The following is a 94,055-nucleotide window of genomic DNA, read 5'->3' as shown; positions in this document are numbered from 1 at the left end:
GAGACCGCGGGCCTTGATCCTGCCGGGGCGGCGGCGTTGGAGGCGCATTTCCTGGACCCCGACACACAGGATGGGGCGCGGGGGTGCCCGGTGGGGGAGATGCCGGCGCACCGGTTCCGTGCCAAGGCCCGGGCCTGGCGGGAGCGCCACCATGCCGGGTCGATTGAGAAACGCCACGCAAAGGGAGTCGTGGACCGGCGGGTGGAGTACCGGCCGGACCGGGACGGGATGGCGTGGCTGGGCGCGTACCTGCCCGCAGACCAGGGAGCGGCGGCCTGGAACCGGCTCACCGCCGTGGCCCGCGGACTTCAAGGCCCGGGCGAGACCCGCACCCTCACCCAACTCCGGGCCGATGTGTTTGCCGACGCGATCCTCACTAACGGACTTACCCCCGCCACCGGCAGCAGCGGGAGCGGGGCCGGCGGAGGTGGTGACGGCCTGAGCGAGGGACTCGGTGCCCTGCGCGGGACCGGGGACGGGGCGGCGGCCGGCTTGTCATCCTCGATCCGGGCGCAGGTGTTGGTGACCGTGCCGGTGTTCTCCCTGCTGGGTCTGACCGATGAGCCTGCGGTGTTGGACGGGTACGGGCCGGTCCCGCCCTCGATGGCCCGGCGGCTGCTCGCGGAGGGGGCGGGCTCGTTCTACCGGGTGCTCGTGGACCCGCGGGACGGGGCGCCGCTGGAGATCGGGCGGACCAGCTACCGGGTGGGCAAGGCCATGCGGAACTGGCTCCGGCTCCGGGACGGTAAATGCCCGTTCCCTGGTTGCAGCACCAACTCCCTGGATACCGAGGCCGACCACATCCTCGCCTGGGCCGACGGCGGCAGCACCGGAATCTCCAACCTGGGACAACCCTGCCCGAAACATCACCGCCTCCGGCACACCACCGGCTGGAAACCCACACCCGCGAGCAAAACCGAACCACCCGGCTGGACCTCACCGACCGGCCGCCACTACACCAGCGAACACCAAGACTGGGAACCAACCCACTGGCCACCGCAACTGAAACAGGGAGGGAGCCAGGCCGGCGGACCACCGGGCAGCCACCCCGACTTCGCCTACTTCGGGCTGTCGCCGGGAGAAGAAAGCCTGGCGCGGATCCTTCACGCTCCCGCATGAAACAAACCCGCATGACACGGGGCCGTCCGATACCCGCGCGTACGTCACCCATGCCTCGACACGGACACCGCCGGCCGCCGCCGGACTTTCCCAGCACCTGCACGTCCGGCTAGATTCATCAGCAAGATGATGAATTCACAGCCTCCGATCCATGCAACCGCATACTGGACCACCGCAAAGCAGCACGGCGAGCTCAGGCCCGAAGAAATGCCCGCACCCGGTCCCGGCGAGGTGTTGGTCCGCGCTCTGTACTCCGGTATCAGCAGGGGCACCGAAATGGTGGTCCACGCCGGGGCTGTTCCGCCCCGGGTCGCGGAGCAGATGCGCGCCCCGCACCAGGAAGGGGAGTTCCCCGGGCCCGTAAAGTTCGGCTACCTCTCCGTTGGGGTTGTGGAGGAGGGGCCCGAGGACTGGAAAGGCGCGCGCGTCTTCTGCCTGAGCCCACACCAGGACCGTTATGTGGTTCCGCTGGAGTCCCTGACGCGGATCCCGGATGACGTCCCGTCCCGGCGCGCGGTGTTGACCGGAACGGTCGAAACCGCAGTCAATGCGCTGTGGGAGGCCGGGCCGCGCCTGGGGGACCGGGTTGCGGTTGTCGGCGCCGGCTTGGTGGGCGGCATGGTCGCCACCCTGCTGCGTACGTTCCCGTTACAGCGCCTGCAACTGGTGGACGTGGACCCGGCCAGGAGGCAGCTGGCGGAGGCTCTGGGCGTCGACTTCGCCCACCCCGATGAAGCCTTGGCCGACTGCGACATTGTCATCCACTGCTCGGCCTCGCAGGAAGGCCTGGAGCGCAGCCTCCAGCTCGTCGGCGACGACGGCGACGTTATCGAGATGTCCTGGTACGCCAACCGGACGGTCACCATACCGCTGGGCGAGGATTTCCACGCGCGGCGGCTGTCCATCCGGGCAAGCCAGGTAGGCATGGTGGCCCGGGCCCGGCGCCACCGCCGCACCAATGCGGACCGCCTCAACCTTGCCGTTTCGCTGCTCAAGGACCCCGTCTTCGATGCCTTCCTGACCGGTTCGTCCCGGTTCGAGGACCTTCCCGAGGTGGTCCAGAGCCTGGCCAACGGCACGCTGGAGGCCTTGTGCCACGTCGTCGAGTACCCGTCGGGCAACCCGGCCCCCAGCAACGCTACCCACAATTCCGAAAACGTAAGGTAACCCATGTTCAGCCTGACCGTCCGCAGCCACTTCATGATCGCCCACAGCCTTCCCCGGGAAGCGTTCGGGCCCGCACAAGCACTGCACGGGGCGACATTCGTCGCTGAGGTGACCTTCCGGCGTCGTGCCCTGAACACGGACGCGATCGTCCTGGACATCGGAGCCGCCGGGACCATCATCGAGGAAGTGCTGGGCGGCCTGAACTACCGCAACCTGGACGACCACCCGGACTTCAAAGGCAAGCTCACCACCACCGAAGCATTGGCGGAGTACATCGCCCAGGCAGTCTTCGCCAACATCAAGGACAGCGACGACGGCCGGGAGCTCGCCGGCATTGACGTTACCCTCCGCGAAAATCCGGACGCCTGGGCCACCTACGCCCTGGACCTGTCCGCCTGACAGTGCGCCCCATCCGGCTGTTCGTTCCGGGCAATATCCGCCACAGCTCGGGCGGCAACGTCTACAACGCGCGCCTGGTTGACGGCCTCAAGGCACTGGGCGCCGAGGTGGAGGTCATCGCCGTCGAGGGCAGCTGGCCGGGCGCCGGCGGACACGAACGACGCCGGCTGGGCGCCCTGCTGGGTGCGTCGGACCGGGAAACAGATCCAGGGCAGCCAGTGACGATAGTGGACGGACTGGTGGCGGTAGGCGCTCCGGACGAACTGGAATTTGCTGCAAAGGCCGGACGGCAAACATGGGTCCTGGTGCATATGCCCGTGCCGGAAAATGCGGGCAGCGAGGCCCTCAGGCGCGAAGCCAGGGCCATGCGCGCCGCAACGGGCGTCATCTGCACCAGCACCTGGGCGGCAAGCGAGCTCAGCAAACGCGGACTCCCCGAAGCGCGGGTTGTCCTCCCCGGCGTAGACCCGGCACCCGGGGCGCCCGGTTCCACGCCGCCCCACCTGGCGGTCGTCGCGGCGCTGCTGCCCAACAAGGACCAGTTGCTGGTGGTTGAGGCCTTGGCCCGGATTCGGGACCTTGACTGGACTGCGTCGTTCGTGGGGTCGGACCAGGCAGATCCTGGCTACGCGCGGGAGGTTCGGTCTGCGGTCATTGCCAGCGGGCTGCAGGAGCGGTTGCGGCTGACCGGCGAGCTCACCGGCGAACCCTTGGAAACGCAGTGGGCCCGGACGGACCTGACGTTGTTGGTGTCCCGGACGGAAGCGTTCGGGATGGCCGTTACCGAGAGCCTCGCCCACGGCATCCCCGTGCTGGTCCGGGCGGGGACCGGCGCGGTGGAGGCGCTCAGCCTCGCCGGACTGGAAACGTCCGACGGCGAACCAAGACTTCCCGGGGCAGCGGTTCCCCTGCCCGTTGGGGGACAGGAGAGTCCGGGCCGGCTGGCCGGGGTCCTGAGGCGCTGGCTTGAGGACGCGGGCGTCCGGGAAAGCTGGCGCACAGCAGCAGTGGAAGCCCGGCAGAAGCTCCCCGGCTGGAGCAGCACGGCGCAGGGCCTGCTGGCCCTGCTGGAGGCGCGGGCTGACGGAACCCCTCCGGGGGACTGATTGAACCCCGTCGCAGGACTGATGGGAGGTGCCCCCGCCGCCGGAGGGATCTAAAGGCTGCTCCGGTGCGCCGCGAAGAACTCGCGCAGCAACAGGGCGCATTCTTCCTCGCGGACTCCCGGGTACACCTCAACCCAGTGATTGAGGCGGCGTTCGCGCAGGATATCGAAGACCGATCCTGCGGCACCCGCTTTATCGTCCCACGCCCCGAATACCACCCGGGGGATCCTGGCCAGGACGATCGCGCCCGCGCACATGGCGCAGGGTTCCAAGGTGACCACCAAGGTGCAGTCGGACAACCGCCAGCCGTCGCCGCGGCCGCCGTCGAGCCTTGCCCGTTCCTGCAACCGTGCGGCAGCCTCCCGGATCGCCACCACCTCGGCGTGGGCTGTGGGGTCGCCCAGTTCCTCCCGCTGGTTTCGGCCGGAACCCAGCACCCCGCCGTCGGGCCCTATGACCACGGCGCCGATCGGCACATCCTCTGTGGCGAGGGCGCGATGGGCTTCCGCGAGCGCAAGGCCCATCCAGGCATCGTGTTTCTTTTCGGGCAACTGCATGGCTCAATGATAGTTTCGGGGATACTCAGGTTACTTACCGATGCCGGGAGGCACCATGGATACGCTTCGGGACCGCTTGGGGACCTGGTTCAAACCCTACGCGGCGCTGTTCCTCACCATCCTCGTGGGCGGCGTGGTCATCGTCTCCCTCGCCCTTCTCGGCGCCGAGGTGTACGACAATGTGGTGGACTCCGCGGGGCTGGCGAACCTGGACAAGCCTGCCCTGGCCCTGTCCGAGAGCCTGCGCAGCCCTGGGCTCGATGCGTTCGTCACCGGGTTTACCAACATTGGCGGCGGCATCGGCATGCCCATCCTGGCCAGCATCCTCACCGCGTGGCTGACCTACCTCAGCCGCAACTGGCGTCCCCTGATCCTGATTGGCGGTGCTGCAGCCGTATCCATCACCGCCACCACCTTCGGGAAGAAGCTGGTGGGCCGCACGCGCCCGGACCACGCAGACGCCGTTCCGCCGTATGAGGACTCGCCGTCGTTCCCCAGCGGGCACACCTTGAACACCACGGTGGTGATCAGCCTCGTGGCCTACCTGATCTGCCTTCAGTTCCAGGCCATGCGCGTCCGGGTCACGGCCATAGCGGCGGGTGCGGTGTTCATCATCGCCATGGGGTTGAGCCGGGTCTTCCTTGGCCACCACTGGCTTACAGACGTGATGGCTGGCTGGTTGCTGGGGCTCACCTGGGTGGGCGTGGTGATTTTGGCCCACCGGCTGTTCCACATCGTCCGCAGGCGGGAGCACGTGGGTGCCGCCCCGTCGTTCGACCGCCCCATTGTCCGCGACGTGGTGGCGGAGGAACTGCACGACGGCGGCTCCTCCGGACCCGGTAAAGGCAGCGCCGGATGATAGTTTTGGGGGATGCGCACTCTCGTTGTTGACCACCCCTTGGTCGCCCATAAGCTCACCGTCCTGCGGGACAAAAACACGCCGTCGCCGGTCTTCCGCCAGCTGACGGAAGAGCTGGTGACCCTCCTGGCCTACGAGGCCACGCGGGAGGTCCGCACCGAGCCCGTCACCATCCAAACGCCGGTCAGCACCACTGTCGGCACCGCATTCACCAAGCCGACGCCGCTGGTGGTCCCCATCCTCCGCGCCGGCCTGGGCATGCTGGAGGGCATGACCAAGCTGGTACCCACCGCAGAGGTGGGCTTCCTGGGCATGGCCCGGGACGAGGAAACCCTGGACATCATCACGTACGCCGAGCGCCTCCCCGAGGACCTGACCGGCCGCCAGGTCTTTGTCCTGGATCCGATGTTGGCCACCGGCGGAACGCTGCGCGAAGCCATCAAGTTCCTGTTCAAGCGCGGTGCTTCCGACGTCACCTGCATCTGCCTGCTGGCCGCCCCGGAGGGCCTGGCCCGGCTGGAGGAGGAACTGTCCGGGGCCAACGTACACATCGTCCTGGCTTCAATTGACGAGAAGCTCAACGAAAAGTCCTACATTGTTCCCGGCCTGGGTGACGCCGGCGACCGCCTGTACGGCATCGCCGGGTAGCACCGGCCCTTTTCCACGCCGGTTACCCGCCGCTAGCCTGTGCGGATGGACTGGAAACTTGAACTCGTCTTTGTCCCTGTGTCCGATGTGGACCGCGCCAAGGATTTTTACGTCAACAAGGTTGGCTTCAACGCCGATTACGACGAGCGACCGTCGGATTCGATCCGCTTCGTGCAGTTGACGCCGCCCGGCTCTGCCTGCTCCATCTGCATCGGCGAAGGGCTCACCGACGCTCCGCCCGGCACCGGTTCCAACCTGCAGCTGGTGGTCAGCGACATCCAGGCCGCCCACCGCCAGCTCAAGGGCAACGGCGTGGATGTCAGCGACGTGGACGTGCAGCAGTGGGGCCACTTCCTGCACTTCGCCGATCCGGACGGCAACAGGTGGTCTGTCCAGTACATCCCGTGGCGGAACGCCGGGCAGGACGCCGCGCAGGACGCCGGTTAACGCAAAACCGCGGGCCGCATCATGGTGACGCGGCCCGCGGTTTTGCGTTGGTGCGGTGCTGCCTAGTACCAGTTGTGTGCCAGGTGGAAGTTCAATGCGCCACAGGGTGAGGCGTAGCTCTTCTTGATGTAGTCCAGGCCCCAGTTGATCTGAGTGCGGTAGTTGGTCAGGTAGTCGGCGCCTGCGCTGGCCATCTTCTCTGCGGGCAGCGACTGGACGATGCCGTACGCGCCGCTGCTGGCGTTGGTGGCCGTGGTGGTCCAATCGGATTCCTTGGTCCACAACGTCTGGAGGCACTGCATCTGGTCCGGTCCCCAGCCAAAGGAAGACAGCTGGCTGGCGGCATAGGCCTGGGCGCCCGCAGGATCGTTAACCGCGACGGCGGGGGCAGGAGCGGGTGCGGGGGCCGGCGCCGGGGCGGGTGCTACAGCTGCCGGGGCGCCGGGTGCGGGCGCAGGAGCCGGCTCGGCCGCTTGCGGCGCCACGCTGATGGCGGAAGGAGCGGGATTCGCGGCCGGGCTGGACCGGATTTCGCTCTTCTCGATGCTCATTTGAGCGTCCGACGCCGAATTTGAAGAGTTTGACCCGGTGGACGACGCCTGGGTCATGCTGGTGGTCGCCTGGCCTGCCGCGCCAACGCCAACCAGCACCGCGCAGGATGCCGCGAGGACTGCAGTACGCCGGCCCAGGGTGGTCTTTTTGGCGGGCTGGGGTTTGGCCCGGTGTTTTGCCTTGGTTTGCAGGCATGGTTTTGCCATGGATTTAGACATGATTGATCGCCTCTCACACCTGCGGAGTTAGCTGTCGGGTTCGGATGAGGGCATCCGGCCGCACGGAACAAACACGTGCTGGCTTAACCCCAAGGGCAATCAATGCCCGGGACGGTGGGTCCCCCGCCTCTGCCGTTGCTCAAGCGGAATCCGGGAAGCGGCAGAGCTTGGCGTCAACCCGGGATATGCGGCCCGAACGGGGACCGCACCCAATCGACGGTACAGGAAGATCACGCATAAGTCACATTTGGGTAACGGAAGTCACGATTCCTGGCGCGCCGATTTGCTGCCGGGCTGCCCCCGTGACCGATTATCACGCCAGGACGTAGACCGTGGTCCCGCCGATGCTTTGCGACGGGAAGGTAGATGCTACCCACTGCGCAATCCGGGTGGAGGCGTCCGAACCGCTGCTGGACATCATGGTCCCGCCGGCAATGAAGTAGTGGATTTTTCCCTCCGATACCAGCGTCTGGAACTGTTCCAGCGTGGGGGAGGGGTCGGTGCCGTTGAAGCCGCCCACAGCCATTACCGGCAGTTCCGTGGCCAGTTGGTAACCGGCGGCATTGTTCGAACCGACCACTGCCGCGGCCCAGGTGTAGTTCGAGGCACCGTCCTTGAGTGCGGCCACGAGCTCGGCCGACGGCGTGGGCGCACCAAGGAGGCCACCCATGCCACCCATCCCGCCGGCTCGGCCACCGCCGGCACCTTGGCCTTGTCCAGTCTGGCCTGCGCCGCCCGGGGCTGCCCCGGTCTGGCCTGCGCCGGCCTGGCCTGCCCCGGCCTGGCCGCTGAACTGCCGGGCACTCCCGCCCGCACCAAACCCGCCGGCCCGGTTTCCGCCGAACCCACCCGGGCCGCCGAACGATGTCGCCGGCCCTGCACTGACAATGGCCCCGCTGTGCGCCGTCGCCGCCGTCGAGATGGAGAACGCCAGCGGTCCGGCGAGCGATGCCGCAATGGCGAGCGCCGTCGTCGTCCGCTGAACCGAGCGCAGGCGAATGAACCTGCCCAGCCCAATCCCTGCCGCGGCCGCCAGGCCTGCAGCCAGCACCAGCCAGCGCAGCCACGGACCATAGGCGGACGTGGTACCCAGCAGGGTGAAGGCCATCAGGGCTGCCGCGGCCACCGATGCCGCGAGGAGGGCCGCCGCAGCGGCCTGCCGCCGGTGCTGCCAGAGGAGGACCGGGCCCAGGCCGGCAAGCCCGGCGATCCCCGGTGCCAATGCCACCGCGTAGTACGGGTGGATGATGCCCGCCATAAAACTGAAGACCAACCCGGTCACCAGCACCCAGGAACCCCAGATGATCACCGAGGCCCGGACGGCGTCAGTCCGTGGCGCCCGCCGCCCAAGCCACAGCAGGCCCGCAGCAAGGATCAGGGCGGAGGGAAGCAGCCAGGCGATCTGGCCGCCAAATTCACTGTTGAACATCCGCAGCAGGCCGGGAATGCCCCAGCCGTTGCCGCCACCCACACTGCCGGTTTCGTCGCCCGTCAGCCGGCCCAGGCCGTTGTAGCCGAGGGTCAGCTCCAGGATGGAGTTGTCCTGCGAACCGCCGATGAACGGACGGTCCGCCGCCGGGATGAGTTCGACGACGGCCAGCCACCAGCCGGCCGCGGCAACCATCGCCGCACCGGTGGCGAGCAGGTGCAGCAGCCGCCTGCCCAGCTCCGCCGGCGCCGCAACCAGGTAGGCGAACGCAAACCCGGGGACCACCAGCAGGACCTGCAGCTGCTTGGCAAGGAACCCGAAGCCCAGGAAGACCCCTGCCAGCAGGAGCCAGCGCAGCCGGTCCTCCTGGATGGAGCGGAGCACCCCGTACCCGGCAGCGGTCATGAGCAGCACCAGCAGGGCGTCCGGGTTGTTGAACCGGAACATCAGGGTGGCCACCGGCGTCAGGGCCAGCACCACGGCGGCCAGCAGCCCTGCCCGGTGGGCGAGCCGCGGGTCACCGGTGGCCGGCGCCGCCGCCTGCCTGACAGCCAGGTACAGCAGCAAGGCGGTGCCGACGCCCATCAGGGCTTCGGGAACCAGGATGCTCCATGAGCTCAGGCCGAACATCCGGACCGAAAACCCCATGATCCACAGGGACGCCGGTGGCTTGTCCACGGTGATGGAGTTGGCAGCGTCCGAGGAGCCGAAGAACCAGGCCGCCCAGTCCTGCGACCCGGCCTGGGCGGCGGCCGAGTAGAAAGCGTTGGCCCAGCCGGATGCCCCGAGGTTCCACAGGTACAGCACGGCGGTGCCTGCCAGCACTGCTGCCAGTTCCAGCCGGTGCCGGAGAGCCAGGGGATCCCGCCGCACGCGGGCCGCGGCAGCGGGGCCGGGGGCAGCGGGAGCGGGAGCGGGGCGAGCCTGCACCGGGGTTGGGTAATAGCCGGCCATCGTGTCCTACTTGGTGAGTTGGTACACCGTGGAGTTCCCCACCGTTTGGGCCTGGAAGTTGGCCTGCACCCAGGCAGCCACCTCGGAGTTGCCGCCCCGGCCGCCCATGCCGCCTCTCCCCATGCCGCCGGCGCCCCCTTCGATGTAGTAGCTGATCTCACCCTTGGCCACCATGTCCTGGAACTCGGCGAGCGTCGGGTAGGGATCACCGCCGTTCCAGCCGCCCAAGGCAATGACGTTGGTGTTCGTGGCCAGTTCCAGGCTGGCGGCCTGGCTGGCCCCGGAGACGATCGCCGACCACTTCGTGGTGGTGCCCGCCAGCAGTGCGGTCACGGCGGCATCGGCGGTGCCTTCGCCGGGGCCGCTGGCCCCGCCGGCACCCGGGGCGCCGTTGACGCCATTCGCGGGATCAAATCCGCCGGCACCCGCGGCCGCATCCGTGCCGTCGGTCCGGTCGCCACGGAGCGCTGCGTCGTCCCGGAACCCTGCAGCCCTGTTGCCGAAGCCGCCCGCCGACGAACCCGCGGGCCCCGACGTCGGAATGGATCCCGAATGGGCGGAAGCAGCGGTGGCAAGGGTCCAGGCGGCCGTTCCAAGTCCTCCGGCCAGCAGGGACAGCACGACGACGGCGGACGCCCCGGCGCGCCGGAACCGTCCCGGAGCGCCCTTGGCGTCAAGGCGGAGGAGGATGGCGGCGGCCGCAAGGACGCCGAGGACGATGATGGCGATGCCCAGCGACGGCAGCCAGGACGCGTCGCGGCCCAGCAGGACCGAGGACCAGATGGCAGTTCCCAGGACGACGACGGCAAGGGTGATCCGTGCCGGCCAGTACGTTCGGCCCCGCCAGAGTTCAACCGCGCCGATTCCCACCAGCGCCGCGATGGCCGGTGCCAGTGCCACGGAGTAGTACGGGTGGACGATGCCGCTCATGAAGCTGAAGACGCCCGCCGTGACCAGCAGCCAGCCGCCCCACAGGATCAGGGCCGCACGGCTCCTGGACGTGCGCACTTCGCGGCGGGTAAACCACAGGCCGGCTACCAGCAGCACCAGGGCGGCAGGCAGCAGCCAGGACACCTCGCCGCCGAAGCTGGTCCCGAACATCCGCAGCAGGCCGGCCGCGCCGCCGAACCCCGCATTGCCGCCGCCGAAGCCAGCGGGTGCGCCTGCCGCTCCGCCGAAGCCGCCCCCGATGGCGTCGCCGAAGCCAGCAGGTGCGCCAGCGGGCCCTCCTGCTCCGCCTCCGGGCATGCCTTCACCGGAGCCTGTGATCCGCGCCAGGCCGTTGTAGCCGAAGGTCAGTTCCAGGAAGCTGTTGGTGGTGGACCCGGCCATATACGGCCGTTCCGAGGCCGGCGTCAGTTGGAACAGGGCGACGTAGCTGCCGGCCACCACAACGATCCCGGCCAGTGCGCCGAGCAGGTGGACCAGCCGGCGTCCCAGCGAGGTGGGAGCTGCCCACAGGTAGGCAAGTCCAAGCGCCGGAACCACCAGGAAGCCCTGCAGCATCTTGCTGAGGAATGCCAGGCCGATCACGGCCCCCGCGGCGACCAGCCACTTCCAGCCGGCCCGCTCCATGGCCCCGGTGGTGAAGTACGCTGCCAGCACCAGGCAGAGGGTGAGCATGGCGTCCGGGTTGTTGAATTTGAACATCAGCGCCGCGACGGGCGTCAGCGCCAGGGCGCCACCCGCCAGCAGGCCTGCTGCCGGCCCCGAGACCCGTTTCACGGCGAGGTACAGGAAGCCGACGGCGGCCACGCCCATGAGCGCTTCCGGCACCAGCATGCTCAGCGAAGAGAAGCCGAAGATGCGTCCCGCGAGGGCCGGGATCCAGAGCGCGGCGGGCGGCTTGTCCACGGTAATGGCGTTGCCGGCGTCCAGCGATCCGAAGAGGAACGCCGTCCAGTCCTTGGTGCCCGCCTGGATGGCTGCGGCGTAGAAGGAGTTTCCGTAGCCGGTGGCAGCCAGGTTCCAGAGGTACAGGACTGCCGTGGCCACCAGGAGGCCGGCGGCCGAGGGCCGCACCCAGCGGGGCTGGCCGCCGAAAGCGTAGCGGGCCCAGCGCGGCCCGGGCTTTTCGGGGTCAGCTGCGGAAACAGCGGCACCTGACGGGTGCTGGGGGCCGCCGGTTGATTCGGTGGTTGATCCGGCGCCTGCCGGTGAAATGGTGGAGGTCATGATGCTGCCGTTTCTGTGGAGGCGGTGGCTGTCGTGTCGTCGGCGGTTGGTGCCGCAGGGTTTCCGGCGGGTGTCGCTCCGGGGCTTTGGTCTGTTCCGGGACCGGGGTGAGCGGCGGGTGCTGTGCGCGGTGCCCGTTCCCGGAAGACCCAGAGCCGGAACAGCAGGAACCGCACTGCGGTGGCGGCAAGGTTCGCCGCCACGACGGTGAGGATTTCCGCCCACCGGTCCGGCGTCGTCGTCCTGTGGACCAGCGCCAGCGCACCCGAGGTGAGCACCAGGCCGATGCCGAACACGATCAGCCCCTCAAAGTGGTGCCGGACCGGGTTGCCGCCCTGGATGCCGAACGTGAAGCGCCGGTTGGCTCCCGTATTGGCCACCGCCGTGATCAGCAGGGCCAGGAAGTTGGCAAGCTGCGGATCCATGAACCCCCGGCAGAACACGAAGATCACCAGGTAGGCCAGGGTCGACGCGGCGCCGATGGCGGCGAAGCGCACCAGCTGGCCAAACAGGCTGCTGCCGCGCGTTTGCTCGGCCGCGCGGGACGATGCGGGCAGCGGCCCCCGAGCCAGGGCCGCCCGCAGTTCAGGAACCGGGATGCGCCCGTAGAGCAGGTCGCGGGTGAGACGTGCCATGCCCCGGACGTCCGCCAGCGCCGTCCGGAGCACGTCAACGCTTGAATCAGGATCGTCGATCCAGTCCACGGGTACCTCATGGACGCGCAGGCCGCACCGCTCCGCCAGGACCAGGAGCTCGGTGTCAAAGAACCAGGAGTTGTCCACAGTGTACGGGAGGATCTGCTGGGCGACGTCGGCGCGGATCGCCTTGAACCCGCACTGCGCGTCGCTGAACCGGGCACCCATGAAGGAGTGCAGCATCAGGTTGTAGCCGCGCGAGATGAACTCCCGCTTGGGACCACGGACAACGCGGGAGTTGCGGGTCAGCCGGGTTCCGATTGCCAGGTCCGAGTGGCCGGAAATCAGCGGCGCCAGCAGCGGTGCCAGGGCTGCAAGGTCGGTGGAGAGGTCCACGTCCATGTAGGCCAGGACCGGCGACGGCGAGGCCAGCCAGACCTTGCGCAGGGCGTTGCCGCGGCCCTTTTCGTCAAGGTGGACCACCGCGAGTTCGGGGAACTCGCGGGCCAGCCGTTCGGCGATCTTCAACGTCCCGTCCGTACTGGCGTTGTCCGCCACGGTGATCCGGAAGCTGTGTGGAAAGGAATCGCGCAAATGGGCGTGCAGCCTGCGGAGGCATTCCTCCAGGTCGCGCTCCTCGTTGAAGACCGGGATGGTGACGTCGAGGACGGGTACGGCGGTGCGGGTGTCCACGGGGCCGCGCCGTACGGCACGCCCCCGTGACGGAATGCCCACCGGCGCCACCGCGGCGTCGGGCAGGGTTCCTGAGGTGGAGTCGGTGAGCGTCATGAATCAAGGGTGGCGCCGCCGCATTTGAGGTCTTTAGGCGCAACCTGTGACGTACCTGTGTAAGTGCCGCCCCTGCTCATTTTCCGGTGCGTCAGCACCGCCTGCCCGGGCAGTCAGGCCGTGGCAGGCCCGGTTGACGGAAGGCGGACGGCGAACTCGGTCCTGCCCGGCCGGGAGACCAGTTCCACGGTGCCGCCGTGGGCCGCGACGATGGATTCGACGATCGATAGCCCCAACCCGGAAGATCCCTCGGAGCCGGAGCGGGCGGCGTCGGCCCGGGTGAAGCGCGAGAAGATGTTGCCCTGGAATTCGGCGGGAATGCCGGGTCCGTCATCGGTAACCGTGACCACCACGCTGCCGTCGGCGGAGCGCATCACACCTGTGGTTACGGTGGTGCCGGCCGGCGTGTGCTTCCTGGCGTTGGAGAGGAGGTTGGCCAGCACCTGGTGGAGCTGGGTGGTGTCGCCTCGGACGGTCACCGGCTCGTCGGGCAACGTCAGCTGCCAAGTGTGGTCCGGGGCCATGACCTTCTCGTCGCTGACGGTTTCGATCACCAGTTGGGTGAGGTCCACATCGGTGGTTTCGGTCGCTTTGCCCTCGTCCAGCCGTGCCAGCAGCAGCAGGTCTTCCACCAGGGCAGTCATGCGCTCCGACTGGCTTTGCACCCGGCCCAGCGACTTCCGGCCGTCCTCCGTGAAGGTTTCGGTCATGCGCATCAACTCTGTGTAGCCGCGGATGGCCGTCAGAGGGGTCCGAAGTTCATGGGAAGCGTCCGCAACAAACTGGCGCACCTTCATCTCGCTGCGTTGCCGGGCTTCCAGCGCGCTGGAGACGTTGTCCAGCATAAGGTTCAGTGCATGCCCGACGCTGCCCACCTCGGTGGTGGGATGCGCCGCCGACGGCGGGACACGCACCGCCAGTGCTACCTCGCCGGCATCGAGCGGCAGCTTGGAAACTTTGGTGGCGACGTCGGACAGTTGCTCCAGCGGCCGCATGGTCCGGCGGATCAAAGCTGTCCCGGCCAGCCCGATCAGGACAAGGCCGCCCAGAGAGACAAGCACCATCGTCAGCACCAGTGAGGCTTCGGTGCTTTCCTTGGTTGCCAGCGGGAGTCCGGTGATCACCACGTCGCCGTAGGGCGTCTGCGTTGCCATGAGCCGGTAGCGGCCATTGGACAGCTCCCGGTCCACCTGGCTGCCGTCGCGGGGGAGTGCCTGCAGGGTGGCTATGTCGCGGGAAGTCAGCGGCGTGCGGGTGAAGTCCGATGACAGGAAGCCGGCTTCCCGGGTGATCTGGCCACCTACCACCCTTGCGTTGAGGGTTCCCACGCTCTGCCCGCGCGCGTCCAGCGGATCCGGACGGCCTGAGGGATTGCCTTCGGGTGGGCGGCCGCGGGAAGCCATCGTTAGCTGCTCGTCCAGTTGCTTGGAGAGGACCACGTCCATGGAGGCGTAGCTGACCACGCCAATCGCGCCCGAAATGGCCACCAGGAGGACCATTGAGAGCAGGATGAGGCGGGTGCGGAGGTGCCAGGTGGCCGGGTTGAACCAGGAGCGGCCGGTGGGCCGGGGAACCCCGGAAAGCGATGACATGCGTTTCCTTGGCTTAGTCTGCGGGTTTGATAACGTAACCGGCTCCGCGCACGGTATGGATCATGGGCGGGTGGTTGGCCTCGAGCTTCTTGCGCAGGTAGGAGATGTACAGTTCCACGATGTTCGCCTGGCCACCGAAGTCGTAGTCCCACACGTGGTCCAGAATCTGGGCCTTGCTCACCACGCGCTTGGGGTTTTCCATGAGGTAGCGCAGGAGTTCGAACTGTGTGGCAGTCAGCTGGATTTCCTCCCCGGCGCGGGTGACTTCCCGGGTGTCGACATTGAGGACCAGGTCGCCCAACACCAGTTCGGCGGTGTCCATGGCAGCCACGCCGGAGCGCTGGACCAGGCGGTGCAGGCGCAGCAGGACTTCCTCCATGCTGAAGGGCTTGGTCACGTAGTCGTCGCCGCCGGCTGCCAGCCCCACGATCCGGTCCTGGACGTCGTCTTTTGCGGTCAGGAACAGCGCGGGCACCTCCGGCGCGAAGGCGCGGATCCTGCCCAGCAGCTCCACGCCGTCGAACCCGGGCAGCATGACGTCCAGCACCAGGACGTCCGGATGGAAGTCCTTTGCGAGCTTGACGGCCGTTGGGCCGTCCCCGGCCACGGCCACGGACCAGCCCGCCATGCGCAGGCCCATGCTCATCAGCTCCGACAGGCTGGGTTCGTCATCGACCACCAGGGCCCTGATCGGGGACCCGTCGGGGTGGGTGAGCTGGGGAAGGTTGTTGGTCATGGAGTGCGGGGATGCCATGGGACAACTCTCCGATCTACCGGTTTGCCGGTGCTTTGCCGTTGCTGTGTTCCAGCTGTGAGCTCCAGCCTAGCCACCTGGGCCGGCGGCCAGTCGCTTCCTCGTGTACGTGGGAACCGTGCAGGTCACAGGCGGACTTGGCCTGCCGCACAGCCCCCGCACAGCAAACCGGCAGAGCCTGATGGAACAACAGCATCACCACCAGCAGTTTCAACTTCTTTGGAGAACACAATGGACCAGCAGAACAACCAGGCAGTCCCTGGGGCATCAGGGCATAACGGGCAGCCGGCCCCGGTCTGGGAAGGTGCACCGGAGGGCAGCGACCGCAGTGCGGCCCCCGACCGGGAGGTCCCGGCGGCCCGGGACGGGCATCCACGCGGGGAGTCGCGGCAGGGGCAGCCTGCGCAGGGCTGGGGTGCACCCGTCCCCGGCCAGCAGTCGGCAGGATGGGGTACGACGCCGGCCAACGGCCAGGTGCCCAACGCCGGCACTGGCTGGGGCGCCCCGCAGCCATACGCATCCACTTCGGCCTCCCGCGCGAACAAGGGCACCTGGACCGCAAAGAAGGGGCTGCTGGTCGGGGGCGCTGCCGTGGTCCTGGGCGCCGCGGCCGGCGCCGGTGCCTACGCGGCCGGAAACGGTTCGGGAACTGCCGCCAACGCCCAAGGCGCTGGCGGTGCCAGCCAGTTCGGTCCCGGCGGGCAAAACGGCATGGCCGGGCCGGGCAGCCAGACTGGAACCAACGGCGGCACGGCCGGCGGCATGGGCATGGACGGCGGACCCGGCGGCCTGGGGATGGGGGCGGCAGGCCTGAACGCAGCCATCCACTCCGAATACGTGGTCCTTGAAGGTTCCAACTATGTGACCATGGCGGGCCAGGCAGGAACCGTGACGGACGTCTCGGCCACCTCGTTGACGGTCAAGAGCGAAGACGGCCTCTCCCGCACCTACGCAGTGGGCTCCGATGTGCAGGTCACGCAGGGGATGCGGCAGCGCGGGGGCACATCCACCGGCAGTACCCTCGGCCTGTCCAACGTGACCACCGGGGCCAGCGTTCGCGTGACCGCATTGAAGAATGGCGACGCCTACGCGGCGCAGATCATCCAACTTGTCACCGCCGGCACCTCTGCCGGTGCGGGGACCAGCAGCAACTGACGACTGCACGCCGTACCACTCGTGCGCAGGTCCTGCCGCCGGCCCACGCCCGCTGTCGGGGCCAAGAAAACTTGCCGCCGGCAGGACTGGGACTGGACACGGCAGGCTGTCGTCCGGCCGATTCTATGTCAAGCGATTGAATTTCGGGGAGATTCGGAAAAGGGGCCATCCATCGAATTATGTTCCGAATAAATGGGTATCTGAGTCGCTTCTCCGGATAACGAACGTTATTATTTCCCCATCGCGAAATAGTGATCTAAAACACAATCGCCGCTTTTGTCTCACCATGTGGACGAATTAGTCCATTGTTACTTGCAAGTTGGCATTGTTACGCTGCACACTTCCAATGTGAACAAGAACTCAACAGCACCTGCAGCCGCAGAATATTGGCCCAGCACATCCGCTGCTGCCGACATGCGCTGTTGTCGAATGCACGCCTGACCTTCGCACCCCTGAAGTTCTTAGGCATTCGCCCCCCAGCCCAGCGTCGGGCGCCCTTCCTCGGTCCGCGTCCACGGGGAATCCAGCATTCGAGCCGCGAACACGGCCATTCACATTGAGGTAAGCAATACATGTCAGTTGCATCCGGATACGTCCACATCTCCGTCCGTAACGCCGCCAAGGCCGGCCAGCCCTCCGGCCTGCGCCCCGGCTTTGGCCCTCGCCCGGCGCTCGCTCCCACTTCCGGAAGCAGCTTCCCCGCCCAGGGCTACGCCCCGCAGGGATACAACCCGAACTCCTACGGCCAGCTCCGCGCCGTCCAGCCCGCCGAGGCCGCTCCCGTCACCGCCCCAACTCCGGTCGTTGCCGGTCCGAACGCGGTTCGCCCCGTGGCCAACGACAACGTGGCCCGCGGGTTTGTCCTGTACATGGGCATTGACGAGGAAACCGCGGCAGCAGCCGGCACCTCCATCGCCAAGCTCGCCCAGGAGATCCGCGCGTACGCCCAGTCACTGGTCTCCGGCGCCGAGAGCTACGCCGCTGTTGCGGTAGCTCCCGCCGGAACTCCCGGGTCCGCGCTCGACGTCGTCCGTTCCACCTTCGGCGACCCCACCGTCAACTCCCGCCAGCGCACCGAAAGCGCCCGTCCTGCCCAGCCGCAGGAACCGCGCCCCTCCGGCGTCCTGATCGACCTCGCCCGCCGCGAAGTCCACCTCGACGGCGAATCCCTGAACCTCACCTTCAAGGAGTTCGAGCTGCTGAACTACCTCGTCGAGAACGGCACCCGCACCGTGGGCCGCGATGAACTGCTCGAAGGCTTGTGGCGCAACGCCGAAGAGGTGCCCAACGAGCGCACCATCGACGTCCACATCCGCCGCCTCCGTTCCAAGCTGGGCCGCCTCGCCAACACCGTCCGCACGGTCCGCGGCCAGGGCTACCGGTTCTACGAGCACCCCGAGGTTGTTGTCTGGGCCGCTCCGGAGTACTCGATCTAGCTCTGCGGATAACCGTTCTCAGGGTCCCTGCCTTCGCGGCTGCGGGATTGGCTAGGCTTGGGCCATGAGTTCGCACCATGTTCGACGCCTTGTGATCATGCGCCATGCCAAGGCTGACTGGCCGGGCGGCGTGGCCGATCACGAGCGGCCGCTCGAGGAGCGCGGGCACCGGGAGGCGCCGCTCGCCGGACGGTGGCTGCTCAAGCACAACATCGTTCCGGACTTCATCCTGTGCTCCAGCGCCCTGCGGACCCGGCAAACGTGCACATGGGTCTGCTCCGAGCTGGGGGACAAGGCGCCCACGCCCAAGCTTGAGGACGGCCTGTACGCGGCCTCGGCCCAGCGGATGCTCACCGTGGTCAACCACGTGCCGGATACCGTGACCACGCTGATGCTGATCGCGCACCTGCCCGGCGTGCAGGACCTGGCAATGCACCTCGCGTCGCGGGATTCCGACCATGACGCCTACATGGACGCCGCCACCCGCTATCCCACCAGTGCGCTGACCGTCCTGGAAACGGAGAAGCCCTGGGCGGAACTGGATGGGCAGGACGCCAGGATCACCAGGTTCAAGGTTCCCCGGGCCCACTAGCGCCAACCTCGCCGGCAATCCCGCGCAGGAGCCCGGCGACGTGCCTGATGCCCGGGCTGGCCGTCATGGTCTTGCGATGGACGAGCCCAACCTGGCGCGCCTGCACCGGGTTGATCACGGGAACAGCGATGACATCCCGGGGGAGTACCGGGCGCCCCAGCCGGGGAACGAGCGCCACGGCCACGCCCTGCTCCACCATCGCGATATGCGTCGCGAAATCGGGATCATAAACCCGGATATCCGGCACCCGCCCCAAGTCCGCGAAAATGCGGAGCAGGGCCTCATTGCAGATCGCCCCCGCCGGCGTGCTGATCCACCGTTCGTCAACAAGCTCCGCCGGCTCAACCTCGGCGCGCCCTGCGAGGGAATGGGTACGGTGTACCAGGACATCCGCCACATCCTCGCACAGCCACTCCAGCGTCAGATGCTCCGGAATCACCAGCGGCACGGAATTCCAGTTATGCACCAGGCCAAGGTCCGCCTCGCCGTGGGCGACCCGGGCCACGGCCTCGCGCGGATCCTCGGCCAGCACGGTGACACCCAGCGCCGCTCCCGACTCCTCAAGACGTGCCAGCAGCGGGCCCACCAGTCCGCGGCAGGCCGTGGAAAAGGAAACCACGCGGAGGCTGCCGCTGGGCTTGGCCGGGTCTGCCAGCAACGTGGATTGCAACTCTTCCAACTCGGCAAGGATGCGCCGGCCATATGCCGCCAGGGCCAGTCCACGCTCCGTGAGCAGGACCCCACGGCCCCGGCGCTCCAGGACCGCGAAGCCGGCCTCTTTCTCCAGCTTCTTCACCTGCTGGGACACGGCCGACGGGCTGAATCCCATGGCCTCCGAAGCCGCAATGACGGAACCGTGCTGTTCAACCGCCGCGAGCGCCCGCAGGGAGCCGATATCAATCATGAAGCAAACGTACATGATCGCCGGTACCTATCAGCGCTGGTGCTTCATCGTGCGGCCTGCCAGAGTATGGATTGTGAACCTGCGCGATTCCCTCCTTGCCGTCCTTGTCGCCCTGTTGTGGGGCCTGAACTTCGTGGCCATCGACATCGGTCTGCACGCCGGAGGCCACGACTTTCCGCCGCTGCTGTTCGTCGCTTTGCGCTTCGTCCTCGTGGTGGTCCCCTGGATCTTCTTCATCAGGAAACCGGACGTCAGCTGGAAGGCCATCATCGGCGTCGGACTCTTCATGAGTGCAGGCCAGTTCGGCCTCCTCTACCTCGCCATGGCCCTGGGCATGCCCGCCGGGCTCGCGTCCCTGGTCCTGCAGGCGCAGGTCCTGTTGACCGTCCTCCTCGCCGCAGGCTTCCTGGGCGAACGCCCCAGCCGGCGACAGTTGGCGGGCGTCGCGCTGGGCGTCGCCGGACTGGCCCTCGTGGCGGTAGGCCGAAGCGCCGTGGCACCGCTGCTCCCGCTGGTCATTGTCCTGGCCGCGGCGTTGTCGTGGGCCGCCGGCAATGTGATTGCCCGGAAGGCCAAAGCGGCGTCCGGCCTGGGGCTGGTGGTCTGGTCCGGGGCGGTGGTTCCACTCCCGCTGGGCGTGTTGTCAGTGCTGGTGGACGGGCCGGATACGGTCTGGCAGTCGCTGGCCACGCTGCAGGCGCCCACCGTGCTCAGCGCGCTGTACACGGCAATCTTCGCCTCACTGGTGGGTTATGGAATCTGGAACCGGCTCCTTGCCAGCCACCCGTCGTCGGCCGTTGTGCCCTTCACCCTGCTGGTCCCGGTGGTCGGCATGAGCGCAGCGTGGCTGGTCCTTGCCGAGGTGCCGTCGGCAACGGAACTGGCGGGCGGGCTGCTCCTCCTGGGCGGCGTCGCGACGGCGGTGCTCACCCGGGGAGGCGGGCCCCGTCAGCGGCGCGGGGCTGAGCCGCTGCCGGGCCTGGGTGCCGGTTTGGGCGCCGGAGACACGGACGACGACGGCCGCTTTGCTGCTGCGGACGTCCCCCGGGCGGGAGTGCGGGAGGCGGACGTCCGCTGAACGGGGGACGCCTGTGATCCGGACGCTTGAGAGCCGGACACCTGTGACCCGGACGCCTGACCGGCGGTCCGCGGCGCGGCAGCACGCGGGCTGCGCGCCGCCGGTCCTGGCCGTTGTGATGGGGTGCGTTGCGATGCCGTGCGTGCCGGGGCCTGCGCGTTGACACGGGTAGCCGGCCGTGGAGCGGACGCCGGACGCCTGCTGGTTCCTGCGGGTCTCCGGGCCGCCGTGGCGCGCCGCCTTCCCGGCCAGAGCGCGCCCAGGAAGAGGACCCCGAATGTTGCCGCGGCTGCCAGGCCGGCACCCAGGAAATAGTTGTCCGGGTCGTGGGTGGGCAGTGGAGTGCCCAGGAAGGAGGACTGGTCACCGTACGCCAGAGTCCAGGTGCTGAGGAACGCCAGGGAAAAGCCGAGGGCCAGTGCGGTTCCGGCACCCGCGGCGAGCAGGGCGAAACGCCGGCGCCGCACCACAATCTCGGCAACAGCAGCCAGGTAAGCCAGCCCCAGGACGCCGAGGAACGCAAGGAACACCGGCTCGGCAAGGGTCATCCCCGTGAGCACCAGCAGCCCGGCGGCGACGACGCCGCAGATCACCGCAAACTTTCCGCTCTTTCCGGTATGGCGCATGTGCTCCATCATCCCCGAGGCGCAGCCTCCTTCAGGACGTAGCCGCGCATGATGGCCATGATTGCTGCAACACTTTGGTCACGGGTGCGTTCGGGATTGTAGGTCTGCCGGTCCAGCCCCACCACGAAGCAGGCGCCGAAGATGGCCGTTTCGAGGCTGCCCCGCGATACCGAATTATCCACCGGATACGCCGCGGCCACGCCCTCCACGGCCTGGCCGACGACCTCGAGGAGCTCCCCGCGCAGAACCGAGAACGTGCCCTGCCACTCACTCGGGATCCGCCAGTTCTCGCTGACCCACAGGCGCGCGAAGGAGGGGTATTCGGCCATGAAGTCCATGGCCTGGCCAATCATCGCTTCCATGGCCAGCAGCGGGTCACGGCCACTGCCGCCGCCGTCAGCGGCCTCAAGCAGCCGGGCCTTGAGGATGTCCACCCCGTGCCGCAGCAGCTGGGCGATGAGCTCGGATTTGCTGCCGAAATTGTAGTAGACGGTGCCCTTGGACACCCCGGCCGCGGCGGCGATTTCATCCACCGTGACGTTGGCCGCCCCGCGTTCGCCGATCAGTTCCATGGAGGCGTCAAAGAGCTTCTGGCGCGTGGCGTTGGTCCGGGCAGGCCGGCGACCTTTCGCCCCGGCCGGGGGTTCGGTGGTCATACGGCGATCTCCGGTTTCAGCGTCTTGAGCGTCCAGTACTTGTTCTTGCGCACGGCCAGCGTGGAGAGGGCAGCGCCCAGCACGGTGTAGCCCAGCAGCCCGGCCAGGGTGGGAACAATCATGGACAGGTCCGCGCCGTAGATCAGGTGCCGCATTCCGGTCACCACATAGCCCATGGGGAGGACCTGGTGCACCGCATGCAGCGGCTCGGGGGTGGTCTGCCACGGGAACGTACCGCCGGAGGACACCAGCTGCAGCACCAGCAGGATGAGTACCACCAGCTTGCCCGGTGACCCCAGCAGGGCCACGATCCCCTGGATGAGGGCGCTGAAGGCCATGGCCGCGGCAAGCAGGAACAGCCACATCAAGACAGGATGCGCAGGGTTCAGCCCCAGCCCCACATCCACCACCAGGGTCAGCAGGGACGCCTGCACCACCGAGACCAGCAGGAATGGCAGCCAGCCGCCCAGTGCGATCTTCCACGACGGCGCGTTCGAGGCAAGGGCCCGCTGGGTAATGGGCCGCATCGCCTGGATCAGCATGAAGATCCCGATCCACAGGGCGAGGGTGAGGAAGAACGGTGCCAGCCCTGCGCCGTAGGAACCGGCCTTGGCTTGCGAGACATTGCTGACCGCAACGGGATCGGCCATCACCTGGGAGAGGTTGCTCTTTTGGGTGTCGTCCGGGTTGGGGACCTGGCCGGCCCCCTTTCCGATCTCGTCGGCCAAGGTCCGGGAACCGGTGGCGGCTTGGCCCGCACCATCAACGAGTTGGGCCGCGCCGGCGTCCACCTTCCGCGCGCCGTCCGCAAGCCCGGCGGCGCCGTCGACGGCGGATTGCTCACCGGTTGCCAGCGCTGCGGCCCCCGTGTGAAGCTGGTTCGCCCCTGCCGACGCCTGCACGATGGCATCCTTCAAGGCCGGCATTCCGGCGGCCAGCTGGGCTGCGCCGACGCTGACCGCCTCGGATCCGTCGGCCAACTGCTGGACCTGTTCGGCGTCCGTCTGGATTTTGGCCTTGGCGGCGGCGACAGGACTGGACGCTGCGGCGGCGTCGAAATCGGCCAACACCTTGTCAGCCTGTTCCTGGGTCAGGACGCCGGACGCCACGAGCCTGCTGTTGGACTCCACCACCCGGGTCCGGAGGCCCTGGTCCGCTGCCTCCAGCTGGGACGCCACATCCTGCACTTTGGTATTCAATTGGGCATTCCCGGCAGCCACCTGCGCCGCGCCGGAGGCCAGCGTCTGGGCATCGGTGGGCAACGTGGCGGTCTTGTCCTTCAGCGTCGACAATCCGCTGCTGAGCTGACCCGCGCCGTCGGTCAGCTGGTTGGCGCCATCCAGCAGCTTCAGCTGGCCGGCGTACAACTGGTCGGCTCCGCTGCTCAAGGCAGAAGTCCCGTCGTGGAGGGTGACCGTCCCGTCCCTTAGCGTGGCCACGCCGTCGGCGAGCCGGGCGGCGCCGTCCGCGGCCTGGACCATTTTGCTGTGGATGGTCCCGAAACCGGTGAGCAGTTGGTTGGCAGTCTCCTCACCAACCTCCTTGGCCACGGTGGTGTGAACGGCCGTGGTCAGCTTGTCCACGATGGTGCTCAGGAGGTAATTGTTGGCATCGTTCGTGGTGACGTTCAGCATGGCCTGGCTCGCGGAATCAAAGCTGCCCGGCGAGACCAGGTTTGCCGAGAAATCCTTGGGGATCTTCAGGGCGAAGGCGTACTGGCCGCTGCTGACTCCGGCATCGGCCTCCGTTGAACTGGCCACCGGAACCCAATGGAACACGTTGCCCTCCACCAGGCTGTCCGCCACCTTGGTTCCGGCCTCCAACCGGGTGCCGTCGGCAGCGGTTGCACCCGAGTCCTCCACCACCAGGGCGGCGTCAAGGTTGTTGAGGTGGCCGTAGGGGTCCCAGTTCGCATACAGGTAAACGGCACCGTAGAGCAGCGGGACCATGGTCAGCGCCAGGATGGTCAGCTTGGGCAGCAGCCCGCCGGTCATGCGCTTGAGTTCGGAGCGGGCCAGCCGCAGGACAGTCACTTGGCAACCTCGGTTTCGAGTTCGGTTTCCTGGTCTTCCCGATCAGGCAGGGACTCCGCTGAGTGCTTACCGGCCGGGGCGCCAGCCGGATCCTGAGGCGCCGGTACCGGCTCCGTCGCCAGCTCCGGCGCGGGTTCGGGTGCCGCGTTACCGATGACGGCAACCGGCCCATCCCACGAGGCGGGGACGGCACTGACGGCCGCTACGACGGCGAGCGGCCGCCCGGCGTCGTACGCCAATGCCTGCAGGCGGGGCAGCCAGGTGAGGTCATCCGCGCTGTGCCGGTCCGGGGAATCGACCACCAGCAGGTCAGTGCGCGGGTTGGCCAGGGCCAGCGCCGTCAGCAGCTCGAGCCGCCGTTGGGGCTCGAGCTGTTCCGTCCACAGGTCTGCGATGTCCTCGAACCGGTTGACCTTCAGCCAAGGTTGGCTAAGCAGGGCGCCACGGTAGCGCCGGGGGATTAAGGCCAGGTCCTCGGTCACCAGGTCGCGGACGCTGAGGTGCTCCTCCGGTTCATTGACGCCGGGGGAGTCCACCAGCGCGGCGGCGAGGCGGAGCTGCTTGGTCCGGGAGTTGTTGTCCCAGCTGGGCTGCCCACCGCCGGTGGCCTTCATCCTGCCGCTGAGCAGGAGCGCAAGTGCGGTGCGCTGGTCCTGCCGGTCGCCGGCAACGAGCAGCAGCTCGCCGCGGGCAGCCGTCAATGAGGTGGGAGGAAGCAGCGGATCCCGGCGTCCTTTGGCCTGGAGCTGGTGTGCTGAGAGCAACGGTTGCCTTTCGCAGAAGAAGTCTGTATCAAGACTAACCAAACTGACCGGTCAGTTCAAATAAGCGTCACAGACCGTACTTCTCCAGCAGCCGGAGCCAGACCTCGCTGATGGTGGGATAGGAGGGGACCGCGTGCCAGAGCCGGTCCAGCGGAACTTCGCCCACCACTGCGATGGTGGCTGCGTGCAGCAGTTCGGCCACGTCCGGACCGGCGAAGGTGGCGCCCAGGAGGACTTTGCGGTCTTCGTCAACCACCAGCTGCGCCCACCCCTCATAGTTCTCCGAGTGCAGGGAGGAGCCGGCAACCTGGATGGGCAGTTCTACGGAGGATGCGTTGTAGCCGTCCTTCCTGGCGGTCTTCAGGGTGCGCCCTACGCTGGCCAGCTCGGGGTCCGTGAAGACGACACTGGGCACGGCGTGCTGGTTGGCCGTCTGGGCGTAGCGGGTCCAGTCGTCCGGCGTTCCTTTGAGGTTGCCTTTGGCCCGGGCGGCGATGGCATCGCCGGTGGCGCGGGCCTCGTACTTGCCCTGGTGGGTGAAGAGGTTCTTGCCTGCGGCGTCCCCCACGGCATATAGCCAGGCGTCGTCGCCGGGGGTGCCTTCCACCAGGCCTGTGGTGTCCGCCGAAAGGGTCAGGTGCCCGGATTCGCCCGGTTCAAAGCCGACGCTTTCCAGGCCCAGGCCTTCCAGCGCCGGATGCCGGCCGGTGGAGACCAGGACTTTCTCTGCCGTGACGGTGGTTCCGTCGCCCAGGCTGAGGGCGAGCGTGCCGTCGTCGTTCGCGCTGATCCGTTCGGTGGCCGTATGCAGGCGCAGGTCGACGCCGTCTGCCCGCAAGCCCGCCGCGACCAGCGCCGCCGCTTCCTCCGGGAACGTGCCAAGGAGGCCGCTGCGCGCCACCAGGGTGACGCTCGAGCCCAAGCGGGCGAAGGCCTGAGCCAGTTCGCTTCCGGCCACTCCGCCGCCCAGGACCGTGAGGCGTTCCGGAACCTCGCTGGCCGACGTCGCTTCCCTGGTTCCCCAGACCTGCACGTCCTCCAGTCCCTCGAGGGGAGGGGTGTTGGGGGTCGATCCAGTGGCGAGGACCACCGCATGCCGGGCCCGCAGCAGGTGCTGCGCCCCGTCCAGGCCGGCCACCTCCACCGCCTTGGGGCCGGTCAGCCAGCCGTGGCCGCGTATCAGCTCGATCCCTGCGTCCTCCGCCCAGGAAACCTGGCTGTCGTCCTGCCAGTTGGACGTGAAGTAGTTGCGGCGTGCCAGGACGGCGGCGGCGTCGAGGGTGCGGGTGACGGCTTCCTTGGCACCGGGGGTGGCCTGCGCCCCGTGCAGGGCGGTGCCGGGCCGGAGCAGCGCCTTGGATGGCATGCACGCCCAATAGGAGCACTCACCGCCAACCAGCTCTGCCTCAACCATGACGGCTGTCAGGCCGGCCTGGACCACGCGGCCCGCCACGTTTTCTCCAACGGCGCCTGCGCCGATAACAACAACATCAAATTCGCGCTCAGCGGCGTCGGGCATCATGTGCACAGCCTAACCGGGCCGCGATGGCGGGACAGCACAAAAAAGGTCCGCACCGGCGAGCCGGTGCGGACCTTGTTGGTGCGCCCAAAGGGATTCGAACCCCTGACCTTCTGTTCCGTAGACAGACGCTCTATCCAGCTGAGCTATGGGCGCATTCCGTGTCCCGGGAGAAGAACCGCTCTCCCCGAACCTCGAATTACTTTACGCGAGCCGGGCCCGTAGTGCCAAATCGAAACGCTTGTAATCTCCGCAACTAGACCGGTCTAGGTGACCTTTGTCACTTAATTGGCACTTCAGCGGCAAAAATTTCCCGAATTTCCGCGGAATTCACTTTTCGTGACCGGAGATGTCAGTCAAGCTCCCCAAAAACTCCAGTGGTCCGGACCATAGCATTTAGCTCACACCGATGAACCCGAGGAAGGGAACTGCAATGGGCGATCTGGCGCAGAAGCCGCTGCTTGAGAAAGCACCCACCACACATGCCGGCTTGCTGGCATGGGTCGAAGAGGTTGCTGAGCTAACGCAGCCGGACCGCATCTACTGGGTTGACGGGTCTGAAGAGGAAAACACCCGCCTGACCGATGAGCTTGTCGCTGCCGGAACGCTGACCCGTCTCAACCAGGATCTGTTCCCGAATTCCTTCGCCGCATTCTCGGACCCCGCCGACGTTGCCCGCGTCGAGGAACAGACCTTCATTTGCTCGGAGAACAAGCGCGACGCCGGCTTCACCAACAACTGGATGGACCCGCGCGAGATGAAGGACAAGCTGCGCGGGCTCTTCGCCGGTTCCATGCGCGGCCGCACTATGTACGTCATCCCGTTCGTCATGGGCCACCTGAATGCCGAGGACCCCAAGTTCGGTGTGGAAATCACCGACAGTGCCTACGTTGTTGCCTCCATGCGCATCATGGCGAACATCGGTACCGAGGTTCTGGACAAGATCTCGGCCACCAATGCCTTCTTCGTTCCCGCCCTGCACTCCCTCGGCGCCCCGTTGGCCCCCGGCCAGGATGACGTTTCGTGGCCCTGCAACCCGGACAAGTGGATTGTGCACTTCCCCGAAGAGCGTTCCATCTGGTCGTTTGGCTCCGGTTACGGCGGCAACGCCCTCCTGGGAAAGAAGTGCTACGCCCTGCGCATCGCCTCGGTCATGGCCCGGGACGAAGGCTGGCTGGCGGAGCACATGCTCATCCTCAAGCTCACCTCGCCGGAGAAGAAGTCGTACTACATGTCCGCAGCCTTCCCCTCGGCCTGCGGCAAGACCAACCTTGCCCTGCTCGACCCCACCATTGAAGGCTGGGAGGTCGAAACCCTTGGCGACGACATCACCTGGATGCGGATCGGCAAGGAAGGCGAGCTGCGCGCCACCAACCCGGAGGCCGGCCTCTTTGGCGTGGCCCCCGGCACGGGCTGGGGCACCAACCCCAACGCCATGCGCGCCATCGCCAAGGGCCACAGCATCTTCACCAACGTCGCCCTGACGGACGACGGCGGCGTGTGGTGGGAAGGGATGACGGACGAGGTTCCGGCGCACCTGACCGACTGGCAGGGCAATTCCTGGACTCCGGACTCTGACAAGCCTGCCGCCCACCCGAACTCCCGGTTCTGCACGCCGATCTCGCAAATCGACATGCTCGCCGAGGAGTACTACAGCCCCGAAGGCGTGGAGCTCTCCGCCATTCTCTTCGGCGGCCGCCGCAAGACCACCGTTCCCCTGGTCACCGAGGCGCGCAGCTGGACCAACGGCATTTTCATGGGTTCCACCCTGTCCTCCGAGACCACGGCCGCTGCCGCGGGGCAGGTTGGCGTGCTCCGCCGCGACCCGATGGCCATGCTGCCCTTCATCGGCTACGACGCCGGTGACTACCTGAAGCACTGGATCAGCGTTTCCGGCAAGGCCAACCCCGAACGCCTGCCGCACATCTTCCTGGTCAACTGGTTCCGCCGCACCGCCGACGGCGACTTCGCATGGCCCGGCTTCGGCGACAACGCCCGCGTCCTCAAGTGGGCCATCGAGCGTCTCGAGGGCAAGGCTGACGCCGTCGAAACGCCCATCGGCTTCGTTCCGGCGGGCCACGCGCTGGACGTCACCGGCCTGGACCTGACCCACGCCCACGTGGAGGACGCCGTCCGCGTTGACCGCGAGGAATGGGACGCCGAGCTGGCCTCGATCGAGGAATGGTACGCGAAATTCGGCGATTCACTCCCGGATGCCCTGCGCGCCGAGCTTGAGTCCCTCAAGGAACGCATGGCGGACCACAGCTAGCCAGCTGGGGGACAAACAGAGACAACGACGGCGGCCCCGCACCTTTTCGAAAAGGTGCGGGGCCGCCGTCGTCCCCCAACGGTTGTGGCCACCATCCATTGCTCCGTACTTGTCGTTTGAAACCCTCAAAGCGACAAGTACGGAGCAATGGAGTCAGCTGGCGAGCCAGATGTCCGGGCCGAAGACCTCGTAGTGGATCCGGGTGGCCGGAATGCCGGCGTTGATGGCCTCGTTGCGGATGTTCTTCATGAACGGCAGCGGGCCGCAGAGGTAGAGGGACGCATCGGCCGGAAGGTCTACTTCGCGCAGGGACATGAAGCCCTCTTTGGTGCCGTCCACCGGCTTCTCCAGCCAGAGTTGCAGCTCGGCGCCGTCCAGGCGTTCGACGTCGTCCGTCATCTGGCCGCGCAGCGCCCAGCTGTCCAGGGTGCTTTCCGCGTGCAGTACCAGCACCTGGCGGTCCGAACCGGACTCTGCCAGCGAACGCAGGATGGAGGCGGTGGGGGTGCAGCCGATGCCGGCGGAGGCCAGCACCACCGGGCCGTCGCCGTCCTTGAGTGTGATCTCTCCATAGGGGTTGGAGATGTCGACGACGTCGCCCACCTGGACGGTGTGGTGCAGGACGGGGGAGACCTCGCCGCCGTCGTCGAGTTTGGTGGTGAAGGTGCGGCTAGTGCCGGCGTCACCGGAAAGGGAGTACTGGCGGACCTGGCGCAGGCCGTCCGGGAGCGCCACCTTCACGCTGATGTATTGTCCGGGCAAGGCTTCGGTGACCGGGGTGTCATCCGCCGGTTCCAGGGTGAAGGTCATCGAGCCGGTTCCGGCAGGGGCCTTGACCGCAACCCGCCACGGCGTCCACATCTTCTCGTTGGCCTGGGCCGCGTAGAGCCCCTTCTCAAGCTTGATCAGGGCGTCGGCCATCAGCCAGTACACCTCGGTCCAGGCTTCGGCGATCTCCGGCGTGATGACCTCGGCGAGGTCTTCTGCGATGGCGGCGAACAGGTGCTCGTAGACCACCTGGTACTGCGGCTCGGTGATGCCCAGCGAGGCGTGCCGGTGCGCGATCCTGGAGAGTACGGTTTCCGGCAGGGTGCCGGGGTTGTTGACCAGGTGGGTGGCGAAGGCCGCGATGCTGCCGGCGAGGGCCTGCTGCTGGTTCCCGGAGCGCTGGTTGGAGCGGCTGAACAACCCGTCCATCAGTTCGGGGTGCGCCGCAAAGAGGCGGGCGTAGAACTTGGCGGTGATGGTTCCGATCCTGGAGCCGACCAGCGGCAGGGTGGCTTCAATGACGGGGCGGGACTTGTCCGAGAGCATCTAAACTCCTGAGGTTGTGGCCGGGGCCTACGTCCGGCCGGAGTGAAAACTTGTATTTGAAATACAAGTATTTCTGCCTCAGTTCTACACTGTGTAGAAGTTTGAAATCAAACTGATAGTGGACCCCCGGATGCGTTGGGCTACAAGCCCGGGCGGAGGCCGATCATCTCGAACACGGGCGCCATCTGGCGGGCCTGGGGAAGGTCCGCGATCACCACGGAGTCAAGCTCTGCGTAGAAGGCCTCCCGGGCGCGGGCCAGGGCGCTGCGGAGCCGGCATTCGTTGATCAGCGGGCAGTTGCCGGCCGGCGATACGCAATCGGCCGGATCGGCCCGGGAATCGAGCTGCCGCAGGATCTGCCCCACGCTGGCGATGCGCCCGGCATGGCTGAGCCGGGACCCGCCGGAGCGGCCACGGACAACCTCAATAAGTCCCATGATCCGCAGCTTGGCCATGGCCTTGCTGACATGGTTGTACGGCGTGCCCACCGAGTCGGCGATGCTCTGGGTGGTCAGCAGGGTGCCGTCCGGGACCGCTGCGAGCACCATGAGTGCGCGCAGGCTGACGTCGGCGAAGGCATTGATCTTCACTGCTGCCCGCTGGTCTAGTCCACCCAGATGGCGGGCTCGCTGGCATCCGCCCCCAGCTCGCCGAAATCCCAGGACTGGGTGCTTGGGTTGGCGGCATACGGCAGGACAGCCGCGAACAGGGACCCGTCCCGGTGCTCGGCCGCGACGTGGATGGCGTCGGATTCCTCTTCCACCAGAAGGATGTCACACACGACGGCGGCAGCGCGGAAGTCGTCCCGGTTCTGCCGCAGGAGCGCCTGGAGGTCGTGGATCATGGCCTCGGCGTCGAAATCCGCGTCCGTGTCCTCCGCGGACTCTGCCGGAGAGACGGCAACCAGCCGCACCTCGCCGTCGTTCTGGACGGTCAGCGCGAAGGGCAGGAAGCCGCCGTTGCGCTGGAGCTGCTCCTGGGCAGCGCTGACGCCCGTGCCCAGGAGGTTCTCCAGGTCGGTTGCCGTGGCTTCCGGAACGGAATCGCGCCAGCTCTCCTGCCCGCCGAGGCCTTCCGTTGCCTGCCCGGTGTGGTCAGCCATCCGCTGCTAGGCCCGTACCAGGGAGAGGACACGGTCGCGGACGCGCTCCATGGTGGCGCGGTCCGTGGCCTCGGCATTGAGCCGCAGGAACGGTTCAGTGTTGGACGGCCGGAGGTTGAACCAGTAGCTGCCGTCGTTGGCCGTGAACGTGCTGCCGTCCAGGGTGTCGATGGTGAGGTCCTCGTCGGCGAAGGCCCGGCGCACCCGCTCCACCGCCGCCGGCTTGTCATCCACCTCGGAGTTGATCTCGCCGGAGCTGACATAGGGTTCGTATTCGCGTGCCAACTCAGAGAGCGGGCCATCCTGCTCGCCCAGCGCTGCAAGCACATGCATGGCTGCCAGCATTCCGGTGTCCGCGTTCCAGAAATCGCGGAAGTAGAAGTGCGCGGAATGCTCGCCGCCGAACACGGCGCCTTCCTCTGCCATGACCGCCTTGATGAACGAGTGGCCCACACGCGTCCGGACAGCGCGTCCGCCGTCGTGCTCCACCAGTTCGGCAACAGCACGGGAAGTGAGGAGGTTATGGATGATCGTGGGCTTTTCTTCGCCCTGTGCCTGGGCGCGGGCGATCTCGCGGCGGGCCACCATCCCGGTGATGGCCGACGGCGAAACGGGCTCGCCCTTCTCGTCGATGACGAAGCAGCGGTCGGCGTCGCCGTCGAAGGCCAGGCCGATGTCCGCACCGTGCTTGATGACCGCTGCCTGCAGGTCGCGGAGGTTTTCCGGCTCCAGCGGGTTGGCGGGGTGGTTGGGGAAGGAGCCGTCCAGTTCGAAGTACAGCGGAACAATGTCGAACGGCAGTTTGGGCAGCAGCGCGTCGCCCAGAACGGCGGGAGTGGTCAGGCCTGCCATGCCGTTGCCGGCGTCCACCACCACCTTCAACGGGCGGGAGGCCGAGAGGTCAACCAGCTTGCGGAGGTACTCGGAGTAATCCTTGAGGACGTCGCGGACGCTGATGCTGCCACGGGCGCCGGCGGCGGGGATGGAACCGGAGTTGAGGTACTGCTCCGAGAGGGCCTGGATCTCCTTGAGGCCGGTTTCGGAGGAAATCGGGACGGCGCCGGCTTTGGACATCTTGATGCCGTTGTACGCGGCAGGGTTGTGGCTGGCGGTGAAGGTTGCGCCGGCGCGGTTGAGGAAACCGCAGGCAAAGTACAGCTCATCGGTGGAAATCAGGTCCAGCAGCTCCACGTTGGCGCCCCGCGTTGCCGCTCCGTTGGCGAAGGCCTTGGTGAACTCGGGGGAGGAGGGGCGCATGTCGCCGCCCACCACGATGGTCTGCCCTTCGAGCTTGAGGACGTCCACGAACGCGGCCCCCACGGCTTCGACGATTTCGGCGGTGATCGATTCGCCCACAATCCCACGGACGTCGTAGGCCTTGAAGGATGCCGAGAGATCAAATGTCGTTGTCTGTTCGCTAGTCACGGGCTTTATCTTACGTCGGCGGCGCAGTCAGCCAAGCTGGTTTCGGGCGCACTTTCGTAACAGCTGCACGCATCCGGCGCACGGGCGGCCGCTTTCCACATAGCAGCCCGGGGCTGTGCCGGCTGTCAGGGGGTGCTGGGATACTGAATCAATGGCCGATAACCAGTACACGTCCACACTTGCCACTACCGCTGTTGCAGACACGGAAGGTCCTGGCACGCCGGGCACCGCCACCCACGCCGAAGCGTTGGAGGTCCTTCGCGGCCTGGTGGGGCATCCCGGTGCAGTTTTCCACGACGGGCAGTTTGAAGCCATTGAGGCATTGGTCGACGCCGGGAGGCGGGCTTTGGTGGTCCAGCGCACCGGCTGGGGAAAATCTGCCGTGTACTTCGTGGCGTCCCTGCTGCTGCGGCGCCGGGGCGCGGGCCCCACGCTGATCGTCTCGCCCTTGCTCGCCCTGATGCGGGACCAGGTGGCCGCCGCGGCGAGGGCCGGGGTGCGCGCCGTGGCCATCAACTCCGCCAACCAGCTGGAGTGGGACACGGTCTGTGAGCAGTTGGCCGCCGATGAGGTGGACGTCCTCCTGGTCTCCCCGGAACGGCTGACCAACCCCGCCTTCCGCGAAAACCAGCTGCCCGAGCTCCTGCGCCGGACCGGCCTCCTGGTGATCGACGAAGCCCACTGCATCTCCGACTGGGGCCACGACTTCCGCCCCGACTACCGCCGCATCGCCGACCTCATCACGCGCCTGCCGGATTCCGTTCCGGTCCTGGCCACCACCGCCACGGCCAACTCACGGGTTGTGCACGATATCGAAGAGCAGCTCGGTGCTGGGGTCCTGACCATCCGCGGCGCACTGGGCCGTGACTCGCTGCGTCTCGGCGTCCTGTCACTTCCCGATTCCAAAGCGCGCCTGGGCTGGCTGCTGACGCACCTCTCAGACCTCCCCGGCAGCGGAATCATCTATACGCTCACGGTTTCGGCAGCGGAGGACACCGCCAGGCTGTTGGCTGAGGCAGGTCACCACGTGCTTTCCTACACCGGCCGGACCGATCCGGCTGACCGGGAACGGGCCGAGCAACTGCTGAAGGACAACCAGGTCAAGGCGCTGGTTGCCACCTCGGCACTGGGAATGGGCTTCGACAAGCCGGACCTCGGCTTCGTTGTCCACCTGGGCGCGCCGTCGTCGCCCGTGGCCTACTACCAGCAGGTGGGCCGCGCAGGCCGTGGCGCCGCGAACGCCGACGTCCTGCTGCTGCCCGGGTCCGAGGACCGCGAAATCTGGCAATACTTCGCCACGGCGTCCATGCCGTCCGAGGAGAAAGCGGGGGCCGTGCTGACCGCATTGGCCGATGCCGGAACGGCCCTGTCAACGGTGGCACTGGAAGCCAGGGTGGACCTGCGGCGTACGCCGCTCGAGTTGCTGCTGAAGGTACTTTCCGTGGACGGTGCCGTAGAACGGGTAGGCGGTGGCTGGCGCTGCACCGGGCAGCCCTGGACCTACGATGCCGAGCGTTACCGCCGGATCGCTGAGGCGCGCGTGGACGAGCAGGACTCCATGGTGATCTACCAGGACACCGCGGGCTGCCGGATGGAGTACATCACCTCGGTCCTTGACGATGAGACGGCGCGGCCCTGCGGGCGCTGCGACAACTGTGCAGGCCAATGGTTCCCCGCCGACGTTGCGGCCGATGCCACAGCGGCCGCAAACCAGACCCTGAGCAGGGCGGGCGGAGTCCTGGAGCCGCGCCTGCAGTGGCCCAGCGGCATGGACCGCCTGGGAGTTCCGGTGAAAGGCAAACTGAAGCCCGCGGAAGGCCTTTCGGAGGGCCGTGTCCTCGCCCGGCTGACGGATCTGGGCTGGGGCGGGGCCCTGCGGGAGCTGTTCGCCGCCGGTGCGCAGGACCGGCCGGCGGATCCCGGGATGCTCCAGGCCTGTGTGCAGGTGCTGCGCGAATGGGGCACGGGAGATGCACGGAACCCTGGGTGGAGCGGGGCAGGCAGGCCTGCTGCGATCGTCAGCATCCCCTCACGGAGCAAGCCGCAGCTGGTGGGTTCGCTGGCCCGCGGGATCTCGGACATCGGGCGCATCCCCTACCTGGGCGAGCTGGAGTTGGCCCATGGCGGTCCCACCGGCGGCCGGGGCGGGAACAGTGCGTACCGGCTGGCCGGGGTGTGGGACCGGCTGGTGGTGGGACCCGAGCTCGAGGCCGCGCTGCAGTCTGTCCAGGGCCAGGCGGTCATGCTGATTGATGACCTTACCGACAGCCGGTGGACCCTTACGGTCGCCGGGCGCGTCCTTCGCCAGGCCGGGGCGGGAGCGGTGCTTCCTTTGGTTCTGGCGCAGGCGGGCTGACCGCAGGGCCGCCGGTACCGGGCCGGCCGCCGGAGTCCGTCCGGTGTCCCCGCTGGCTCACCGCCGCCCCCGCGTGCCGCGGCAGCAGGATGCTGTCCGCGGTGCTGGCCAGCATCAGGACGGCCATGGCCAGGAACGCGGCCCGGAACGGTCCGGCGGCGTCCTGGTGCCCGAGGGAAACCCCGTCAAAAGTCCGGATCAGCAGCGCGGCGACGGCGATACCCGAGCCCGTTGCCAGCTGCACCAGGGTTGCTGAGACTGTGTTGGCGGAGGTCAGTTGCGCGGGCGGGATGTCCGCGTACTGGACGGACGCATACGCCGAAAAGCCGATGGAGCGGAAGGCGCCGCTGCACACCAGCAGCACAAACATCAGGGCCTCCGGGGTCGCAGCTGACAGCAGGGCGCACGCGGCGAAGGTCACGGCGGATGCCAGCGAGGCAAACACCAGCATGGCCTTGAAGCCAAACTTCCGGATCAGCGGCGTGGTGGCCGGCTTAATGCCGATGTTTCCGATGAACACCGCGGCCACCAGCGCGCCGGCGTGCAAGGGGCTCCAGCCGAACCCGGCCTGGAACATGAGCGGCAGCAGGAACGGCACCGAGCTGATGGTCACCCGGTACACGAACCCGCCCGTAGCCATGGCACGGAACGTCCGGGTGCGGAAGACCTGCAGGTTGAACAGCGGATGCGGGGTGCGCCGCATCCACACCACGGCCCCCGTCAGGGCTGCGGCCCCGGCGGCGGCGCTGATCCCGGCCCAGGGCAGCTCGGGGTGGCTGCTGGCAAGCTCCAGGCCGGCCACGAGCGCTCCCACCCCGACGGTGGTCAGCGCCATGCCGGGCCAGTCCAAGCGCCGGCCGGGATCGCCCGGCGCCACCGGGACCAGCCGGAGCGAGGCCACGAATGCGGCGGCACCGAGGGGAAGGTTGACCAGGAAGATCCAGTGCCAGGACAGGTACGTGGTGAGCGCGCCACCCACCAGCGGGGCGAGGACCGGTGCCAGGAGCCCGGGCCACACCAGGAACGCGGTGGCGCGCAGCAACTCGGACTTGGGTGTGCCGCGCAGTACCACCAGGGTGCCCACCGGGACCATCATGGCCCCGCCCGCACCCTGGGCGATGCGGCTCAGGGTCAGTGTAGTGAGGTCCTGGCTGAGGGCGCAGGCCAGCGAAGCGAGGGTGAAGACGGCGATTGCCAGGCAGAAGATCCGGCGGGCACCAAAGCGTTCCGCCAGCCAGCCGCTGAGCGGAATGCCGATGGCGACCGTCAGCAGGTACGCGGTCATGGTGATGTTCACGTCGGCGGCGGGGATGGCGAAGTCCGCCGAAATGCTGGGGATGGCGGTGGTGAGGACCGTCCCGTCAAGGAACTCCATGAAGAAGGTCGCCGCCACCAGGAGTGCCAGGCGAGGATTCCATGCCGTCCGGGTGCCTTCCGGCTGGGGTGAGTTGCTGCGTGCCGCCATGCGCCAATCCTGCCACCCGCCCCGGCGCAGCGCCCTCCGCGTCCGGTCTGCGGACAGCGCATTCCAACCAACCGCTGTCGTCGGCAGGGAGCAGGCGCAGGGGCCGGGAACGCAAAAGGCCCCGGTCCGGGGACCGGGGCCAAACGCGGAGACGGGGGGATTTGAACCCCCGGTCGAGTTTAACCCCGACCCTTCATTAGCAGTGAAGTCCATTCGGCCGCTCTGGCACGTCTCCAATTGCTATTCCTAGCCCACCAAGGATACGCAGATCCGGCCATGCAGTGCAAAACGGTGCCCGGCCGGTCAAACCGGCCGGGCACAACGGTGCCACGCCAAGCCCGCGGGGTCCGGAAATCGGGGCCAGGACGCCCTAGGGAAGGCGTTGCTCCGCGCGGACCATCCGAATTTCGGGCAGGTCCTCCCAGTCAGCAAGAACATCCTTGGCGCCGTCAGGTTCAAAGCCGAAGCGGCGGTAGAAACTGATGGCCTTGCTGTTCCCGGCCGCCACCCAGAGGCTCGCCGCATCGGTGGCCAACGCAACGGTCAGCAGCTGGCGGCCAAGGCCGCGGCCTTGATGCGAGGCCAACAGGTACAACCCCCACAGCTCCAGGTCGCCGGAAGCCGGCGGCTGGTGCCCTTCGGGGGAACCCAGGGCCGGCAGCCGCCGCCGGCCGGCGAACCCCACGACTGTCCCGCCGTCGCATGCCACCCACGCCTCGGCGGGGTCCGGGCGGTCCAGCAGGTGCCGCCACAGGACAAGCCGCCCTGCGGGATCCACCGAGGCCAGGAAAGCGTCGCTCAACATTCCCCGGTACGTTTCCCGCCAGCAGCGGATGTGTACTTGGGCCAGTTGCTCAATGTCCCCGGCCACAGCCCTCCGGACCGTCACCAAGGCCGCCATTCAGCCCGCCAGCGCCTTCCAGAGGAAATGCTGGCTGCGGGCCTGCAGCGCCGCTGCCTGCCGGTTGTCGGAGGCGCCGGCGTGGCCGCCCTCCAACGCTTCGTGGAACCATACGTTGGGGATTCCCATGGCCAGCATCCGGGCGGCCATCTTCCGCGCCTGGACCGGGCCCACGCGGTCGTCCGAGGTTGCCGTCCAGATGAAGGTTTCAGGGTATTCCACCGCGTCCTTGAGCAGGTGGTACGGCGAAAAAGTCCGGATGTACTCCCACTGTTCGGGAACATCCGGGTCGCCGTACTCGGCGATCCAGGAATGCCCGGCCGAAAGCTTGGTGTACCGGCGCATGTCCAGCAGGGGCACGCCGCAGGAAACCGCCCTGAAGAGTTCCGGGTAGCGGGTGAGCATGTTCCCCACGAGGAGGCCGCCGTTGGAACCGCCCACGCAGCCGAGCCGCTGCGGGGAGGTCACTCCGCGGAAGATCAGGTCCCGGGCCACCGCTGCGAAGTCCTGGTACGCCTTATGCCGGTTTTCCTTCAGCGCGGCACGGTGCCAGGCCGGCCCGTACTCGCCGCCGCCGCGGATGTTCGCCACCACGTACACACCGCCGCGCGAGTGCGGCGCCTTCCCGTCGCTGCCGTCCGACAAGGCCGTCCGCCGCTCCAGCCAGGCCCGGCCGACCGTGCCGCTGTATGCGGGGGTCCGTGAGACTTCAAATCCGCCGTAGCCGGACAGCTGCGTGGGGTTTTGCCCGTCCAAAGCCAACCCGCGCGGGGCTACCTGGAAATACGGGACCCGGGTCCCGTCGTCGGACACGGCGAAGTGCTGCTCCACCTCATAGTCGCCGTCAGCGAAGAAGGACGGCGAGGCCTTGATGGCCGCGTGCCGGCTCACTACGCCGGGGGTTCCGTCGCCGTCCCCGTCCGGAACGCTCCGCTCCAGGGTGCCGCGCATCAGGGTGGTGGGGGTGGTGAAGCCCGTGGCGATGAGCCAAAAGTCATCGCCCGCTCCGCCGTTGGCTGGCTCATCGTCCTCGTCGTCCACGGCGTAGGCGTTCACGTCGTGCAGGGGCGGGCAGGCGTCCAGGGGAGTGGCCGCCCAGCCGCCGTCGGCCGGCCGGGAGGGATCCAGCACCCGGATCTCCGACGAAACGTCCCTGAGCAGGTTGAGCAGCAGGAAGTTCCGCGTCCAGCTCCAGGACTGCAGCGAGGTGTGCGAATCGGGCGTAAACAGGACCGTGAGGTGCCGGTGGCCCGCGAGGTAATCCTCGAATCCTGCGGCGAGCAGGGCCCCGGACGGGTAGGTGGTGCCGTCCACGGCCCAGTCCTGCTGCGGACGGAAGAGCAGCCATTCGCGGTGGGCGCTGACGTTGACGTCCGTGGGCACGTCGATCGGCACCCACTCGTCGCCCCGCAGCACCAGGTTGGTGCGGTTGAAGAAGTCGATATAGTCCACCGCGAACGTCCGCTCAAAGCCGGGGGTGGAATCGTGCGCCACGATGGCCATCATGTGGTCCTCCGGCACCTCCAACAGGCGTGGAGCGTCGGCCAGCGAATCGCCGCGCTTGAGGGTCACCGCCGTCCGGGCGTACGAGGACGCCGTTTTGGGCAGGCCGGCCGCGGTGGAGGCGACCAGCAGGGTGTCGGAGTCCAGCCATGACACATTGCCTTTGGCCGTCGGCAGGTCGAATCCTCCCTGCGCCGGATCCACGAAGCCGCGTGCCTCGACGTCGAACTCGCGGTACCTGTTTGCGTCGCCGCCGTCGGGGGAGAGGGCCAGCAGTGCCAGCCGGTAAGGTTCGCCCGCAGCGGGGCGCAGGAACGTGGCGCCGTGGAAAACCCACTCTTCGCCTTCGGCCGTGGCCAGCGCGTCAACGTCCAGCAGGACGTCCCATTCCGGGGAATCGGTGCAGTAGCTCTCCCACGTGGTCCGGCGCCAGAGGCCCTTGGGGTTCTGCCGGTCCTTCCAGAAGTTGTAGTACCAGTCGCCGCGCTTGCCCACCATGGCGATCCGGTCGGTGGAATCCAGGACTTCGAGGATGCCCGATTCCAGTTCCGCGTAGTCAGCGCCCTCGAGAAGGTCTTCGGTGCGGGAGTTCTGCTCCTTGACCCAGGCCAGCTGCTCCTCGCCATAGATGTCCTCCAGCCACACATTCTCGTCGACTGGTTCGGGAGCGGCTCCCGGGGATGCGGTAACGGGGGTGTCCCGGCCGGGACCGGACGCTTGATCAGCTGCTGTGGTGGTCATGCGCCCCATCCAAACAACATCCCCCAAGGCTGGCAAGTCAAGCGTCCGGGGCGCCGGTTGCTTTGAGCCCGTACGCTGGATGGCGTGGAATTATCGCAGAGCAACCGGGCCGTCATCATCGGCGCCGGCCCCCGGGGCACCAGTGTGCTGGAGCGGCTGCTCGCCCACACCGCCGCGGCGGGACGCCTTGTGCGGCTCCACATCGACGTCGTGGACCCTTACCCGGCGGGCGCCGGGCACGTGTGGCAGCCTGGGCAGTCCCGTCTGTTCCTCATGAACACCCAGTCCTTCTACCCCACGCTGATTCCCGAGGACCCGGCGCTGCCCGCGCCCGTTGCAGGCACCACGTTCGACCAGTGGCGGCTGCGGCAGCAGCAGGATCCGCTGCCGGCCCTCACCGATGACGAACGGGCGGAAATTGCGGTACTGGGCTCGCCTGATTTCCCCAGCCGCGCCCTGTACGGCCGGTACCTTCGCAGCACCCTGGAGGAGGTGCTGGCCAAGGCCCCCGACGGCGTCACCATCGAATTCCACGAAACGTCAGCGCTGTGGGTGCGCCCAGCCGCGGACGGAATGTTCGACGTCGGCCTGGCCGCCGGGGAAACCATCAGGGCCAACTCCGTGGTGCTCGCCCTGGGGCACATCCCTTCCCGGCTGAACCCTGAACAGCGCGACCTCCAGGACTCGGCCGCGCGGCTGGGTTTGCAGTACTTTCCGCCCGCCGCGCCCGCGGATGTGGAGTGGTCCCGGGTCCCGGCCGGCGAACCTGTCCTGGTCCGCGGCATGGGGCTGAACTTCTTTGACACCATGGGCCAGCTCACCGAGGGCCGCGGCGGGAAGTTCGTCTCCACCGGCAACCGGCTTGAGTATGAGCCGTCGGGCCAGGAACCGTTGATCATTGCGGCCTCCCGGCGTGGCACCCCATACCGCGCCAAGGCTGCCCTGGACGGCTACTACGCACCCTCCGTCAGGCTGCGCTACCTCACCGGGGCCGCCATCGGGCGGCTGGCCAAGGCAGGAATCCGGCCCTCGTTCGACCATGACTTGTGGCCGCTGCTGCACCGCGACGCCCTGTGGGCCTACTACTCCACGTTGGTGCGCTCGCAGCCGGGAGCGGTACCTGACGCGCCGGCATTCCTTGCCGCGCTGGAGGAAGCCCTGCAGCCGCATGCGCACAGTGCCGTGAAGTGGGAGGACGGGGTGGAGAGCGTCCTTGCCGTCCACGTCGGCCCCAGGCACCGCCTGGACCTGCGGGGCCTGGCGTCTCCGCTGGCCGGCCGGTCTTATGCCTCCCGGGCCGAGCACGACGCCGCCGTGGTGGAGTTCCTGCTCGACGATGCACGCCGTTCCGCGCTGGGGGAGGAAGATCCGGTCAAGATGGCCATCGGCGCCCTGCACCACGGACGCGCCGTCCTCAAAACGGCAGTGGCCGACGGCGGCATCACCGACGAATCCTGGGTGGCCGGACTGCGCGGCTGGTTTGAGTCCTTCGTGGAGGGCCTGGCCAGCGGACCGCCGGCGCTGCGTTCCGAACAGCTCGCCGCGCTGGCCCGGGCGGGGGTGGTCAGCTTTGTTGGGCCGGACCCCAAATTCGGCGTGGACCGGAAAGCGGCGTCGTTTACGGCTTCCTCCCCGTGGGTTTCCGGTCCGCCGGCCACGGCGCGGACCATGGTGGAAGCGTTGGCCCCGGGCAACCGGGTGTCAGCCAACGATTCCCCCCTGCTCGAGCAGCTGCTGGCCGACGGGCTGGTCAGGTCCAAGCTGATGATGACCGCCGAAGGCGCCCCGGTGGAGTCCACCGGACTGGACGTTGAGCCCCACCCGTACCGGCCGGTGGGGGCCAACGGGTCTGTGACCGGGGGCCTGTTCGTGCTGGGACTGCAGTTGTCCTCGGCACAATGGGGCACCGCAATCGCCGCCGAAGCCCTCCAGCCGGGCGGCCCGGCCTACCGCAGCGGCCAGCGCACGCTCCGCGATGCCGACGAAATCGCGGCAGCCATCCTGTCCAGGGCGTAACCCACCAAGGCTCAATGGCGCATCCTGGTGTCAGCCGTGCGGGCAGGCCCGGGGAGCTTAAAGCAAAAAACCCCTCGCAGCCGGTGCCGGCTGCCAGGGGTTCCCTTGCGGAAGGTAAGAGATTCGAACTCTTGGTACGGGGTTACCGCACACTGGTTTTCAAGACCAGCTCCTTCGGCCGCTCGGACAACCTTCCTCAGCTAGTAGTGTTTCATAGGCACTTGCCTGCAACAAAACAGGCCGCGGGCAGGAGCCCGGTGCACACTGGTTGCAGCCAGGATTTGAATCAGGAACGGGAGAGGTCCATGAAAGCCGTCTACATTACGGAACCGGGCGGCCCGGAAGTGCTGGAAGTCCGCGACGTGGATGCGCCGGTACCCGGCCAGGGGGAAGTGCTGATCGATGTGGTGGCTGCCGGCTTGAACCGGGCCGACGTCCAGCAGCGCCGCGGCTTCTACCCGCCGCCCCCTGGCGCCTCCGAGATCCCCGGGCTGGAAGTATCAGGCCGGATCGCGGGCTTCGGCCCCGGCGTCAGCAAGCCCTTCTCGGTGGGGGACAAGGTGGTGGCGCTGCTGGCAGGCGGCGGTTACGCCCGGCAGGTGGCGGTTCCGGCCGAGCAGGTGCTGCGCGTGCCCGAAGGGGTTGACCTGGTCACAGCGGCCTCCCTGCCTGAAGTGGCGGCTACGGTGTACTCCAACCTGATCATGACGGCGCAGCTTCAGCCAGGTGAGACCGTCCTGATCCATGGCGCTACGGGCGGAATCGGCACCATGGCCATCCAGCTCGCCAAGGCGTTTGGCGCCAAGGTTGCCACCACGGCCGGCACGGCCGAGAAGGTGGGCACCGCCAAGGCGTTCCTCGGTGCGGACATCGCCATCAACTACACGGAGGAGGACTTTCCTGAGAGCCTCCGGCGCCAAAATGACGGCAAGGGCGCGGACGTCATCCTGGACGTCGTGGGTGCAAAGTATCTCCAGCAAAACGTGGAGGCGCTCGCGGATTACGGGCGGCTCATTGTGATCGGGCTGCAGGGCGGCACCAAGGGGGAACTGGACCTGGGGCTGCTGTTGAAGAAGCGCGCGGCCGTCGTTGCCACGGCCCTGCGGCCCAGGCCCGTGGCGGAGAAGGGGGCGATCATGACCGCCGTCCGGGACGCCGTCTGGCCGCTGATCGTGGATGGCAGGATCCGCCCGCTCGTCGCCAAAACCTTCCCGCTGGACCAGGTCGGCGCGGCCCACCGCTACTTCGACAGCGGGGACCACGTGGGCAAGGTCCTGCTGGTTATGTAGGGCTTAGATACTCAGTATTGCCAGGGTCGTTCCGCCGCGTTAGTCTTGCCTATACGCGGTATGCACGGGTCTTGGGGGCTCGTGCATACCGGTAATCACCAGCCCGGGGGAGCGCAATGTCCATACGCCACAGCCTTCTCGCCCTGCTGCAGGACCAGCCGCGCTACGGCTACCAGCTGCGGGTCGAGTTCGAGAACCGCACCGGGGCCACCTGGCCCCTGAACATCGGGCAGGTGTACACCACACTGGACCGGCTCGAACGCGATGCGCTGGTGGCCAAGGACGGCGACGACGGCGAGGGCCACGTGGTCTACAGCATCACCCCGGCCGGCAAAGCCGAGGTCCGGAGCTGGTTCGCAGCGCCGGTCGAGCGCAACAACCCGCCGCGCAACGAACTCGCCATCAAGCTCGCGCTCGCCGTGACCCTGCCCGGCGTCGACGTCCAGGCCATCATCCAGGCCCAGCGGGTGGCGTCCATCAGGGCCCTGCAGGATTACACCAAGGCCCGCCGCGACACGGCGGCGAACCAGCGCGCCGCGGACACCGCCTGGCTGCTGGTGCTTGACTCACTGATCTTCCAAACCGAAGCGGAGGTCCGTTGGCTGGACCTCTGCGAGGCCAGGATGGTCCAGCAGGCGCAGTCCGCCGCCGCGGCAACTGCACGGAAGACGTCCAACGGGGCCACGGAAGACGCCCCGCTGAACGCGGACAGCCGCCGGTGAGCGTGCAGGGGCCGCAGCAGGTCCTTGAGCTCGCGAAAGTCGGCAGGACGTTCGGCGAAGGCGCGACGGCGGTCGCCGCGCTTCGCGACGTGGACCTCACCATCGACGCGGGGGAGTTCGTCGCCGTCATGGGCCCCTCAGGCTCCGGCAAGTCCTCCCTGCTGGCCCTTGCCGGCGGCCTGGACCGCCCGACGTCGGGCGCTGTCTTCGTGGAGTCCACGCCCTTGGCAGGGCTGGGCCTGAACGAGCTGGCCCGGCTGCGCCGGCGCGCGGTGGGGTACGTGTTCCAGGACTTCAACCTGGTCCCCACACTGACGGCCGAGGAGAACGTGGCGCTGCCGCTGGAGCTGGACGGGACGACGGCCAGGAAGGCGCACCGGCAGGCAGCTGACGCGCTCCGGCAGGTAGGGATACCGGAGCTCGCCCACCGGTACATGGACCAGATGTCCGGCGGCCAGCAGCAGCGGGTGGCCATCGCCCGGGCCATCGTCGGCCAGCGGCGGCTGATCTTGGCCGACGAACCCACCGGCGCCCTGGACTCCACCACCGGCCAGGGTGTCATGGAGGTCCTGCGGTCCCGTGCCGACGCCGGCGCCGCCGTCATGCTTGTTACCCATGAGGCGCGTCATGCCGCCTGGGCTGACAGGGTGGTCTTCCTGCGGGATGGCAGGATCATCGACCAGGCCACCGCGATGCACGACCCCACCATGCTCCTCACCCAGGCCGGCCTCTGATGCCGTTGGACCTGGCTCCGGCGCCCCATGGCCGCCGGAGCAGCCTTCGGCTTGCCTTGCGGCTGGCGCGCCGCGACATCGCGCGCCACAAGGGGCGGTCCCTTCTGATCATCCTGCTGATCATGGTGCCGGTGGCCGGGATGACCGGCGCCGCCACCCTCTACCAGAGCTCACAGCGGACGCCCGCGGAAATCGTGGACTACGAACTTGGCGGCACGCAGGCCCGGTTCAGCGCGCTGCCGGTTCCGGGTCCCGATTCGCTCCAGGACCCGCTCAATGACGCCATGGTGGCCTCCAGTACCGGCCGCCATGACCCCGATTTCAAGCCCACAGACCCCCGCGATGTCCTGCCCGCCGGCTACGAGGTCCTGCCACAGCGCCTGCTGCAGCTGACCACCGGCGTGGGGAAAGCCCTTGTATCACTGCAGGGCAGGGAAGTGGACGCTCTCAACCCGGCCTTCGCCGGCAAGTACACGCTCCTGGACGGGCGGCCTCCGCACGGCGGAGCGGAGGTCCTCGCCTCACCCGGGCTGCTGGCCCGCTTCCACCTCGCCTTGGGCCAGGAGTTCACGACGTCGGCAGGAACCTTTGTCCCGGTGGGCACCGTCCGCGACGCCGGCTCGGCAGACAGCAACAGCTTCCTGTACCTGCAGTCCAACCAGGTGCCGGCGGATCTTGCCCCTGGCCCGCAGTCCCACCTGTCGGTGTCGTATTACCTGGTGGGGCCTGAGCCCGTGACGTGGGAATACATCAAGTACGCCAACAGTAAGGGCGTGGCTGTGTTGTCCCGCAGCGTGGTTCAGGACCCGCCGCCCCTCGATCAGCGCGTCGTTCCGGGTTCGCAGCCCCGCGATGACTCCTCGGCCTTGGTGGCCGTCTACGCCACCTTCGGCCTGGTCGGCGCGCTCGCACTCCTGGAGGTGGGCCTGCTGGCCGGCGCCGCCTTCGCCGTGGGAGCCAAGCAGCAGGTGCGCGAACTGGCGCTCCTGTCTTCCTCCGGGGCGGAAAGCCCCACCGTCCGCGCGGTGGTCACGGCGGGCGGACTGTGGCTTGGCGGCATCGCTGTTGCCGCCGGGGCCGCGGTGGGGCTGGGAGCCGCTGCCGTCGTCGTCCATCTGGTCCGGCTGACCGGATCCGTCCGGCTGGCGGGCCTGCACCCGGACGTCCCCATGACACTGGCCGCTGCTGCCATGGGCCTGGCGGCCTGCGTCCTGGCAGCCATGTTGCCGGCCCGGCAGGTGTCACGCCAGGCAGTACTTGGCGCGCTGAAATCGGGGCGGGCACCGGGGCCGAAGACACGGCGGTCAACCATTGCCGGTGCCGTGACGCTGGTCGCTGCGGCGGGGCTCCTGCTGGCCGGCTGGTTGCTGGGAACGTCCACCGCCGATCCCGACCAGCGGGCCGCGGAGCTGCCGCTGGTGGTCAGTATCCTGATCCTCGGCGCGGTGCTGGGTGTTGCCGGCCTGGTCATGGTCACGGGCTGGCTGGTCCTGCGCCTGACGTCCCGCACCCGGTGGATGACCCTGCCCCTCCGGATGGCCGCACGGGACTCGGCCAGGAACCGGGGACGGAGCGTCCCCGCCGTCGCCGCGGTACTCGCAGCCGCTGCGCTGGCCAGTGCAGCGATGGTGCTCTCGGCGAGCCAACAGGCGGGGCTGCGGCAATCGCACTGGTGGGGCGGACTGGAAAACCAGGCGTCCCTGCCGTTGGTGGTGGACCCGCCGGTGGCTGCCGGCGGCAGCAGGCAACCGCCCATGCACGTGGACGCGTCCGCACTTTCCTCTGCCGTGTCCGGTGCCGTCGGCACGGTGGAATGGAGCCACCCCATCACCGCCCCGGAAAGCACCCGCACCTGCACTGACGGTCCGGCCGACCTTGCGTTGCCGGCCCGGACGTCCTCGTCCAACTGCCTGCAGTACTCACTGGCCCTGCCCGAAGCCAACGAGTGTCCGCGAACGCCGCAGGGGAGGCTGAAGGAGGCAGGTGATTGGCGGTGCCGCGGTTCGATGGCCCTTCGGTCGTCCTTCGACGGGACGGTCCTGGTGGGCGGCGAGGAGGACATTCGCGCCGTGCTGGGCCGGGACGCCACCCCGGAGGCCCTGGCCGTGTTAAACGCCGGCGGGATGGTGGTGACCAATCCGGCGTTCGTCAGCGACGGACACGTGCTGTTGCAGGCACAAGACGTACGGACCCATGAGCCGGCCGTGCCAGGGCCCGGCACCGTCCTCATCACGGTCAGCAGCACGCCGCTCGCCGCGGCAGTGCTCGAACCGGTGGTCCCCGTCCCCTACTACGGCGTAGTGTCACCGGAAACCGCGCAGCGGCTTGAGTTGCACCCGGAACCTGCGGCCCTGCTGGTCCAATTGGCAAGGTACCCGTCAGCAGCGGAAACGGACGCGGCCTCGGCCGCGGCGGCATCCGTCTACGGACAGCCGGGGATGACATTCCGGGCTGAACCGGGCATCTCCCAGGACAGCCAGTGGACCACGTGGTTCATTGTCGCCGTCAGTGCGCTCATCACCTTCAGCGCCGCGGGGATCACCACCGGCCTGTCGATGGCAGACGCCCGCAAAGACCATGCCACGCTGGCTTCGGTGGGCGCCGCGCCACGGTTGCGCAAGGCCCTGGCCGGGTCCCAGGCCCTGTTCACCAGCGGGATCGGGGCGGTGCTGGGAACGTTGGCAGGAACCGTGCCCGCTGTCCTCCTGGCCCTCTCCACGGACATGCGGACCGCCGTCGAGGTTCCGTGGCTGCACCTTTCCGTCCTCGTGGCGGCGGTGCCGTTGACGGGGGCGGCGCTCGCGTGGGCTTTCACCCGTTCCAGGCTGCCCATGTCACGGCGCAGCCTGGGGTAGGAACCGGGTTCGGCAGCCTGCCACCGTGTTCCCCGGGCCGGTTTCCGCTCGTTCGTCGCCGGTTCGCCGCCGCTTACCGCACAGCCTGGCGCCGCGCCGCCGTCGGACGTTCCCGGCGGGTTACCCGTTGGTAGGGTCCCAGTAGCAGAAGTGGGAAAACTCTCAAGGAGGAGACATGGCCGGAATGCCGGACCAGCGGAAGAGCGGATCCCGGGCGGAGGGTGGGCTGGCGACGGACCCGGATCTTCCCGCGCAGGCCGTGGACGAGGCCCGGCTCGAAGCCGAAGACCGGAAGTGGACGCCCGGCAAGATTGCGCTGTGGGTGGCGATCGCGCTGCTGGGCGGGGTTGCCTGGTTCATGCTGGCGATCGTCCGTGGCGAAACCGTCAATGCGATCTGGTTCGTTTTCGCCTCCGTCTGCACGTACCTGATCGGCTACCGCTTTTACTCCAAGGTGATCGAACGCTACATCACCAAACCTGACGACCGCCGCGCCACGCCCGCCGAGTACAAGGCAGACGGGAAGGACTACGTCCGCACGGACCGGAACGTCCTCTTCGGCCACCACTTCGCCGCCATCGCCGGCGCCGGCCCGCTGGTGGGTCCCGTCATCGCCGCGCAGATGGGCTACCTGCCCGGCACCATCTGGATCATCATCGGCGTCGTCCTCGCCGGCGCCGTGCAGGACTACCTCGTCCTCTTCTTCTCCATGCGCCGCGGCGGCCGGTCCCTGGGGCAGATGGCGCGCGAGGAGCTCGGTGTCATCGGCGGCACCGCCGCCCTCATTGCCACCCTGCTCATCATGGTGATCATCGTCGCCATCCTGGCGCTCGTCGTCGTCAATGCCCTGGGTGAAAGCCCGTGGGGCGTGTTCTCCGTAGGCATGACCATCCCCATTGCCCTGTTCATGGGCGTGTACCTGCGCTACCTGCGTCCCGGCAAGGTCATGGAAGTCTCCATCATCGGCTTCGTCCTGCTGATGGCCGCCATCATCGGCGGCGGTGCCGTGGCCGGCACCGAATGGGGTGCAGCCTTCTTCCACCTGGACAAGGTCACCATCGCCTGGGGCCTCATCATTTACGGCTTCATCGCCGCGATCCTGCCGGTCTGGCTGCTCCTGGCGCCGCGTGACTACCTCTCCACGTTCATGAAGATCGGCGTGATCGTGATGCTCGCGCTGGCCATCGTGGTGGTCCGGCCGGAAATCACCGTCCCGGCGTTCAGCGAGTTCGCCGGCCGCGAGAACGGGCCGGTGTTCTCCGGCGCCCTGTTCCCGTTCCTGTTCGTCACCATCGCCTGCGGCGCCCTCTCTGGTTTCCACGCCCTGATCTCTTCCGGCACCACCCCCAAGCTCATCGAGAAGGAACGGCAAACCCGGTACATCGGTTACGGCGGAATGCTGATGGAATCCTTCGTGGCCATCATGGCGCTCGTGGCGGCCATCTCCATCGACCGGGGCATCTACTTCGCCATGAACGCGCCGACGGCACTGACCGGCGGCACCGTGGAAACGGCTGCGCAGTGGGTTAACAGCCTGGGCCTGGCGGGGGTCAACATCACCCCCGACGTCCTGGCCCAGACCGCCAAGGACGTCGGTGAGCAGAGCATCATTTCCCGTTCCGGCGGCGCTCCAACGCTCGCCGTCGGGCTGGCCCACATCATGCACCAGTTCATCGGCGGGACAGCCATGATGGCCTTCTGGTACCACTTCGCCATCATGTTCGAGGCGCTCTTCATCCTCACGGCGGTGGACGCCGGCACCCGGGTGGCCCGCTTCATGCTGCAGGACTCCATCGGTAACTTCGTCCCCAAGTTCAAAGAAGCCTCGTGGCGGCCGGGCGCCTGGCTCTGCACTGCCGTCATGGTCGCGGCCTGGGGTGCCGTGCTGCTGATGGGCGTCACCGATCCGCTCGGCGGCATCAACACCCTGTTCCCGCTGTTCGGCATCGCCAACCAGTTGCTGGCAGCGATCGCGCTGGCCGTGTGCCTGGCCATCGTCGCCAAGCGCGGCACTTTCAAATACTTGTGGATCGTTGCCCTGCCGCTGGCCTTCGCCGCGGTGGTCACCATCACGGCCAGCTACCAGAAGATCTTTTCGCCCGTTCCCGCCGTGGGGTATTTCGCCAACAACGCGGCGTTCAGCAAGGCGCTGGCGGACGGCAAGACCGAGTTCGGCACCGCCAAGTCCGTGGCAGCCATGGAAGCCGTGGTTCGGAACACCGCCATCCAGGGTTGGCTGTCCGTGATCTTCGTGGTGCTCAGCATCATTGTGATCGCCACGGCGGTGCTCGCCACGGCCAAAGCGTTCCGCGACCGGGCGTCCGGCACGGCCACTACGGACAACGAGGACGCATTTGTTCCGTCCCGCGTGTTCGCTCCGTCCGGGCTGGTCCCGACAACGGCCGAACGGGAACTGGGCGCGGAGTGGGACAAGGTGCCCGCCGCCGCCCGCCTGGAACGGTCAGGACACTGATGAGTACCGGCATCGCCCTGGTGGCGAATGGCTTTCGCGGGTTTGCACGCTACCTGAAAGGTGTCATGGGCGCGGATGCGTACGCCAAGTACCTGGAGCACCACAAGGCCTCCGGGCACCAGGAACCACCCCTGGGCGAGCGGGAATTCTGGCGGGAGCGCACGGACCGCCAGGACAACAACCCGCAGGGCAGGTGCTGCTGATTGAGCCCGCAGCGGACAAGGCGCCGGCGGCGTTCATGGAGTGGCCCGGGGCCGGATTCCGCATGAGAGTATGAACGCATGAGCGATCCCAATGACACTCAGGCAGCTGAGGACCTCCCGGTAGAAGGCACCACCGTTGATGACGGCCAGTCGCCGCTCCAGGCCCCGCGGGGAACGGACGGAAGGCAGCAGCGCAGCAGCCTGCACGACCTTGTTGACGAGCCCGCCAAGGTGATGCGGATCGGCACCATGATCAGGCAGCTGCTGGAAGAGGTAAAGTCCGCGCCCCTGGACGACGCTGCGAGGGGGCGGCTGGCAGCCATCCACAAGCGCTCCATCAAGGAGCTCGAGGACGGTCTTGCCCCCGAACTGGTGGCTGAACTGGACAGGATCAACCTGCCGTTTTCTGACAATGCCACCCCGTCAGATGCCGAACTCCGCATCGCCCAGGCCCAGCTGGTGGGCTGGCTGGAGGGCCTGTTCCACGGCATCCAGACGGCCATCGCGGCGCAGAACGCGGCACGGGAACACGCTGCGGCCCAGCTGCAGCTTCGCCAACTGCCGCCGGGTACCATGATTGCGCCCGGCGTCGTCATCGGTGAAAACGGTGAGCCCCAGCGTGCCCCGGCCGGGGCACGGCCTCCCGCGCCCGGCTCGCCCAACCAGCGTGACGACCCGGACCACGGTCCCGGCCAGTACCTGTAGGCTCCGCTTGGGCTTTTTCAGCGCCGCCAGGCAGGGGCGCAAAGATGACGTCGAACTCGGCAAGGGGCTGTGGCGCCGGGCGCACGACCGCTTCCACCGTGGTCTGGACCGCTTCCACCAGGTGCTCGAAGGGGTGGAGGACGACCAGCTGTACGGCGAGCTGGTAGGCATTGCCAACGACCTCGCGGCCCTGTTGCAGCGGGTCCGGGCTGTGTGCATGGAGGCCCAGCGCCGTTCGCCCAGTGATGGCCTGGATATTCCGGCCGGACTGGCGGACGTGCACCGTGCCCTGTCCAAAGCGGGCAACTCACTGGCAACCACCGCGGAAGCGGCCGCCATGCTTCGTCTCGCCGTGGGCCCGGTCCCGGTAGGGGCGGCGTCCGTCCGGCGCCGCGCTGAAGCGGTCTTCCAGCAGGTTGACGACGCCGAACGCCGGCTCCGCGGGGAGTAGTTCCGTCCACGGCACGAAAATATTCCCGATGCGGCCGAAGAATATTGCCGTTACGCGCCTGGCTGACAGAGCGGGAAATCGGGTCATGTGGTTCCGCGGCTTTGGCAGGATGAACTTATGACTCTTTCACCTACCTTGACTTTCAACGACGGAAACACGATCCCCCAGCTCGGCTACGGTGTGTGGCAGGTTGAGGACGATGTGGCTGAAAAGGTTGTCCGCCAGGCGTTCGAAGCCGGCTTCCGCCACATTGATACGGCAAAGATTTACGGCAACGAAGCAGGCGTAGGCCGCGCTATTGCCAGCTCCGGCCTGTCGCCCGAGCAGATCTTCATCACCACCAAGCTGTGGAACGCGGACCAGGGATACGAGTCGACCCTCGCCGCCTTTGAGGAGTCGATGGACCGCCTTGGCCTCGAAACCCTGGACCTGTACCTGATCCACTGGATGCAGCCCAAGCAGGAAAAGTACGTCGACACCTGGAAGGCGCTGATCGAGCTGCAAAAGCGCGGCCGGGTCAAGTCCATTGGTGTTTCCAACTTCACCGCAGAAGGCCTGCAGCGGCTTATCGACGAAACAGGAGTGGTTCCGGCCATCCACCAGATCGAACTGCACCCCTATTTCAGCCAGAGCGAGCTGCGTAAGTTCGGCGCTGACAACGGCATCCTGACCCAGGCCTGGTCCCCGCTGGGCCAGGGCGGGGAGCTGCTGCAGGACCCTGCCGTGGCGTCCATCGCGGCCAAGCACCAGGCCACTCCGGCGCAGGTTGTTATCGCCTGGCACCTCGCTATCGGCAACGTGGTCATCCCCAAGTCGGTGACCGAGTCCCGCATCAAGGAGAACTTCACAGCCCTTGAGGTCTCCCTGGATGCTGACGACGTCGACGCCATCAACGCTCTTGACCGGACTGCCAGCGGCGAAGGCCGCATCGGACCCGATCCCGCCGTGTCCGACTTCCAGTAAGCCCGCGGTTCCAGTAATCCGCGACGGCGGCCCACGGCCTCACCCGGCCGGTGGACTCCCGCCACTCCAACGTCAGCCCGCGCTGCCGGCAACCGCCAGCCGCGCGGGCTGACGCCTTTAACGCGGCAGGGGTACGTCCCTGCACCGGCCCGGCCTCCGCGGCGTTTCTGCGGTGGTCACGACGCTGCTGCCCTCTTTCGGGGGGGTGTCAGGCGGCGATTCTGACCGGCTCGACGCTGACGGCGTCCACTACGGCCCAGCTGTCCTCACCCGTGCACTGCCGGGTGGCAAAGCGTTCCGCTTCAACCAGGGTGTCGAAGACCTCGGCGCGGGCACGGCCACAGTCAGCATCGAAGTAGGTGACGTGAAATTCCTGAACGGCTTGGTTCTCCATAAATCCAGTGTGCAACCGGGGTCTGACATTCTTTGGAATCAGGCCCGCGTGTTGCCATCCGACCCGAGCTCGATAAAGCCGCAGGACCCGGACATCACTGCTTTTGGGAGGCGGCGGCTGACGGTTCAAGGTCGGCAAGGGTCAGCAGGTGTGCAGGCTTCTCCGGGAACGGAAAAGTTGCGGTTACCGCCAGGGACGGACCGACGTGAACCAGCTCCCCGGGCGCCATGGCCCGCCAGCGCGGGCTATTGTCCATCGGTTTGGTAGCGAACAGGACGTGCGGGGACAGGGACAGATCCGTACTGCGGGAGTGGATCCGGGGGCTTCTGGCATCCAGCGGTGCTGCGGGGGCCGGTTCGGCGGCAGGGTTCCTCTCCAGGATGTACAACTCGTGGCTGGCCGGATACCGGAGCGCCCAGAGGTCGGTGGCAGTGGTGAGGATGAGGTTCAGGCTGTAGACCGGCAACTCCGCTGAGATCCATTCGACGGCCCGGATGATGCCTTCCCCGATGTCGCCGCCTGCACTCCGGGTTTGGGCCGTGATGAGGGCGAACAGCCGCTCACTGTCGGTTTGGCCCTGCACCAGGTCCGCAACTCCCAGTTCCGCGAGACGGCGGTCAAGCCGTTCGATGCCGGCGAAAGCGCCGTTGTGGGCAAAGAGCCGGCCGTCCTGCATGAACGGGTGCGTATTCACCAGGGTGCGTGCACCGGTGCTCGCGTACCTGACGTGGGCCAGGAAGGTGGTGCTCCGCAGCTCACGCGCCTCGCGGGCAAAAGTGTGGTCTTCCCAAGCCGCCAGCGGCCTTTTGGTCAGCCTGGCCCTGCCATCCCCGTCGAAGGTCCCGATGCCGGCCCCGTCGGGCTCGCGCCGGCTTTGCTCGGTGAGGCTGTCCGGGGCATCCAACAGCCAAAACGTGGCCCGGACGGTTCGCGGACCGGCGTGCAGCCCGAACAATCGGCACATGGCGCGTCCTCCGGGCCGCTAGTGGTGGAAGGCGGGCGTCTGCCCCTCGGCGGGCATGGGCGCAGTCAGTGCGTCCAGGTAGGCGACTTCCTTCTTGAGGTCGGCCAGGAAGCTGGCGGCGAGGTCGCGGGTGAAGCCGTTGCGGACCACGATGCGTTGGACCGTGGTGTCGCTGAGCCCTTCGGGCAGCGGATAGGCGGGGACAAGCCACCCGTTCATCCGGAGCCGCTCGGACAAATGGTGCAGATTCCAGTTCTTGGTGTGGCCGTCGGCGAGTTGCCACGCAAAGACCGGAATGTCGGAACCGTCACTCCACAGGGTGAATGCTTCCATGGCCCCGATCTCCCTGGAGAGATACACAGCAACGTCGCGGGAGGTGGCCTGCACGGACTTGTAGCCGGCGAAGCCCAGCCGCAGGAACAGGTAGTACTGCAGCAGTACCTGGGCGCCGGGCCGGGAAAAGTTCAAGGCGAAGGTGGGCATGTCGCCGCCCAGGTAGCTGACGTGGAAGATGAGGTCCTCGGGCAATGCGTCCTCGTCCCGCCACACGATCCAGCCGAGTCCCGGGTACACCAGCCCGTATTTGTGGCCAGAGGTGTTGATCGACGCGACGCGGGGGAGCCGGAAGTCCCAGGCCAGTTCCGGCTGCAGGAAGGGGGCGATCATGGCACCGGACGCCCCGTCGACGTGGATGGGGATGTCCAGGCCCTGGTCTGCCTGGATAGCGTCCAGGGCGGCGGAGATCTCCTCGACGGACTCATAAGCACCGGTATACGTCACACCCATGATGGCCACGACCCCAATAGTGTTCTCATCCACGTACCGCTCCAGGTCATGGCCGTCCAGCTTGGGGTGGTCCGCCGAGACGGGTACGAAGCGCGCTTCCACTTCCCAGTAATTGCAGAACTTCTCCCAGCACACCTGGACTGCTGAACTAAGCACGATGTTGGGTTTGTCCGTCGGTTGTCCTGCGGCGCGGCGACGGTGCTGCCAGCGGCGCTTCAGGGCGAGGCCGCCGAGCATGCACGCCTCGGAGGAGCCGATGGTGGAGGTGCCAACGGTCTTCGCCGGATCCGGCGCGTTCCACAGGTCGGCGAGCATCCGCCAGCACCGGGTCTCGATGAGCGCTGTCTGCGGGTATTCATCCTTGTCGATCATGTTCTTGTCGAAGGTTTCCGCGTAGAGCTGTGACGCCTCCCGTTCCATCCATGTCCCGACGAACGTTGCCAGGTTCAGCCGGGAGTTGCCGTCCAGCATCGCCTCGTCGTGGACTATCTGGTAGGCCGTGGGGGGCAAGGATTCGCCCTCGGGAATCGTGAAACGAGGGAAGAGGGTGGCTTCCCCCGGCCGGCTGAACAAAGGGTTCAGCTCAACGCTTGTTTCGGGTTCATGCTTCGATGTCCGGTGTGACCTTGTCATTGCAGGGTTCCTTCGAGCTCGTGAACGCCGGGCATTGCGGCTGGTGTCCACGTTACAAAGGAACAGCGGCCGCCGGCAGCTGGCCCCTTGGTTGTCGGCTGGTTAGTTGCTGTCAAGGCGAAGTACGCGTTCATGTGCCAGCATTGCGGCGCGGCTCGCCTTGTCAGCCGCCCGTGCCGCCTGCTTCGCTTCCGCGGATGTGGCGGCCAGCTTCCTGCGGGCGTTCTCCAACCGTTCCTCGGCGGCCTTCAGCTTCTCCCTCAGCCCGGCTGTCTCCTGCTGCAGTTCCGCAATCTCGGTTCGCGCCTCCTCTGCGTCGGCCAGCAGGTCCGCGGAACGTCGCGAGGCTTCTTCCTCCGCGGCCTGGGCCTCGGCGTGGGCGGCCTTGGCGCGTTCCAGAGCCGGCGGCGAGGCCGGCCGCGGAGTCTGGCGCACGGCCTCAAGGCGGGGCTTGGCCGCCCTGGGCTGGGAGGCGCGTTGCGGCGTCGTTCGCGTCCTTGCGGCCGTTGTGTCCAGCGCAGCCGGGGGAGGCGTTGACCTGGGGGAGGATGACACAGCAGGGAGCGTTCCGGGGAGGGCCACCGCGCCGCCCAGGTCCACTTGGTTGACGCCGTCGGCGGCGAGGACCTTCAGCAGGCGGCCGCTCGCAACGGCCGCGGCTGCTCCCTCATCCGCCGTCAGCGCCCGCAGGGTCTCCTCAACGTCCGAGGCCATTGGGCCGCTGATGGGGCGGCCCTGCTCCGCTGCGACGGTCCGGGCGGTGTCGACGGCGGCAGCCAGCAGGGTGCGGCGCTCACGGGCCAGCGCACGGAGGGCAGCGGCATCCAGCGATTCCTGCGCGGAGCGCATCCTTTCCCCCAGGGCGGACAAGCCAGCCAGGACGTCAGGCCGTTGCCGGGCCAGCATGTTCACCGCCCAGGCGGCCACCGACGGTTTCGGCAGGGCGCGGACGGCCGCTGCCAGCTCCTTGTCTTGTCCCGCCGCGTCCTTGGCGGCAGCAGCCCGGGCTGCGACGAAGCCGTCGAGGTCCCCGGCATAGAGCCTGTCCGCAATGTCCGCCAGGGCTTCGTCTTCCATGCCGCCATCTTAGGTGCCGGACGTTGCCTGTCCTGGGTGCGGAGCTCCGGTACAGGGCGGCATCGGCGTCCGTCCGGACCGGCCGGTGCCCGGAGTCCCTGTTACTCGTGACCGGGGAGGGGTATGTTGCTCGAATGGACGATTCTTACCAGGTGATTGTGGTTGGCGGCGGTTTCGCCGGAAAAACGGCCGCCGAGGAGTTGGGCCGCAAGGGTATCCGGGTGTTGCTGCTCGATACGAACAATTATCAACAGTTCCAGCCGCTGCTCTACCAGGTGGCAGCTTCCCAGATTGGCGTCTCGGCGGTCACCCGGCCGCTCCGCTCCGAGTTCCGGCGCATCAACAGCGTGCGGGTCCTCACGGCGGAGGTGACGGCCATCGATGCTGCCAACCGCACTGTCACAACCCGGGATGGCTCCAGCTACCGGGCCCGGGCCCTGGTGATTGCCACCGGTGCGGTGCCGAATTTCTTCAACACGCCGGGCGCCGAAGAACACGCCTACCCGCTGTACTCGGTAGCCGATGCCACCCGCCTCAGCGCCGCTATCACCGCAATGCTGGACGAGGCCGACCGTGAGCCCGCGGCCGGGGCCGACGTCATCGTGGTGGGCGGTGGACCCACGGGCGTGGAGACCGCAGGAGCGTTGGCCGAGAACGTCAAATACCTGGTGCCGAAGTACTTTTCGCCGGGGCTGGCCGCACGCTGCCACGTGCATTTGATGGATATGGTTCCCAACGTGCTGGCCGCCTTCTCGGAAAAATCCCAGGCCTACGCGCGGGACCGCCTGACCAAGCTGGGAGTCCAGTTACACATGGGCCAGGCCGTGGGCGACGTAAGGCCTGACGGTGTGACCCTCAAGGACGGGACCGTCATTCCTGCCCGGATCGTGGTGTGGGCAGGTGGACTCCAGGCCGGCCGGATCATTGCGGAGTCCGGGCTGAACCAGGGCCGGGGCGGACGTGTGGATGTCCAACCCGACCTGACGGTTTCTGGCTTCGAGGGAGTCTACGTGCTGGGTGACTCCGCGAACATCACCGATGCCGGTGGCCACAAATTGCCGCAGCTCGGGTCGGTGGCCCAGCAATCGGGCAAATGGGCGGCGCGCAACATCCACGCGGACCTGACCGGCGGCACGCGGGAGCCCTTCCGCTACTGGGACAAGGGATATATGGCCATGGTGGGCCGGGGCGCTGCGGTGGCGGAGCTGGGGCGCCGGCGGCTGCAACTGCAGGGGCCGCTGGCGTTCGTGTCCTGGCTCGCTGTCCACCTCGCCCTGTTGCCCGGATTCCAGCAGAAAGTCCGGGCCTTGTTCTCGTGGGCGAATGGTTACCTCACGCACAGCCCGGCGCAGGTGGTGGTGGGCAGGCCGGACTAGGCGTGGCACGCCGTCGTCATTCCTGGCGAAGCGCAGGAGGCGGCCGGCGGTTGCGTACGGTGCTCAGGGCAGATGGGTGAAGGACATTCCTGCTGCGAGCAGTTTGTCGAGGGCCCGGGCCACGCCTTCAGCTGTTCCGCCGTTCGGGTGGTTGCCATGGCAGATCACCACATCACCTGGCTTTGCCTTGCCGAACTCCTTGGCGACGACGGCGGCCGGATAGGTTGCGCCGCCGTCGCCGTTGATGCTGAAGCCCGCAGGCCTGACACCCAAGGCGTGGAGGATGTCTGCGGCGACGTCGTCCATGTAGGCGGTGCCGGGGCGAAAGTAGCGGGGGCGGACGCCGGTGATACCCGTCAGCGACAGATCGTTGGGCATGACCTCGTCATAGACTTCGCCGGCGTTCCTGGTGCCGGGAATCCCATAGGCGTTGTTTCCGGTGGTGGACAGCGGCCTGTGCGAGGTTCCGTGGTTGGCCAGTTCGAACAGCGGGTCCGCTGCCAATTGCCGCGCCGTCGACGGGTTGGCGGTGATCCACCGCGAGTTCAGGAAGAGCGTGGCCGGAATGTGCCGCTGGCGCAGGGTGTCGAGCAACGCCTGGTCGTAGCCGCTGCCGCCGGGTCCACCGCAAAAGTCGAAGGTCAGGGAGATGCCCTGGGAGGCAGGTGGAAGCCTTGTCAGGACGCCCGGGGCCTCAAGGCCCCAGTAGCGGGCCTGATGCTTTCCATAGGCGGCAACAATCTCCGCGCGTGAGGGCACGGACGGCATCGAAACGGGAAGCGGGGACGAATCGTCGGGATTCACATCGAGGATCCGGGCGGGAGCGTGTGCGGGAACGTCTGATGGTTCCGTGGCGGGACCGCCAGCGTCAGCCAACCGCTTACGGTCGGGCTGAAGGTCAGGCACGGCGGCAGAGAGCGTGAGCACTGCCGCCAGCAGGACTGCTCTGCGGCCCGGCCCTTTACCGTCCTGGCTCATGTGGCGTGCGCCCTGTGGTTCCAACGCTAGTTCCCCCGCAAGCACTTCAGGCCGTCCCACGACTGATACCTGTTGACCCTGAGCCTGGGAGTGCTGGTCGAGGTGGGGAAAGGCACTACCGGCTGTGCGACGGCGCACGGAACAGCAGCCGGAACGAAGGGGGTCATGACGGGATGATATCCCGGTTTCCTTGACATTCCGTGAACCCGCAACCGCAGCGGAGCGCCTGCACGCATTTTTGGCCACTAATCGGCGCAAGACCCGGGCAATCGTCGGCAAAGCAGAACGACGCGCAGGGGAGCGAGCTGCTTTCGCCGGTGCGGCACACATTGAATCCGACGTCCACTACCGATAGAAAGACATTGTGAAGCAGAGTATTTTCGCCCGCGTCGCCCAGCTCGCGAAGGCCAACCTGAATGCCCTCCTGGACTCCGCGGAAGACCCGCAGAAGATGCTGGACCAGATGGTCCGGGACTACTCGGAGAACATCCGTGAAGCCGAGGCAGCTGTCGCCCAGACCATCGGCAACCTCCGGATGGCAGAGGACGACCACAACCGGGCCGTGGAGGACGCCAGCACCTGGGGCCGGAAGGCGGTCGCCGCGTCCCGCAAGGCGGACGAATTCCGGGCCGCCGGGAACGGTGTGGACGCCGACAAGTTCGACGCCCTCGCCAGGCTTGCCCTGCAGCGGCAGATGTCCGCCGAATCGACGGCCAAGGCGCAGGCGCCTGCCCTGGCCGCGCAAAACGAGGTCGTCGACAAACTCAAACAGGGGCTGGACCAGATGCGCGGCAAGCTCGGTGAGCTGACCGCCAAGCGCAACCAGCTCGTCACCCGTGCCAGGGTTGCCGCCGCCCAGTCGCAGGTCCACGACGCCCTCAAAGCCCTGGATACCGGGGACCCGACCTCGGCTATCGGCCGCTACGAGGAGAACATCCGCCGGCAGGAAGCCACGGTCCGCGGCCAGCAGGAACTCGCCGCATCATCCCTGGACGCACAGTTCGCCTCCCTCGACGACCTCGGAGAGCAGACCGAAGTGGAGGCACGGCTCGCCGCGCTGAAGTCCGTGGACCGGAAAGCCCTCGACCACTAGGACTCGTCAGAGGACCGGAGGTGACGACGGCTCACTTGGTCTTGCCGAGGAACTGCCCGGCCCTTCGGAAGTCACGAGCAAGGAAGGCCATACCGAACAGGTAGAGGGCTCCGAAGGCTGCAGCGAGCCACCAGAAGGGGTTGCGAGGATTAGAAACCTGCTGCAACAGCACACAGACCATCACAGGGGCGATGAGCAGTTGGGTAGCCAGGGCCTTTCGGAGCTGGACGGCAGCTGCCCGCTTCACTCGAAGATGGGTGGGGTCGGTGGTTACGGTGCCCAGTATTTCGCGCCTCACGGCTTTCTTCTCCGCGTCGTTGAGCGGGCCTGTCACCTCTATCTTGCTCATATCTACGGCGGTCCCAAGAACCTTCCAGTTGTAGGCAAGCCCGCCAACCAGCACTCCCAGTGCGGCCAAACCTAAACCCGAACTGAGATAGGACGCTGGGCTGGCCCAATCATCCCGGAATAGCACTATCGCCAGACCCGCCCCTATGGCGAAAAGCAGCACCACCCCGATTGGAAGGTACACCGTGAAGTACGCCTTGAGTGCTTTGCCGAGGCCCTTGTCCGCGACGCCGTCGGCGCGCCGTTCCGCCCTCACCCACCGGTCGGCGGACTCTGCCATCAAGTCATCCAGTCCGCTCAATCGTCACCCCGATGGTTCTTGCGATACACCCCCCTGCATTGACGGTATTGCGGGCGATGGCGTGCGGCAATGACGTTGATCAAACCTTTCAGATCTGAGGGAGAACGCTACGGAACCTTGAGGGTGATCGGGGGAGTGGTGACTGGTGCGCCGCACTGCTCGGACCCGCTGACACTGGTCCAGGAGATGTCGTTTTGCTGTTCGGCCAGAACGGTCCGGTCGGCGGCCAGAGCCCGGACCGTCACGTGCGTTGGCAGCCCGCTCTGGGAGACGCTGAAAGCCCAAGTGTCTACGGTGGTCCTCGTGCCAAGAAAGGCAGTCGGTGCCGTGACCGGAATGATAGGGGTTGGTGTGGCGGAAACGGGAACGCCTGGCCGGACTGATTTCACGGGCACTGCCGGCCCATAGTCGGGTTGTCGTTGGGAACATCCCTGGTCGCTGCACAACTGCATTTCGTCGACGGCGGCCGCGTTACTTTCGACCTTGACAGTGATGATGCTGGCGTAGCCGACGGCTGGACAGACCACACTGCAGCCAGCAGTGGTCAGCGTTGCAGCAAGCAGCAGCGGTCCCAGGATCCCCCAACCCGTTCTCATGGACCGAGTCTACGACTGCGCAGAGGCAGCCCCACACAGGATGGCTCGATGACTGATGAACCCACCCCGCACCGTTTCCTGACGATGGAACAGGTCGCCGAGGACTACATTGCCGAGGCGTACCGGCGCACCGCCGAACGGATTGCGGCCGGCGACCACGTAGACGGGATCCCGGACGGGGAAGAGGCATAGCGGAGGGGAGAGTCCGCCCCTAGACTCTGGGCATGAGGGAGTGGGCCGCTGAACATCCGGGCCTGGTGTCCGTGGTGCGGCGCTGGCCGGTGGCATCGTAGCCGTGGGTGTTGATGTGCTCCTCGGGCAAAGACTGGACACCGCTGTCATCAATTCTGTGTTTCTCATGCTGTTCTTTGGGGGCAGCGCCTACTTCGGGCAGAAGCGTCTCCGGAAGACCAAGGGAAGGCTGGATGAGCGGGGACAGTCGCTGATGTTCCTGCGGTACCCGAACTCTTTGCCGGGTTCCTTGAGCGGCGTCTGGCAGATGGGCGTAGCTACGCCGACGCTCGGCAGGATCGATTTTCAGCCGGCCGTCTACGAAGACCTGGTCCCCAGCGGACGGAGCCGGGCTCTCACCGGGCTTTCTGTCACCGAGTCGCCTCCGCGGAAGGCGGACCGCCACGACAACAAGCAGACAGTGCCGTACGGCTTCCAGGTCATCACCATGGAATCCGACGGCGGAACCATCGAAATCGCAGCCAGCCCTGACACGCTCCAGAAGATCCAGGACGCCGTCGAACCGGCATCCCCGTAGTCTCCGGCCGCAAGAATCGGTCAAGCACCTTGCCCGGGCACCGAGCCGGTGGTTCAGTTCATCCATGCCAGCATCGTCGGATCCCCAAGACGGGAAGTCTGCGGCTTCCGTGGACGAGGCGCGCCGCATGATCACCCGAATCACGTACTGGTCGATGCCATTCTTGCTCCTCTTCGCTGTGTGGAACCTCATTCCGAACGTTCCAGACGCATGGCGATTTGCCATGATGCCTGTCGAGGTTGTCTTTGTCATCGTCTATGGAACGGCCGTGATCCGGTTCTCGCTCTGGCAGCGCGACGAGTACTGGCGGGAACGGGGCAGGGACCCAAAGCACCCGGAACGGTTCCCCACCGACCCGCGAGACAAAGGCAGAGGCTAAAGGCAGCTTCGCAGGTATGTGTCTACATCGGACCAGATTTCCTTTTCCGGCCTCTTGGGTTCACCGTAATTCGTCAATTCGTCCCAGAGCATCCACAAAGAGGTAGCCTCCGGTGCGACGTCCTAGGCGGAGTAGTCGTCAGCCCGCACATACTCGATTACCTCGAAGAGGACTTCCCGGGAAGTGCGAAACCCCGTTTGCCAGGCCGCTAGCTCGTAGCTCCACACGTAGTGCCACCGCTCCACAACAGATGCTGCCGGAACCTCAAGATCCAGCAGCGCCTGAGCCCACCATGACCGGATGTCGTCCAGGTCGTCGTGGTCGGCACCGGCTAAGAGCCGCAAAGACTCCGAGTCCACTCCGTCCACCAACCACTTTGCCGCTATACCGGAAAGATCCTCGACGAAGATCAGGCTTCCGCTGAACAGAGCGGCAGCCTGCTCCGGTGAAGGCGTGGGCTTCACCTCTGCGTCCTAGCCGGCGCCCAGAGACCACGGGCCCAAGCGCAGACCCACAGCAGGGCGACGAGCAGCAGCGTCTCAGTGCCATTGGGCGCCAAGCCAAATGCCGCCAGGGAGTGGGGCAGCACATAGACAAGGACCGCGGTCCCGGCCACTGCAGTCAAGCCATGCCCGGGCGCTCATCGTTGCCCGCTGCCGCCGGCGGACTCGTTGGCCTGCCGTCGCTCGTCGGCTTGGAGTATGCCGTCACGGACGGCAGCGCGGATCACACCGTAGAGGACATAAAAGAAGACCGCCGCGAAGATCAGTGTCAGGACAAGGTTGTCGAGTGCCATCATCCCTGGGTGTCCTCCGGCCAGTACTTCTGGGCATTGGCGGCGGCGTCACGGAGGCGGGTGCCGTCCAACGTGATGGACGACTCGGGCATGCCCATGTCGGTCCATTGGGCTACCAGCCGCAGGTCACGGGCCGGTGGCAGCGGCCACAGCCACAAAGTTCCGGACCCTCCCAGATCGTCGCCTCCACCGCCTCCTCCTTGGTTCTGAAGGTAGAGGACTGGTGGGTCAGGGCGGTAGGTCGGGTCGTCGGGCTTGTATGGTGATGGGATGCTGCCAGTGCTGGCCTTCGATCCGTCAGGGAACTGGACGCCGAAGAGGAGCTCCGTGCCTTTACTCGCACCAATCGGGACGTGCCTCGAACCGAAGAAGGTTGCGTGGAGCATGGCCCATTCCTGATCCGTCTCATCACCGCGTCGTAGTAACCAGGAGACGTCAATGAGGCAGCCAGTGGAGTAAACATGCGCGCTCCTAACGGCGAGGATGCGGGTGGGACTCCGGTACAGGAACTGGCCAAGGTGGACGACGGCCGGCAGTTCGTCGGCGCGAGCACCAGACCATTCCGGGCGGACAGGCTTCGGAGTTCTGGGCCGCGTGGGGAAGTCCGGTGCAGGAAAGCCCTGAAAGAAGGTCATGGTCATCCTTGGTTTGCTGGCTGCGACCGACCAGCGGAACAGCGGCCTAAGCCGCTCTGGATCCCCCAATCCGTCCTAACCTGCCCCAGTCTATCCCCGGCCCTTGACAGCCTGACCAGACAGAACGCTGGTAGGCTCCGGCGCATGCTGCGATGGGATGGTGGACGGCTATCGCCCCTGCAGGCTGACGTGGTGAGCGCTTGGCTGCTCAGGCCAAAGCTTATTGCTGACCTGTCTTGGGGGCAGCTGGACACGCAGGTCCTGCAGGTTCAGGCAGACGGCACTATGGTGATCGTGAAATCCGCGGGCCCCGCGAATCACCACATAGGGCGGGAGACCAGCGCGCACACGTCCTACACCCGTCCCCTCGTCGAACGGGCGCGGGCAGGGCGGATGCTGTACTCCAGTCGGGAGCTAAACCTTCTGGTTCTTGAATATCTGGACGGTGAGCTCCTGGAGAACACCGACGGCGAATTCGCCGAAGACGTTCACTTCCAGGCAGGTGAGATACTCAAGGCACTGCACGCCCAGGAACGAAGAGTCGACGAAGACTACGAGTTCCGCGAAACAGCAAAATCCATCACATGGCTGGACAAGCAGCATCGCATTGAACCGGATGTGGAACACGAAGTCCGCTGCCGGCTGGCCGAGTACCGGCCGCAACGAATAGACGTGGTTCCCACACATGGGGACTGGCAGCCCAGGAACTGGCTTAGCGACCACGGCGCGGTAAAAGCAATTGACTTCGGCCGCTTCGACTTTCGTCCCGCCGCCACAGATTTCTGCAGGCTGACGGTCCAGCAGTGGCAGCAGGCTCCGGGCCTGGAGGCAGCCTTTCTGCACGGGTACGGCGAAGACCCCCGATCCCAGAGTGCCTGACGGATGAACCTGCTGCGCGAAGCCGTGGGGACGGCTGTCTGGGCCCATACCCTAGGCGATGAAGCCTTTGAATCCCAAGGGCACCGGATGTTGCAGCAGGCACCCCAAAACTTTTGAGCGAATGAGCTTCTCCCCGTCGACGACGAAAGGCAGGCTTCGTCAGGATTCCTCCGTCGTCCGTAAACTGTCGGGGCCTGGGAGCACCATGAAGCTGTGACAGCTCCAACGGTGGAGGCGGCGATCGACGAACTGATGGATCTCGCCTGGAATCTTGTCTACGACCTGCTCGAGGAGCGGGGTCTGCTCCGGATCGGGTTGTCCGTGGAGGAGTACACCGGGTTCCCGGACCGGTGGTCACTGCGCTGGATGTGCAGCCAGACGCCCAGGGTTCGTTCGGCCTGGTCGTCGGTCTTGTTGTGCCGGGGCCAGTCATGGCCCGCGGCTCGGGGTCGTGCTTCACAGCCAGGGCCTGGTGGTACCCCACGGCGGACCCGGCCAGCTCGCACCGGCGGCAATCTTCGCGCCGGGACACCCTGCCGGTACATCAGCATCAACTCCGGATCAGGTGCCTGGCGTTTGGGCTGGGTCGCAGGGCTGACCCCAGCCGTGCGCTGAGCAGCTCCGGGGTGTCCTCGGATTTGTGCAGCTCCACGTTCTCCTGGTTGGTGGGACCACCATCGGTTGGGCGCAGGTGCCGTGCCTTGGCCAGGGCAATCAGCAGCGTCAGGATGGTGACCATCCAGGCCAACCCAGCAAGGAATACCAGGCCGATCGCCGCTAAGGGGTGCATGCCGACAGCCTAGGGCGCTTGGGCCGGGATTCGCGGGAGCAACCCCGGGACGACGCGAAAAGGGTGCGCCCCGTTCGCTGAGCGCACCCCTTCGATTCCCCTCGCACCGGATCCCCATCCGACTACACCCATCATAAGCATGCTTAGTAATGTGTTGGCAAGCCCAGTTCCTAATTTGGTCGGATGTTCAAGGATGACGTCCCCGATGATCTCCGGGCGGTTGAAGAGCATGAAATGGTCTGCTCGCCGTTGGCAGTTCGAGCAGTGCTGATTCCCTCGTACGCGGAGCCTGGATAGCATCGCCTGCTCGATGCGGGTAGCCGTGTCGCGATCACCGCACACAGGCCGCCAATGACTCAGATATTCGTACCCACCCTGAACGTTCACTTGACAAGCCAAAGGGTGCCCTGCGCGCGGGGCAGCCACCCGTTAACCAGCGAAAAACCCCGGAAACCCCTAGAACTAGGGGCTGTCCGGGGTTTATCCCGAGCTTCCTATCAGAATCGAACTGATGACCTTTTCATTACGAGTGAAACGCTCTACCGACTGAGCTAAGGAAGCACCGCACGAATTCCCCGGTCGAACCGGGCGCTTCATGCAAGAGTCAACTGTAATAGAGTCTCCGCGCCTCGGTCAAAATGGGACAGCCGGAAGCCGGTGAGGGGTTCAGCACACGGTGTTATCGGCCGGAAGCTTGCCGCCCACCAGGTAGTTGTCCACCGCATCTTCAAGGCAGCTGTTGGCCCGGCCGTACGCGGTGTGCCCCTCGCCCTTCCATGTGAGGAGCGAGGCGTTCCCCAGCTGTTTGCGCAAAGACGCAGCCCAGTCCACCGGGGTGGCGGGGTCGCCGGTGGTGCCAATGACGACAATCGGGGAATCCCCCTTGTATTCCACCGGCTGCGGCGTCCGGAGGTTCTTGTACGGCCAGTCCGCGCAACTGGTCCCGCCGTAAGCAAAGAAGTAGCCAAAGGTGGGGGAATCCTGTTCCAGGCGCTTCTCCTCGGCCCGCATTCCGGCGGTGTCGGAAACCATGGGGTAGTCCAGGCAGTTGACCGCGTTGAAGGCGAACGTTGAATTGGAGGTGTACGAGCCGTCGGTCGAACGGTCAGCGCTGATGTCGGCAAGGCGAAGCACCAGGCTCACGTCACCGCTCATGGCAGCTTCCAACGCCTGTGTAAGGGCAGGCCAGCTCTGGTCGTTATAGAGCGGGGTAATCAAGCCGCTGACGAACGTCGTTGCGTTGACCAGGCGGCCGTCCTTGGCCGTCCGGGGTGTTTGTTGGACGGCGTTGATGAGGTCCCGGATCTGCTGCACGCCGGAGTCGACGTCACCGGTCAACGGGCACTTGCCCTGCCGCTGGCAGCTGGCAACATACGTGTGGATGGCTTTCTCGAACGCGCGGGCCTGGCCGCTGGTCAGGTCCTCGTTGCTGATGGACGGGTCGAGTGCACCGTCGAGGACCATCCGGCCTACGTTGTCCGGGAACAGTGAGGCGTAAGTGGAGCCCAGGAAAGTCCCGTACGAATATCCGAGGTAATTCAGCTTGGTGTCATTGACCACAGCGCGCAGCACGTCCAGGTCCTTGGCAGCGCTGACTGTGTCGATGTGCGCCAGGACCGGGCCTGTCTGCGCCGCGCACTGGGCGGCAATTGCCTTGTTGTCCGCCAGGGCCGCCTCGAGTCCGGTGTCGGTTTCGAGAGCGTAGGTCTTGGCACGTGCCGCGTCACGTTCGGCGTCCGTCATGCAGGTGACGGGAGCCGAACGCTTGACGCCGCGGGGATCGAAGCCCACGAGATCGTATGCATTGCGGACAGCCGCCGAGAAGTGTGTGGCGGCCGCGTCCTTCACGAAGTCGTACCCGGAAGCGCCCGGGCCGCCGGGATTGACCAGGAGGCTGCCCGTTTTCTTGCCAGTGCTGGGAGCCCGCAGGGCCGCGATCTGAATGGTGTCGCCGGCCGGGTTGGCGTAGTCAAGGGGGACGGTCACCTTGGCGCACTGGAATTCGCCTTCGCAGGGCTGCCACACGACTTCCTGCGAATAGAACTTCTCCAGCCCGGCAGGAGCGGACGCCACGATCGACGGGTCGGCCTTGGCGGTGGCCGCTTCCGGCGGGTTCTTGTCCCCGCCGTTGAGCAGGCTGCACGAGGCCAGTGCCATGATCAGGGCCATGGCGCCCGCGGCGCGGACGGCAGACATCAGGGACCTGTGGCGTGCGGGCAGGGGGCGGGCAGTCATCGGGTCTCCTTGGAGGGCTGGATCAGGCTGGCCGCCATGGACTCGAGGGTCAGCAGCGGGGCAACATTGGTCGTAGTGATGCGTTCGCGGGCTTTGTTGATGGCATCCATCCGGGCAAGCGTGCCTTCCGGAGTGCTGCGGGCGGCGAACTCCTCCAGCTCACTCCTCAGCTCAACGTTGACCAGCTCCACGGCGTTCCCCAGCTGGATGATCAGCACGTCCCGGTAGAAGGACAACAGATCGGTGAGGGTCCGGTCCAATGAGTCCGTGATGGACCGCTTGGCCCGCCGTTTCTGATCCTCCTCAAGCTGTCTCACCTGGCTGCGCATAGCCGGGGGGAGCGTGCCGGACTCCGGTGCGCCCAGCGTTGCCAGGAGCGCGGTCTTTTCCGCGGCGTCGCGCTCCTCGTTGGAGCTGGTGGCCTCTGCGGTGGCGATCTTCACCAGCTTGTCCGCCATCATCGCTGCGGCGGTTACGCCCCGCAGCCCGAGCGGGAACCGCACCGTTTCCAGCCGGCGTTCCCTGGCGCCGGGGTCGCGGGCCAGCCGGCGGGCGATGCCCACGTGGCTTTGTGCCGCCCGCGCGGCGCGTTCGGCGAGGTCAGGATCAACGCCGTCCCGCCTGACCAGCAGGGCCGCAACTTCGGAGGCCGGCGGCAAGCGCAAGGCAACGCTGCGGCATCGGGACCGGATGGTCACCAGGACGTCGGCCGGGGAAGGTGCGCAGAGCATCCACACGGTCCGCGGCGTGGGTTCCTCGATGGCCTTCAGCAGCACGTTGGTGGTCCGCTCAGCCATCCGGTCGGCGTCCTCCACCACAATGATCCGCCAGCGCCCCGAGGACGGCCGGTTCCCGGCCGTCGCCACCAGTTCGCGGGCCTCATCGATGGTGATGGTGACCTTTTCCGTGCGGACGAAAGTGACGTCCGAGTGGGTTTCGCCGAGGATTGTGCGGCATGCCTGGCACTGGCCGCAGCCCCTGAGTCCCACGTCCTCCTGGTCGCAGTTCAGCGCGGCCGCGAAGGCCTTGGCAGCATTGGAGCGCCCGGAGCCCGGCGGCCCGGTGAACAGCCAAGCGTGCGTCAGGGCTTCGCCGCTTGCGGCCTGGCGCAGCTGTTCGACGACGGCGGCCTGGCCCGAGAGGTCATCCCACACCGTCATGAACCAGCACCGTCCGTTCCGTGCCCGGCGGGCACGGTAAAGGAAGGAACCGGAGCAGCCAACAATACGTCAACCCGGGCCAGGATTCGGGCCGTGAGTTCGTCCACGGGCAGGTCTGCAGGCAGGACCAGGTAAGACCCGGGTCGGCTGGCAGCGAGGTCTAGGAAAGCCTTACGAATCCGGGCGTGGAAGTCATCAGCTTCGGACTCGAGGCGGTCCTCGGCCGCCTCGCCGGCAGTACGGCGGCTGCGGCCAAGCCGGGGATCAACGTCCAGGAGGACCGTAAGGTGCGGCTGCAGGCCCGAGGTGGCCCAGTCGTTGAGGGACTTGACCGCGTCCTGGCCGAGGCCGCGGCCCGCTCCCTGGTAGGCCACTGAAGAGTCGATGTAGCGGTCTGTCAGCACGATCTCGCCGCGACCGAGTGCCGGCCGGATGACCTGGGAGGCGTGGGCGGCGCGGGACGCCGCAAAAATAAGGGCCTCGGTATGGGCGTCGATCTCCCCATTGCCATGGTCCAGGACCAGCGAACGCAGCTTTTCGCCGACGGGCGTGCCCCCGGGTTCACGGGTGCGGCGCACGGTGTACCCCCGGGTTTCCAGTTCAGCCGCAAGCCGGCCTGCCTGCGTCGACTTGCCGGCGCCATCGCCACCTTCGAATGCGATGAATACGCCGGCCCTTTGTTTGCTCACCTCCCAAGCCTACCGAGCCGGGCCGACATTTCCTGACCCACGGCTGCACGCTTGTGGACGCCGGATGAACGCCGGGCGTCCACACAGCGGCAGCCCTTTCGGACGGATCCGGGCAGGACAGTACGCTTTTGGTCATGAGTCTTTCGGAGCAACAGGCCGCGTCCCTTTCCCCTGAGACCGTGGTGGTCGCGGCTGGACGTCCGCCGCGGGAAAGGGACCAACCCGTCAACCCGCCCATCACCCTGTCCTCCACCTACTTCGGCACCGGTCCGCTTGGCGACGGGGACCGGGGCTACGGCCGTTATTCGAACCCTACGTGGGATCCGTTCGAAGAGGCGCTGGGGCAGCTGGAGGGCTCCGCACTGCCGGGCCTGCTGTACGCCTCAGGCCTGGCGGCCGTCAGCTCGGCCTTGTCCCTGATCCCGGCCGGGGGAGTGCTGGTGATGCCGAACCACAGCTACTCGGGCTCCCTGGTCATGGCCTCGGAGCTCGCCCAAAAGGGCTTTATTGAGCTCCGCACCGTGGACATCGCCGATACCGATGCGGTCAAAGCCGCACTGGCCCCCACCGGTCCCTCGGCGCGGGCTGCGGCCATGCTGTGGCTGGAAAGCCCCACCAACCCGATGCTGGGGGTCGCGGACATGGTGGCCGTCGCGGACGCCGCGCACGCCGCCGGGGCCATCGTCGTCACTGACAACACCTTTTCCACCCCCTTGGTGCAGCAGCCCCTCCAGCTCGGGTCCGACGTCGTGCTCCACTCGGTGACCAAATACCTCGCCGGGCACTCCGACGTTGTCCTGGGAGCGCTTGTCACCTCCAACCCGGACATCCGGTCCGCCCTGCTCCACCACCGCATCATCCACGGCGCCATCGCCGGTCCCTTCGAAGCATGGCTGGCGCTGCGCGGCCTGCGGACCCTTGCGCTGCGCGTGGAGCGGTCCCAGAACTCCGCGATGCTCCTGGCGGAGCGCCTTGCGTCGCACCCTGCCATTGAATCCATCCGCTTCCCGGGCCTCCCCTCGGACCCCGGCCATGCGAGGGCCAAGGCCCAGATGAAAGGCTTCGGCTCCATCATCTGCGTGCAGGTGGCACCAGCTGCGGGCCGGAGCGGCGCAGATGCTGCGGACAAAGTGGTGCAGGCCCTCGGATTGTGGCTCCCGGCCACTTCGCTGGGCGGCGTTGAATCCCTCATCGAACGCCGGCGCAGGCATACGGCCGAACCTGCCAGCGTGCCGGAAAACCTCGTACGCCTCAGTGTGGGAATCGAAAGCGTGGAGGACCTCTGGGCGGACCTGAAGCAGGCGCTGGACACAGTGGGCGGCTAGGCTGGGTTCGTGGACGGTGAACTGATTATTCGGCCTGTAGAGCAGGCAGTGTTCTTTATCCTTGGCCTGGTGGCCCTGGGACTGGAATTGTGGGCGCTGGTGGACTGCGCCAGGCACCGGGCCAACGCGTTCGAAGCGACCGGCAAGCGGACCAAGGCGTTCTGGCTTGCCCTGACCGGCGGCGCGACGCTGGTCGGCGTCATTTCGCTGTTCGGCGCCGGCGGCGGCATCATCAGCACCCTCGGCCTCTTTGGACTGGCTGCTGTCGTGGCCGCCTCCGTCTACCTAGCCGATGTCCGTCCCGCCGTGAAGGACGCCGGCCGGGGCGGCAACCGTAGCGCGGGGCCCTACGGCCCCTGGTAATCCCCACCGGCACCCTAGGCTCGCAAGCTCGCCCAGGGAACCCTGCCGGCGTGGGCCCAGCGGCACCCTAGGCTCGCAAGCTCGCCCAGGGAACCCTGCCGGCGTGGGCCCAGCGGCACCCTAGGCTCGCAAGCTCGCCCAGGGAACCCTGCCGGCGTGGGCCCAGCCAAACCGTTGGGCTCAACTCAGCGGTGATACTGCGTCCCAGCCCACCGTTAATTCACCGAGCCGCCACCTGGCCGGGCCGTCCTGGACCGGCCAGCCGGCGTCGCGCAGGCTCCGGCACATGCCCACCCAGCGCTGCCTGTTGCCGTACGAGGCAAGGGGCGCGCATTCCAGCCAGGCCCGGTCCATCGCCCGCACGAAGTCGTGGACCGGTTCACCCGGGACGTTGCGGTGGATGAGAACCTTGGGCAGGCGTTCGGCCACCTCCGAGGGCAGGTCGAAACTGCCGAAACGGACTGAAATGCTCAAGGACAGAGGGCGCTCCCGGTCCAGCGCAACCCACGCCACCCGGCGGCCGACTTCGTCGCACGTGCCGTCGATGAACAAGCCGCCCGGCGCCAACCGGTCCTGCACCAACCGCCAGATTCCCGGCACGTCGGCTTCCTCGTACTGCCGCAGGACGTTGAAGGCCCGGACCAGGACCGGACGGCCGGGCACGGGAAGCTCGAAACCACCCACGTGGAAGGTCAGTCCCGGACGCTGGAGCGGCATCGCCGCCCGCACGCGCTCCGGTTCGATTTCGATGCCGCAGACGCGCACGTCCGGCCGGACGGCGGCGAGCCGGTCAAAGAGTTCGACGGCGGTGGCCGGGGTGGCGCCGTAGCCCAGGTCCACAACGAGGGGGTCGGCCGCGGCCCGCAGCCGCCATGCCTGCGGCCCCGTCAGCCAGCGGTCCACCCGCCGCATCCGGTTGGGGTTGGTGGTTCCCCGGGTGACGTTGCCTACCGGGCGGCCCTGCCGGGCGGCGGATGTCCTGCCGGAGAGTTGCGGGGAATTCACCCGTTCAGCCTTTTGAACCACCGCCCCACACTATCGCCGCAGCGGTGGAAACCGGTCCAACAGCCTGCCCGGCCGTGTAACGCTGGGCGGCCGGCAACACTGCTCGGCTAGGATGAAAATCATGACTTACAAGCTGATTCTGCTGCGCCACGGCCACAGCGAATGGAACGCCAAGAACCTGTTCACCGGCTGGGTGGACGTTGACCTGAACGACCAGGGCCGCGCGGAAGCAGCGCGGGGCGGCGAGTTGCTGGTGGAGAACAACATCCTCCCGGACGTGCTCTACACGTCCCTGCTGAAGCGGGCCATCAACACCGCCAACATCGCACTGGACAAGGCCGACCGTGGCTGGATCCCGGTCAAGCGCGACTGGCGGCTCAACGAACGCCACTACGGTGCGCTGCAGGGCAAGGACAAGGCGCAGACCCTCGCCGAGTACGGTGAAGAGCAGTTCATGGAATGGCGCCGTTCCTATGACACCCCGCCGCCGCCCCTGGACGACGACTCCGAGTTCTCCCAGGCCCACGACCCCCGCTATGCCGGCCTCGGCGACGCCCTGCCGCGCACCGAGTGCCTCAAGGATGTCCTGGTGCGCCTGCTGCCCTACTGGGAGTCGGACATCAAGGAAGACCTCAAGGCCGGCAAGACCGTCCTGGTCACCGCCCACGGCAACTCGCTCCGCGCGCTGGTAAAGCACCTGGACGGCATCAGCGATGAGGCTATCGCCGGGCTGAACATTCCCACCGGCATCCCGCTGGTGTACGACCTCGACGAGGACTTCAAGGGCTGGTCACCTSAGGTGACCAGCCCGCCGTCGTAATCCGCTGGGTTAGCTGTGTTCGGTGGCGTTCGGCTGCCACGCGCCGGTAACCAAGTAGGTGACCTTCTGGGCGACGGAGACGCCGTGGTCAGCGAACCGCTCGAAGTAGCGGCTGGCGAGGGCCACGTCCACGGTGGTCGCGGGCGACTCGGTCCATTCGGGCGACGCGATGGCCTTGAAGACGCTCAGGTGCAGGTCGTTGATGGCCGTGTTCGCCTTCAGGATGTCCCTGGCCACCTCGAGGTCACGGCTCTCCAGCAGCACCGTCAGCTTGTCGGCAATCTCCTGGTCCAGCTCGGCCATGCGGTTGAAGGTTTCCGTCATGGACGCCGGAATCACCATGGACGGGTAGCGGAGGCGGGCCAGTTGGGCGAGGTGGCGCGCCAGGTCGCCCATCCGCTCCAGGGACGCACTCATCCGGAGCGAGCCCACGATCATGCGCAGGTCGCTGGCCACCGGACCTTGCAGCGCCAGGATGTCGATGGCCCGCTCGTCCAGGCTGTTCTGCAGGAAGTCGATGCGCGCGTCCGCCGCTATGACGTCCTGGGCGAGATCCACGTCCGCGACCTGGAATGAGGTGGTGGCCTTGTCTATGGCTTCGCTGACCAGCCGGGAGATCTCCACCAGCTGGTCACCGACCTGGGTGAGCTCTTCCTGAAAAACCTTACGCACGTAGGCGTCCTTTCCTTGGAACTCCCGCCGGCCGCTCCAGGGCAGCAGGAATCGTGTCGCCATTGGGCGCTCTAACCATTGACTCTGTCATCGCCCGGTAAACGATTATGCCCATGGAGGTGAACGTTAGTTGAACCGTTGGCGGTAAGGGCTTCGAAGCGCCGGAGGGCCTTGGGCAAGAGCATAAAGTGGAGCTGTGGATCCTATGCTCATTGGTCTGGTCGCCGGCCTTGTAGGCCTGGCGCTTGGCACGTTCGGCGTGCTTGCGTTCCGGGTCAGCGAGAAGCAGCGCGAGCTGCTGGAGGTTGATGCCGGTGAACCCGCGCTGCCGGACGGTGCGGCAGAGGTGCTGGCCGTCGTCGGGCGTGCCTTCGTGGTGCTTGACGACGTCGACGGCGTTGTCCGCGCCAGCCCGGCAGCCTACGCCTACGGCCTGGTCCGCGGCCACACCGTAGTCCACAAGGAACTCCTGGACATGACGGCGGGCGTCCGGCGGGACGGCGTCATCCTGGAGAAGCAGCTGGAGCTGCCGCGCGGCCCGCTGGGGCAGGGGACCATCATCGTGCAGGTCCGGGCAGCCATGCTTGGTGAGGAATACATCCTGCTCCTGGCCGATGACCGGACCGAGATTACCCGCACGGAGGAGATCCGCAACGACTTCGTCGCCAACGTCTCGCATGAGCTGAAGACGCCCGTTGGCGCGATCTCGCTGCTGGCTGAGGCGCTCGAATCTTCCGCGGACGACGAAGAAGCCGTGCGCCGGTTCGCCAAGCGGATGCACAAGGAATCGGCCCGCCTCGCCGCGCTGGTCCAGGACATCATCGAACTGTCCCGGCTGCAGGGTGCCAGCGTGACGCAGCAAGGCGGACCCGTGGACATCAACGCGGTCATCGCCGAGGCCGTGGACCGGTCCCAGCTGCCCGCCGAAAGCAAGAACATCAGCATCGTGGTGGGCGGCCGCACCGAGGGTAAGGTCTTCGGCGACCAGGACCTGTTGGTCACGGCGCTGCGCAACCTCATCGACAACGCCATCCGCTATTCGCCCGCCAACACCAGGGTAGGTATTGGCGTGCGTTCCAAGGAGGGCCTGGTGTCCATCTCGGTGACAGACCAGGGGGACGGGCTCACGCCCGAGGACCAGGAACGCGTTTTTGAACGCTTCTACCGTGTGGATGCCGCCCGTTCACGACAGACCGGCGGCACCGGCCTGGGCCTGAGCATCGTCAAGCACGTGGCATCAAACCATGGCGGCGAGGTAACGCTCTGGTCCCAGCCCGGCCAGGGGTCAACTTTCACGCTGCGGCTTCCTGAGATGGAAGGGCAGGACGTCGACCGTCCGGTCCCCGATGCACCGGCACTGGCGCCGGCGCGTGAGGCAGCAGGCCGGCCGACTCTCACCCAAGTACCCCGCGCCGCCGGCGCAACAGAACGAGGAGCTAGCGCTTGAGCAGGATTTTGATTGTGGAGGACGAGGAGTCATTCAGCGACCCCTTGTCCTATTTGCTGGGCAAGGAAGGGTTCGAGGTTGAGGTGGTGGACAACGGCCTCGACGCGATCACCGAGTTTGACCGCAACGGTGCCGACCTTGTCCTGCTGGACCTGCAGCTGCCCGGCCTGTCCGGTACCGAGGTGTGCCGCCAGCTCCGCCAGCGTTCCAGCGTTCCGGTGATCATGCTGACTGCCAAGGACTCCGAGATCGACAAAGTGGTGGGCCTGGAGCTCGGTGCGGACGACTACGTCACCAAACCCTATTCCTCCCGCGAACTGGTGGCCCGCGTCAGGGCGGTCTTGCGGCGCCAGGGGGAACCGGAGGAACTGATTTCCGCGACGGTCCAGGCTGGCCCGGTCCGGATGGACATCGAACGGCACGTGGTCAGCGTGGACGGCGAGCAGGTCCTGCTGCCGCTGAAGGAATTTGAGCTCCTGGAGATGCTCCTGCGCAACTCGGGGCGGGTCCTGACCCGTGGGCAGCTGATTGACCGGGTCTGGGGCTCGGACTACGTTGGCGACACCAAGACCCTCGATGTCCATGTGAAGCGGCTCCGCGGCAAGATCGAACCCGATCCCTCCGCCCCCCGGTTCCTGGTCACCGTTCGCGGCCTCGGCTACAAGTTCGAACCCTAGGCAGCCTGGCGGCCACCGGAAGTCCGGCGCCACTCACGAGGTAACAGTAAAGGGAGGGCCGAGTGGCCCTCCCTTTACTGTGCCTGCCGTCCTGCCGTGCTCGGGGGGCCCGGGCTAGTGGCTGGCGGCGGTTGCGGTGGCCGTGGCGCTTGGAGTTGCACCGGACGTTGCGCTGGCGCTGGAACCGGCGGACGACGACGGCGTGGCCGACGGGCTGGCGGACGGCACGTAGTCCTTGTATTCCTTCAGGGTGGCATCCAGGACGGGAACCTTGACCGTGTTGGAGACGTTGGTGCCGTTCTCGCTGATCTTGAGGTCCACCAGCGACCCCGCCTTGCCCCCGGTGGTGCTCAGGATGGCCTGGTCAGTGTTTTCGTTGAGGAGCGTGTAGGAGTTCGCCTTCACCGGAACCTCCGTCTGGGAGCCCTTGGCGCCGTTGACGGTGAGCTTCACGTCCTTGGAAGAGGAGTTGTAGACGGCGCCGATCAGGCGGCCGGGCTCGTCTTCGCCGCCGGAGACGATGAGGAAGTTCCGCAGCTGCAGCGGGCCGAGGTCTGCGCGGATGCCGTCCGATGCGGAGTACTGGTGGCTGGTCTGCTGGGGCGTGATGTAACCGCAGCCCGCAGTCAGCAGGCTGACGCCAATGGCAGCAGCCGTCAGTGCCAGTTTGCCGCGCTGGGCCCGGTTCATCGCAGTGGAACGCACGTCACGTACTCCTCGAGAAATTTGAAGTCTTTTTCAGCCATAGCCTATCCGCAAACGGGGTCAAACGAGGATTCGAGGCCGTCACATCGGCTGTGGGAACGCTCACCTGATGCACTAATATCCTCATCCGTCAAGGGGGTGGAGGAGGTGGATTGGGGCGTTTTTCCGCGTATTTTCGGGGTTGGAAGCCCTTTCTCCGACCGGTCATATGCCTGAATCGTGATAAACTGGTCTGCGGGAAAGGGGAAATGTCCACATGGTATTTGAGGTCGGCGAGACAGTAGTTTACCCTCACCACGGTGCTGCGAAGATTGAAGAAATCAAGATGCGCACCATCAAGGGCGAAGAGAAAATGTATCTCAAGCTCAAGGTGGCTCAGGGTGATCTGACCATTGAAGTTCCAGCAGAAAACGTTGATCTTGTTGGGGTTCGGGACGTAGTGGGCAAGGAAGGCCTGGAGCACGTGTTTGATGTGCTTCGCGCCGAGTTCACCGAGGAACCCACCAACTGGTCACGCAGGTACAAGGCAAATCTGGAGAAGCTTGCTTCCGGTGACGTCATCAAGGTGGCAGAGGTTGTTCGCGACCTGTGGCGCCGGGATCACGACCGGGGCCTTTCCGCAGGCGAAAAGCGAATGCTGGCCAAGGCCCGCCAAATTCTGATTTCAGAACTGGCGCTGGCTGAAAAGACCGACGAGGAGAAGGCAGCAAGCGTTCTCGACGAGGTCTTGGCTTCCTAAGAATTTAGCCCCGGCAGCACTGATGTGCCGCCGGGGCTTCTTTTTGCCCCGAGCGGGCTGCGCCCGGGCATGTCGAGGCCGCAACGGCGTCGTAGGCTAGTCCGCATGAGTGAATCAACGCCCCTGGTCACGGGAGTCATCGTGGTGGCCGCCGGTTCCGGGCAACGGCTCGGCTACGGCATCCCCAAAGCGGCTGTGCCGCTCGGGGGCGAACCAATCCTGATGCACGCCTTGCGGGGTATCGTCGCCTCCGGTGTCGCAAGCCAGGTGTGTGTGGTGTTGCCCGCAGGAGACGAGGGCCTGCGCCGCCTGTGCCGAGACTTCCGGGAGGAACTGGCCGACGGCGGTCCCCTCCTTACCCTGGTGGACGGCGGCGCCACCCGCGCCGACTCCGTCCGCGCCGGTATGGCTGCCCTGATGGATGGCACGGAAGCTGTGCTGGTCCACGATGCTGCCCGGGCGCTGACCCCCGAGTCCGTCTTCCACCGCGTATCAGAAGCCCTTGCCGCGGGCGCTCCCGCAGTTATCCCCGTGCTTCCCGTCGTGGATACGGTCAAGACCGTTGCCGCTACCTCGGGGGAGGACAGCGTGTTCGCGCCGGAGGTGGTCACGGGAACAGCCCGGCGAGAGGAATTGCGGGCGGTGCAGACACCCCAAGGATTCACACTCGATACCCTGGTGCAGGCACACCAGGCCGCGCAGGGGCTGGACCAGCAGCAATCGGCGGCCGTCACCGACGACGCCATGCTTGTGGAGATGCTGGGGACACCGGTCTACGCTGTCCGCGGTTCAACCCAGTCCCTCAAGATCACCACGCCGCTTGACCTGATCTTTGCCGAAGGCCTCCTCGAAGGCCCGCTCGGTGCCCGGTGGGTGGAAGGATGAGCGCGGACATGATCCTCCCGCGGACCGGAGTGGGCATCGACGTCCATGCCTACGCCGGCCAGGACGAGGCCCGCCCGTTGTGGCTGGGCGGACTCCTCTGGCCTGGCGAACGCGGCCTTGCCGGCCACTCTGACGGCGACCCCGTCGCGCACGCTGCGGCGGACGCGCTGTTTTCCGCCGCCGGCGTCGGCGACCTTGGCAGCCACTTCGGTACCGACCGCCCGGAATTCGCCGGCGCGTCCGGGGTGACCCTGCTCGCGGAGGCTGCTCGGATAGTCCGGGCCGCGGGTTTCGAGATCGGCAACATCGCCGTGCAATTCGTGGCCAACCGGCCCAAATTCGGTCCGCGCCGGGAGGAGGCGCAGGAAGTCCTCACCGCGGCCGCCGGTGCGCCGGTGAGCGTGACTGCCACCACCAGCGACGGCCTGGGATTCACCGGCCGGGGCGAGGGTATCTCCGCAGTGGCCACCGCATTGGTGTACCCGCGGACCCGGGAAACCATCGGCTAGTCTGGAGCGGTGACCCTGCGCTTCTATGACACTGCCTCCGCCGAAGTCCGGAATTTCATCCCCATCGTCGAGGGCAAGGCCAGCCTCTACTACTGCGGGGCCACGGTGCAGGGAATGCCGCACGTTGGCCACATCCGCTCCGCCATCGCCTTCGATCAGCTGACGCGCTGGCTGCAGTTCCGGGGCCTGCGGGTCACGGTTGTCCGCAACGTCACGGACATTGACGACAAGATCCTCGCCAAGTCCGAGGCTTCCTTCGCGCCGGCCTTCAGCCCCGAGCCGGGAGAAGTGCCGCGCGAGGAGTGGTGGGCCCTGGCGTACCGCTACGAGCAGGAATTCCTGAAGGCCTACGACACTCTGGGCGTCTCACGCCCCACATACGAACCCCGGGCCACCGGGCACATCCCCGAAATGCATGCCCTGATCCAGCAGCTCATCGACCGCGGCCACGCCTACCCCGCGCTGGACGATTCAGGCGATGTGTACTTCGACGTCCGCTCCTGGGACAAGTACGGCGCCCTCACCCGGCAAAACATCGATGACATGCAGGCCGCCCCCGACGCCGATCCCCGCGGCAAGAAGGATCCCCGCGACTTTGCGCTGTGGAAGGGTTCCAAGGCAGGAGAGCCGGCCACCGCCAGCTGGGCCTCCCCGTGGGGTACCGGGCGGCCGGGCTGGCACCTCGAATGCTCCGCGATGGTCACCAAGTACCTCGGCACCGCCTTCGACATCCACGGCGGCGGCCTGGACCTGCGCTTCCCGCACCACGAAAACGAGATGGCGCAGTCCCAGGCAGCGGGGCACGGCTTCGCCAACTTCTGGATGCACAACGGCATGGTCACCTACCAGGGCGAAAAGATGTCCAAGTCCATTGGCAACACCATCAGCCCCGCGGAAATGCTGGAACTCGCATCCCCCCGGGTTGTCCGCTATTACCTCGGCCAGGCCCATTACCGCTCCGTCCTGGACTACCGGCCCACGTCGCTGCAGGAAGCCGCTGCCGCCGTCGAACGCATTGATGGGTTCCTGGCGAAGGCCGGGTCGCGCTTCGGTACTGACGCCGGCCTCCTGGCGGCCGGCTCCGGTTCCGGGAGTGATGCACTGGTCACTTTTTCCGCCGCGATGGACGACGACCTGAACGTCCCCCGGGCCCTGGCGGCACTGCACGAGACCGTGCGGGCCGGAAATACCGCCCTGGCGGAGGGCGACGACGACGCTGCCCGCGCGGCGATGGACGCCGTCGTCACCATGACCGACGTCCTGGGGCTCAACGCCGTCGCCGGCTCCGAAAAGGCCAGTACCCGGGAAGCCGAGGCCCTCGGCGTCCTGGTGGAGGCGCAACTCGCTGCCCGTGCCGCTGCCCGCGCCGCCAAGGACTGGGCGGCATCCGACGCAATCCGGGACACCCTCAACCACGCCGGCGTTGTGGTGGAAGACGGCCCGGACGGTGCCACCTGGAGCCTCAAGCGGGACTGAGCAGCTACTGCGCCTTCGCACGCCCACAGCCCGCAGCGCGCCGATTTTTCTTCGGTCAGTAGACTGGTAGGCAGACTCAGTCAGCACAATCAAGGGTGGAACATCATGGCCAACAATGGTCGCCGATCGGTTAAAGCGAAGAAGGGCCCAACCATCGGAACCGGTGGCCATGGCCGCAAGGCCCTCGAAGGCAAGGGGCCCACGCCTAAAGCCGAGGACCGTCCATACCACAAGGCGCACAAAGCCAAGCAGCTTTCCGAACGGTCCGCTGCCAAGCGCGGAACGGGCGCCCGCAGTGCCGGTGCCGCCAAATCCGGTCCCAAGGGCCGCGCCACCGAGGAAGTGGTCACCGGCCGCAACTCCGTGGTTGAAGCGCTCCGCGCCGGCATCCCCGCGAAGGCCCTGCACGTGGCCATCCGCATCGAGATGGACGACCGCGTCAAGGAGTCCCTGAAACTCGCCGCCGAACGCGGCATCCCGCTGCTCGAAACCGGCAAGCCCGAGCTGGACCGGATGACCGACGACGCCGTCCACCAGGGCCTGGTGCTCCAGATTCCGCCGTACGAATACCAGGACGCCTACGAGCTGGCCGAGGAAACGGTGGAGAAGTGGAAGAAGGGGCACGTCAGCAACGCGCCGCTCTTCGTCGCCCTTGACGGCATCACCGATCCCCGGAACCTGGGTGCGATCATCCGTTCCGTCTCCGCCTTCAGCGGCCACGGCGTCATCGTGCCCGAGCGCCGTTCCGTAGGTGTTACGGCCTCCGCCTGGAAGACCAGTGCCGGAGCGGCCGTCCGCGTCCCGGTTGCCCGCGCCTCCAACCTGAACAACGCCCTGAAGCAGTTCAAGGGCATGGGCATTTTCGTGCTGGGGCTCGACGGCGATGGCGACGTCTCGCTGCCCGACCTCACCCTGGCCACCGAGCCGGTATGCATCGTGGTGGGCTCCGAGGGGAAGGGCTTGAGCCGCCTGGTCCGGGAAAACTGCGACCAGATCGTCTCCATCCCGATCGACTCCGCCATGGAGTCCCTCAACGCCTCCATGGCAGTGGGCATCTCGTTGTACGAGGTTTCCCGCCAGCGCGCGGCGGGGTAGTGGTCCAGCGCCCGTCATGCGCGGGCACGTTTCCCTTGCAGCGCAGGGGTGCAGGGGCAGGTCAACTGCCGCAGGCGGCTATTATTTAGGTGATGGTCATGCCGCTCTTCGACACCGCATCCACCATGGACGCCTCCTCGGCGGTTCCCCTCGGTGTCAGTGTCCCGCGCGTTGATTCAGGCGGAACGCGCCACCACGCCGGCGGCCGCGCCAACGTTGCCTGTTTCGCTCCGGCCGTGACCAGCCTGGATATTGTCTACTGCCCTCCGGGCGGACAGTGGCGGTCACGGACCCTGCCGAACGTGGTGCGCGGGGTCCACCACGGCATCGTCGAGGATCTGCCGTACGGTTCGCGGTACGGGTTCCGCCCGTCCACTGACCGCCGCCCCTTGCCGCCGCATGTTTCCGCGGTCCTCGGGGACGACGCCGGGAACCCGCCCCTGCTGCTGGACCCGTACGGCCGGGGAGTGGACCAGCAGGACGGCGTCCTGGCCACTGTCCGCACCGCTCCCGACTTCGATTGGGGGGCGGACGAACGGCCGGGCTTGCCATGGCGCAACACCATCCTCTATGAAGCCCATGTCCGGGGCCAGAGCAAGCTCCACCCCGACGTGCCCGAAGAGCTGAGGGGCACCTACGCCGGCATGGCCCACCCGGCCGTCCTGGAGCACCTCACCAGCCTGGGCATCACCGCCGTGCAGCTGCTCCCCGTGAATTTCCACCTTGATGAGCCGCACCTGCAGGATTTGGGGCTCACCAACTACTGGGGCTACAACACCGCCGCCTTCTTCGCCCTGCACCCCGGCTACGCCACCCGTGCCGCCCGGGAAGCGGGCCCGCAGGCTGTCCAGGACGAATTCAAGGACATGGTCAAGGCCATGCACGCCGCCGGGCTCGAAGTCATCCTCGACGTCGTCTACAACCACACGGCGGAGGGCACCCAGGACGGTCCGGTCCTCAACTTCCGCGGCCTGGGGGAGCAGGCGTACTACCGGATGGACAGCCACGGAAAGTACGTGGACACCACCGGATGCGGCAACACCTTGAACTTTGGTGAGCCGGATGTGGTCCAGATGGTGGTCGATTCGTTGCGGTACTGGGTGGACGAGTTCCACGTCGACGGTTTCCGGTTCGACCTTGCCGTCACCCTCTGCCGGAACGCTGCGAACGAGTTCGACCCCAACCATCCATTCCTCACCACCATCGCCGCGGATCCTGTCCTTTCCGGAGTCAAGCTGATCGCCGAGCCGTGGGACATAGGCTACGGCGGCTGGCAGACCGGGCGGTTCCCCTCGGGGTGGGTGGACTGGAACGATCACTTCCGGGACGCCGTCCGGACCTTCTGGCTGGCAGACCGCGCAGCCATGGATGCCGGCGGCCACGGCGGAACCATGGCCAGGCTCGCCGATTCGTTGTCCGGTTCCGCCGGCCTCTTCCAGGCATCGGGCCGCTCGCGCCTGGCGTCGGTCAATTTCGTTACCGCCCACGACGGCTTCACCATGAACGACCTCGTCTCCTTCGACCGGAAGCACAACGAGGACAACGGTGAGGAGAACCGGGACGGTCACGGAGACAACCGCAGCTACAACCACGGGGTGGAGGGGCCCACCGAGAACGGCCTGATCCTGGCCAAGCGCGCGCAGTCCCGCCGCAACCTCATGGCGACGCTGATGGTTTCGCTCGGAGTCCCCATGATTACGGCCGGCGACGAGTTGGCCAGGACGCAGCAGGGAAACAACAACGCCTACTGCCAGGACAGCCCCATGACCTGGCTTGACTGGACGTTGACTCCGGAGGCGCACGAAATGCTGCGCAGCACCAAGCGCTTCATCCGGTTGCGCAAAGAGTTCCTGGCCGCCCAGCCCCATGATTTTCCCGTCCGCGACGAACAGTCCTACCTGTACTGGTTCGACCAGGACGGCCGGCCCATGTCCGCCGAGCGGTGGAACGATCCTCACCACCGCGTCCTGCAGCTCCTGCTGGGCGATGACGGCGGTGCCCTCGCCGGCCTGGTGGTGGTGAACGGCGGCGCCACGGATGTTCAGATCACGCTGCCGGACCTTGGGCGGGCAACACCGAGCCTCTTCGAGCTGCGCCTGACCACGTCGCCCCTCCACGAGCAGCGGCAGGGCATCCGGGTTGCCTCCGGCGAGACCGACCTTGCAGAGGCCAATTCCATCAGCATCTACCGAACCTAGACCCAGTACAACCGGCCGGCAGGTACACCCGAATGCGCAACCGCTCCATGCTTCCCTTGCTCCTGACCGCCTTGGTGGTGCTGGCGCTGGTGGCGTTCGGCGGGTCCGGGCTGTTGGGCGGGCAGACAGAACCCACGACGCCGGGAACGGCTTCCGGCCCCACCCCTCCTCCCGGCGGCGCCGGTACGCCGACGCCAGGAAAGGGCGCGCCGGCACACCGGGCAGCCAACCCCTCGAGCCTGGCGGAAATCCGTGAGTCCACGCTCCCGGCGGAAGGACGCCGCGTCCTGGCGCTGATCCGGGCGGGCGGCCCGTACCGGTTCAGCCAGGACGACCAGGTGTTTGGCAACTTTGAGCGCGTGCTGCCCGCCCGGGACCGGGGCTACTACCGCGAGTACACGGTTCCAACTCCTGGCGAACCGGACCGGGGCGCACGGCGGATCGTGGCCGGCAACGGTGGGGAGAAATACTACACCGGAGACCACTACCAAACGTTCAAGTACGTAGCGGAAGGCAGCTAGGACACCTATGAGAATCTTTTCCGGCGATACCTGGACTCTCGAAGAGCTGGAGGAGCAGGCAGCCGACGCCGGCCGCCGCAGCGTGGTGGTCCCGCCGGCCGACAGCAAACGCGCCGTCCTTGAAACCTTCGGCGAGGTCCTGGGCTTCGCTGAGCATTACGGCGTGAACCTTGATGCGCTGAATGATTCGCTCCACGACTTCGCGGACAGCATCACGGACAACGGCAATCCGCCGGTGACCCTCTTCTGGCAGGTTGCCGCACCGTTCCGCAGCGAAAGGTCATTCGGCATCATCTGTGAAATCCTGCAGGACGCCGAACGGTACGCCGGCACAGAGCTCGCCGTCACGGCCGTCTTCCTGTAGGCAGGCGTCAGGCGTTGACGATCAGGCCGAGTTCCGCTTTCGAGGCCAGCGCCTCGTGCCGGGGCAGCACCCGGACCGTGTAGCCGAACGGTCCGGAGCGGTCTATCAGCAGTGAGCCGCTGAACAGGTGGCGGCCACTGCCGAGATCCTCCTTCACCTGGAGTTCCATCATGGTGATGTCCGCCAGGGTGTCGTTCTCCTCGGCCCGTCCGTAAGCCACCTCAACGCAGACATCCTCCGGGGTCAGGGAGTTCAGTGCCACGTAGGCGTTGACCTGGAGGGTGTCACCGATCTGCGGATCCTCGGACACGCCCACCGAATCCACATGCTCCACGTGGACCTGTGGCCAGGCGCCGCGAACCGTGGCACACCAAGCCGCCAGGGCCCGGGCCTGCGAGTATGAATTCGCGGTGGCGCTGCGGCCCGCGTCCGCCGCGGGGCGGTACAGGATGTTCACATAGTCCCGGAGCATCCGCTCGGCGGAGACGGCCGGACCCAGGTGCGAGAGGGTGTGCTTGATCATGGACACCCAGTGCGTTGGCACCTTCTCCCTCGGGGTGGTGGAGGGACCTGCAGCCCCCGCACCCTCGGACACCGTGCTCCCGTAGAAGCGCGGCGCCACCTGCGTTTCAAGCAGCTCGTACAGCGCGGCCGCCTCGATGTCGTCACGCTCTTCCGGGGACGCGTCGTTGTTGGCCGTCGGGATCGCCCAGCCGTTCTCGCCGTCGTACATCTCATCCCACCAGCCATCCAGGACGGACAGGTTCAGGGACCCGTTCAAGGCGGCCTTCATGCCGGACGTACCGCAGGCCTCCAAGGGCCGCAGTGGGTTGTTCAGCCAAACGTCACAGCCCGGGAACAGCGTCCTGGCCATCGCGATGTCGTAGTTGGGCAGGAACGCGATGCGGTGCCGGACCTCGGGGTCGTCCGTGAAACGCACCAGGTCCTGGATCATCTTCTTGCCGGCGTCATCGGCCGGGTGCGATTTTCCGGCAATGACCAACTGGATGGGGTGGTCCTTGTGCAGCAGGAGAGCCTTCAGCCGGGCAGGTTCGCGCAGCATCAGGGTCAGGCGTTTGTACGTGGGCACCCGGCGGGCGAACCCGATGGTGAGCACGTCCGGGTCCAGGACGTTGTCAGTCCAGCCCAGTTCGGCGTCGGCCGCGCCGCGCTTCTTCCATGCTGCCCGGAGCCGGCGGCGGACATCTTCCACCAGTGCTGCCCGCATTTCCCGGCGCAGCGCCCAGACGTCGGCGTCGCTGACGTTGTACGCGAGGTCCCAGCGCCCGTTGGCTTCGGCCTCGCTGCCGAACTGGTCGCGGGCCAGCTTGGAGATCCTGCTGTCCACCCATGTGGGCACGTGGACGCCGTTGGTCACGGACGTGATTGGGACCTCGGAGTGGTCGAAGCCCGGCCAGAGGGCGGAGAACATCCCGCGCGACACTTCACCGTGGAGCTTGGCCACGCCATTGGCGCGCTGGGCCAGGCGCAGGCCCATGACGGCCATGTTGAAGACGGCGGGATTTCCGTCGGCGTAGTTTTCCCGGCCCAGCTCCAGGACCCTGTCCAACGGGACGGCGGGTGCCAGGCCGGCCTGGAAGAAGTGGCTGATCTGGGCGATCTCGAACCTGTCAATGCCCGCGGGGACCGGTGTGTGCGTGGTGAACACCGTGGAGGCGCGGCCGGCGGCCAACGCTTCGTCGAACGTCAGCGCCTGTTCCCCGGACATCAGTTCCTGGATGCGTTCAATCCCGAGGAACCCGGCGTGTCCCTCGTTGGTGTGGAACACCTCCGGGGCGGGGGAGCCCGTCAGCTTCTGGAACGCGCGCAGGGCCTTGACCCCGCCCATGCCCAGCAGGAGTTCCTGCTGCAGCCGGTGGTCACCGCCTCCGCCGTACAGCCGGTCGGTGATGCTTCGTGCGGCGTCGTCGTTGCCGGGCACGTTGGAGTCCAGCAGGAGCAGGGGAACGCGTCCGACGTCGGCACGCCAGATGTGCGCCAGGAGGCGCCGCCCGTTGGGCAGGGGGAGCGATACCTCCAGGGCCTTTCCGTTGCCGTCAGGGGAAGGCTCGCGGAGCAGCGTAAGGGGCAGCCCGTCGGGATCCAGGACCGGGTAGGTCTCCTGCTGCCAGGCATCGCGGGAGAGCGACTGCTTGAAATAGCCGGCTTGGTACAGCAGGCCCACACCGACCAGGGGGACACCCAGGTCCGAGGCGGCTTTGAGGTGGTCGCCCGCCAGGATGCCCAGGCCGCCCGAGTACTGGGGGAGGACTTCGGTGATGCCGAATTCGGGAGAGAAGTAGGCGATGGCGGCGGGCGCATCCGGGCCCAGGCCCTGGTACCACCGCGGCTCCTCAAGGTACCGGTCAAGGTCCTCTTCGGCCGCGCGGACCCGGTCCACCACCAATTGGTCTGCCGCGAGCCGCTGGAACTCCTCCCGGCTGACCATCCCCAGGAAACCGATGGGGTCCTGCCCGCTTTCCTCCCACAGGCGCGGGTTGAGCCCGGCGAAGAGCTCGCGCGTGGGGCGGTGCCAGGACCACCGCAAATTGCTGGCCAACCGGGCCAGCGGCCGAATGGGCTCGGGGAGGACTGTACGGACCGTAAACCTGCGGATTGCCTTCACCTGCGCCACACTAACCGACAACATGCCGGGCCGGAACCAGCTTTGGGTTTCTTTTGGGTAAATGACAGGGGCGTGAAGAAATTGGGCAGCGGCGCGACGAATTTTAGGGAGCAGCCTTAGCAATCCTGGTCATTTCTCGCTAACGTCGAGGCTGTGACGACTAACTCAGGAACCAGTGCCGCATCCACCAAAATGCCCCAGCGCCGCATAACCGATGGTCTGCGGTTCGGGCGTTTTCCCATCGCCAATGTGCAGCCCGTCGTCGACGGCGGAAAGGTACCCGCCAAAGCCCTGCCCGGCGAGGCCATCGTTGTGGGGGCCACCGCCTTCCGGGAGGGCCATGACCAGCTGGGCGTCAGCGCCGTGCTCCTTGACCCATCTGGTGCCGAGCGGCAGCGTGTCCGGCTCGCGCCGCCGCGCGGGGTACGCGGCATGGGGACCGACCGCTGGGAAGGCGTCCTCACGCCGTCGGAAACCGGCGACTGGTCCTTCGTCATCGAAGCCTGGCACGACCGCTACGGAACCTGGCACCACAACGCAGAGGTGAAGATCGAGGCCGGCATCGACGTCGAACTCATGCTAGCCGAGGGGGCCAAGCTTCTGGGCGAAGCGTCAGCGGAAGACTTCCGGGATGAGGTGGACCAGGCAGCCCTCCGGCACGCCTCGGAAGTCCTGGCCGACCAGTCCCGCAGCACCGAGGAACGGCTCGCGGCCGGATTCGGCCAGGAAATCGCGGACATCGTTGCCCGCCAGCCCATCCGTGAACTGGTCACCGTCTCGGAGAAGTTCCCCCTGCTGGTGGAGCGGGACCGGGCCGGCCGGGGCGCCTGGTACGAGTTCTTCCCACGGTCCGAAGGTGCCGTCAAGGACCACAACACCGGTGCCTGGACATCGGGGAACTTCCGGACGGCGGCCCGGCGCCTCGACGCCGTTGCGGCCATGGGCTTCGACGTCATTTACATGCCCCCGATCCACCCCATCGGTGTCCAGCACCGCAAGGGGCCCAACAACACCCTCGTGGCCGGCCCCAACGACCCCGGCTCGCCCTGGGCCATCGGCGCCAAGGAGGGCGGCCACGACGCCATCCACCCCGATCTTGGTTCCTTCGAGGACTTCGATGCCTTTGTGGCCCGCGCCAATGAGCTTGGCCTGGAAGTTGCGCTTGACCTCGCACTGCAGGCGGCCCCGGACCACCCGTGGGTGCAATCCAACCCGGAATGGTTCACCACACGGGTGGACGGCAGCATCGCCTACGCGGAAAACCCGCCAAAGAAGTACCAGGACATTTATCCGCTCAATTTCGACAATGACCCGGAAGGGCTTTCCCGCGAAATTCTCCGGATTGTGCTGCTGTGGGTCCGCCACGGGGTAAAGATTTTCCGGGTGGATAACCCGCACACCAAACCCGTGTGGTTCTGGGAATGGCTAATTGCCGAGGTGAACAAAGCCGTTCCCGGCGTTGTATTCCTCGCCGAAGCGTTTACCCGGCCCGCCATGATGCACGCCCTGGGCCGGGCAGGCTTCCAGCAGTCATACACCTACTTCACGTGGCGCAACACCAAGAAGGAGATCGAGGCTTACTTCGACGAAGTCAGCCATGAATCCCCGGCGTTCTTCCGCCCCAACTTCTTCGTGAACACCCCGGATATCCTCACCGAATACCTCCAGTACGGGGGACCGGCTGCTTTCCGGGTCCGGGCGGTCCTTGCCTCCACGGGAAGCCCGCTGTGGGGCGTCTATGCCGGCTATGAGCTGTACGAACACGTTGCCCGGCCCGGAGCCGAGGAGTACATCGACAACGAAAAGTTCGAATACAAGGCCCGCGACTGGGACGCCGCCGCGGAGTCCGGGCGCACCATGGCTCCGTATATCACCAGGCTGAACCACATCCGGCGTGACCACCCGGCGCTCATGGACTTGCAAAACCTGACGGTGCACCAAAGCACGGATGAGTCGACAGTGGTCTACAGCAAGCACAAGACCCTTCCCGACGGGTCCAAAGACACGCTCATCGTAGTGGTCAACGTGGATCCCCACGTCACCAAGGAATGCAGTGTGGCCCTGGACCTGGCAGCCCTGGAGCTGGATCCGCAGGACCTCACCCCGGGCGGCGGCTTCTACGTGGACGACCTGATCTCCGGCCAAAGCTGGGAGTGGGGCGAGTACAACTACGTGCGCCTCGACCCGCACGTGGAGCCGGCCCACATCCTGAGCGTGAGGAGAATGCATTCGTGAGTTTTAATCCGCAAAGTTCCGGCCACTTCACCCCCAAGAGCACGTTCGAGCTAAATGCGCCTGGCCTTCAGCATGACCCCCTGTGGTACCGCAAGGCCGTGTTCTACGAGGTACTGGTCCGGGCCTTTGCGGATGCCAACGGCGATGGGTCCGGAGACTTCTCCGGACTCATTGACCGACTGGACTACCTGCAGTGGCTCGGCGTCGACTGCCTCTGGCTGCCCCCGTTCTTCCAGTCACCGCTGCGGGACGGCGGCTACGACATCTCGGACTACAACTCCGTGCTGGACGAATTCGGCACCATCAGCGATTTCAAGCGACTCGTGGCGGAAGCCCATGCCCGCGGCGTCCGGGTGATCATCGACCTGCCGCTGAACCACACCTCTGACCAGCATCCTTGGTTCCAGGAATCCCGGAAAGACCCCGACGGTCCCTTCGGCGACTTCTATGTCTGGAGCGACACGGACGAGAAGTACCAGGACGCACGCATTATCTTCGTCGACACGGAGGAATCGAACTGGACGTTCGATCCCATCCGGCGGCAGTTCTTCTGGCACCGGTTCTTCAGCCACCAGCCGGACCTGAATTTCGAAAACCCCAAGGTCACCGAAGCCGTCTTCGATGTGGTCCGGTTCTGGCTGGACCAGGGAATCGACGGGTTCCGGGCAGACGCCATCCCCTACCTCTTCGAGGAAGAGGGCACCAACTGCGAGAACCTTCCCGCCACCCACGAGTTCCTCCGCCAGTTGCGGGCCATGGTGGACGACAGCTACCCCGGCCGGGTGATCATCGCCGAGGCAAACCAGCCGCCCACCGAGGTGGTGGAATACTTCGGGACGGAGGAGGAACCCGAATGCCACATGGCGTTCCACTTCCCGATCATGCCGCGGCTCTACTACGCCCTCCGGGACCAGAAGGCCGCGCCCATCATTCAAACCATGCGCGACACCCCGGACATCCCCGCCGGCGCCCAGTGGGGGACGTTCCTGCGCAACCACGATGAGTTGACACTGGAAATGGTCACCGCCGATGAGCGCGCGGCGATGCTGGGCTGGTATGCGCCGGACCCCCGCATGCGCGCCAACATCGGGATCCGGCGCCGGCTGGCACCGCTGCTCGATAATTCCCGGGCCGAAATCGAGCTGATCAACGCACTCCTGCTCTCGCTTCCGGGGAGTCCGTTCCTCTACTACGGCGACGAGATCGGCATGGGGGACAACATCTGGCTTGAGGACCGCGACGCCGTCCGAACCCCCATGCAATGGAACCCGGACCGGAACGCCGGGTTCTCGCACGCCGATCCCGGCAAGCTCTACCTGCCGCCCATCCAGTCGCTGGTGTACAACTACAGCATGGCCAACGTCGAAGCCGAGGCCGCCCACTCAGGGTCCCTGCTGCGTTGGACACGGCAAATCCTCAGCGTGCGCAAGAATCACCCGGCGTTCGGCCTTGGCGGATTCAAACACGTGGAAGCAGGCCATGATGCCGTCCTGGCGTACCTGCGCGAGTTGCCGGCCAACAACCCGACCGGCGCCGCGGCCGAAACCATTTTGTGCGCCTTCAACCTCTCCCAGCATCCCGTGGCCGCAAAACTGGACATTCCCGAGTATGCGGGGAGGGGGCTGCGCGATGTTTTTGGCGGCCAACCGTTCCCCGGCATCGGCGACGACGGAAGCCTCACCTTGACCCTCGGAAGCCATGATTTCTTCTGGCTCCGGATGCGTACGGTGGGATCCAACCCGTCGTCGCCGTACACCCAGGCCATGCCCATCCTGTCGATAGAGAACTGAGATGAACCAGCCAATCCTCACTCCCGCCCTGACCGCGCTGCTCAAGGAATGGCTGCCGCAGCAGCGTTGGTTCCCCGTCAAGACTCCCGACTTCGCCATGGCCCAAGTGGGCAGTCTGGGCCTGGAGGACCCCACAGGCCGCGCCGCGCTTGCCGTGTTCCTCCTCAATGTCACCACGGAGGTGCCCGACGGCGGCCGGCGAACCACCGTGGTCCAGGTGCCGTTGAGCTTCCGTCCGGCTCCGGCGGGTGGCATGGAACGGGCGCTCGTGGGCGAGGCAGCAGGAACCGACCCGTCCCGCCGGTGGGTCTACGACGCCGTGCACGATCCTGATTTCGTTGGCGCCTGGCTCGAGCTCATCCGGCAGGAGGACAAGGCTGCAAGCGGGTCGGCCACCGGATACCGCGTGGAGGGACCATACCGACTTCCTACCGCCAAAGGCGTGGTGAAAGTGCTGTCCGGAGAGCAGTCCAACAGCTCCGTCATTGTGGACGACGGCGAGTCCGCGGCGATGGTGAAATTCTTCCGGGTGCTGTCGGACGGTACAAACCCTGAAATCGAAGTCGGTGCGGCGCTGACCACAGCCGGAACCCCCGAAGTGCCTGCTACCCTCGGCTGGGTCCGTGGAGAGTGGCTCGGCCAGGGGAAACCCGTCCAGGGCGAGCTTGCGGTGGCCCACGAATTCCTCGCCGGCGGCCGGGATGCCTGGCGGCTGGCTGTGGACGCCGCCCGGCAAGGCGCCGATTTCACGGCGGAAGCCCGGGCCCTCGGTGCGGCCACAGCCAACGTGCACCGGCGGTTGGCGGAGGCGCTGGGACAGACAGCTGCCCCCGACGCCGGCAAGGCTATTGGACCCGCTGTAGCCCAGCGCGTCCGCAGCGCCTGGGCGGAAGCCCGCGCCGCCGTCGGACCTTATGACGACGCGTTGGAAGCCCTCCTGGTCGGCCTTGACGGGGCGCCCACCGGTCTCCTGCAACGTATCCACGGCGACCTCCACCTTGGCCAAATCCTGCAGGTCGCCGGGCAATCCGGCGGCCAATCCCGGTGGGCCATCCTCGATTTCGAGGGCGAACCGCTGCGGCCCATTGCCGAACGGAACGTCCCCGACGTGCCGCTTCGCGACGTCGTGGGAATGCTGCGGTCCTTTGACTATGCAGCCGGAGCGGCCCGGCGCGAGCAGGAGGGCGCCCAGGTCCCGGACACCTGGGTGGACGACTGCGCGGACGCGTTCCTTGAAGGGTACGGAGGCGTCATTCCCGCCACGGTGGACCGGACCTCGCCCCTGTTTGTGGCATTGTGGCTGGACAAGGCGCTGTACGAAGTTGTTTATGAAATGCGTAACAGGCCCGACTGGCTGGCGATCCCCGTGAATGCCGCCAGACGGCTCCTGAGCGGTAACGGCACCGGCGATCAGGCCGGCGCAGCATCGGAAGGTAACGAAATGACAGGCTCAGCACGAACTGACCGCCCGGGGGTGCCGCTGCACGTGGACGAAGGCACCCTGGGCAAGATCGCAAACGGTGAACACCACGCGCCCCATTCCGTCCTTGGCGCGCACCTGGACGATTACGGGCACGTCACCGTCCGGACGGTCAAGCACTTGGCCGAAGCAGTCAGTGTCGTCACCCCGGCCGGCGAAGTTCCCATGGAACACGAGGCCCATGGCGTATGGGTGGGCGTCCTGGAGCCGCTGCAGCAGGGCCATGTTCCCGACTACCGGCTCTCAGTCACGTACCCGGGCAAGGATCCAGTGACCGTGGATGAGCCCTACCGGTACCTGCCGACCGTAGGCGAAGTGGATCTTCACCTCATTGGCGAAGGCCGGCACGAGAAGCTCTGGGAGGTTCTCGGCGCCCACGTCCAGCACTACAAGTCCTCGCTTGGGGACGTCAACGGTGTCTCCTTTGCCGTGTGGGCTCCCAATGCACAGGCCGTCCGCGTCAAGGGTGACTTCAACGCCTGGGACGGACGTGAGAACTCCATGCGCTCACTGGGATCATCCGGGGTTTGGGAAGTCTTCATTCCAGGTGTGGCAGCAGGTGCCTGCTACAAATTCGAGATCCTGACCCGCGGCGGTTACTGGGTGGAAAAAGCCGATCCCCTGGCGTTCGGCACCGAAGTTCCTCCGCTCACTGCCTCCCGGGTGGTGGAACCTTCCTACGTCTTCAAGGATGACGAGTGGATGGAAGCGCGCGCCCAGCGCGACCCGCACAACTCGGCCATGAGCGTCTACGAAGTCCACCTCGGATCCTGGCGCCTGGGACTTGGCTACCGGGAACTCGCCAAGGAACTGGTGGAATACGTCAAATGGCTGGGGTTCACACATGTGGAGTTCATGCCGGTGGCGGAACACCCGTTCGGTGGCTCATGGGGCTACCAGGTCACGTCCTATTTTGCGCCGACCTCCAGGTTCGGCCACCCCGACGAGTTCCGCTACCTGGTGGACACGCTCCACCAGGCGGGAATCGGCGTGCTGCTGGACTGGGTACCCGCACACTTCCCGAAGGACGCGTGGGCACTGGCCCGGTTCGACGGCGAACCCCTCTATGAGCACTCCGACCCGGCCCTCGGGGAACACCCGGACTGGGGAACGCTCATCTTTGACTTCGGCCGCACGGAGGTCCGGAACTTCCTGGTGGCGAACGCCCTCTACTGGCTGGACGAGTTCCACATTGACGGACTGCGCGTGGACGCGGTGGCCTCCATGCTGTACCTCGACTACTCCCGGCAGGAAGGCCAGTGGCGGCCCAACCGCTTCGGCGGCAGGGAAAACCTCGAAGCCATCTCCTTCCTGCAGGAAGTCAACGCCACGGTCTATAAGACCCACCCGGGCGCGGTCATGATCGCGGAAGAGTCCACCGCTTTTCCCGGGGTCACCGCCCCCACCAGCCACGGAGGCCTTGGGTTCGGCCTGAAGTGGAACATGGGCTGGATGCACGATTCCCTGAAGTACATCTCGGAGGACCCTTACAACCGCCGGTGGCACCACGGCACGGTGACGTTCTCCTTGGTCTATGCGTTCACGGAGAACTTCCTCCTTCCCATCAGCCACGATGAAGTTGTCCACGGCAAGGGCTCCATGCTCCGCAAGATGCCTGGCGACCGCTGGCAGCAGCTGGCGAACCTCCGCGCATTCTTTGCCTACCAGTGGGCCCACCCGGGCAAGCAGCTCATCTTCATGGGTACCGAATTCGGCCAGGAGGCGGAGTGGTCGGAACAGCACGGCCTGGACTGGTGGCTGGCAGACATCCCCGCGCACAAGGGACTGCAGCTGCTGACCAAGGACCTCAACGAGCTGTACAAGTCAACGCCGGCGCTCTACACCCAGGACAACGTGCCGGCCGGATTCCAATGGATCAACGGGGGAGACACCGACCGTAACGTCCTCTCGTTCATCAGGTGGGGTACCGACGGCGAGCCGATCGTCTGTGCCATCAACTTCTCCGGGGGCCCGCATGTCGGCTACACCCTGGGCGTTCCTTCCGCCGGCGCCTGGACCGAGGTCCTCAATACCGACCACAGCAGTTATGGCGGATCCGGCGTCCTCAACAGTGGCGAACTGACCGCGACTGCCGAGGGACAGGACGGGCAGCCAGCCACCCTGACGGTGACGCTGCCTCCGCTGGGCGCGTCCTACTTCAAGCCGGGAGCACCTGCCTCGGCCTGACCTGCCCCGGCTGGTCTTCGTAGTGAGCCGGAAGAGCCCGGAATCCGGCAGGATTCCGGGCTCTTCCGCGCCGGGGCATCGCGCCTTGGGAGCACGGCGGGGCAAGCGTTCCAGGTCGACTGGCGATCCCGAAAGAGTGGTGGTAGAGTTTATTTCCGCGCTGCTCCACGGAGTCAGGCGGACAACCGATCCCCCAAGCTTATGCTGAGGATGGTCGCGGACGCCGATTTGACACGCTGGAAGTCAGCCGGTAAGTTTTGAAAGTTGCTCCGGAGCGATCTGCGGCCCTGGTGGGTTGTGGTGGTGCTGGGTGTGTCTGTTGTTTGAGAACTCAATAGTGTGCCAAGTTTGTTGATACCAATTGTTTTATTGATTGGTTGTTTTGGCTGGATTGTCCACCCCGTGGAT

The 94,055-nt window shown here is 66.7% G+C and carries 82 protein-coding genes, 4 tRNA genes, 1 pseudogene and 1 riboswitch; of the genes and pseudogenes, 46 read left to right on the top strand and 41 right to left on the bottom strand.

Going from position 1 to position 94,055, the window contains the following annotated elements; all coding sequences use genetic code 11:
• The 4 genes from AB4Y79_RS19410 to AB4Y79_RS19395 all read left to right on the top strand — a co-directional run.
• A partial coding sequence (locus AB4Y79_RS19410; protein ID WP_441865331.1) for a DUF222 domain-containing protein occupies nt 1-1,119 on the top strand: 1,119 nt, incomplete at its 5' end.
• 126 nt (nt 1,120-1,245) lie between these two features.
• On the top strand, nt 1,246-2,286 hold the full coding sequence (locus tag AB4Y79_RS19405) for a zinc-dependent alcohol dehydrogenase (RefSeq protein WP_441865328.1): 1,041 nt from the start codon (nt 1,246-1,248) through the stop codon (nt 2,284-2,286).
• Between the two features lie 3 nt (nt 2,287-2,289).
• Nucleotides 2,290-2,685 carry a 6-pyruvoyl trahydropterin synthase family protein gene (locus AB4Y79_RS19400; protein WP_441865326.1) on the top strand — a complete coding sequence of 132 codons (396 nt, stop codon included), beginning with the start codon at nt 2,290-2,292 and terminating at the stop codon, nt 2,683-2,685.
• Nucleotides 2,686-2,687: 2 nt separating this feature from the next.
• The gene (locus AB4Y79_RS19395) at nt 2,688-3,791 is read left to right on the top strand and encodes a glycosyltransferase family 4 protein (protein ID WP_441865324.1); all 1,104 of its coding nucleotides are present in this window, start codon (nt 2,688-2,690) and stop codon (nt 3,789-3,791) included.
• 50 nt (nt 3,792-3,841) lie between these two features.
• On the opposite strand, the gene AB4Y79_RS19390 is transcribed toward AB4Y79_RS19395, so the two are convergent.
• Entirely contained in the window at nt 3,842-4,348 is a 507-nt protein-coding gene (locus AB4Y79_RS19390; RefSeq protein ID WP_441865321.1) for a nucleoside deaminase, read from the bottom strand.
• Between the two features lie 55 nt (nt 4,349-4,403).
• Between AB4Y79_RS19390 and AB4Y79_RS19385 the strand changes: the two genes are divergently transcribed.
• Genes AB4Y79_RS19385 through AB4Y79_RS19375 form a run of 3 tightly spaced genes read left to right on the top strand, consistent with a single transcriptional unit; the run spans nt 4,404 to nt 6,302 of the window.
• Nucleotides 4,404-5,207, top strand: coding sequence for a phosphatase PAP2 family protein (locus tag AB4Y79_RS19385; RefSeq protein ID WP_441865318.1), 804 nt, complete (start codon nt 4,404-4,406; stop codon nt 5,205-5,207).
• A gap of 12 nt (nt 5,208-5,219) precedes the next feature.
• Entirely contained in the window at nt 5,220-5,855 is a 636-nt protein-coding gene (gene upp / locus AB4Y79_RS19380) for a uracil phosphoribosyltransferase (protein ID WP_056330138.1), read from the top strand.
• A 45-nt stretch (nt 5,856-5,900) separates the two neighbouring features.
• Entirely contained in the window at nt 5,901-6,302 is a 402-nt protein-coding gene (locus tag AB4Y79_RS19375) for a glyoxalase superfamily protein (RefSeq protein WP_441865314.1), read from the top strand.
• Between the two features lie 62 nt (nt 6,303-6,364).
• Here AB4Y79_RS19375 and AB4Y79_RS19370 read toward each other — a convergent pair whose 3' ends face one another.
• The 6 genes from AB4Y79_RS19370 to AB4Y79_RS19345 form a co-directional block, all read right to left on the bottom strand.
• Nucleotides 6,365-7,072, bottom strand: a complete 708-nt coding sequence (locus tag AB4Y79_RS19370; protein ID WP_441865311.1) for a hypothetical protein — start codon at nt 7,070-7,072, stop codon at nt 6,365-6,367.
• Between the two features lie 5 nt (nt 7,073-7,077).
• A riboswitch (cyclic di-AMP (ydaO/yuaA leader) is annotated at nt 7,078-7,238 on the bottom strand.
• Nucleotides 7,239-7,385: 147 nt separating this feature from the next.
• Nucleotides 7,386-9,455 (bottom strand): ArnT family glycosyltransferase, encoded by a 2,070-nt coding sequence (locus AB4Y79_RS19365; RefSeq protein WP_441865309.1) that lies wholly within the window; start codon nt 9,453-9,455, stop codon nt 7,386-7,388.
• Between the two features lie 6 nt (nt 9,456-9,461).
• Nucleotides 9,462-11,630, bottom strand: coding sequence for an ArnT family glycosyltransferase (locus AB4Y79_RS19360; RefSeq protein ID WP_441865307.1), 2,169 nt, complete (start codon nt 11,628-11,630; stop codon nt 9,462-9,464).
• Nucleotides 11,627-13,054, bottom strand: a complete 1,428-nt coding sequence (locus tag AB4Y79_RS19355; protein ID WP_441865305.1) for a glycosyltransferase — start codon at nt 13,052-13,054, stop codon at nt 11,627-11,629. The genes AB4Y79_RS19360 and AB4Y79_RS19355 overlap by 4 nt, the downstream gene beginning before the upstream one ends.
• A gap of 113 nt (nt 13,055-13,167) precedes the next feature.
• Nucleotides 13,168-14,646, bottom strand: coding sequence for a HAMP domain-containing sensor histidine kinase (locus AB4Y79_RS19350; RefSeq protein ID WP_441865303.1), 1,479 nt, complete (start codon nt 14,644-14,646; stop codon nt 13,168-13,170).
• 13 nt (nt 14,647-14,659) lie between these two features.
• Nucleotides 14,660-15,400 carry a response regulator transcription factor gene (locus AB4Y79_RS19345; RefSeq protein ID WP_441865301.1) on the bottom strand — a complete coding sequence of 247 codons (741 nt, stop codon included), beginning with the start codon at nt 15,398-15,400 and terminating at the stop codon, nt 14,660-14,662.
• Between the two features lie 231 nt (nt 15,401-15,631).
• Between AB4Y79_RS19345 and AB4Y79_RS19340 the strand changes: the two genes are divergently transcribed.
• The 3 genes from AB4Y79_RS19340 (at nt 15,632) to AB4Y79_RS19330 (ending at nt 18,583) form a co-directional block, all read left to right on the top strand.
• Entirely contained in the window at nt 15,632-16,555 is a 924-nt protein-coding gene (locus AB4Y79_RS19340; RefSeq protein WP_441865299.1) for a hypothetical protein, read from the top strand.
• 572 nt (nt 16,556-17,127) lie between these two features.
• Entirely contained in the window at nt 17,128-17,991 is an 864-nt protein-coding gene (locus tag AB4Y79_RS19335; RefSeq protein WP_441865297.1) for a winged helix-turn-helix domain-containing protein, read from the top strand.
• Nucleotides 17,992-18,055: 64 nt separating this feature from the next.
• Nucleotides 18,056-18,583, top strand: a complete 528-nt coding sequence (locus AB4Y79_RS19330; protein WP_441865295.1) for a SixA phosphatase family protein — start codon at nt 18,056-18,058, stop codon at nt 18,581-18,583.
• Here AB4Y79_RS19330 and AB4Y79_RS19325 read toward each other — a convergent pair.
• Nucleotides 18,561-19,487, bottom strand: a complete 927-nt coding sequence (locus AB4Y79_RS19325; RefSeq protein WP_441865293.1) for a LysR family transcriptional regulator — start codon at nt 19,485-19,487, stop codon at nt 18,561-18,563. The two genes, AB4Y79_RS19330 and AB4Y79_RS19325, sit on opposite strands and share 23 nt — an antisense overlap.
• 73 nt (nt 19,488-19,560) lie before the next feature.
• Between AB4Y79_RS19325 and AB4Y79_RS19320 the strand changes: the two genes are divergently transcribed.
• Nucleotides 19,561-20,565, top strand: a complete 1,005-nt coding sequence (locus AB4Y79_RS19320; RefSeq protein ID WP_441865348.1) for an EamA family transporter — start codon at nt 19,561-19,563, stop codon at nt 20,563-20,565.
• A 634-nt stretch (nt 20,566-21,199) separates the two neighbouring features.
• Here the strand turns inward: AB4Y79_RS19320 and AB4Y79_RS19315 are convergent.
• The 5 genes from AB4Y79_RS19315 to AB4Y79_RS19295 all read right to left on the bottom strand — a co-directional run bounded on the left by AB4Y79_RS19315 (nt 21,200) and on the right by AB4Y79_RS19295 (nt 26,319).
• A complete protein-coding gene (locus AB4Y79_RS19315) occupies nt 21,200-21,847 on the bottom strand; it encodes a TetR/AcrR family transcriptional regulator (RefSeq protein ID WP_441865290.1) in 648 nt (215 codons plus the stop codon).
• Complete coding sequence (locus tag AB4Y79_RS19310; RefSeq protein ID WP_441865287.1) at nt 21,844-23,880, bottom strand: YhgE/Pip family protein; 2,037 nt, start codon at nt 23,878-23,880, stop codon at nt 21,844-21,846. The genes AB4Y79_RS19315 and AB4Y79_RS19310 overlap by 4 nt, the downstream gene beginning before the upstream one ends.
• On the bottom strand, nt 23,877-24,644 hold the full coding sequence (locus AB4Y79_RS19305) for an ABC transporter ATP-binding protein (RefSeq protein ID WP_441865284.1): 768 nt from the start codon (nt 24,642-24,644) through the stop codon (nt 23,877-23,879). The genes AB4Y79_RS19310 and AB4Y79_RS19305 overlap by 4 nt, the downstream gene beginning before the upstream one ends.
• A 67-nt stretch (nt 24,645-24,711) precedes the next feature.
• A complete protein-coding gene (locus AB4Y79_RS19300) occupies nt 24,712-26,166 on the bottom strand; it encodes a dihydrolipoyl dehydrogenase family protein (RefSeq protein WP_441865281.1) in 1,455 nt (484 codons plus the stop codon).
• A 76-nt stretch (nt 26,167-26,242) separates the two neighbouring features.
• A tRNA-Arg gene (locus AB4Y79_RS19295) sits at nt 26,243-26,319 on the bottom strand.
• Between the two features lie 277 nt (nt 26,320-26,596).
• Between AB4Y79_RS19295 and AB4Y79_RS19290 the strand changes: the two genes are divergently transcribed.
• On the top strand, nt 26,597-28,432 hold the full coding sequence (locus AB4Y79_RS19290) for a phosphoenolpyruvate carboxykinase (GTP) (RefSeq protein ID WP_441865278.1): 1,836 nt from the start codon (nt 26,597-26,599) through the stop codon (nt 28,430-28,432).
• Between the two features lie 153 nt (nt 28,433-28,585).
• On the opposite strand, the gene AB4Y79_RS19285 is transcribed toward AB4Y79_RS19290, so the two are convergent.
• The 4 genes from AB4Y79_RS19285 to AB4Y79_RS19270 form a co-directional block, all read right to left on the bottom strand.
• Entirely contained in the window at nt 28,586-29,746 is a 1,161-nt protein-coding gene (locus AB4Y79_RS19285; protein ID WP_441865275.1) for a globin domain-containing protein, read from the bottom strand.
• Between the two features lie 140 nt (nt 29,747-29,886).
• Nucleotides 29,887-30,336, bottom strand: a complete 450-nt coding sequence (locus AB4Y79_RS19280) for an RrF2 family transcriptional regulator (protein WP_441865272.1) — start codon at nt 30,334-30,336, stop codon at nt 29,887-29,889.
• Between the two features lie 14 nt (nt 30,337-30,350).
• On the bottom strand, nt 30,351-30,848 hold the full coding sequence (locus AB4Y79_RS19275; RefSeq protein WP_308928621.1) for a hypothetical protein: 498 nt from the start codon (nt 30,846-30,848) through the stop codon (nt 30,351-30,353).
• Nucleotides 30,849-30,854: 6 nt separating this feature from the next.
• Nucleotides 30,855-32,273: a phosphomannomutase/phosphoglucomutase gene (locus AB4Y79_RS19270; RefSeq protein ID WP_441865270.1), complete on the bottom strand. Its 1,419-nt coding sequence runs from the start codon at nt 32,271-32,273 to the stop codon at nt 30,855-30,857.
• A 151-nt stretch (nt 32,274-32,424) separates the two neighbouring features.
• On the opposite strand from AB4Y79_RS19270, the gene AB4Y79_RS19265 reads away from it, so the two are divergent.
• Entirely contained in the window at nt 32,425-34,629 is a 2,205-nt protein-coding gene (locus tag AB4Y79_RS19265; RefSeq protein WP_441865267.1) for a RecQ family ATP-dependent DNA helicase, read from the top strand.
• On the opposite strand, the gene AB4Y79_RS19260 is transcribed toward AB4Y79_RS19265, so the two are convergent.
• From AB4Y79_RS19260 to AB4Y79_RS19245, 4 genes are all read right to left on the bottom strand, one after another.
• The gene (locus AB4Y79_RS19260) at nt 34,553-36,094 is read right to left on the bottom strand and encodes an MFS transporter (protein ID WP_441865264.1); all 1,542 of its coding nucleotides are present in this window, start codon (nt 36,092-36,094) and stop codon (nt 34,553-34,555) included. The genes AB4Y79_RS19265 and AB4Y79_RS19260 overlap by 77 nt on opposite strands.
• Nucleotides 36,095-36,240: 146 nt before the next feature.
• Nucleotides 36,241-36,329, bottom strand: a tRNA-Ser gene (locus AB4Y79_RS19255).
• A 135-nt stretch (nt 36,330-36,464) separates the two neighbouring features.
• Nucleotides 36,465-36,995, bottom strand: a complete 531-nt coding sequence (locus AB4Y79_RS19250; RefSeq protein WP_441865261.1) for a GNAT family N-acetyltransferase — start codon at nt 36,993-36,995, stop codon at nt 36,465-36,467.
• Nucleotides 36,996-39,239 (bottom strand): prolyl oligopeptidase family serine peptidase, encoded by a 2,244-nt coding sequence (locus AB4Y79_RS19245; protein WP_441865258.1) that lies wholly within the window; start codon nt 39,237-39,239, stop codon nt 36,996-36,998. It abuts the gene before it with no gap.
• An 84-nt stretch (nt 39,240-39,323) separates the two neighbouring features.
• On the opposite strand from AB4Y79_RS19245, the gene AB4Y79_RS19240 reads away from it, so the two are divergent.
• Nucleotides 39,324-41,255 (top strand): FAD/NAD(P)-binding protein, encoded by a 1,932-nt coding sequence (locus AB4Y79_RS19240; protein ID WP_441865255.1) that lies wholly within the window; start codon nt 39,324-39,326, stop codon nt 41,253-41,255.
• 108 nt (nt 41,256-41,363) lie between these two features.
• On the opposite strand, the gene AB4Y79_RS19235 is transcribed toward AB4Y79_RS19240, so the two are convergent.
• Nucleotides 41,364-41,451: transfer RNA gene (locus AB4Y79_RS19235), tRNA-Ser, on the bottom strand.
• A gap of 109 nt (nt 41,452-41,560) precedes the next feature.
• Here AB4Y79_RS19235 and AB4Y79_RS19230 point away from each other — a divergent pair.
• The 10 genes and pseudogenes from AB4Y79_RS19230 to AB4Y79_RS19185 all read left to right on the top strand — a co-directional run bounded on the left by AB4Y79_RS19230 (nt 41,561) and on the right by AB4Y79_RS19185 (nt 51,650).
• Entirely contained in the window at nt 41,561-42,544 is a 984-nt protein-coding gene (locus AB4Y79_RS19230; protein WP_441865253.1) for an NAD(P)H-quinone oxidoreductase, read from the top strand.
• 116 nt (nt 42,545-42,660) lie between these two features.
• Entirely contained in the window at nt 42,661-43,266 is a 606-nt protein-coding gene (locus AB4Y79_RS19225) for a PadR family transcriptional regulator (RefSeq protein WP_441865250.1), read from the top strand.
• Nucleotides 43,263-44,000: an ABC transporter ATP-binding protein gene (locus tag AB4Y79_RS19220; RefSeq protein ID WP_441865247.1), complete on the top strand. Its 738-nt coding sequence runs from the start codon at nt 43,263-43,265 to the stop codon at nt 43,998-44,000. The genes AB4Y79_RS19225 and AB4Y79_RS19220 overlap by 4 nt, the downstream gene beginning before the upstream one ends.
• Nucleotides 44,000-45,238: pseudogene (locus tag AB4Y79_RS19215) on the top strand (hypothetical protein); the annotation flags it as partial. The gene AB4Y79_RS19220 and the pseudogene AB4Y79_RS19215, both read left to right, overlap by 1 nt.
• 231 nt (nt 45,239-45,469) lie before the next feature.
• Nucleotides 45,470-46,855 carry an FtsX-like permease family protein gene (locus AB4Y79_RS19210; protein ID WP_441865345.1) on the top strand — a complete coding sequence of 462 codons (1,386 nt, stop codon included), beginning with the start codon at nt 45,470-45,472 and terminating at the stop codon, nt 46,853-46,855.
• Between the two features lie 175 nt (nt 46,856-47,030).
• Entirely contained in the window at nt 47,031-49,328 is a 2,298-nt protein-coding gene (locus AB4Y79_RS19205) for a carbon starvation CstA family protein (protein ID WP_441865244.1), read from the top strand.
• A complete protein-coding gene (locus tag AB4Y79_RS19200; RefSeq protein WP_441865241.1) occupies nt 49,328-49,531 on the top strand; it encodes a YbdD/YjiX family protein in 204 nt (67 codons plus the stop codon). The genes AB4Y79_RS19205 and AB4Y79_RS19200 overlap by 1 nt, the downstream gene beginning before the upstream one ends.
• 78 nt (nt 49,532-49,609) lie before the next feature.
• Nucleotides 49,610-50,236 (top strand): bacterial proteasome activator family protein, encoded by a 627-nt coding sequence (locus AB4Y79_RS19195; protein WP_308928609.1) that lies wholly within the window; start codon nt 49,610-49,612, stop codon nt 50,234-50,236.
• A gap of 7 nt (nt 50,237-50,243) precedes the next feature.
• Nucleotides 50,244-50,687: a hypothetical protein gene (locus AB4Y79_RS19190; RefSeq protein WP_441865237.1), complete on the top strand. Its 444-nt coding sequence runs from the start codon at nt 50,244-50,246 to the stop codon at nt 50,685-50,687.
• 117 nt (nt 50,688-50,804) lie between these two features.
• Nucleotides 50,805-51,650, top strand: a complete 846-nt coding sequence (locus AB4Y79_RS19185) for an aldo/keto reductase (protein WP_441865234.1) — start codon at nt 50,805-50,807, stop codon at nt 51,648-51,650.
• A gap of 208 nt (nt 51,651-51,858) precedes the next feature.
• Here the strand turns inward: AB4Y79_RS19185 and AB4Y79_RS19180 are convergent, their stop codons facing one another.
• From AB4Y79_RS19180 to AB4Y79_RS19165, 4 genes are all read right to left on the bottom strand, one after another.
• Complete coding sequence (locus AB4Y79_RS19180) at nt 51,859-52,044, bottom strand: hypothetical protein (protein WP_308928606.1); 186 nt, start codon at nt 52,042-52,044, stop codon at nt 51,859-51,861.
• A 94-nt stretch (nt 52,045-52,138) separates the two neighbouring features.
• Nucleotides 52,139-53,008 (bottom strand): class II glutamine amidotransferase, encoded by an 870-nt coding sequence (locus tag AB4Y79_RS19175; RefSeq protein ID WP_441865230.1) that lies wholly within the window; start codon nt 53,006-53,008, stop codon nt 52,139-52,141.
• Nucleotides 53,009-53,026: 18 nt separating this feature from the next.
• The gene (locus AB4Y79_RS19170; RefSeq protein ID WP_441865227.1) at nt 53,027-54,427 is read right to left on the bottom strand and encodes a glutamate decarboxylase; all 1,401 of its coding nucleotides are present in this window, start codon (nt 54,425-54,427) and stop codon (nt 53,027-53,029) included.
• A gap of 102 nt (nt 54,428-54,529) precedes the next feature.
• Nucleotides 54,530-55,504, bottom strand: coding sequence for a hypothetical protein (locus AB4Y79_RS19165; protein WP_441865224.1), 975 nt, complete (start codon nt 55,502-55,504; stop codon nt 54,530-54,532).
• A 134-nt stretch (nt 55,505-55,638) separates the two neighbouring features.
• On the opposite strand from AB4Y79_RS19165, the gene AB4Y79_RS19160 reads away from it, so the two are divergent.
• Nucleotides 55,639-56,880 carry an NAD(P)/FAD-dependent oxidoreductase gene (locus AB4Y79_RS19160; protein WP_441865221.1) on the top strand — a complete coding sequence of 414 codons (1,242 nt, stop codon included), beginning with the start codon at nt 55,639-55,641 and terminating at the stop codon, nt 56,878-56,880.
• Nucleotides 56,881-56,943: 63 nt separating this feature from the next.
• Here AB4Y79_RS19160 and AB4Y79_RS19155 read toward each other — a convergent pair whose 3' ends face one another.
• On the bottom strand, nt 56,944-57,858 hold the full coding sequence (locus AB4Y79_RS19155) for a polysaccharide deacetylase family protein (protein WP_441865218.1): 915 nt from the start codon (nt 57,856-57,858) through the stop codon (nt 56,944-56,946).
• Between the two features lie 361 nt (nt 57,859-58,219).
• Between AB4Y79_RS19155 and AB4Y79_RS19150 the strand changes: the two genes are divergently transcribed.
• Nucleotides 58,220-58,951, top strand: a complete 732-nt coding sequence (locus tag AB4Y79_RS19150; protein WP_441865342.1) for a PspA/IM30 family protein — start codon at nt 58,220-58,222, stop codon at nt 58,949-58,951.
• A 31-nt stretch (nt 58,952-58,982) separates the two neighbouring features.
• Here the strand turns inward: AB4Y79_RS19150 and AB4Y79_RS19145 are convergent, their stop codons facing one another.
• Both AB4Y79_RS19145 and AB4Y79_RS19140 read right to left on the bottom strand, forming a co-directional pair.
• Nucleotides 58,983-59,579, bottom strand: a complete 597-nt coding sequence (locus AB4Y79_RS19145; protein ID WP_441865215.1) for a hypothetical protein — start codon at nt 59,577-59,579, stop codon at nt 58,983-58,985.
• Between the two features lie 128 nt (nt 59,580-59,707).
• Nucleotides 59,708-60,196, bottom strand: a complete 489-nt coding sequence (locus AB4Y79_RS19140) for a hypothetical protein (RefSeq protein ID WP_441865212.1) — start codon at nt 60,194-60,196, stop codon at nt 59,708-59,710.
• 48 nt (nt 60,197-60,244) lie between these two features.
• On the opposite strand from AB4Y79_RS19140, the gene AB4Y79_RS19135 reads away from it, so the two are divergent.
• The 3 genes from AB4Y79_RS19135 (at nt 60,245) to AB4Y79_RS19125 (ending at nt 61,344) form a co-directional block, all read left to right on the top strand.
• Nucleotides 60,245-60,388 (top strand): hypothetical protein, encoded by a 144-nt coding sequence (locus AB4Y79_RS19135; RefSeq protein ID WP_441865209.1) that lies wholly within the window; start codon nt 60,245-60,247, stop codon nt 60,386-60,388.
• A gap of 166 nt (nt 60,389-60,554) precedes the next feature.
• On the top strand, nt 60,555-60,965 hold the full coding sequence (locus AB4Y79_RS19130; RefSeq protein ID WP_441865207.1) for a hypothetical protein: 411 nt from the start codon (nt 60,555-60,557) through the stop codon (nt 60,963-60,965).
• Nucleotides 60,966-61,092: 127 nt separating this feature from the next.
• Nucleotides 61,093-61,344, top strand: coding sequence for a hypothetical protein (locus AB4Y79_RS19125; RefSeq protein ID WP_441865204.1), 252 nt, complete (start codon nt 61,093-61,095; stop codon nt 61,342-61,344).
• Nucleotides 61,345-61,466: 122 nt separating this feature from the next.
• On the opposite strand, the gene AB4Y79_RS19120 is transcribed toward AB4Y79_RS19125, so the two are convergent.
• The 3 genes from AB4Y79_RS19120 to AB4Y79_RS19110 form a co-directional block, all read right to left on the bottom strand.
• Nucleotides 61,467-61,808 (bottom strand): hypothetical protein, encoded by a 342-nt coding sequence (locus AB4Y79_RS19120; RefSeq protein WP_441865201.1) that lies wholly within the window; start codon nt 61,806-61,808, stop codon nt 61,467-61,469.
• A 176-nt stretch (nt 61,809-61,984) separates the two neighbouring features.
• The gene (locus AB4Y79_RS19115) at nt 61,985-62,143 is read right to left on the bottom strand and encodes a hypothetical protein (protein WP_441865199.1); all 159 of its coding nucleotides are present in this window, start codon (nt 62,141-62,143) and stop codon (nt 61,985-61,987) included.
• The gene (locus AB4Y79_RS19110) at nt 62,140-62,775 is read right to left on the bottom strand and encodes a hypothetical protein (protein ID WP_441865197.1); all 636 of its coding nucleotides are present in this window, start codon (nt 62,773-62,775) and stop codon (nt 62,140-62,142) included. Before AB4Y79_RS19110 ends, AB4Y79_RS19115 begins: the two co-directional genes overlap by 4 nt.
• Before the next feature lie 144 nt (nt 62,776-62,919).
• Between AB4Y79_RS19110 and AB4Y79_RS19105 the strand changes: the two genes are divergently transcribed.
• Complete coding sequence (locus AB4Y79_RS19105; protein ID WP_441865195.1) at nt 62,920-63,654, top strand: phosphotransferase family protein; 735 nt, start codon at nt 62,920-62,922, stop codon at nt 63,652-63,654.
• Nucleotides 63,655-64,204: 550 nt separating this feature from the next.
• Here AB4Y79_RS19105 and AB4Y79_RS19100 read toward each other — a convergent pair.
• The 5 genes from AB4Y79_RS19100 to tmk all read right to left on the bottom strand — a co-directional run bounded on the left by AB4Y79_RS19100 (nt 64,205) and on the right by tmk (nt 68,528).
• Nucleotides 64,205-64,444 carry a hypothetical protein gene (locus AB4Y79_RS19100; protein WP_441865193.1) on the bottom strand — a complete coding sequence of 80 codons (240 nt, stop codon included), beginning with the start codon at nt 64,442-64,444 and terminating at the stop codon, nt 64,205-64,207.
• 488 nt (nt 64,445-64,932) lie between these two features.
• Nucleotides 64,933-65,005 (bottom strand) — tRNA-Thr (locus AB4Y79_RS19095).
• A gap of 105 nt (nt 65,006-65,110) precedes the next feature.
• Nucleotides 65,111-66,679: an alpha/beta hydrolase gene (locus tag AB4Y79_RS19090; protein WP_441865191.1), complete on the bottom strand. Its 1,569-nt coding sequence runs from the start codon at nt 66,677-66,679 to the stop codon at nt 65,111-65,113.
• Nucleotides 66,676-67,839 carry a DNA polymerase III subunit delta' gene (locus tag AB4Y79_RS19085; RefSeq protein WP_441865188.1) on the bottom strand — a complete coding sequence of 388 codons (1,164 nt, stop codon included), beginning with the start codon at nt 67,837-67,839 and terminating at the stop codon, nt 66,676-66,678. The genes AB4Y79_RS19090 and AB4Y79_RS19085 overlap by 4 nt, the downstream gene beginning before the upstream one ends.
• A complete protein-coding gene (gene tmk, locus AB4Y79_RS19080; RefSeq protein WP_441865185.1) occupies nt 67,836-68,528 on the bottom strand; it encodes a dTMP kinase in 693 nt (230 codons plus the stop codon). The genes AB4Y79_RS19085 and tmk overlap by 4 nt, the downstream gene beginning before the upstream one ends.
• Before the next feature lie 134 nt (nt 68,529-68,662).
• Between tmk and AB4Y79_RS19075 the strand changes: the two genes are divergently transcribed.
• Both AB4Y79_RS19075 and AB4Y79_RS19070 read left to right on the top strand, forming a co-directional pair.
• Nucleotides 68,663-69,853, top strand: coding sequence for a trans-sulfuration enzyme family protein (locus tag AB4Y79_RS19075; RefSeq protein ID WP_441865183.1), 1,191 nt, complete (start codon nt 68,663-68,665; stop codon nt 69,851-69,853).
• A gap of 9 nt (nt 69,854-69,862) precedes the next feature.
• On the top strand, nt 69,863-70,216 hold the full coding sequence (locus AB4Y79_RS19070) for a DUF2516 family protein (RefSeq protein WP_441865180.1): 354 nt from the start codon (nt 69,863-69,865) through the stop codon (nt 70,214-70,216).
• Nucleotides 70,217-70,396: 180 nt separating this feature from the next.
• On the opposite strand, the gene AB4Y79_RS19065 is transcribed toward AB4Y79_RS19070, so the two are convergent.
• Nucleotides 70,397-71,242: a class I SAM-dependent methyltransferase gene (locus AB4Y79_RS19065; RefSeq protein WP_441865178.1), complete on the bottom strand. Its 846-nt coding sequence runs from the start codon at nt 71,240-71,242 to the stop codon at nt 70,397-70,399.
• Nucleotides 71,243-71,342: 100 nt separating this feature from the next.
• Here AB4Y79_RS19065 and AB4Y79_RS19060 point away from each other — a divergent pair, with 100 nt between their 5' ends.
• A complete protein-coding gene (locus AB4Y79_RS19060; RefSeq protein ID WP_441865176.1) occupies nt 71,343-72,041 on the top strand; it encodes a phosphoglyceromutase in 699 nt (232 codons plus the stop codon).
• A 9-nt stretch (nt 72,042-72,050) separates the two neighbouring features.
• On the opposite strand, the gene phoU is transcribed toward AB4Y79_RS19060, so the two are convergent.
• Nucleotides 72,051-72,713, bottom strand: a complete 663-nt coding sequence (gene phoU, locus AB4Y79_RS19055) for a phosphate signaling complex protein PhoU (protein WP_441865174.1) — start codon at nt 72,711-72,713, stop codon at nt 72,051-72,053.
• A gap of 205 nt (nt 72,714-72,918) precedes the next feature.
• Here phoU and AB4Y79_RS19050 point away from each other — a divergent pair, with 205 nt between their 5' ends.
• Nucleotides 72,919-74,160: a sensor histidine kinase gene (locus AB4Y79_RS19050; protein WP_441865339.1), complete on the top strand. Its 1,242-nt coding sequence runs from the start codon at nt 72,919-72,921 to the stop codon at nt 74,158-74,160.
• Nucleotides 74,157-74,837 (top strand): response regulator transcription factor, encoded by a 681-nt coding sequence (locus AB4Y79_RS19045; protein WP_308928584.1) that lies wholly within the window; start codon nt 74,157-74,159, stop codon nt 74,835-74,837. The genes AB4Y79_RS19050 and AB4Y79_RS19045 overlap by 4 nt, the downstream gene beginning before the upstream one ends.
• Before the next feature lie 114 nt (nt 74,838-74,951).
• On the opposite strand, the gene AB4Y79_RS19040 is transcribed toward AB4Y79_RS19045, so the two are convergent.
• Nucleotides 74,952-75,527, bottom strand: coding sequence for a hypothetical protein (locus AB4Y79_RS19040; RefSeq protein WP_441865336.1), 576 nt, complete (start codon nt 75,525-75,527; stop codon nt 74,952-74,954).
• Between the two features lie 271 nt (nt 75,528-75,798).
• Between AB4Y79_RS19040 and AB4Y79_RS19035 the strand changes: the two genes are divergently transcribed.
• The 8 genes from AB4Y79_RS19035 to AB4Y79_RS19000 all read left to right on the top strand — a co-directional run bounded on the left by AB4Y79_RS19035 (nt 75,799) and on the right by AB4Y79_RS19000 (nt 83,329).
• Entirely contained in the window at nt 75,799-76,281 is a 483-nt protein-coding gene (locus AB4Y79_RS19035) for a CarD family transcriptional regulator (protein WP_011690592.1), read from the top strand.
• Between the two features lie 105 nt (nt 76,282-76,386).
• Nucleotides 76,387-77,166 carry a 2-C-methyl-D-erythritol 4-phosphate cytidylyltransferase gene (gene ispD, locus AB4Y79_RS19030; protein WP_441865171.1) on the top strand — a complete coding sequence of 260 codons (780 nt, stop codon included), beginning with the start codon at nt 76,387-76,389 and terminating at the stop codon, nt 77,164-77,166.
• 8 nt (nt 77,167-77,174) lie between these two features.
• Complete coding sequence (ispF, locus tag AB4Y79_RS19025) at nt 77,175-77,675, top strand: 2-C-methyl-D-erythritol 2,4-cyclodiphosphate synthase (RefSeq protein ID WP_441865169.1); 501 nt, start codon at nt 77,175-77,177, stop codon at nt 77,673-77,675.
• 9 nt (nt 77,676-77,684) lie between these two features.
• Nucleotides 77,685-79,151, top strand: coding sequence for a cysteine--tRNA ligase (gene cysS, locus AB4Y79_RS19020; protein ID WP_441865167.1), 1,467 nt, complete (start codon nt 77,685-77,687; stop codon nt 79,149-79,151).
• A gap of 105 nt (nt 79,152-79,256) precedes the next feature.
• Nucleotides 79,257-80,246, top strand: coding sequence for a 23S rRNA (guanosine(2251)-2'-O)-methyltransferase RlmB (gene rlmB / locus AB4Y79_RS19015; RefSeq protein WP_441865165.1), 990 nt, complete (start codon nt 79,257-79,259; stop codon nt 80,244-80,246).
• Nucleotides 80,247-80,338: 92 nt separating this feature from the next.
• The gene (gene glgX / locus AB4Y79_RS19010) at nt 80,339-82,444 is read left to right on the top strand and encodes a glycogen debranching protein GlgX (RefSeq protein WP_441865163.1); all 2,106 of its coding nucleotides are present in this window, start codon (nt 80,339-80,341) and stop codon (nt 82,442-82,444) included.
• A 32-nt stretch (nt 82,445-82,476) separates the two neighbouring features.
• Entirely contained in the window at nt 82,477-82,965 is a 489-nt protein-coding gene (locus tag AB4Y79_RS19005) for a ribonuclease domain-containing protein (RefSeq protein WP_441865161.1), read from the top strand.
• A gap of 7 nt (nt 82,966-82,972) precedes the next feature.
• Complete coding sequence (locus AB4Y79_RS19000) at nt 82,973-83,329, top strand: barstar family protein (protein ID WP_441865159.1); 357 nt, start codon at nt 82,973-82,975, stop codon at nt 83,327-83,329.
• Between the two features lie 7 nt (nt 83,330-83,336).
• Here AB4Y79_RS19000 and glgP read toward each other — a convergent pair whose 3' ends face one another.
• Nucleotides 83,337-85,955 carry an alpha-glucan family phosphorylase gene (gene glgP / locus AB4Y79_RS18995; protein ID WP_441865156.1) on the bottom strand — a complete coding sequence of 873 codons (2,619 nt, stop codon included), beginning with the start codon at nt 85,953-85,955 and terminating at the stop codon, nt 83,337-83,339.
• A 192-nt stretch (nt 85,956-86,147) separates the two neighbouring features.
• On the opposite strand from glgP, the gene AB4Y79_RS18990 reads away from it, so the two are divergent.
• From AB4Y79_RS18990 to AB4Y79_RS18980, 3 genes are read left to right on the top strand one after another with little or no spacing between them, the layout of a single operon-like run.
• Entirely contained in the window at nt 86,148-88,190 is a 2,043-nt protein-coding gene (locus tag AB4Y79_RS18990; protein WP_441865333.1) for an alpha-1,4-glucan--maltose-1-phosphate maltosyltransferase, read from the top strand.
• Nucleotides 88,187-89,980 (top strand): maltose alpha-D-glucosyltransferase, encoded by a 1,794-nt coding sequence (gene treS / locus AB4Y79_RS18985; protein ID WP_441865154.1) that lies wholly within the window; start codon nt 88,187-88,189, stop codon nt 89,978-89,980. Before AB4Y79_RS18990 ends, treS begins: the two co-directional genes overlap by 4 nt.
• Before the next feature lies 1 nt (nt 89,981).
• Complete coding sequence (locus AB4Y79_RS18980; RefSeq protein ID WP_441865152.1) at nt 89,982-93,647, top strand: 1,4-alpha-glucan branching enzyme; 3,666 nt, start codon at nt 89,982-89,984, stop codon at nt 93,645-93,647.
• The last annotated feature ends 408 nt before the right edge of the window (nt 93,648-94,055 follow it).

Source organism: Pseudarthrobacter sp. YAF2 (assembly GCF_052113345.1).
In the GTDB taxonomy this organism is placed as follows: Bacteria; Actinomycetota; Actinomycetes; order Actinomycetales; family Micrococcaceae; genus Arthrobacter.
The sequence above is the reverse complement of the archived record's forward strand: the minus strand, read 5'-3'. Positions and strand labels throughout refer to the sequence as shown.

Coding starts and splice junctions, on each gene's coding strand:
- AB4Y79_RS19405 (WP_441865328.1), top strand. CDS start 1,246: ATGATGAATTCACAGCCTCCGATCCATGCAACCGCATACTGGACCACC.
- AB4Y79_RS19400 (WP_441865326.1), top strand. CDS start 2,290: ATGTTCAGCCTGACCGTCCGCAGCCACTTCATGATCGCCCACAGCCTT.
- AB4Y79_RS19390 (WP_441865321.1), bottom strand. CDS start 4,348: ATGCAGTTGCCCGAAAAGAAACACGATGCCTGGATGGGCCTTGCGCTC.
- AB4Y79_RS19385 (WP_441865318.1), top strand. CDS start 4,404: ATGGATACGCTTCGGGACCGCTTGGGGACCTGGTTCAAACCCTACGCG.
- upp (WP_056330138.1), top strand. CDS start 5,220: ATGCGCACTCTCGTTGTTGACCACCCCTTGGTCGCCCATAAGCTCACC.
- AB4Y79_RS19375 (WP_441865314.1), top strand. CDS start 5,901: ATGGACTGGAAACTTGAACTCGTCTTTGTCCCTGTGTCCGATGTGGAC.
- AB4Y79_RS19370 (WP_441865311.1), bottom strand. CDS start 7,072: ATGTCTAAATCCATGGCAAAACCATGCCTGCAAACCAAGGCAAAACAC.
- AB4Y79_RS19365 (WP_441865309.1), bottom strand. CDS start 9,455: ATGGCCGGCTATTACCCAACCCCGGTGCAGGCTCGCCCCGCTCCCGCT.
- AB4Y79_RS19360 (WP_441865307.1), bottom strand. CDS start 11,630: ATGACCTCCACCATTTCACCGGCAGGCGCCGGATCAACCACCGAATCA.
- AB4Y79_RS19355 (WP_441865305.1), bottom strand. CDS start 13,054: ATGACGCTCACCGACTCCACCTCAGGAACCCTGCCCGACGCCGCGGTG.
- AB4Y79_RS19350 (WP_441865303.1), bottom strand. CDS start 14,646: ATGTCATCGCTTTCCGGGGTTCCCCGGCCCACCGGCCGCTCCTGGTTC.
- AB4Y79_RS19345 (WP_441865301.1), bottom strand. CDS start 15,400: ATGGCATCCCCGCACTCCATGACCAACAACCTTCCCCAGCTCACCCAC.
- AB4Y79_RS19340 (WP_441865299.1), top strand. CDS start 15,632: ATGGACCAGCAGAACAACCAGGCAGTCCCTGGGGCATCAGGGCATAAC.
- AB4Y79_RS19335 (WP_441865297.1), top strand. CDS start 17,128: ATGTCAGTTGCATCCGGATACGTCCACATCTCCGTCCGTAACGCCGCC.
- AB4Y79_RS19330 (WP_441865295.1), top strand. CDS start 18,056: ATGAGTTCGCACCATGTTCGACGCCTTGTGATCATGCGCCATGCCAAG.
- AB4Y79_RS19325 (WP_441865293.1), bottom strand. CDS start 19,487: ATGATTGATATCGGCTCCCTGCGGGCGCTCGCGGCGGTTGAACAGCAC.
- AB4Y79_RS19315 (WP_441865290.1), bottom strand. CDS start 21,847: ATGACCACCGAACCCCCGGCCGGGGCGAAAGGTCGCCGGCCTGCCCGG.
- AB4Y79_RS19300 (WP_441865281.1), bottom strand. CDS start 26,166: ATGATGCCCGACGCCGCTGAGCGCGAATTTGATGTTGTTGTTATCGGC.
- AB4Y79_RS19290 (WP_441865278.1), top strand. CDS start 26,597: ATGGGCGATCTGGCGCAGAAGCCGCTGCTTGAGAAAGCACCCACCACA.
- AB4Y79_RS19285 (WP_441865275.1), bottom strand. CDS start 29,746: ATGCTCTCGGACAAGTCCCGCCCCGTCATTGAAGCCACCCTGCCGCTG.
- AB4Y79_RS19275 (WP_308928621.1), bottom strand. CDS start 30,848: ATGGCTGACCACACCGGGCAGGCAACGGAAGGCCTCGGCGGGCAGGAG.
- AB4Y79_RS19265 (WP_441865267.1), top strand. CDS start 32,425: ATGGCCGATAACCAGTACACGTCCACACTTGCCACTACCGCTGTTGCA.
- AB4Y79_RS19260 (WP_441865264.1), bottom strand. CDS start 36,094: ATGGCGGCACGCAGCAACTCACCCCAGCCGGAAGGCACCCGGACGGCA.
- AB4Y79_RS19250 (WP_441865261.1), bottom strand. CDS start 36,995: ATGGCGGCCTTGGTGACGGTCCGGAGGGCTGTGGCCGGGGACATTGAG.
- AB4Y79_RS19245 (WP_441865258.1), bottom strand. CDS start 39,239: ATGACCACCACAGCAGCTGATCAAGCGTCCGGTCCCGGCCGGGACACC.
- AB4Y79_RS19230 (WP_441865253.1), top strand. CDS start 41,561: ATGAAAGCCGTCTACATTACGGAACCGGGCGGCCCGGAAGTGCTGGAA.
- AB4Y79_RS19225 (WP_441865250.1), top strand. CDS start 42,661: ATGTCCATACGCCACAGCCTTCTCGCCCTGCTGCAGGACCAGCCGCGC.
- AB4Y79_RS19210 (WP_441865345.1), top strand. CDS start 45,470: ATGGTCACGGGCTGGCTGGTCCTGCGCCTGACGTCCCGCACCCGGTGG.
- AB4Y79_RS19205 (WP_441865244.1), top strand. CDS start 47,031: ATGGCCGGAATGCCGGACCAGCGGAAGAGCGGATCCCGGGCGGAGGGT.
- AB4Y79_RS19200 (WP_441865241.1), top strand. CDS start 49,328: ATGAGTACCGGCATCGCCCTGGTGGCGAATGGCTTTCGCGGGTTTGCA.
- AB4Y79_RS19195 (WP_308928609.1), top strand. CDS start 49,610: ATGAGCGATCCCAATGACACTCAGGCAGCTGAGGACCTCCCGGTAGAA.
- AB4Y79_RS19185 (WP_441865234.1), top strand. CDS start 50,805: ATGACTCTTTCACCTACCTTGACTTTCAACGACGGAAACACGATCCCC.
- AB4Y79_RS19180 (WP_308928606.1), bottom strand. CDS start 52,044: ATGGAGAACCAAGCCGTTCAGGAATTTCACGTCACCTACTTCGATGCT.
- AB4Y79_RS19175 (WP_441865230.1), bottom strand. CDS start 53,008: ATGTGCCGATTGTTCGGGCTGCACGCCGGTCCGCGAACCGTCCGGGCC.
- AB4Y79_RS19170 (WP_441865227.1), bottom strand. CDS start 54,427: ATGACAAGGTCACACCGGACATCGAAGCATGAACCCGAAACAAGCGTT.
- AB4Y79_RS19165 (WP_441865224.1), bottom strand. CDS start 55,504: ATGGAAGACGAAGCCCTGGCGGACATTGCGGACAGGCTCTATGCCGGG.
- AB4Y79_RS19160 (WP_441865221.1), top strand. CDS start 55,639: ATGGACGATTCTTACCAGGTGATTGTGGTTGGCGGCGGTTTCGCCGGA.
- AB4Y79_RS19155 (WP_441865218.1), bottom strand. CDS start 57,858: ATGAGCCAGGACGGTAAAGGGCCGGGCCGCAGAGCAGTCCTGCTGGCG.
- AB4Y79_RS19145 (WP_441865215.1), bottom strand. CDS start 59,579: ATGGCAGAGTCCGCCGACCGGTGGGTGAGGGCGGAACGGCGCGCCGAC.
- AB4Y79_RS19140 (WP_441865212.1), bottom strand. CDS start 60,196: ATGAGAACGGGTTGGGGGATCCTGGGACCGCTGCTGCTTGCTGCAACG.
- AB4Y79_RS19135 (WP_441865209.1), top strand. CDS start 60,245: ATGACTGATGAACCCACCCCGCACCGTTTCCTGACGATGGAACAGGTC.
- AB4Y79_RS19130 (WP_441865207.1), top strand. CDS start 60,555: ATGCTGTTCTTTGGGGGCAGCGCCTACTTCGGGCAGAAGCGTCTCCGG.
- AB4Y79_RS19125 (WP_441865204.1), top strand. CDS start 61,093: ATGATCACCCGAATCACGTACTGGTCGATGCCATTCTTGCTCCTCTTC.
- AB4Y79_RS19115 (WP_441865199.1), bottom strand. CDS start 62,143: ATGATGGCACTCGACAACCTTGTCCTGACACTGATCTTCGCGGCGGTC.
- AB4Y79_RS19110 (WP_441865197.1), bottom strand. CDS start 62,775: ATGACCTTCTTTCAGGGCTTTCCTGCACCGGACTTCCCCACGCGGCCC.
- AB4Y79_RS19105 (WP_441865195.1), top strand. CDS start 62,920: ATGCTGCGATGGGATGGTGGACGGCTATCGCCCCTGCAGGCTGACGTG.
- AB4Y79_RS19100 (WP_441865193.1), bottom strand. CDS start 64,444: ATGCACCCCTTAGCGGCGATCGGCCTGGTATTCCTTGCTGGGTTGGCC.
- AB4Y79_RS19090 (WP_441865191.1), bottom strand. CDS start 66,679: ATGACTGCCCGCCCCCTGCCCGCACGCCACAGGTCCCTGATGTCTGCC.
- AB4Y79_RS19085 (WP_441865188.1), bottom strand. CDS start 67,839: ATGACGGTGTGGGATGACCTCTCGGGCCAGGCCGCCGTCGTCGAACAG.
- AB4Y79_RS19075 (WP_441865183.1), top strand. CDS start 68,663: ATGAGTCTTTCGGAGCAACAGGCCGCGTCCCTTTCCCCTGAGACCGTG.
- AB4Y79_RS19050 (WP_441865339.1), top strand. CDS start 72,919: ATGCTCATTGGTCTGGTCGCCGGCCTTGTAGGCCTGGCGCTTGGCACG.
- AB4Y79_RS19040 (WP_441865336.1), bottom strand. CDS start 75,527: ATGAACCGGGCCCAGCGCGGCAAACTGGCACTGACGGCTGCTGCCATT.
- AB4Y79_RS19035 (WP_011690592.1), top strand. CDS start 75,799: ATGGTATTTGAGGTCGGCGAGACAGTAGTTTACCCTCACCACGGTGCT.
- ispD (WP_441865171.1), top strand. CDS start 76,387: ATGAGTGAATCAACGCCCCTGGTCACGGGAGTCATCGTGGTGGCCGCC.
- ispF (WP_441865169.1), top strand. CDS start 77,175: ATGATCCTCCCGCGGACCGGAGTGGGCATCGACGTCCATGCCTACGCC.
- rlmB (WP_441865165.1), top strand. CDS start 79,257: ATGGCCAACAATGGTCGCCGATCGGTTAAAGCGAAGAAGGGCCCAACC.
- glgX (WP_441865163.1), top strand. CDS start 80,339: ATGGTCATGCCGCTCTTCGACACCGCATCCACCATGGACGCCTCCTCG.
- AB4Y79_RS19005 (WP_441865161.1), top strand. CDS start 82,477: ATGCGCAACCGCTCCATGCTTCCCTTGCTCCTGACCGCCTTGGTGGTG.
- AB4Y79_RS19000 (WP_441865159.1), top strand. CDS start 82,973: ATGAGAATCTTTTCCGGCGATACCTGGACTCTCGAAGAGCTGGAGGAG.
- AB4Y79_RS18990 (WP_441865333.1), top strand. CDS start 86,148: ATGCCCCAGCGCCGCATAACCGATGGTCTGCGGTTCGGGCGTTTTCCC.
- AB4Y79_RS18980 (WP_441865152.1), top strand. CDS start 89,982: ATGAACCAGCCAATCCTCACTCCCGCCCTGACCGCGCTGCTCAAGGAA.